The organism is Cryobacterium sp. Hh11 (genome assembly GCF_004404045.1).
GTDB lineage: Bacteria > Actinomycetota > Actinomycetes > Actinomycetales > Microbacteriaceae > Cryobacterium > Cryobacterium levicorallinum.
Map to the genome: position 1 here is coordinate 1 of NZ_SOHF01000027.1, position 115,343 is coordinate 115,343.

Genomic DNA, 115,343 nt, shown 5'->3' on the forward strand with positions numbered 1-115,343 from the left:
TCGAAAACATGAAAACAGCTAAAGTCGACGTTTTCATCGTTGAGGCCGCTATCGACGAGAGCGATCGCGACTGTGTCTCGAACCGCCGGCGTGATCGATGCCGATGAGCAACCTATCAAGAGAAGGGCTGTGACGACAATGATTGACGTCGAAAGGAACGCGGGGCGTCTGCGGGGACCCCCTCGGAGAGAGGTCAAAACATGCGTTGCGTTGACTTCACGCGCGGAACGATTACCCCGGGCAGTGGTTCATTAAATGGCTGGTCTCGCTGGCGATACGATCCACCCGCCCATTTTCGAAACATCATTTTCCCCCCGATGCTCACGAACCAGATGTCGTGTGAAACTCAGATTGGCGGAGATAAAGTGCGGCGTCAACTCCATCCGGAAATAGTCAACGGAATTTTCATGTTGGCGACGATTAAGCGGCTATTTGAGTTCCGTCCTCGCCCAGCATGGGCATCTCTCTTTTTTCGATGTCGGTGAGTACTGAGTATTTGAGGACTTGAGCACCCACTCAATCGTTCGGTTCAGCACCTACCGGTATCAGTCCCTCGACCGTGTGCGACAGTCTGTCATTTACAGCCATGCCGACTTCTACAGATCCGACCATCTCGTCATTCAGTGGGCGAAACCCTGACGCCCGACGAGCGGGTCCAACTACTCCAAATCGTCAAAGGGACGGGGACGAGCAGCTCCGACTGAGAAGGTTCCACTGCGCGCTTGTGGGCACGCCGAGGGGCGCCGTCCCTTGGTTCGTCAGCTCGCGGAGGATCTCGATGTCGCTCCTGGCACCGTCGCTAAGGCGTACAAAGTGCTTGAATCCGAGGGCTACCTCACTGCCCGCACTGGCGGAGTAACCCGGGTCAGCCGGAGCACAACGACGTCGCTCCCAGTGCTGGAAGCCCCTCGCCAACTTGCCAAGACCAGCACCCGTGCAGGCACTAGCCTGGACGGCACCATCCGCATCCTCCGTGCGATCTCGCACGAAGAATACTCCGAACCGGGACTGACCTGATGCGCTCTCAAGGCTGCCCGCACCCATGGAGATCCCCTCTACTCTCGAGTCTTCCACACATAGAAATGCCTGTTCCAGGTCGACCAGGCTGCCCCAGTTCTCACGACTGTGGTGTCTCATAACTGACCTGTTTCGTATCGCACGAGATACAAGACCCTGACTGCCCTTTGACGCAACGCAGAGAACCGGGTCGATGCGCCAAACAGCGATCACAGAACGCCGCCACTAAGCGCTAACACTCAATCAATTCCCAGATTAATCTCGACACATCCTTGACATTCATTCTTGTGGGCGTGACCCTGCTGGCGATTGGTTAGGGCTATGCCGGGTGCGTAGAGGCGATAGATTCCATTCGGAAGGACAATCCGAACGATGGAACGCACGAGTTGCCTCCCACGCGTGTCTCACTCTCATGCCTGATGTCGGTGCTATTTCGGAGGTGATTAGCATCGCTGGTCGCCGCGCTGCTTCATGTTGCGCCTTGACCAGTCCGCTTTTGCGGAGTCGGCCCAAATCCGGCAGGCTCAGCCTTGGCACTTGAATGTCAAGTTGTTGTCGAGGGGGACAAATGCGCATTGTGGGTATTGAGCTAGAGGGTTTTCGCGGATATCTGACATCGAGTTACGTGTCGATCGATACGTTGACTGTGTTTGCCGGCAAGAATGACGCTGGAAAGAGCAGCATCCTGGAAGCTATGAGGCTGTTCCTGGACAAGGGAAAGCCGGACGTCTCTGACTATTCGGTTCATGGGCATGGAACGATTCGCATCACGTGCACATTCGCTGACCTTCCCCCTGAGCTGGTCATCGACCAGACTGCGGTGACGACCCTCCAGGATGAGAAACTCCTCGACGCTAACGGCCACTTGGTGATTAGCAAGACCTGGACCAGGGGGCGAGCCAACCCCGAGATTTTGGCGCATGCTCTACACCCGGTCGTCGATGGCGGCCCAACGCTTATCGGCCTGAAGCACGCGCAACTCAAATCCCTCGCCTCGACTCTTGATGTTGTCGCGGAGCTGGAGGATCGACGCGTGAACCTGAACTATAGGCAGGCGATCTGGCGCGCCTGGGAAGCCAAGGGGCTCTCGTCGCTGCAACCGACGATCATCCCGTTGAACTCAGAGGACGGGAAGCACGTTGCCAGCGCTCTGGAGAGTGTCTTTCCCCTGTTCCACCTCTTTCAAGCTGACCGGCTGGGGGCGGAGTCCGATGAGGTTGCCCAAGACCCAGCCAAGCTCATAGTCAAGGCCGTGCTCGATCGCCATACGGCTGAACTCACGAAGCTTACGAGCGATGTTAAGGCTGAGATTTCAGAACTTCTCCTGGAAGTCGTTGGGAAATTGGAGGAATTCGCACCAAATCTTGCGGCCAAGCTGATTCCGGCCAACCTAGACCCCGTATGGCAGAAGGCATTCTCGTCCCTACAATTTGTCGACGAGAACGATGTTCCCCTTGCGAAGCGTGGCAGCGGGACACGCAGACTGGTTCTCTTGAGCTTCTTTCGGGCGGAAGTTGAGCGAGGATATGAAGAAACGGATGAGTGGCGACGGGGCGTCATCATCGCAGTGGAGGAGCCCGAGACGGCTCTCCACCCGGATCTTCAGCGCGAAACTGTTTCCGCTCTAATTGAAGTTGCGGGGCTCGCAAACAGGCAGGTTTTGATGACGACGCACAGCTCGAACTTGGTGAGGAACATACCGATCGCAGCCGTGCGTTTCGTCGAGGAGCAGCAGGGGAAGCGCGTGTGGAGTTCCAGTGACACATCCAGCGAGCGGTTCGTTCTCCAGCAATTGAACAAGGCGATGGGGACTTTCGCGGATCACAATGTGCGTTGCTTCTTCATCGTTGAGGGCAAGAACGATATCGGCGGTCTACTGGCACTGAGCGATGCGCTACAAGCCGCCCGTCCCACTGAATATCCAGATCTTCGCCAAATGGAAACTGACGGTGAGCTTTGCTTCATACCTATCGGCGGCTGCGGCGCCGCTGCTCTTTGGGAGAGCCGCCTGTCGCCGTTTAGTAGGCCTGAGGTTCACCTTCTTGATTCCGATCGCTTGGTTGAAGGGTCGGCTCTGAAACCCGAGATATCCAAGTACCTAGCGCGCTACAACACCGACGATCACCTGTCGTCACACATGTTTGTTCTGACCCGGCGAGAGATGGAAAACTACCTCACTATTGAGGCGATCGAAGATGCTTTCAAGGGTGCAAACCCAATGTTCCCGAAACTATTCCGGGAAGCTGTCGAAGGCCACGACTGGGGATATGTCGACGTGCCGGAGACCGTCGCAAGAGTGCTTCACTCTCTCAATTCGGAGGTCGAATGGTCACTCGCTTCTGACAAGAAGCGCAGCGAGAAGGAGTCTGACGTGAAGAGGAAACTAGTCCCATGTTTCGGGCACCCGTCTGTGGCGGAGGCTCTTTTGGCCCTCGGTGCCGAGCGAGATCTTCTTTTGGCCGTTGCGACGGTGGCGGATGTGGCAGCGTGAATCCGGGGGCTTCGGCCACTACCCGCAACCAACAACTCCTTCTTGTAGCCAATGGATTCTTTGGAGCTCTTGCAGCGGAGGGCGTTGTCGAGTTCAACCCATCGATCATGGACTTTGAATTTGCGTTCGGGAAAGCCTGGCGAGCCTGGCGTTGCGCGAGCGTCTCGGAATTCCCGACGTTCGCACTGGGGAAGAATCGGTTTCGCGACGTTTTGTTCCGCGTCAGTCGATCCAGTTCTCCTTTTGCCACCTATCGTGACGGTATCGAAATGACGCCGAGTGGGCTCACGCCCCGCGAATACCTCGCAATCTGGGCGCCTGAAGTTACACCAGAAGACTGGATCGCGTTGGCCCAGCTGTATCTGTCAGGACGAGAAAGCAACAGGTGAATCTCAGCTTGATTTTGGGGCTGAGAGATGCTTTCGCCGTGAGGGAGAGCTCGGCCGACCAGGCAGGTTCGACCCAACTGTGAGGAAATCAAGAACTTGACATAATCATCATTATCGGCCCGGATTTGATGTTCTGGCGCGCAGACGAGCTAACTCTCCAGCAGGGGAACCCGGACAAGGTAGGGCGACCTCGCCCGGGCGGTAGTGTCGGGTCAGCCCGGGGTTCGGAAAGCACGAGCGTGGGGCGCGCCGGCTGGAGAGCCGTCACAGGCAGCAGTTTTGTTGGCCTGCGCGGACTTGGCGCTGAGGAGGTGGGTGAGCTCGTTACAGGCCGGGTTTCCACACTCGAAACGCATGATATTGCCGTTGCGCGTCATCTGATGGCAGCGGTAGCAGACGGGCAGGCTCATGAGGATGAGCACGTGGGGATCGGTGAGTACCTCGAAGATGGGGTGAAAGCGTTTGGCGCAACTGTCGGTCGCACGCCCTCTCGTAGGCAAAACTGTGAGTGATTTCTTCCTGCGGTAGCTCGCATTCGTCGCAAATTGGCGGGGCCGACAGTTTCACGGCAGCGACTGGAACGGCGACAGGACAATCTGTAATGAGGGTGAGAGTAGCGCCGGGCCGGGCTGTGTCGGTCCGGCCCGGCTTGCGGAACTCCAGGTAGATGACGAACTCTTGCCGACGTCCGCCATCAACCTGGACCGGGTGCGCAGGTCGGTACCCGCTCTCGATAATTCACCTAATACAAATTCGTAGGAGATGTGCTGATACATCACAGATTCTTAGAGTGAGCGGATCATTTTCTTGCCCACAACTTGCCCACATTTGAACGGAAATGATGCTGCTAAGGGTGATCACATCAAGTTCAATAAGCCCGTGAAATCAACGATTTCGACGCCGCAACGCATGTTTCCGGGCGCCCATCGGTCACTCGTAATGAGAAGGTCGTCAGTTCGATTCTGACAGGCGGCTCCATAAAACATAAGGATCGGGGCCCACGGGTTCCGATCCTTTTTTCGTCCGTTCCCCCAATCGGACACCGTACTTATTCGCTATCCGGCTGGGATCGTTCCTTCGCGATCTGCCGCCGTACGGGGGCAATCCACGCCCGTTCATGTCGCTAGGCTCACGACGTGACCGAACTTGAACTCCTTATACGATCGACCGTCGATGATGACTGGCGTGAGATCCGTGAACTGCGTCTTGAGATGATTCGGGATACCCCGACGGCCTATACCGAGACGCTCGAGACCGCGCTGGGCCATGACGAGGCCGAGTGGCGTATGCGCGGAGCGCGCGGTGCCAGTGGAAACGGCATCGCGATCGCCGCGATCGCCGAGTCTGGACGCTGGATCGGGACCATGGCCGGCTTCGTGCCGGATCCAGACACCGGTCCGATCCTCGTGGGAGTGTACGTGTCACCGGATTTTCGCGGCAACACGGTGGGGCTGACCGATGCGCTGCTGATGAGCGTGGAGAGCTGGGCGCGCACGGAGAGCACCCAGCTGACCCTTCACGTGCACGAAGACAATATTCGCGCACGCACGGCCTATGAACGGCGGGGGTTTGTGGTCACGGGCCACACGGTCGAGTACAACCTCGACCCCAGTAAGAAGGAACTGGAGATGGTGAAGACGCTCTAGGTCAGGCTTGCAGAGCGCAATTTAGTGGCCGCCGCCGAGGTTCCCGGCCAGGCGGCTGTGCAGCTCGTGGCTGGCCTCGTTGAGGCCCTCAATCACGACGTACTTGTCCTGCCGCTCATACTTGTAGGAGATGGCGTCGAGGGTGGCGACGGTGGAGGCGTCCCAGATGTGTGAGGCCGACAGGTCGATGACGATGCGGTCGGGGTCGTCGGTGTACTCGAACTGGGTCATCAGGTCATTGCTCGAGGCGAAGAACAGCGCCCCGGTCACCGTGTAGTAGGCGGTCGGCACGGGCTGGTCGAGCTCGACGGTGCGCTCCACCCTGGCGAGGTGGGCGACGCGACGCGCGAACGCGACCATTGCGACGATGACACCGACGACGACGCCGATCGCGAGGTTGTGGGTGAGAACGATGACGACGACCGTGGCGACCATGACGGTGGTCTCGCTCTTCGGCATCCGCTTAAGAGTAGACAAGCGGATGCTGTGCCAGTCGAATGTGAGATAGGACACGATGATCATCACCGCGACCAGGGCAGCCATGGGCACGACGGCGAGCACGTCGCCGAGGCCGAGCACGAGAACGAGCAGGAAGACGCCGGCGAGGAAGGTGGAGATGCGGGTGCGGGCGCCGGAGGCCTTCACGTTGATCATGGTCTGGCCAATCATGGCGCAGCCGCCCATTCCGCCGAACAGGCCGCTCATGACGTTGGCGACGCCCTGGCCCCAGGTCTCGCGGGTCTTGTTGGAGTGGGTGTCGGTGATCTCGTCGACGAACTTCGCGGTCATGAGCGACTCGAGAATTCCGACCAGGGCCATGCCGAGGGCGTAGGGGGCGATGATCGTGAAGGTGTCCCAGTTGAGCGGAATGTTGGGAATGAACAGCTCGGGCAGGCTCTTGGGCAGTTCGCCCTGATCGCCGATGGTGGGGACCGCGATGGCGGTCACCACGGTCGCGACGGTGAGTACGACGATGGCCACGAGCGGTGCCGGAATCACCTTGGTGATGCGCGGCATGACGATCATGATGATCAGGCCGGCGGCGACGAGCGGGTAGACCATGAAAGGCACGCCAAGAAGCTGGGGGAGCTGGGCGCTGAAGATGAGGATGGCGAGGGCGTTGACGAAACCGACCATGACGCTTCGCGGGATGAACCGCATGAGTTTGGCGACGCCGATCAGACTCAGCACGATTTGGAAGATCCCGGCAAGGATAACCGTGGCGATGAAATACTCCATGCCATAGTCGCGGGCGACCGGGGCGATGACGAGGGCGACGGCGCCGGTCGCTGCGGTGATCATGGCCGGGCGCCCACCGACGAAGGCGATGGTCACAGCCATGACGAAGGAGGAGAACAGGCCGACGCGCGGGTCGACGCCGGCGATGATCGAGAAGGCGATCGCCTCAGGGATGAGGGCCATGGCCACGACCAGGCCGGCGAGTACCTCGCGGGTGAGCAGGCGGGGCGTGCGGAGCGCGGTGAGTACCGAGGGCTCAGCTTGGTATCGATTGGCTGAAGCGGATTTTTGAACAATGGCCATGAGGCCTCCAGAAGCTGGGCCGGGGTGCGGCCGAAGTGGATGCAGAAGAGTTGGGTGGGCGCCGCGGTGCGCACCTCCACCGGTCATCGAGGACAAGGCCATCGACGACAATGGTGGGAGAGTGGGCTCACAGATGAATGTCAGCCGACTTCTGCAACACTACCCTAACGTAAGGGTTGATTGTAAACTTCAGGGAAAGAAGGCACCGGTGATGTCAGGCGCGATTGGATCCGCGGTCACGATGCACATCGGCGAACTCGCCGAGAAGACCGGGCTGTCGCTGCGCACGATCCGCCACTACGACGAGGTCGGCCTGCTGAAGGCATCCGCTCGCACCGATGGTGGTTTTCGGCTCTACTCGCCCGATGACTTCACCCGGCTGATGCTCATTCGCCGCATGAAACCGCTCGGCTTCACGCTCGACGAGATGATGGCCCTGCTGAAGGTCATCGACACCCTGCAGGGTGGGCTGACCGGATCTGACGATCCGGAGGTGCGCGCCGAGCTGGAGACCTTCATCGCCCAGGCGGTCGAGCGTCGGCAAAAACTGCAGGATCAGCTGGGAATGGCCGACGAGTTTCTGGACCTCCTGCGGGCCCAGTAGCGGCTACCGGGCGGGCTTGACCGCCTTCACGATGGCCCCGTGCATTTCGGGGGCGACCTCGTGGGTGTAGAGAACGCTCGGTTCGGCGAACCCGGCCTGGTGCAGGGCGTCGAGGTACTCCTGGTGCGACAGGGCTCCGGCAATGCAGCCGGTGTAGCTGCCTCGGCGGATGCGGTCCTCTGCGCTCAGCTGGTTTTCGGCGACGACGTCGGAGATTCCGAGGCGCCCGCCGGGCTTGAGCACTCGGAACATCTCGGCGATGACCGCGTTCTTGTCGGCCGAGAGATTGATGACGCAGTTGGAGATGATGACGTCGATGGTGTCATCGGCCAGGGGGATGGCCTCGATCTGGCCCTTGATGAACTCCACATTGGCGGCCTCGGCTTTGGCAGCGTTGGCGCGGGCGAGTGCGAGCATTTCATCGGTCATGTCGAGTCCGTAGGCGAACCCGGTCGGCCCGACGCGGCGCGCGGAGAGCAGCACGTCGATGCCGCCACCGGAGCCGAGGTCGAGCACGATTTCTCCCGGGCGGAGGTCGGCGACCGCGGTTGGATTGCCGCAGCCGAGACTGGCCAGAAAGGCTTCCTCGGGAATCTCCGAACCTTCTTCGGCGGTATACAGGGTGGATCCGAACACGTCGCCGTTAGTCAGATCGGTGGGGGCGCAGCACGACGTGCTCGAGACGTCGGTCAGTTGGAGGGCGGCGGCGGCGTAGCGCTCGCGCACGCGCTCCGTGATCTCAGATGTCTTGTCCATAAGTTGATCCTTTCCTGTAGGTCGCGGCACCAGCCTACTGCTACATTGATACTTATCGATATAGCTGCAGATGTTACTAGGGAGATCGACATGACTGCCATCCGAATCTACGAACCGGCCTTGTGCTGCGACACCGGAGTCTGTGGTGTCGACGTCGATCAGTCCCTGGTCGAGGTGACCGCCACCGTGCGCAGCCTGCAGGAACTTGGCGCCGACATTCAACGCCATAACCTGGCCACCGATCCCCTCGCCTTCACCACGGATGAGACCGTACGCGCCTTCATGCACGTCGTCGGCTCTACCGGCCTGCCGCTCACCGTCGTCGACGGCGTCACCGTGGCGACCGGCGCCTACCCATCGAAATCCCAGCTGCTCGCCTTCGCCGGCCTCGCTGCCGTAGCGCCGACCGACCGGCCCCAGCTCGGCCTGACCGAGAAATCGGCAAGCGGATGCTGTGGCGGCGCCACCGGCTGCTGCTAACAGATGAAGTTCCTGGCAGACCCGCCTCGGTTTCTTTTTTTCACCGGTAAGGGCGGCGTGGGGAAGACATCCGTTGCCTGCGCTTCGGCCATCGAACTGGCCGAACGGGGTCGCCGGGTGCTGCTGGTGAGCACCGATCCGGCCTCCAATATCGGGCAGGTGTTCGGGCTCACGATCGGTAATACGGTCACTCCGATTGGCGCCATTGCCGGCCTGAGCGCCCTCGAAATCGACCCGGAGCAGGCAGCGGATGCCTATCGCGAACGCATTATCGCCCCGGTTCGGGGGCTTCTGCCGGAGCGCGAGCTCGCGAGCATCGCCGAGGGCCTGTCCGGATCGTGCACGACCGAGGTCGCCTCGTTCGACGAGTTCACGAACCTGCTCACCGATGACGGTCTGCTCACGATGTACGACCACATCGTGTTCGATACCGCGCCGACCGGGCACACCATTAGGCTTCTGCAGCTTCCCGGTTCCTGGACCGAGTTTCTCGACGCCGGCAAGGGCGATCCGTCCTGTCTCGGACCGCTGTCCGGGCTCGACAAGCACAAAGCGGTGTACGCAGCGGCCGTCGCCGCGCTGGCCGACCCCGAGCGAACGCGGCTGGTGCTCGTGGCGCGAGCGCAGGCATCCGCTTTGACGGAGATCGAGCGCACGCACGGTGAGTTGGCGCAGATCGGAATTCGCGGCGGCTACGTTGTCATTAATGGAGTGCTGCCAGCGAGCGCGGGAACCGAGCCGATCGCCGTAGCGGTGCGCAATCGCGAATCGGCGGCGCTGACGGGTATTCCGGCGGCCATCGCTGCACTGCCGCGGGACATTCTGGAGCTCAAGGCCGGCAACATGATGGGCATCGACGCGCTGCGCACCTTGTTTAGCACCGACCGCGACGGCCCCGGGCAATCGCACTCTGTGGTCGACGTTCCGGACGCCCCACTCGGCCAGTTCGTCGACGAGCTGGAGCAGACCGGGCATGGCTTGATTCTCTGCATGGGCAAGGGCGGCGTGGGCAAGACCACGATCGCTGCGGCTCTGGCCGTGGCTCTGGCCGAGCGCGGTCACGCCGTTCACCTGACCACGACCGACCCGGCAGCTCATCTGGTCGAGACCCTGCACGGGAGCCTGCCGGGGCTGCGCGTCTCCCGCATCGACCCCGACGAGGCGATTCGCGAGTATCGCGAGCACGTGATGGCGACCAAGGGTAAAAATCTCGACGCCGATGGCCGGGCAGCCCTGGCCGAGGACCTGCTCTCCCCGTGCACTGACGAGGTCGCGGTGTTTCGGCAGTTCTCCCAGGCCGTGCACGAATCACGGCACGAATTCGTCGTCGTCGACACCGCGCCGACCGGCCACACCCTGTTGCTGCTGGATGCCACCGGGTCGTACCATCGCGAAATCGCGCGCCAGATGGGGGACGGAATGGCGTTCGTGACGCCATTGATGCGGCTGCAGGATCCGGCCCTGACCAAGGTGTTGCTGGTGACGCTCGCCGAGACCACGCCGGTGCTCGAAGCGGAGGGACTGCAGCAGGATCTGCAGCGCGCCGGAATTCAGCCCTGGGGCTGGGTGGTCAACAATTCCATCGCGGCAGCGCACCCCGAGACGCCCTTTTTACAGGCGCGCGCCGCCAGCGAGGCCACTCAGATCGATATCGTGGTCGCCCGCGCCGACCGGGTCGCGATCGTGCCGCTGCTGGCCGACGAACCGATCGGGGTCGATCGGCTTGCGGCGCTCGCCGCGTTGGCGACCGTCTCTTAGCTGGCCATTCCGGGGTGCACCTTCACGAAGGTGATGTTCTTGGTCGGATGCACGGTTTTCGCGGGCGCGCGTGAGAAGCCCTTCGCCCCCTCGAGACGGTTCTGCCCGCGAAACTCGGCCAGGGCATCGTCGAAGATGGCGTTGAGCTGTGCGCCGGTGAATTCCTCCGCAGCCCCCTCGGTAAAGCTGATGCTGATGAGCGAGTTGTCGGGAAAGTGCCGGTTCATGCGGATGAAACCATCGGCATCCTGCTGCAGGGTGATCATTGGTCTAGTTTGACCTATATGTTGCCGTGTCGGCGCGTGTCGGCGCGTGTCGGCGCGTGTCGGTGGCCCTGGATAAACTGCAGGCATGACGGAATCGATTCGCTGGGGAATCCTGGCCACCGGTGGCATCGCCCACGCGTTCACGAGCGACCTGGTGCAGAACGGCCACAAGGTGCAGGCCGTCGGGTCGCGCAGTCAGGCCTCGGCAGATGCGTTTGCTGTCGAATTCGGCATCCCTACCGCGCATGCCAGCTATACCGAACTCGTCAATGACCCCGAAGTCGACGTCATCTACGTGTCGACGCCGCATCCGTTTCACGCCGAGCACGCAGCCCTCGCGTTGAACGCCGGCAAGCACGTGTTGATCGAGAAGCCGATCGCGCTCAACGCCGGCGAGGCCCGGCAGATCGTTAACCTCGCCGCGAGCAAGAATCTGCTCGTGATGGAGGCCCTGTGGACGCGATTCCTGCCGCACCTGGTGCGCATCCGCGAGATCCTCGCCGCCGGCACGCTCGGCGAGGTGCGCAGCCTGATCGCCGACCATACCCAGGACCTGCCCGACGACCCGGCGCACCGCCTGAACTCGCTCGAGCTCGGCGGTGGCGCGCTGCTCGACCTCGGGGTGTATCCGGTGAACTTCGCGCACGCCGTATTCGGGTCGCCCGACACGATTTTGGCGAGCGCCTCATTCAAGGCCACCGGAGCGGATGCTCAGGTCGCGACGATTTTTCGCTACCCCGGTGGCCAAATTGCCACGACATTTTCGTCCAGCGACACCCTCGGCCCGACCGCGGCGTCGATCATCGGCACGCACGGGCGCATCGACATCGACGGCGTTTGGTACGCGCCGACCAGTTTTCGAGTGCTCGACAACGGGGGCACCGTGCTCGAGGCCTTCGCCCCGGCCGAGTTCACCGGTCGCGGTATGCAGTTCGAAGCGGTCGAGGTTGAGGAGCTGATTCGGGCCGGCAAAATCTCGAGCGACATCATGCCGGCCGAAGAATCGGTCGCCGTGATGACGACCCTTGACGCGGTTCGGGCCCAGATCGGGCTGCGCTACCCGGGCGAATAGCTGGCCTGGAGGCGGGTCGGTTACCATACGGAGGTGGAAGAACCAGTGCAGACACCCGCGTCCCCCGCGGTTGACGCCCCGCGTGGCAGGATCGCTGCTGTCAGCGCCGATCACCGCCGCGCCTGGCTGATCGCCGCCGGCACCCTCGTCTTCGTGCTGCTCGGCAGTGGCGCCGTGTTCGCGGGAACGCAGACCGGCGCGAATGAGCCGGTGGTGGCATCCGTTGTAGGAACACCCACGGCGACGCCGAGTCCCACGCCGACCGTCGACCCGGCGCGGCCGGTGCCCGCCGAGGCGACTGCGGCCAGCCGACTGCGCACCTGCTCGGTTGCCGGGCTCGCCGCCGACACGAGACTCGCCGATTTTCAGGCGCAGGTGGTCAACGCCAACACCGGCGAGGTGCTGTTCGATCGGGGCGGCACGACCTCCTCGCGCACGGCGAGCGTCATGAAGGTGCTCACCTCGGCCGCGGCCCTCAACGTTCTCGGCAGCGACTACCGGGCCACGACCCGCGTCGTGAAGGGCGCCGAACCCGGCCAGGTCGTGCTCGTTGGCGGGGGAGACCTCACCCTGTCGCGGCTGCCGACCGGCCAGGAACCGTTCTACACCGGCGCCGCGCACCTCGATGACCTTGCCACCCAGACCATGGTTTCCTGGGCTGCCGACCCGGCCAACCCGCCGATCACTTCACTCGTGCTCGATTCCTCCTATTTCTCCGGCCCGGACTGGGACGAAGGCTGGGCCCGAACCGAACTCGGCCTTGGCTACATGCCCGAAATTACGGCGCTGATGGTCGACGGCGACCGGACCGAACCCACTCGCAGCACGTCCGCCCGCAGCGAAGACCCGATCGCTCGCGCCGGCCAGGCCTTCGCTGACGCTCTCGGCGGTGGCCTCGAAATCAGCCAGGCCACCGCCCCGGCCGGTGCAGCCCAACTGGGCGCCGTGCAGTCCGCGCCGGTGTCGACCCTGATTCAGCAGTCCCTGATCGTGAGCGACAACACCCTGGCCGAGATGCTCGCCCGCCTCGTGGCGATCGAAAACGGTGCCGGCAACTCCTTTTCAGCCCTGCAGCAGGGCATCGTCGGCGGACTCGCCGCCTACGGCATCGACACCACCGGCATGATCATCAAGGACGGCTCGGGCCTCAGCCCACACAACGCCGTGTCGCCGGCCTACCTGACCGCCCTGTTCGTCAAGGTCAACGCCCGCGAGGGCAACCTCGGCGTGCTGTTCGATGGCCTGCCGATCGCCGGTGGGCCGCGCGGATCGCTCTCCTACCCTGACCGTTTCGCCGGTGCGAATTCCGCCGCCGACGGCGCCATCTTTGCCAAAACCGGCTGGATCGATACCGGCTACACGCTCTCCGGCATCATCCACGCCGCCGACGGTACCCCGCTCACCTTCGCCATCTACGCGATCGGCAACGTCAGTTCGAACGCGAAAATCGCCATCGACACGCTGACCACCGGTTTCTTCCACTGTGGCGATAATCTGTCGAACAACTGACCATGTAACAACTGACTGTCCAAAAGGAGCCACCGTGACCCGCGCCCTGTTCATCATCGACGTTCAGAATGATTTCACCGAGGGCGGTGCCCTGGGCGTTGACGGCGGGTCGGCCGTCGCGGCGGGCGTGAGCGCGCTGCTCGCGCAGCATCCGCTCGCCTATAAATACGTCTTCGCGTCGCGCGACTGGCACGATATCGGCAATGACAACGGCGGTCATTTCGCCCGCGACACGGCACCCGACTACGTCACGACCTGGCCGGTGCACTGCGTGGCCGGCACCGCGGGCGCCGAATATCACCAGGCTCTCACAACGGATGCCGTGACCTTTCACATTCGTAAGGGCCAGGGCAAGCCCGCGTACTCCATCTTCGAGGGCACCACCGAGGCCGGACAGACCGTGGGGTCGCTGCTGACCGAGCACGGGGTGACCGAGATCGACGTGGTCGGTCTCGCCACCGATTACTGCGTGCGCGCTTCGACCCTCGACGCGCTCGAGCACGGCCAGCACGTGCGGGTACTGACCGATCTGGTCGCCGGAGTCGCCGCGCAATCGACCGAGACCGCCCTCGCCGAGATGGCGCACGCCGGCGCGGTGTTCTCCGCGAGCGACGCCGTCGAATGACCCGGTTCGCTCGGCGTCTCGACGGGATACGCATCGCCTTCGAGGCCACGCCGGGGGAGCGACCGGTGCTGTTCGTGCACGGTTTCGCGTCGACCGCCGCGGTGACCTGGGCCGGATCCGGCTGGGTGCGGGCATTCGCCGAGGTTGGGCGCGGCGCGATCACGCCCGACCTGCGTGGCCACGGCCAGAGTGACAAGCCGCATCGGGCGGCCGACTACGCTCCGCGCCAGCTGGCCGCTGACCTCGTGGCCGTGCTGGACACCCTCGAACTGGAACGGGTCGACGTGATCGGCTACTCCATGGGGTCGCGGGTCGTGGCAGCCCTGGCTCGACTGGCGCCCGAACGGGTGCGACGGCTCGTGCTCGGCGGGGCCGGTCCGGTCGAGCTGTTCGAGACCTGGGATCTTGACGAGGTCAACCGGTTCGTCGTTTCGGGCGCGCTTCCCGCGGATCCGACTATTGCCGGGGTGCTCGGCCCCTCCATCGCCGCCGGCGCCGACCGCCAGGCGCTGTTGGCGTGCGTGCAGGGGGTCTCGGGCTGCACGCTCGACGTGCCCGCGGGCATCCCGCAGCTGTTTGTGGCCGGCGGTGCCGACTCGATTCCGGCCGGGGTGACGGCTCTCGCTGCGGAACGCGGCGCGCGGTACCTCGAGCTGCCCGGTCGCACCCACCTGAACGCGCTGAGTGCGCGTGCGTTCAAGCAGGCCGCGCTGGATTTTCTGGCCTGAGCCGCGACCTGCGTAGACCGTTGCCGACGAGGCCAATGCCCCGTTCGGCGGTGTGGGGTCTTCGGGCGCGGGTTCTCGTTTCGGCGGTGCCCAGGCCAACATCGAAGCGTTCACCGAGACCCAGTGGCTCACGGTGCGCGCTAAGATTGCACCGTATCCGTTCTAGAGCACCAGTCAGACTGGGCCCTCGTTGTCGGCGGGGCCCGTTCCGGTGTCGGTTTCCTCACCGGTCGGTGGCGAATTCAGGTAACGAGAACGGATGCGTGCGCCCACCCCGTGAAAACACGCGGCGGTATCGTCCCGGCCTCGACCTCCATCCTGAATCCGCCACCGTGCGGGCCCGGGCCATCTGGGCGGCCGGGCCCACCTTAAGGAAGCGGGCCCATGATCAATCATGGGCCCGCTTCCCGGGCCCGGGCCCGGTCGGAATCAGAGGGTGGTGCCGAGCTTGAAGCCAGCCAGGGCGTCGTCCTTGCGGGTGTAGGAGAATCCGTCGGCGCCGACGGTCACGGCCATTTCTCGAGGCTCGGTGCGCTCGATCACCGGCTGCGGGTTGCCGTCGAGGTCGAGCACGAGTGAGGCGTCGGTGTACCAGCTGGGTACGACGGGGTTGCCCCACCAGTCGCGGCGCTGGTTGTCGTGCACGTCCCAGGTGACGACGGGGTTGTCGGGGTCGCCGGTGTAATAGTCCTGTGTGTAGATCTCGACGCGGTGCCCGTCGGGGTCGCGCAGGTAGAGGTAGAACGCGTTCGAGACGCCGTGGCGGCCAGGTCCCCGCTCGATCAGGTCGCTCTTGCGTAGCGCGCCGAGCTTGTCGCAGATGTAGATGATGTTGTGCTTCTCGTGGGTCGAGAAGGCGATGTGGTGCATGCGCGGGCCATTGCCGCCGGTGAGGGCGGTATCGTGCACGGTGTCTTTGCGCCGCATCCAGGCCGCGTAGGTGACGCCGTCGGAGTCCTGAATATCCTCGGTAACGCGAAAGCCCAGGTCCTCGAGGTATTTGCGACCACGGCCGACATCGGGGGTGACCTGGTTGAAGTGGTCGAGCCGCACGAGCGCGCCCGGGCCCTGCAGGTCGTAGCGCCAGGCGAGGCGTTCAACGTGGGTGGTGGCGTAGAAGAATTCGTACGGGAAGCCCAGTGGATCTTCGACGCGCACGCTGTCGCCGATGCCCTTCACGAAGCCCTCGGTGCGACGTTCGGTGCGGCAGCCGAGCTCCTGATACCAGGCCTCGGCGAGGTCGACGTCTTCGGGGCTGCGCACCCGAAAAGCCATCGCGGCGACGGCAGCGATCGGCCCCTGACGCAGCACGAGGTTGTGGTGAATGAATTCCTCGAAGCTGCGCAGGTAGATCTCGGTGTCGCTCTCCTCGGTGACGACGAGGCCGAGAATGTCGACGTAGAACTCGCGCGACTTCGCCAAGTCGGTCACGACGATGTCCATGTAGGCGCAGCGCAGGATGTCGGGCGCGGTGGCGGTGGGGATGGTCATGGGGTTCTCCTCATTGAGTCAAACGGATGCGTACGGCTGGTTCTCGAGGCCGCAAGAGTCGGTGGGCGGTGCGGCTGGGCCCACCTTATGAACCTGAGCCCAGTTTCTAAACGGGGCCTGGGGACGGGGCCCAGGCCCCGTCCCCGAAGGGGCGAGCTAGTGGGCTCCGAAGCGGGGGGTGTGCACGGGGGCGAGGGTGATGTGCACGGCCTGGGAGTCGGTGTAGAAGTCGATCGACCGGTAGCCGCCCTCGTGGCCGAGGCCGGACGCCTTGACGCCACCGAACGGGGTGCGCAGGTCTCGCACGTTATGCGAGTTCAGCCAGACCATGCCGGCATCGACGGACTGGGCGAAGTTGTGGGCGCGGGTCAGGTCGGTGGTCCAGATGTAGGCTGCCAGCCCGTACTTGACCCCGTTGGCCAACGCGAGCGCTTCGGCATCCGTTTCGAAGGGGGTGATGGCCACGACCGGGCCGAAGATCTCCTCCTGAAAGATGCGGGCGGTCGGGGCGACGTCGGCGAAGACGGTGGGGGAGACGTAGTTACCCTCCGGCAGGCCGGATGGGCGGCCGCCGCCGGCAAGCAGACGCCCCTCGGACTTGCCGATTTCGACGTAGCTCATGACCTTGGCGTAGTGCTCGGGGTGCACGAGCGCGCCGACCTCGGTCTTCGGGTCGTGCGGGTCGCCGACGACGATGCTCGCGGCGCGGGCGGCGTAACGGGCGCAGAAATCATCGTAGATCGAGCGCTCGACCAGGATGCGGCTCGATGCCGTGCAGCGCTCGCCGTTGAGCGAGAATACACCGAACAGGGTCGAGTCGATCGCGGCGTCGAGGTCGGCGTCGGCGAAGACCACGGCGGGCGACTTGCCGCCGAGCTCCATCGACATGCCCTTGAGGTTGGCGGCGCAGTTGCGGTAAATGGTCTGGCCGGTCGTGGTCTCGCCGGTGAACGAGATGAGCGGCACATCCGGATGCTTGACCAGCGCATCGCCGGCCTCCTCACCGATACCGTTGACCAGGTTGAACACGCCGTCGGGCACCCCCGCGGCGGCGAAGATCTCCGCCCACAGGCTCGCCGACAACGGCGTGAATTCGGCCGGCTTCAACACGACGGTGCAGCCCGAGGCCAGCGCGGGCGCGAGCTTCCAGCTCTCGAGCATGAACGGGGTGTTCCACGGGGTGATCAGTCCGGCCACCCCGACCGGCTTGCGATTGACGTAGTTGATTTGCTTGCCGGGCACCTTGTAGGTGTCGTCCGCCTGCGCCACGATCAGATCGGCGAAGAAGCGAAAATTCTCGGCCGCGCGTTGCGCCTGGCCGAGCGCCTGCGTGATCGGCAGTCCGGTGTCGAAGGTTTCGAGCTCGGCGAGCCGGGCGTCCTGGGCCTCGACGGCATCGGCGATGCGGTGCAGCACTCGGGCCCGGGCGCGGGGCAGCAGGCGCGGCCAGGGTCCGTGATCGAATGCTTCTTTCGCGGCGGCGACGGCCAGGTCGATGTCGGCCTGCTGGCCGGCGGCTGCGGTGGCGTAGGTCTGGTTCGACACCGGATCGAGCACATCGAAGGTCTCCCCACCGACACTGTCAACAAATTCTCCACCGATGAAATGACGGATGCTGGTGGGCAGGTCCGCGGGCACGTAATGAGTCATTATTTGGAGGCCCCGGTCAGGGTGAAGCCGGCGGTCGATGTCAGGTACTCGGAGCCGGCATCCATCAAAATGCGCATCTTGGCGAGGCCTCCGGGGGTCGGTTCGATCAGCGGCGGACGCACAAAGCCGCTCTCGATCAGGCCGCGCTGGGCCATGACCCACTTGCCCGGTGCCGGGTTGGTCTCCACGAATAGCAGGTCGACGAGCGGGTGCAGGCCATAGTGAATCTTGCGGGCGGTGGCGAAATCGCCTTGTTCCCAGGCCTCGAACATCTGCGCGACGGCGGCAGGCGCGATATTGCTCGTGGCGCTGACGAAGCCGGCGCCGCCGAGGGCCATGAGCGGCAGGCAGAGCAGCTCGAGGCCGCTCCAGACCAGCAGGTCCGGGCCGCAGAGGTGCAGCACGCGGGAGAAGTGCTCGAAGTCCTTCGTGGTTTCCTTCACGCCGACGAAGTTGTCGAAATCGCGGTAGAGGCGATACACGGTGTCGGGCGCGATGTCGACGGCGGTCCGGCTCGGCACGTTGTAGGCCACGATCGGCAGATCCGGAAACTCTTCACAGACGGTTTTGTACCAGACGTAGAGCGCCTCCTGGGTGGGGCGGGCGTAGTACGGCGTGATGATGAGCGCGGCGTCGATGCCGGCGTCGCGGCCGGCCGCGGTCAGTTCGAGGGTCTCGTCGAGCTTGGTGGAACCGGTTCCGGCCATGAAATGCACGCGCTCTTTGATGGCGGTCGCAACGGTGCGAATGGCGGCGGCGCGTTCGGCGATGGTCTGCGCGCTGGGCTCGCCGGTCGAGCCGCCGATCGAGATGCCGTGCGAGCCGGAGGCGATCTGCCAGTTGACCAGGTTGGTCAGTCCCGCATGGTCGACGGCGCCGCCTTCGGTAAACGGGGTCATCAGCGCGGCGATGGATCCGCGAATCTGGCTCGGGTTGCTGCGGAACTTCATGAAATGCCTTCCTTATTGCGAGATGAAAGAAACGCGTTCAGGGTGGCCAGCCGGTGGTCGCGGGCCGCGTGTTCGATTTCTGCAGCCGAGGCGTGCTGCTCAATCAGGTCGAGAATATGGTCGTGCTCCGCGACCGATTCGGCCGCGCGCCCCGGCACGAAGCCGAAGGTGGATTCGCGCAGCACCGACAACCGGTTCCAGCCGCGGTGAACGAGGTCGAGAATGTGCGGGTTGGGGCAGGTGCTGTACAGCTCGGAGTGAAAGTCACGGTTGAGCGACGTGAATCTGGTCGGGTCGAAGTGGCGCAGCGTGTCGCGCATCTGCGCGTTGATCTGCCGGGCGCGCGCTATCGCTGCCGGGCTCAGCGTCGGCGCCGACAGCGCGGTCGCCGCGCCCTCGACCAGGCCGAGGGTCTGCATGGTGTGCTGGTACTCGGTGGGGTCGAGCATCGCCACCTGCGCCCCGACGTTGCGGGCGAAGGTCACCAGACCCTCGGCTTCGAGGCGGCGGATGGCTTCCCGCACGGGAACGGGACTCATCGACGTATCCCGGGCGATCTGGTCGAGGACCAGTCGAAAACCGGGGCCGAAGGTGCCATCGTTGATGCGGGTTTTCAGCCAGTCGTAGGCGAACTGGGCCTTGCCGATGGTCGGCGGGGCGGCATCCACTATCGACTGGCGAGCCATGCGCGGTACCTCTCTTTCCAGGCGGAGTTCATCGGGTAGAGGCCGTCGACGCTGAAGCCTGCGCCGACCATCTCGGCGATGAAGGTTTCTTCGCGTTCCTGCTCGATGCTGTCGGTGACGAGCTGCTCGATGAGGTGCGGCGGAATGACGAGCAGCCCGTCGGCGTCGCCGACGATCACGTCGCCGGGCTGGACGGATGCCCCGCCACAGGCGATCGTGAGGCCTAAGTCCCACGGAACGTGGCGCCGGCCGAGCACGGCCGGGTGGCCGCCGTGGTGATAGGTGGGCATATCGAGGGCGCTGACCGCGGCGAGGTCGCGCACTCCGCCGTCGGTGACGATGCCGGCGGCGCCGCGCACCTGGGCGCGCAGGGCGAGGATATCGCCCACGGTTCCGGTGCCGGTTTCTCCGCGGGCTTCGATCACGAGCACGTCGTCGACGCCGAGGCTGTCGAAGGCGCGCTTCTGGGCGTTGTGGCCGCCGCCGTGGGCATCGAAGAGGTCTTCGCGATTGGGAATGAAGCGCAGGGTGCGAGCCCGGCCGACCAGCCGGGCGCTCGGGCGGGTCGAGTGCAGGCCGTCGATCGACACGTTGTTCAGGCCGCGTTTGCGCAGCTGGGCGCTCAGGGTGGCGGTGCCGACGCTGTTGATGCGGGCCTTCAGCTCATCGGTGAGCACGAACGCCGGTTCGAGGCCGGCCTCTTCGGCCGAGCCCCAGGCTTCGGCCCGTTGCAGGTCGTCCACCTTCGGGCCGGAGCCGAACGTGCCGAACTTCTGGGTGCCCTCGGCGACCGGGGTGATCAGGCGGCCGGTGCTCGGCGCGCCGGGCATGGTCGGGGCGTCAACCTCGACCTCGACAGTGTCGCCCGGCCCGACGACGGAGGCGCCGGCCGGGGTTCCGGTGAGAATGACATCGCCGCGCTCGAGCGTCATCAGCTGGGAGAGGTCGGCGACGAGGCGGCCGAAGTCAAAGAGCAGGTCAGCGGTGGTATCACTCTGCACGAGCTCGGAGTTGACCCAGGTGCGGATGCGCAGGTTGGCCGGGTCGACGGTCTCGGCGGCCAGGACTCGCGGGCCGAGCGGGGTGAAGCCGTCTCCGCCCTTGGACTTGAGGTTGGAGCCCTTGTCGGCGTAACGGAGGTCGTAGACGCCGAAGTCGTTCGCGGCAGTGACCCCGGCGACGCCGGCCCAACCCTCCTCGACACTGACGCCGCGCAGCCGGCGACCGATGACCAGCGCGATTTCGCCTTCGAAGGCGAGCAGTTCGCATCCGCTGGGACGAACGATGGTGTCGCCGCTGGCCGCGACGCTGGTCGAGGGCTTGAGAAAGTATGACGGATGCTCGGGGGTGCGCCCCCGCTGCGCGGCCCGGGACGGGTAGTTGATGTGCACGGCGATCACTTTGCCGGGCCGGCCCAGTTCGGGCAGGGATTCGGGAGTCATAAGCGTCCAATCGCGTCGTTGCAGGTGGTTATATATGAAACCATATACGATCCGCGAGCGGATGTCGAGGGTTCGTTTTGCCTGAGATGGGCAGAGAAAAACCGTGCCGCCCGGGTCGAGACCCAGGCGGCACGGTCTGAAACTGAACTGCCTACTCGTGGGTGCTGATGCCCAGCGGAATTCCGCGGGTCTCCTTCACGAGGGTGACCGCGACGAAGGAAATCGCGGCGAGGCCCATGAGGTAGATGCCGATTGAGGTGGTGGATCCGGTCTCATCGAGCAGCAGCTGGGCGATGAGCGGGGCGAAGGCGCCACCGAGAATAGCGCCGAGGGCGTAGCCGATGGACACGCCCGAGTAGCGCACCTGGGCCGGGAACATCTCGGCGTAGAGCGCGGCCTGCGGGCCGTAGGAGAAGCCGAGCCCGGCCGCCAGCACGATGAGGGCCGTCGAGAACCAGACGATGTCGCCGGTGTCGATCAGCAGGAACATCGGGATGGCCCAGAGGAACAGGAAGGCGTAGCCGAGCTGGAACGTGCGCACGCGACCGATTTTGTCGGAGAGGATGCCGCCCATCATCGTCGATGCCAGCCAGAAGAACGCGGCGACGGTGCTCGCGATGAGCACCGGGGTGCGCTCCATGCCGAGTCCGCCGGCCTCGACCGGCTTGGTCGCGTACGAATTGAAGAAGGCGATGAGCATGTAGCCGGCTGCGTTATTGGCGATGAAGATGAGCGCGGTGAGGATGACCTGGCGCGAGTGATTCTTGAACAGCTGCTTGAGCGGTGCCGCCGACTCCCTCTTGCGCGTCTGCATCTCCTTGAAGACCGGGCTCTCGGCGACCGCGCGGCGGATGACCCAGCCGACGACGATGAGCAGCACGGAGACCAGGAACGGGATGCGCCAGCCCCAGGCGAGGAAGGCCTCCGGGCTCATTGAGGTGGTCACGGCGATCATGACGCCGGTGGCGAGAATGAGGCCGACCGGAACGCCGATCTGCGGGTAGGCACCGAAGAAGCCGCGCTTGTTGATCGGTGCGTGCTCGACGCTCATCAGCGCAGCGCCGCCCCATTCGCCGCCGGCCGAAAAGCCCTGCAGGATGCGCAGCACGATCAACAGGATCGGTGCCCAGACGCCGATCTGGTCAAAGGTGGGCAGCAGACCGATGAGCGCTGTGGCGGCGCCCATCATGACGAGCGTGAAGACCAGCATCGCCTTGCGGCCCAGGCGGTCCCCGAGGTGTCCGGCGACGATAGCGCCGAGCGGGCGAAACAGAAAGCTGATGCCGAGCGAGGCCCAGGCGATCAGCTGGGCCAGCGGAGCGTTCTCGCCGGCGAGCGGGGCGAAGAACAGGCCGGCAAGCACGAGTCCGGCGGCCTGGGCGTAGATGAAGAAGTCGTACCACTCGATGGTGGTACCCACCATGGTGCCGGCGAGAACCCGCCGTTCCTCACTGCGTTTGGCGCTGGCCGTTGGCGTGCGCTCGGTCGTAATAGCCATGGAATACTCCCTCGTATCTCACTGCGGTGCTGGGCGGGTGGTGCTGCAAAGTCTGTGGATCGTGCGGAGAAAATCGGCACTGCGGCAGTATGGCAGGATTTTTTACGATTACCTACCTTTTGGTCAGTATTGTTGTTTTTCCGGTCGCGGGTGTGACTAGCTGAGCTCTGCGACGATCGTGCGGGCGGCCGCGGTGAGCACGGCACCGATGTCGGTGGGGGAGTGCAGGCTCGAGATGTACACGACGGCGAGGGAGGCGGGTGATTCCCCGGGCACGAGCAACGGAACGGCAATCGACGACAGGCCCGGAATGACCTCGTTGTGGCTCGAGGCGTAGCCGAGAGCAACGACCTCCCCGGCCTCGCTGCGGCGGGTTTCCGGGTGGCCGAGCGCGGCCCATTGCGCCGCGCTCAGGCCTGACTGGATCGCGATTCCCGGTGCACCCATGTGCAGCGGATGCCGCGTGCCAGGCTGCTGTGCGACCGTCGCGTGGGCCTGCCGCGGCTCGATACTCACGAGCGTGAAGATCTCGCCCTGGTCGAGTACCGCGACGAAGGCGGTCATGCCGAGCTCGTTGGCGATGCGGGTGAGCACAGGCCGGGCAGTGGCCTGCAGATCGCGGGACACCCCGCGCGCCAGGGCAGCCAGTCGCGCGCCGAGCCGTACCAGTCCCGCCGGGTCGCGAACAACGAGACCGTGATCTTCCAGGGTGCGCAGAATGCGATAGGCGATCGAGCGGTGCACGTCGAGGGCGGCGGCGAGTTCGACGATCGTCATGGCTTTGTCGGTGTCGGCGAGAATCTCCAGCATGCGGATGCCGCGCGACAGGGTTTGCGAGTGGGCGGGTGCAGCCTTGGGGTCCGCGAATTCTGGAATCGACACGCTGGTATTCTCCCACCCGGCCAGGTCCTCTCGGTTAGCCAGCCACCCTGTCGGCGGGCGCAGCTAGGCTAATACCGTCAGATCGACGGGCAGGCAAAGTAGGGGAGAACCAATGACGGTTGTTACAGACACGAACACGAACGAAGCCGAGCTGCTCGCTCGCGTGCCGAACCAGCTCTACATCAACGGCGAATGGGTCGCCGCCACCGGCGGCCGCACCCTCGATGTCACAGACCCGGCCACCGGCCGCGTCATCAAGACCATCGCCGACGCGAGCGTGGCCGACGGCACCGCCGCCCTCGATGCGGCCGACGCTGCCCAGGCCGACTGGGCGGCGACCCCGGCCCGCGTGCGGGGCGAAATTCTGCGCCGCGCATTCGATCTGCTGCAGGAACGCAAGCAGGAGTTTGCCCTGTTGATGACCATCGAAATGGGCAAGCCGCTGCCCGAGGCGCTCGGCGAAGTCGCCTACGGCGGCGAATTCCTGCGCTGGTTCAGCGAAGAAGCCGTGCGCATCAGCGGCCGCTACGGTGCCAACCCCGAGGGCACCGGTCGCATGATCGTCACCCAGCAGCCGGTCGGACCCTGCTTTCTGATCACCCCGTGGAACTTTCCGCTCGCCATGGCCACCCGCAAGATCGCCCCGGCGCTCGCCGCGGGCTGCACCGTCGTCGTCAAGCCGGCCGCGCTCACCCCGCTGACCACCCTGCACTTCGTGGCCCTGCTCGAAGAGGCCGGGCTGCCCGCCGGCGTCGTCAACGTCATCACGACGTCGCAGTCCGGCGCGGTCTCCGAGCCGATTATCGCCGACCCCCGCCTCCGCAAACTCAGCTTCACCGGCTCGACCGCGGTCGGCAAGTCGCTCATCAAGCTCTCCGCCGAGAACGTGCTGCGCACCTCGATGGAACTCGGCGGAAACGCCCCGTTCGTCGTGTTCGCCGACGCCGACCTCGACAAGGCTGTCGACGGCGCGCTCATCGCCAAGTTCCGCAATATCGGGCAGGCCTGCACCGCCGCCAACCGTTTCATTGTGCACGAGTCGATCGCTGCCGAATTCGCCCGCCGGGTCACCGAGCGGGTCGAAGCGTTCCAGATCGGCCGCGGCACCGAGGCCGGCATCACCATCGGCCCGCTGATCGACGGCAAAGCCGTCGCCAAGGCTGACTCGCTCGTACAAGATGCGCTCACTCGCGGCGCGACCCTGCTCACCGGCGGCGCCGCGATCGAGCGCGAGGGCACCTTTTACGCACCCACCGTGCTCACCGACGTCAAGGCCGGCAGCGACATTCTGCGCGACGAAATCTTCGGCCCGGTGCTCGCGATCAGCACCTTCACCGACGAAGCGGATGCCGTGCGCCTCGCCAACGACACCGAGTTCGGCCTGATCAGCTACGTGTTCACGACCGATCTGGCCCGTGGCCAGCGCATGATCGACAAGCTGCAGACCGGCATGATGGGCCTGAATACCGGCGTTGTCTCCAACGCGGCCGCACCGTTCGGCGGCGTCAAGCAGTCCGGCCTCGGTCGCGAGGGCGGGCTCGAGGGCATTCACGAGTATCTGTCGACGAAGTACACGCTGACGCCGACGCCCTAAAGCGGCAAATTGCCGGAGGGTGCATCCGTTTCGCCCTAGAGGAGAGAAATAGAGGAGTCAGTGGTTTCCCGCCCCGGGGAGGGCCACAGCACGCGACGTCGGGTTTGCTGCTGTGGCCCCTTCTGCTGGCAGGGGGAACTGCAACCGAGTCGAAGGAAACTCACTATGCTGGTGCGCGCGGAGGTTGTCACTCTCACAGTGCGATCGCCGAACCCCTGCCCGGTACGTGTTTCGGCCCGAAGGACCCACCCTCACGTGAGCGCACCTACCGACGATGACGCGTCCCTCCACCGCGCCTTTCAGGACGGTGATGAGCGCGCCCTGGCCGCGGCGTATGACCGCTGGTCACCGTTGGTATTTACGATCGCCGTGCGCTCCCTCGCCAATGCGTCCGACGCCGAAGACGTCACCCAGAAGGTATTCATTGCCGCCTGGCGGGGGCGCGGTGGGTTCGACCCGGCCCGTTCCCGGCTTCCGGCGTGGCTGATCGGCATTACGAGGCACGTGATTGCCGACACCCACGAGGCACGCAGTCGCCAGCGGCGGCTCGAAGACTCACTCGCCGCGACCATCCCGGCACACCGCGTCGATGACAGTTTGAGTGTCGTCAACCGGGTGCTGGTCGGCGACGAAATCGACCGGCTCGAGCCTGTGCCCCGGCAGGTGATGCGCCTCGCCTTCTTCGACGATCTCACCCAGGTGCAGATCGCCGACAGCCTGGGGCTTCCACTCGGCACGGTCAAGAGCCACATGCGGCGCAGCCTGACCCGCCTCCGCACCCGGTTGGAGGTGTCCGATGACTCGTCTTGATGGCACCCACATCGCCGCGGACGACCTGCACCTGCTCGCCCTGGCCGAGGTCGACGCGAGCGCGGCGGAACGGGCCCACCTCGCCACCTGCGCCGAGTGCTCCGGGGAATACCTCGCCCTGTGGCAGGTCGTGCAACTCGCTCGTGCCGTCGGGTTCGATTCGCGGCTCACCCCGCCTGCGGGCGTCTGGGCAGGCATCCAGGCCGAACTCGGGCTGAGCAACGCGGTGCACACACCACCCACCTTCACGAAAACCGCTGACGCGACGTATACTGCGGCCCCGCCCCAGGCACCTGCTTCGCCGGTCGCCGACCCGGCGGCGGCCGGACCGACGGCCGAGGTGTCGGTCGAACCAGCACCCGTGCGACTGCTGTCCCTCCGCCGCTGGGTCCCGTTCGCGGCAGCCGCCGGCCTGATCGGCTTGATCGGCGGCATCGCCATCGGCGTGGCGAGCACCGCCGGCCCGCCACCCGAGCAAGTCGTGGCCGAAGGCGCCCTCGACGCCCTGCCGGGATGGGCCGCGAGCGGGTCGGTCCGGGTCGAGCAAACCGCCGACGGCCGCCGCTCGGTCGTCGTCGACCTCGACGCGCCGAATCCGCCGGGCACCGGCCTGCGCGAGGTCTGGCTGCTCAAAGCGGATGCGTCCGGCCTGGTCAGCATCGGATTCCTCGACGGTGCCACCGGTCGTTTCACTATCCCCGCGAGCGTCGACCTCGCCCAATACCCGCTGGTGGACGTGTCCGCCGAACCCGCCGACGGCGACCCGGCGCACTCCGGCGACTCAATCGTGCGCGGCGAATTACACGCGCTCTGAGTCGTTTCTCCAAATAAGTCGCCGTGGTGCATCCGAAACGCGCCCGACTAGAGAAGTTGTTACCAGGGAGGCACAGCCGCCTTCCGTAACGACCAACCTGGAGGTAGCAATGAACAAGTCCATCGCCGTCGGAATTTCCGCCGGCCTTCTCGTCGCACTCGCCGGGCTCGCGCCGGCGCAGGCGGCCGTTCCCGCGGCATCCGCTTCACCGGGTATGGCATCCGTGTCGGTGCTGCACGCCATTCCCGGACTGACCCTCGACATCTCGGTCGACGGTCGCGTCGTCGTCGCCGATTTCATGCCTGGAACCCTGCTCGGCCCGCTGAAGCTCACGGCCGGCACCCACACCGTCGGAATCTCCGCGGCAGATTCCCTCGAAGTCGGCGGCAGCGCCAACGGCTCGCCGCTTCCGTCGATCGCCGTGAGCGGCTCGACGACAGTCACGGTCACGGCCAATCGCAGTTTCACGGCGGTTGCCCACCTCACGGATGCCGGCCTTCCCACCGCCACCCTGTACAACGATGACACCAAGCCGCTGGCCGCCGGACAGGGCCGCCTCACCGTGCGCCACGTTGCGGCCGCTCCGGCCGTTGACGTTCTCGCCAACGGCGCCGTTGCCGTCGCCGGCCTGACCAATCCGTCGCAGGCCGTGCTCGATCTGCCGGTCGGCACGATCAGCGCCGTCGTGGCCGCCGCCGGAACGACCGCGCCGCTGCTCGGCCCGGCGGAAGTCACGATCGCCCCGCGCACCAACACCATCGTCTACGCCTGGGGCAGTCTCGCCGACGGCAACCTGGCCCTCTACGTGCAGACGGTGCACACGCGGGCCGCAGCGCCGGCATCCGTTTCGGTGCTGCACGCCATTCCGGGCGTCGTGGTCGACGTGTACGTCGACAACCGCAAGGTCATTGACGACTTCGAACCCGGCACCCTCACGAAGACGTTCCGCCTTCCGGCCGGCAGTTACACCCTCGCCATCACCGCAGCAGATGCCGTTGACGCGAGCGCTCCCGTGATCGGCCCGGTCGACCTCGCGGTTGCCGCGGGCGTCAACTACACGGCTGTCGCCCACCTGACCGAGGCCGGAGTTCCGACCGCGGCCTTGTTCGCCAACGATACCTCCGCGACCGGCGCCGGCCAAGGCCGCCTGACCGTGCGTCACGTCGCCGCTGCTCCCGCGGTGGACGTACTCGCGAACGGTGCTCCGGCCATCACCGGCCTGACCAACCCGAACGAGTCCGTGCTGGTGCTGCCGGTCGGCACCATCTCGGCCGCGGTTGCGGCTGCCGGAACCACCGCGGCACTCATTGGGCCGGCCGACGTGGCCATTGCCGCGAGCACGAACACCATCGTCTACGCCTGGGGCAGCCTCGCCGACGGCACGCTCGCCCTGGCTGTGCAGACGGTGTCCACGAAGTAGCTTCGTCCGGCATAACTCCTGCAATCTGAGCGTCGACCCCGCGCGGGCCCCGGATTTCCGGGGCCCGCGCGGCCGGGTCCGTGAAATTGCAGGAGTTATGCCGCTCGAGCCGGGTGTACCGCGCCGCTGGCTAGACTTTGCGGATGCCCCTGATCGCGATCGACGACCTGAGCGACCCGCGACTGGTCGACTATGCCCACCTCACCGACGTGGCCCTCAAGAAGGCCCGCGGCACCGAACACGGGTTGTACATCGCCGAATCAGCCCTGGTTTTGGAGCGGGCCCTGCGCGCCGGGCACATTCCACGCTCCGTGCTCGCGCTCGGCAACACAGCCGATGAGGCGCTCGCGGTGCTCGGCGACTACGCGGCCGAGGTGCCCGTCTTTGTCGGCCCCGGCGAAATGCTCGCCGACCTCACCGGCTACATTCTGCACCGTGGCTTGATCGCCGCGATGCACCGACCCGAACTGCCGAGCGCCGACAGCCTGCTGGCCGATGCGCGTCGCATCGTCATCCTCGAAAACGTGGCCGACCCGACCAACGTCGGCGCCATCTTTCGCTCGGCCGGTGCCATCGGAGCGGATGCCATTCTGGTCACGCCGCGCTGTTCCGACCCGTTCTACCGTCGCGCCATCCGGGTCTCGATGGGTACGGTGCTGCAGGTGCCGTGGACCCGCGCCGGCGACTGGACCGAGACTCGCGCCCTACTCACCCGGCACGGCTTTCATGTGGCGGCCCTCGCGCTGACGCCGGATGCGGTCAGCCTGCGCGATTTTGACGGTACCGCTCACGAACGTCTGGCCCTGTTGCTCGGCGCCGAGGGCGAGGGACTCACCCCCGAGGCACTCGCCGCCTCGGACACCGTCGTGCAGATTCCAATGAAGCACGGCATCGACTCCCTCAACGTCGCCGCCGCGAGTGCCGTCGCGATGTGGGCGCTGTCCGGGTAACCCCTTCCGCCACCTGAGCCCGGCGGGCCTAGGCTGGGGGCATGAGCAATGAAGCTGTCATCATCGACGTTCTGCGCACCCCGTCGGGCCGGGGCAAACCCGGTGGAGCCCTGGACGGCATCCATCCGGCCGACCTCCTGGCCACGGTGCTGCGTGAGTTGGTCAGCCGCAACAACCTCGACCCGGCACTGATCGATGACGTGATCGGCGGCTGTGTCAGCCAGGCCGGCGAGCAGGGCAATAACGTGACCCGCACCGCCCTGCTGAGTGCCGGCTTTCCGCACACCGTGCCCGGCACCACGATCGATCGGCAGTGCGGCTCGAGCCAGCAGGCCGCCACTTTCGCCGCCCAGGCCGTGATGAGCGGCAACGCCGACGTGGTCATCGCCTGCGGCGTCGAGTCGATGAGTCGGGTACCCCTCGGGTCTACGGCCGGCGGGCAGGACCCGTTCGGCACGCTCATGCACGAGCGTTACCCCGACGGCCTGGTCAACCAGGGGGTGTCGGCCGAGCTCATCAATCAGAAGTGGAACTTGGGCCGCGACGCCCTCGACAACTACGCGGCCCGCTCGCACCGGCTGGCCGCAGCGGCGGCTGAACGGGGTGATTTCGGCGGCGAAATAGTGGCCGTCACCCGGCCGGACGGCAGCGTGATCAGCGAGGACGAGACCATCCGCCCGGGCACCTCGCATGCTTCACTCGCCGGACTGCGCCCCGCCTTTCGTACCGACGCGCTCGCTGCCCGGTTTCCGAAGCTCGGCTGGCACGTCACGGCCGGTAACTCCTCACCGCTCACCGATGGCGCCTCGGCGACCCTGATCATGAGCGCCAAGAGGGCCGCGCAGCTCGGTCTGAACCCCCGCGCCCGGTTTCACAGCTTCACCGTGGTGGGAAGCGACCCCATGCTCATGCTGACCGGCGTGATTCCGGCGACCCAGCGCATCCTCTCGCGGGCCGGCCTCGGCATCGACGATATCGACGCCTACGAGATCAACGAGGCCTTCGCGAGCGTCCCGCTGGCCTGGCTGCGCGAACTTCACGCCGACCCCGATTGCCTCAACCCGCGCGGCGGCGCCATCGCCCTCGGCCACGCGCTCGGTTCCTCGGGCACGCGCCTGCTCGGCACGCTGCTCAATCACCTCGAAATGACCGGCGGTCGCTGGGGCCTGCAGGCCATGTGCGAGGGCGGCGGCATGGCCAACGCCACCTTGATTGAGAGGCTCTAATGCAGATTGACGGATGCTCCGCCCTCATTACCGGAGGCGCCTCCGGCCTCGGCCTGGCCTGCGTTCGCACCCTGCACGAAGCCGGCGCATCCGTCGTATTGCTGGATCTCCCCGGCGCTCCCGGCGACGCAATTGCCGCCGAGCTCGGCGACCGGGCCCGCTTCGTGGCGGGCGACGTGACGAGCGCCGGCGACGTGCAGGCCGCCGTCGACGCGGCGGTGGCCCAAGCGCCGCTTCGCATCGTGATCAATTGCGCCGGCATCGCGCCCGGCGCCCGCACGGTCGGCCGCGACGGCCCGCTGCCGCTTGAAGATTTTGAGCGGGCGATTCGCATCAACCTGATCGGAACCTTCAACGTCGTGCGGCTGGCTGCCGCCGCGATGCAGCTCACCGAACCCGTCGGAGACCCGGGCCGCCAGGGCGGCGCCGAACGCGGCGTCATCGTCAACACCGCCTCGGTCGCCGCGTTTGACGGGCAGATCGGGCAGGCCGCCTATGCCGCGTCCAAGGGCGGCGTGGCCGCGATGACCCTGCCGCTCGCCCGCGAATTCGCGCAGAGCCTGATTCGGGTGATGTCGATCGCGCCCGGCATCTTCGACACGCCCATGCTGCAGGGGCTGCCGCAGCCGGTGCGGGATTCTCTCGGAGCCCAGGTGCCGCATCCGTCCCGGCTCGGTGACCCTCAGGAGTTCGCATTCCTGGTGCGGCATATCATTGAGAATCCCATGCTCAATGGGGAAACTATCCGCCTTGACGGGGCGATTCGGATGCAGCCGAAGTAGAGCTGTAGGTTCGAAGGAACGACTCTTTAGGGGAACCCTCGTATGGCAGTGATATTCGGCACGATCCTCGTTCTGGCCGGGTTCGCCTGTGCCGTCTACGGGGTACTGCTCGTGGCCTGGGCGAACCCAACGACGCCGCTGCCCATGTTCACCAGCGCACCGAGCCGGCCACGGGCATCCGTTTTGTTGAATGTCGGAGCCGTCGCGCTGGTGATCTGGGGCGCGAACCTCATGACGCCGGAGATCGGCGCCTGGGCTTTCGTGCTGCTCACCATTGCCGTGCTGGGACCGTTCATCGTGATTCGCGCCTGGCACAATGGGCGGGTCGCCAGAGGGGCACAGCGCTGATGGAGCTTCTGCTGGGCGTCATTCTCGTCGCCATCTCGACCGCCCTCGGTCTGGCAGGAGCTGCGAGAATATCGGGGCAGAATCGAGGCTTGGGAAACTATGTGAATCCCACGGTTCGCCAGAAGCTGCCCATGCTGGGCTGGAGAATTCTCCACGTCGGCCTACTGGTTTTCGGCGTCCAGCTACTGCACAACGAGCTGGGCACTGTGGCCTATCTCATGTTCGGAATCGTCGTCGTTCTGCCGTTGATCTTCGCCCTGTGGCGCAACGCGCGTCGCCCGGCTGACGCCTGATCAGGCAGGCAGCGGCGCAGTCGGCTGCTGCTGCGTAATGCAGTGGATGCCGCCGCCCCGCGCAAACAGCGGCCGCGCATCGACCGACACCAAGCGGCGCCCGGGATAGGCGGCCGCGAGCACGTCGCGGGCCAGGGAATCGGCCCGCTCCTCGCCGAAGCTGCAGGCGATGACTCCGCCGTTGACGACGAGATGATTGACGTAGTTGTAGTCCACGAACCCCTCGTGGTCGCGCAGCACGGCGGGCGCCGGCAGGTCGATGATTGTGAACGATCGCCCGGCCGCGTCGTGCGCGTCGGCCAACAGGCCGCGAAATTCGCGGGTGAGCGGGTAGTCGGGGTGACCCGGATCGTTTTGGGCGTGCAGCAAAATCGTGCCCGGCGATGGCAGCGCGGCGACCATATCGATGTGCCCACGGGTGCCGAATCGCTCGTGGTCGCGGGTGAGGCCGCGTGGCAGCCAGACGACGTGCTCCGCGCCGATCGTGCGGCGAAGCTCCGCCTCGACCGAGGCGCGCGTGGCGCCGGGGTTGCGACCCGAATCGAGTTGCACGCTCTCCGTCACCAGCACGGTTCCTGCGCCGTCGACGTGGATTCCGCCGCCCTCGTTCACGAGCGCGGACGACACGATTGCTGCACCGGCGGCATTTGCTACGAAGCGGCCGATCTTCGAATCGTGGTCCCAGGTGGCCCAGTCCTGGCCGCCCCAGCCGTTGAAGGTCCAGTCGACGGCGCCGAGCCGGCCGGTGTCGTCGTGCACGAAACTCGGGCCGATGTCGCGCATCCAGCTGTCGTTCAGCGGAGCCTCGAGCACCTCGATCTCGGCCGACAGATAGCGCCGGGCTACGGCGCGCTCGGCGGGGTCGACGACCATGCGCACGGGTTCGAATTCGGCGACGGCGTGGGCGACGGCCGCCCAGGTGCGGCGGGCTTCGTGGGCTTCAGTCGCAGTGTCGCCGAGCGTGTAGCCGCCCACCGGAAACGCCATCCACACACGGTCCTGCGGCGCGGTTTCGGCCGGCATGCGCCAGGTCATACGGTCGCCGATCCGTACGGATGCGCCGGGTCGACCGGCGCGACCAGCCCGGCATAACTGTCCGGGCGTCGAGTCATCAGGAAGGGAAACAGGACGAGCCACTCCTCGCGCTGGGTCAGGTCCAGGTCGGCCACGAGCGCCACCGACTCGCCGCGAGGCGCCTGCACGAGCACCCGTCCGAACGGGTCGGAGATGAACGACGAGCCGTAAAAGGTGAGGTCGCCCTCGTCGCCGTGCCGGTTCGGCACGACCACGAACAGTCCGCTCGTGATGCCGTTGGCCACGATGACCTGCTGCCAAATCGGCTGGGTGTCGAAGTCCGGAAACAGCGGTTCCGATCCGATCGCGGTCGGGTAGGCGAGAATTTCGGCGCCGCCGAGCCCGTACAGCCGGGAGACCTCGGGAAACCACTCGTCCCAGCAGGTCGGTAGCCCCAGGCGCGCACCGGCCACGTCGTAGACCGGGTACGCGTCCTCGGCCGACCCCGGCCGAAAGTAGGTGTCCTCGTAATACCCGGCCGTGACCGGGATATGCATTTTGCGCGTGCGACCGAGGAGTTCGCCGGCCGGCGACACCAGAATGGCCGTGTTGTAACCGCGCGGGTCGTTCGGTTCGTCGGCTTCAGCAGGCTGCTCGAACAGCGAGGCGTGCACGATGACGCTGTGCAGCCGCGCCTGTTCGGCCGCGAAAGCGAAGGTGGGGCCGCCCAGGAGCTGCTCGGCATCCGCTTTGGGAATGCCGGTGGCTCGCACATTGCCGGGGTATTTGCTAAGGGTCAGTTCCGGCAGAAACACGATCCGGGCGCCAGCCTCAGCCGCCAAACGGATGCCCTCGGCCAGCTCCGCCTCGAGCGTCGCGTCGTCCGCGTGCCAGCGATGCTGCACGAGACCGACGCGCAGGGGAGTCCGGTCGGGCTCGCGCACCCGGGTGGGCGAGGCGGGGCTAATCGGGGCCTCGATCAGTCTCATGCGGTCTCCTGGGTATTATTGGCGATCAAACCTGATCCCAATCTACATAACCCGGCTACTTTGCCGCGTGCGCCTCCAAAAACGCATAGACCTCGGAGTCGTCGACCCCGGGAAACGTGCCGGACGGCAGCGGCGACAGCACGTGTGCGTGCAGCCGGGCGCTCGGCCAGGCCCGGCCGGCCCAGCGCGCGGCCGCATCCGAGTTCGGCCGACGACAGCACGACTCATCGGGACAGCGCGACACCGTACGCTGCGTGGTCTCACGCCCGCGAAACCACTTCGCCTGCGCAAACGGAACGCCGACGCTGATCGAAAACTCACCGGCATCCGTTGACCCGGTCTGCGTCGCCGACCAAAACGTACCGGCCGGGGTGTCGGTGTACTGGTAGTACTCGGTGGTGCGGTTGGTGTGGGTGAAGGCGCTGCGGGCGCTCCACTGCTTGCAGACGTACTGGCCCTCGATCGACCCGGTCACGTCCACCGGAAACGGCAGATCGTCGTTCTCGTAGCCCTTTTGCAGGGCGCCGTCGCCGTTGACGCGCAGAAAGTGCAGGGTCATATCGAGGTGCGAGGTGGCGAGGTTGGTCAGTCGCAACGCTGCAGCCTCATGGGTCACGCCGAAGGTGTCGCGAAAGTCCTCCACCGACAGCTCGCGCTCCTGCTTGGCATTCGACAGAAAGGCGACGGATGCCTCGCGCGGCATTAAACAGGCCGCCGCGAAGTAGTTGATCTCGAGCCGCTGCCAGAGGAACTCCGCGTAGCTGCCCGGCCGTTCGTGCCCGAGCAGCCGGTGCCCCATCGCCTGCAGGGCCATCGACCGCAGGCCGTGCCCGCCGGGAATCGACGCGGGCGGCAGGTAGATGCGCCCATTGGCCAGGTCGGTCACCGAGCGGGTGGAGTTGGGCAGATCGTTCACGTAGATCAGGCTGAATCCGAGCTGATCGGCCATGACGCTGACCTCGCGGTGGGTGAGCGCGCCCGAGACGTGGCCGCTCGCGCGCACCCGTTCCTCGACCAGTTCCTCGATGGCCGGCAGATAGTTGCCCTGTTCCCGCATCCGCTCGCGCAGTTCGGTGTTGGCTCGCCGCGCCTCTTCCGGCGTCGCGATGGCTTCGCTGGCCCGGCGGGACAGCTCCCGGTGCAGGCCGAGCAGCGATTCGATGGCGGGCAGCGGCATCCCCTTAGTGACTTTTACGACGGGCAGGCCGAGCGCCCCGTAGAGCGGATTTTTCTGGGCACGGTCCAGTTCGATCTCGAGCGCCGCCCGATTGTTTGGGGCTTCCCGGCGCAGCAGCTCGGCCAGGTCCACAGCGAGGGCCGTCGCGAGATCCTGCAGGGTCGACAGCTTCGGCTCGCGGCGGCCGTTCTCTATCAGCGACAGCTGACTGCCGGCGAGGTGAACGAGCGCACCCAGTTGGTCGAGGGTGAGACCGCGCTCCCCCCGAAAGTGACGGATGCGATGGCCGAGCAGGATCAGATCGGAGGCTTGAGGCGACATTCCTTAACGATATCTAAAAAACTGCATTTCTTAAGTAGCAATATTGCGGGTTTAGGGCTCAAAGCAGGGCCATTGTTGGTGTGTAAGACGAAATTATGGTTTCGCACAGCGTCTGACAGCAACGGGGCCCGACGTTTTTGACCACTTCGCAACTTTTTCTCGATACCCGGCGACCGGAAAGGCCAGCATATGACTCTCACCAACTCTTCCCTCCAGACCAACGGGGATTCGTACCCGACGCGCACGGGCAGCACCGACCCTAACCTGCAGTCCTGGGTCGATGAGATTGCCCGCCTGACCGAGCCCGACGCGATCATCTGGTGCGACGGCTCCAAGCGCGAGGCCAACGAGCTCTCCAAACTGCTCGTCGCCTCCGGCCAGCTCATCCGCCTAAATCCGGAATGGCGCCCCAACAGCTTTCTCGCCCGCACCAACCCGAAAGACGTTGCCCGCGTCGAAAACCGCACCTTCATCTGCTCCAACGATGAAGCGGATGCCGGCCCCACCAATAACTGGGCCGCACCGGTCAAGATGCGCGCCGAACTGCGTGGTGTCTTCGCCGGCAGCATGCGCGGTCGCACAATGTACATCGTGCCGTTCTCGATGGGCCCGCTCGGCGGACCCATCTCGCAGCTGGGCGTTGAGATCACCGATTCCCCCTATGTTGTGCTCAACATGGGCATTATGACGCGGATGGGCGAGACCGTGCTGACCATGATCGAAGCCGGCGACCCGTGGGTGCACACCGTGCACAGCGTCGGGTACCCGCTCGTCGACGCATCGGGAATCACCCGTCCCGACGTGGAATGGCCCTGCAACGATGACAAGTACATCGTGCAGTTCCCCGATACCCGCGAGGTCTGGTCCTACGGCTCCGGCTACGGCGGAAACGCCCTGCTCTCTAAGAAGTCCTTTGCGCTGCGCATCGCGTCGGTGATGGGCCGTGATCAGGGCTGGCTGGCCGAGCACATGCTGATCATCAAGCTGATCTCACCCGAGGGTGGCGTGTTCCACGTGGCCGCCGCCTTCCCCTCCGCCTGTGGCAAGACGAACCTGTCGATGCTGCGCCCGACCATTCCCGGCTGGAAGGTCGAAACCATCGGCGACGACATCGCGTGGCTGCGCCAGGGCGAAGACGGACGCCTCTGGGCGATCAACCCGGAAGCGGGCTTCTTCGGAGTCGCCCCCGGAACCGGTGAAACCACCAACCCGACCGCCGTCTCCACCATGTGGGGCAACACGATCTTCACCAACGTCGCCCTGCGTGACGACGGAGATGTCTGGTGGGAAGGTCTCACCGACAAGGCTCCCGATCACCTGATCGACTGGCAGGGCAAGGACTGGACGCCCGACTCCGGTCGAACCGCCGCCCACCCGAACTCGCGCTTCACCGTTGCGGCCGCCCAGTGCCCGTCGATCGCCGACGACTGGGAAGCGGCCGGCGGCGTACCGATCGACGCCATCGTCTTCGGTGGCCGTCGGGCGACCAACGTTCCGCTGGTCGCCCAGGCCCGAAGCTGGAAGCACGGCGTTTTCATGGGAGCGACGATCTCCTCCGAGAAGACCGCGGCCGCTGACGGCATCGTCGGCGAGCTGCGGCGCGACCCGTTCGCGATGCTGCCGTTCTGCGGCTACAACATGGCCGACTACTGGGGCCACTGGCTCAAGGTCGGCAAGGAACTCGGCACCAACGCCCCGGCGATCTTCCAGGTGAACTGGTTCCGCAAGGGCCCGGACGGCGACTTCATCTGGCCCGGATTCGGTGAGAACTCGCGGGTTCTCGAATGGATGATTCGTCGCATCGAGGGCAGCGCCGACGCCGTCGACACCCCGATCGGACTGCTGCCAGCCGAAGGTGCGCTGAACCTGGACGGTCTCGACCTGTCCAAGGAATCCGTTGACCAGCTGTTCGCGATCGACCAGACCAGCTGGCTCGCCGAGTGCGACCTCACCGAGGAATACTTCGACAAGTTCGGCGACAAGGTTCCGCCGGCACTGCGCGCCGAACTCGCGAGCGTGCGCTACCACCTCAAGGACTAGTTCCTGCAGTGCGAACGGCCCCGTCACGCAGGTGGCGGGGCCGTTCGTGTACCTCCCGTGCGTGCATTACTTTCCGGGCCCGGGCCCGGGAAGCGGGCCCATGATCTATCGTGGGCCGGGTGTCACAAGGTGGGCCCAGGGCCTCAGAGACCGGCATCGCGCAGGACCCCGCCGGGAACCGGCCGAACGGCCCGCGCGCGGCGGTCGTAGGATGCCAGCATGCATGACGACAGCGCACTGGTCGAGGCCCGGCTGAACCGTTTTGTTCGCGAACGGCTGCACCCGGCGATCTACCGGGCCACCGCCCCGCTCACGGTCACCGCCTGGGTCGCGCCGGGGGAGCCGGTCTCGTTTGCCGAGGCGGTCTCGCATCCGTTTGAACCATTCGTCGTCGGCGAGTCGTGGGGAAGGCCGTGGGGCACTGTCTGGTTTCATCTCACCGGACTGGTACCGCCCCAATGGGCCGGCCTGGCCGATACCCGCATCGAGGTCGTCGTCGACCTCGGGTTCACCGTCGCTGTGCCGGGCTTCCAGGCCGAGGGCACCGCCTACAGCTCGGATGGCCGGGTGCTCAAGGGCGTGGAATCGTTGAATCGCACCGTGACGGTGGTCAGCGACACCATTGACCTCTATATCGAGGCCGCCGCCAACCCTAATATCGCTGGCGACTTCAGTTTCACTCCCACCCTGCTCGGCGATCTTGGCACCGCCGGCAGCACGCCGCTGTATGCACTGCGCCAAGCGGATGTCGCCCAGCGCGACACGCAGGTCTGGCAGCTCGCGCAGGACGTGTTCACACTCGACGGACTGCGCCGGGAGCTTTCGGCCGCATCGCCGCGGCGGGCGAACATTCTGCGCGCCCTGGAACGCTGCCTCGATCTGCTCGACCCGGACGATGTGGGTGGCACCGCGGAAGCCGGACGCGCCGCCCTGGCTCCGGTGCTCGCCAGCCCAGCCAACGCCAGCGCGCACCGAGTGCACGCGGTTGGCCACGCGCACATCGACAGCGCCTGGCTCTGGCCGGTACGTGAGACCGTGCGCAAGGTCGCGCGCACCTGGTCCAACGTGCTCGACCTGATCGACCGTCACCCCGATTTTGTGTTTGCGGCCTCGTCGGCGCAGCAGTATGCCTGGCTCCAGCAGTTCTACCCGGAGCTGTTCGAGCGCGTGCGTAAAGCCGTCGCGGCCGGCAACTTCGTTCCGGTCGGAGGGATGTGGGTTGAATCCGACACGAATATGCCCGGCGGCGAGGCCCTGGCCCGGCAATTCGTGGCCGGCAAGGGGTTCTTTCTGCGCGAGTTCGGGGTGGAACCGCTCGAAGTCTGGCTGCCCGACTCGTTCGGCTACTCCGCGGCACTTCCTCAAATCGTGCGTGCCGCCGGCAGCCGCTGGTTTCTCACCCAGAAGTTGTCCTGGAACGACACGAATCTGTTTCCGCACCACAGCTTTCTCTGGGAAGGCCTCGACGGCAGCCGCGTCTTCACACACTTTCCGCCGGTTGCCGACTACAACGCGCAGCTCTCCGGTCTGGAACTGGCCAGGGCCGAGCGGTTGTTCGCGGAGAAGGGCGTGGCCAATACCTCGCTCGTGCCGTTCGGTTGGGGCGACGGTGGCGGCGGTCCGACCGAGGAGATGATCGCCGCCGCCCACCGTACCGCGTCGCTTGAGGGATCGCCGACGGTCGAACTGTCCAGCCCGCGGCGGTTCTTTGAAGCGGCGGAGGCCGAGTATGCGGCGCCGCCGGTGTGGTCGGGCGAGTTGTATCTGGAGTTTCACCGCGGCACGCTCACCTCCCAGGCTCGCACCAAGCAGGGGAATCGGCGTTGCGAGCACCTGCTGCGGGAGGCGGAACTGTGGGCGACGACGGCCGCCGTGCGCGTGGGGGCGCAGTATCCACGCGCGGCACTCGAGAACGCGTGGCAGACGGTGTTGCTGCAGCAGTTCCACGACATCCTTCCGGGGTCATCGATCGCCTGGGTGCACGCGCAGGCCGAGCGCGAGTATGTGCGGGTCACTGGAGTGCTGGAGGGGGTGATCGAGGAATCGGTTCGTGCGCTCGTCGGGCCGGGCGATGGCGCGGTCGTGCTGAATGCGGGGCCGTATGCGCGGGCGGGCGTGCCGGCGCTCGGCGGCAGCGCGGGCGCCGATACTCAGGGTGCCGATGCTCGGGGTGCCGATACTCTCGGCGCGGGTGCTGCGGGTGCTGCGGGTGCTGCGGGTGCTGCGGGTGCTGCGGGTGCTGCGGGTGCTGCGGGTGCTGCGGGTGACGAGGCGACGAGCGCGGAGGGTACGGGCCGGGATGCTGGGGAGACTGCTCCCGTGCGCGCTTCCGCGACTGCGGTGGGGGACGCTGCCGCCGCGCACGCCGGGGCGATAATCTCACGCACTTCGGCCGGCTGGGTCCTGACGAACGAGCTCGTCTCCGTCACGATCGACGACGACGGACTGTTCACCTCGGTGTACGACCGGCACGTTGACCGCCAGGTCGTGCCGGCCGGAGCGCGAGCCAACCTGCTCACCCTGCACCGGGACACCCCCACCCAGTGGGATGCCTGGGACATCGACACCCCGCACGCGCGCCTGTTCGAGGCACTCACCGATGCCGACTCGGTTGAGCAGCTCGACCAGCTCCCGGTCGGTCAGGTCGGTGTGCGTGTCACACGGCGATTTGGCGAGTCTTCGGTCGTCGAAGATGTGACCCTCGCGTCGGATTCAAGCGCGATCGACCTGCACGTCAAAATCGACTGGCATGAGCGGCAGAAGCTGCTGCGACTGAACTTTCCGCTCGACGTCAAGGCCGACCGGGCCTCCTCCGAGATCCAGTTCGGGCACATATTCCGCCCGACGCATGCGAACACCTCCTGGGATGCTGCCCGTTTCGAAACCGTCGCCCACCGCTGGGTCCACGTCGGCGAACCGGGTTTCGGCGTCGCGGTTGCCAACGACTCCACCTATGGCCACGCGATCATCCGCACCGCGTTTGCTCCAGGCGAAACGGATGCTCCGCAGCGTGACCCCGGCACCGGGCAGGACGCGAACGCAGCTGGGTATTCCAGCACCGGCGAGGATGCCAGCGTCAGCCAGGGTTCCCGCCGTGACGGAGAAGTCCGCGTCGGCAGCACCGCCAGCCCCGACCGGGTGACGGATACGGCCCCGCCCGCAGCGGCGGCCCGCATCGGCACGACCGTTGCACTGACTCTGCTACGGGCCGCCGTCTATCCCGACCCGACCTCCGATCAGGGCGAGCACGAATTCCGCGTCGCCCTCCGCGTCGGCGCGAGTATTCCCGACGCGGTAGATGAGGGCTACCGGCTGAACCTACCGCTGCGTACCGTCGCGGGCATGGGCTCTACGCCGGTCGAGCCGCTCTTCACGGTCGACAACCCGGCCGTGGTCATCGAGGCGGTCAAGCTCGCCGAAGACGGCAGTGGCGACGTGATCGTGCGGCTCTACGAGGCGCACGGGACCCGGTCCCGGGCCCGGGTCATCCGCTCATTCGCCGCAGCCGAAGCACACGAGACGGACCTGCTCGAGCGCCGCGTTACCCCGGCCGCCATCATTGCGACGGATGACGCCGCCCTGACCCTGGAATTGCGCCCCTTCCAGCTCGTGACGCTGCGCTACCCTTCCATCCATTGAACGCGAGAGCGCAAAAAGTGCCCGATTGAGAGTTCCAATCGGGCACTTTTTGCGCTCTCGCGGGGTGTTAGACCAGCAGCTGGTGCTTGGCCAGGTCGCGATATAGGGGGGTGGAGACGACTAGTTCGGAGTGGGTGCCGACGCCGACGACCTCGCCGTGGTCGAGCACCACGATTTGGTCGCTGTCGACCACGGTGGACAGGCGGTGCGCGATCACGATGAGCGTGCGGTCCACCGCGACGGCGTCGATGGCTTCGCGCATCATCTGCTCGTTCTTGCCGTCGAGGCTGGAAGTAGATTCATCGAGCAGAAGAATCGGCGGGGCCGCGAGCAGTGCCCGGGCGATTGCGAGCCGCTGGCGTTCTCCGCCGGAGAGTTTCACACCCGATTCGCCGACCGCCGCGCCGAGCCCGGCTGGGTCGCGGTCGAGCAGTTCACCCAGATTGACCGCCTGCAGCACCTTGATGCAGTCCTCGTCGGTGGCATCGGGGGTGGCGAGCGTGAGATTGTCGCGCAGCGAACCGGCCAGGACCGGGGCGTCCTGCTCGACGTAGCCGATCTGCGCGCGCAGCGCGGTGCGATCCAGCGAACGAATATCCAGCCCACCGAGCCGCACGGTGCCGTCCGAGACATCGTAGAACCGCTCGATCAGGGCGAGGATGGTGCTCTTGCCAGCGCCGCTGGGCCCGACGAGCGCGGTGCGCAGCCCGCGCGGAGCGCTGAACGAGACTCCCTTAAGCACCGGGCGCGGGTCCAGGGAAGAGTCCCCGATGGAATCGGCGTCGAGATCAGCGTCCGTTTCGGCCGAGCCGGCGGTATCCGTTGTCGGCGCAGCGTCTGAACCAGCGGCGACCTCAGCCGGAGCCACCGCGTAGCCGAAGTGCACGTTCTCGAAGCTGATCGCGGCGGCTTCCGGGTTGACTTTGTCGTTGGCGGCGCCGACGGTCATGGCGAGCGGCGCGATGTCGCGGTCGAATTGATCCTCGGTGGGCAGATCGATGATCTCCTGGATGCGGCCGAGCGCTCCGAGAGCCGAGTTGACCGAGGTGATCGCGCCGAAGAACTGGGCGAGCGGCATGATCATCATGAACAGGAACAGAATGAACGCGACCAGGTTGGCCACGGTGATGGCGTCGCTCGCAACGCGAAAACCGCCGACGCCCAGCACGACCAGGAAAGACACCTGCATGGCGATGCCGGCGATCGGCACGACGAGGGCACTGATCTTGGCGACCTGGATACCCATGCGCCAGGCGCCGCGGGCATCTTCTTCGATCACGGACGTCTCACGCTCGGTCGCGTTCGCGGCGCGCACGGTGCGAATGGCGCTGATGGCACGCTCGACGCTCGCGGCGAGGTCACCGACCTTCGCCTGCGCGGCCTGGCTCGCGGTGCGGATGCGCCGGGACAACAGGGTGACGGTGACCACGGACACCGCGATCACGAGCACGGTCAGCCCGAGCAGAACCGGGTCGATAATGAGCATGGCCACGAGCGCGCCGATGAAGGTGAGCGAGCCGCCGATCGCTTCGACCAGCCCCTGCGTGAGCACCGCGCGCAGCAGCGTGGTGTCACTGCCGACGCGGGAGACGAGGTCGCCGGTGCGGCGCGCATCGAACTCGCTGATCGGCAGGCGCAGCAGGCGTCCGACCAGCTTGCGGCGGCTGGAGAGCACGACTCCCTCACCGGTGCGCTGCAGCAGGTAGTGCTGGTACCCGCTGATCAGGCCCGAAATTACCACGAGCGCAATGAGTACTCCAACCAGCGAACCGAGCGGGTCACCGGCCTGCACGATCGTGATGACCTTACTCACCAGCAGCGGCTGGGCCAGGCTCGCGGCCGCACCGAGCACGCTCAGGACGATGACGACGCCGAGCACCTTCTTGTGCTCGAACAGGTAGGGCAGCAGTTGGCTGAACTTCGCGCGCGGACCGGTCGGGGCTGGCCGGCCGCGGCGGCCGCGCGGCGGCTTGACGGCCTTCTGGGCAGCGGATGAATCGGGCGTGCGGGTTGCGGTGGTCACCGATTCATCTTAACCGTTCGGCGTCCAAGCCTCCCCGCAATCCCGTCATCGGTCTACAGTGGGGCACTGTGCCGGAGCCTGTCATTGCCACCCGAAATCTCGTCAAGAGCTATTCCGTCAACGGCTCGAAAAACTTCGTCGCCGTCGACGGGATCAGTTTCGAGGTGGCCCCGGGGGAGTCCTTCGGGTTGCTCGGCCCCAACGGCGCCGGAAAATCCACGACGATGCGCATGATCGGCGCGGTGTCCACCCGCACGAGTGGCGACCTCACGGTGCTCGGCCTCGACCCGAACCGGTACGGTCCCGAGATTCGTTCCCAACTCGGCGTGGTGCCGCAGGAGAATAACCTCGACCTCGAGCTGAAGGTGCGGGAAAATCTGCTGGTCTACGGCCGCTACTTCGGGCTGCCGCGCGCCCGAGTCGCCCGCCGGGCCGACGAACTGCTCGAGTTCGCCCAGCTCCAGGACAAGGCCACAGCCAAGGTCGACGACCTCTCCGGTGGCATGAAACGGCGCCTCACCATCGCCCGGGCGCTTATTAACGACCCGCGCATCCTGCTGCTCGACGAGCCGACCACCGGACTCGACCCGCAGGCACGCCACATTCTCTGGGATCGACTGTTTCGACTCAAGGAGCAGGGCACGACGCTGCTCGTCACCACCCACTACATGGACGAAGCCGAGCAGCTCTGCGACCGCCTCATCGTCGTCGACAAGGGCCGCATCATGGCCGAGGGTTCTCCGGCCGACCTGATCCGCCGGTATTCCTCCCGCGAGGTCCTCGAGGTGCGCTTCGGCTCAGCCCAGAACGCCGAGGTCGCCGACCGCCTTCAGAGTTTCGGCGGCAGCGGTTTCGGCGAACGGGTCGACGTGCTGCCCGACCGCATTCTGGTCTACAGCGATAGCGGCGAGCGAGAATTAGAGCGGATGACCGCGGTCGGCCTGCACCCGATCACGAGCCTGGTACGCCGTTCCAGCCTCGAGGACGTGTTCCTCCGTCTCACCGGCCGAAACCTGATCGAATGAGCGCGAGCGATTTCGACAACGCTCGGGATGCTGGCGGGGCGAGCGACAGCATCCGTTCGCAGGCAGTCGCGGCGGCTGTCGTCTCGGCCGCCCGCACCCGCCGCTACGGCTCCTGGTATGTGGCCGAGCACCGGTTTCGGGTCATGCGGTCGTACGCGCAGACGGTGCTGTTCACCGCGATCGGCAGCCCGCTCGTCTACCTCTACGCGATGGGCGTTGGCCTGGCCAGCCTGGTCGACGGCAATCTCGGTGACAACGCCGTCAATGGGGTCAGCTACCTCGAATTTCTCGCACCGGCGCTGCTCGCGAGCAGCGCGCTTGCAGTCGCCTCCGAGGAGTTCAGCTACCCGATCATGCTTGGCTTCAAATGGAACCCGACCTTCTTCGGTATGAACGCGAGTTCGATTCAACCCGGTCAGATCATCAACGGCATCGTCATCTCGGTAGCGGCGCGCATGCTGCTCACCTGCGCCATCTTCTATGTCTTCATGCTTATTTTTGGTGCGGTTCCTGGCCCGCTCGGTGCCGTGGCGGTGCTCGTGGCGCTACTCACCGGCCTCTCGTTCGGCGCGCTCCTGATGGCGTACACGGCCACCCTCAAGGACGACACCGGCCAGCTCGCCATGGTGCAGCGCTTCGTGATTCTGCCGATGACGCTGTTCTCCGGCACGTTCTTTCCGCTCGACGTGCTGCCGACCTACCTGCAGTGGCTCGGCTGGATCTCACCGCTCTGGCACGGCACCGAACTGTCCCGCGTCTTCGCCTATGGCCGACCGGAACCGATCTGGCTGAGCGTCCTGCACGCGCTCTATCTGGCCGCCCTGCTCGCTGTCGGCTGGATCTGGGCGCGTCGCCTCACGGCCGCGAGGTTGAACAAATGAGGTTTTCGTCGACGCTCGTCACTGCTGCTCGCCCGCCACGGCTGTTCGGGAGCCGTGGTGTCGGTAAGTATTACGCCGGTAATGCGCGCAGCGTGATGGCGCGCGGCTGGCGCGCGACGCGCAGCACCAACTCGCTCGTTGTGCTCAGCGGAATGGTCGAGCCGATCTTCTACCTGCTGTCGATGGGCCTCGGCCTGGGGGCGCTGATCGGCCAGGTACAAACCGACGACGGCCAGAGCATGCCGTACGCCGCTTTCATCGCCCCGGCGCTGCTCGCCGTCGCCGCGATGAACGGTGCCATCTACGATTCGACCTGGAACGTCTTCTTCAAGATGCAATTCGCCAAACTCTACGAGGGGATGCTGGCCACCTCGCTTGGCCCGCTGGACGTGGCCCTCGGCGAGATCTCGCTCGCCCTGGCGCGAGGGCTGCTCTACGCGACCGGATTCCTGCTCGTGATGCAGGCGCTCGGCCTGAACCTGTCCTGGTGGGCGCTGCTCGCGCTGCCGGCGGTGCTGCTGATCGCGTTTGGATTCGCATCCGTCGGCATGGCGGTGACCAGTTATATGAAGACGTTCCAGCAGATGGACTGGATCACCTTCGTGCTGCTACCGATGTTTTTGTTCTCGGCCACGTTCTACCCGCTGAGCGTGTATCCGCCGGGCGTTCAGTATGTGATTCAGGCGCTGCCGCTCTGGCATGGTGTCGAGCTCGTGCGCGGCCTGACCACCGGCCAGGTGGATGCTGGCCTGCTCTGGCACGTGCTCTACTACGCCGTCATGATCGTAATCGGCGTGGTCATGACCACCCGTCGCCTGAAAGCCCTGTTCCTGACATAGACAACGCTCCCCCTCGCCAGCGGCAAGGGGGAGCGGATGCTGGTGCGGCTGGACCTACCGGTGCAGGTCGAGGTCCTTCGTTTCGCGGCTCAGGATCAGCGCGATCAGGGTGATCGCGCCCATGATCGAGAGGTAGATGCCGACCCAGAACGGGCTACCCTCGCCGATTGTCCACAGCCAGACGGCGATGAACGGGGCGACGGCCGCGCCGAGAATGGAGCTCATGTTGTAGGCGAACGCGGAGCCGGTGTAGCGCACGCTGGTCGGGAACAGCTCGGGCAGCAGCGCGCCCATCGGCCCGAAGGTCATGCCCATGAGTGAGAATCCGACGATGAGGAACAGCATGACGCTGAGGTCACCGGCACCGAGCAGGGGCACGAAGAGAAACCCGAACACGATGATGAACATGGTCACGATGATGAGCGTCTTGCGGCGCCCGTGCTTGTCGGCCCACGGGCCGGAGGCGAGGGTGAAAATTCCGAAGAACACCACGCCGAGAATCATCATGAGGATGAAGGTGTTGTAGCTGAATCCGAGCCCCGGCAGCGCGGCATCCGTTGCGGCACGGCCGTAACTGAGAGTGAACGTGGTCATCAGGTAGAACAGCACGTAGGTGGCGAGCATGATGAACGTGCCGAGGATGAGTTCGCGCCAGTTCGACTTGAATACCGCAGCGAGCGGCAGCTTCTCGACACGCTTGGCCTGGACGACCTTCGTGAAGACCTCGCTTTCGACCAGGCGCAGACGCACCCAGAGTCCGACGATGACCATGACGGCCGAGAACAGGAAGGGGATGCGCCAGGCCCATTCGAGGAATGCCTCGGACGGGCGGGTCGGGTCGGTCGACGGCAGTGCGAGCGCGAGGCCGAGAAACAGGCTGTTGGCGATGATGAAGCCGAGCGGGGCGCCGACTTGGGGGAAGGTACCGTACCAGGCACGCTTGCCGACCGGGGCGTTTTCGGTTGCCACGAGAGCAGCGCCGCTCCATTCCCCGCCGAGGGCGAAGCCCTGGGCCAGGCGCAGAATGACGAGCATGAACGGTGCCCACCAGCCGATCATGTCGTAGGTCGGCAGTAGGCCGATCAAAAACGTCGCGATGCCCATGGTGAGCAGTGCACCGACCAGGGTGGCCTTGCGTCCCTTGCGGTCACCGAAGTGGCCGAAGAACAGGGCGCCGATCGGGCGGGCGACCATGGCGGCGCCGAACAGGCGAAGGAGGCGAGCAACGCGGTGGTCTCGTTGCCGGTGGGAAAGAACAGGTGCGGAAACACGAGGACGGCGGCGGTGGCGTAAACGTAGAAGTCGTAGAACTCAATGGTCGTGCCGATGAGGCTCGCCATGATGACGCGGCTCTTCGGATTGAGCGGTGTGGTCGGCGTCGGAATTGACGCTGTGGTTGTTGACATGGGGGTGGAACGCTCCGATGTGATAACTGAGCGCCAACGAAACCCGCAAGTCGATCGGACTTCCCGCAGTAGCGTTTACGCACGAATGATGGTGTGGCCGCGTGTAGAGGTCACCGATCACCCTACCCCCGGGGGGTCTGGGCCAACGCGCGACAGCGGCTAATCCGCGTGAAGCACTGGTGTGCCGACTTTCGCGACGAAAAAAGCTATTTCCAGAGGACCGCGATGACCACGTTGACCAGGGTGAGGGCTCCAATGGCCCAGAGCACGAGCGATGAGACGCTCGGCTTCTTGCGGTTCACGATGACCAGCACGGTGATCACGATGAGCACGAGCAGCTTGATGCCGATTTTGGTGTTGTCGATGTGGCCGAGGGTGCCCACCTGGATGACGCCGACGAGGAGCAGGCCGGTGACCAGCTGGGTCAGCGCACCGTGGAACATGGCGGCGACGATTGTGCCCTTGCCGGCAATGATCGGCTTGATCTGCACCAGAAAGCCGCCGAGTAGCGAGGCGAGGCCGACGAAGTGCAGAATGAGCAGAATATTGCGCAGAAGGTCCATGCGTTCAGCCTAGGTGACGACGATGCGCTACAAGCTAGCTGCGCAGCTCGCGCAGCAGAATTGCGGTGGCCAGGGCAGCGGATGCCGCCTCCTCGCCCTTGTCTTCCTTCGATCCGGGCAGTCCGGCCCGGTCGAGGCCTTGCTGTTCGTCGTCGAGGGTCAGCACGCCGAAGCCCACGGGCTTGCCGGTGTCGAGCGCAACGCGAGTGAGACCATCCGTTGCCGCATTGGAGACGAACTCGAAGTGTGGAGTGCCGCCCCGGATGATCACGCCGAGGGCGACGGCCGCGTCGGCCCCGTTTTCGAGCGCGACCTTGCAGGCGACGGGCAGTTCGAAGCTGCCCGGCACGCGCACGAGCGACCAGGAGGCTCCGCTCGCTTCGAGCACGCGGGTTGCGCCGGCGATGAGGCCGTCGGTGATCACGTCGTGCCAGAGACCCGCGACGATGACGACGCGCAAGTCGGTGCCGTCAACGCTGAGGGTGGGTCCTGTTCCGGCCATTAGGCGATTCCGTTCATGATTTCGGTGTCGGTGATGTGGTGCCCCATGCGGTCGCGCTTGGTGGCGAGGTATTCCTCGTTGTATTCGCCGATCCCCACCACGAGTGGCACGCGCTCGGTCACAGCGACGCCGTGCAGTTCGAGTTGACGTACCTTCTCGGGGTTGTTGGTGAGCAGCCGCACCGAACTCAACCCTAGTTCGTGCAGGATGCTGGTGGCCGCGCCGTACTCGCGGCTATCGACGGGCAGACCCAGCGCCACGTTGGCGTCGAGGGTGTCGAGGCCGTCTTCCTGCAGCTCGTAGGCGCGCAGCTTGTTGATAAGGCCAATGCCGCGCCCCTCCTGGCCGCGCAGGTAGACGACCACGCCGCCTTCCTCCTGGATGATGTCGAGTGAGGCGTCGAGCTGTGGTCCACACTCGCACTTGAGTGAGCCGAACGCTTCGCCGGTGAGGCACTCGGAGTGAACCCGCACGATGGCGCCATTGGCCGGGTTGCCGGCGACGAAGGCGACGTGGTCGGCGCCGGTGGAACGGTCTCGGTAGGCGCGCACCCGAAAGAGGCCGTGCCGGGTGGGGACGGTGGTCTCCACCTCGAAGTCGACCCGTGGCGCCTCGATCAGTGGCGCGATCGTCGGCAGTGCTGCGTTGGGGTGGAACTCGTCGAGGTAGCTGATCAGGTCTTTAATCGTGATGACGTGCAGCCCCTCGCGCTCGCCGAGTTCGAGCAGGCCGGGCAGTCGCATCATCTCGCCGTCTTCGGCGACGATCTCAGCGATCGCCGCGACCGGAACCAGACCGGCTAGTTTCATCAGGTCGACGCCGGCTTCGGTGTGGCCGCTGCGCTCGCGCACGCCGCCGTCGCGGGCGCGCAGCGGCAGGATGTGGCCGGGGCGGTGCAGGCTGGCCGGTGCCGACGCCGGATCGGCCAGAACTCGCAGGGTGTGGGCCCGGTCGGCGGCGCTGATCCCGGTCGACAGCCGATCGGCCGCGTCGACGCTCACGGTGTAGTTGGTACCGAGCGGGTCTTCGTTGTTCAAGACCATCACCGGCAGGTCGAGCTGGTCAGCGATCTCATTCGTCATCGGGGCGCAGATGAAGCCGGAAGAGTAGCGCACGGTCCAGGCGATCCACTCCTGCGTGGCGAGCTGGGCCGAGATGATGACGTCTCCCTCGTTTTCGCGGCCCTCGTCGTCGGCGACGATGACCGGTCGACCGAGGCGTAGGGCGTCGAGTGCGGAGGGAATATCGGCGAGGCTCATGATGCGCTCCTTGGGGTGGTGACGTGCTGGGAATTGTGGGTCGCCGTGAGGGCGAGCATCCGTTCAACGTGGCGGGCCAGAATGTCCGTCTCAATGTTGACTCGGTCGCCGACGGCGCGCTCGCCGAGGGTGGTCACCGTGAGGGTCTCGGGAATGAGCGACACCTCAAACCACTGATCCGTCTCGGTGGCGGGGCTGATGTTGCTCACCGTGAGGGAGACGCCGTCGATGGCGATCGAACCCTTGCCGACGACGAGCGGTGCGAGTTCGGCGCTGAGGCTGAACCGCAGCACTCGCCAGGCATCACCGGGCGTGAGACTAAGCACCGTGCTGGTGCCGTCAATGTGGCCCTGCACGATGTGGCCGCCGAGGCGTCCACCGACGAGGGCGGCGCGTTCGAGGTTGACCGGGGAGCCGACGAGGGCCGCGGACAGTGTCGACATCGACAGGGTCTGCGCCATCACGTCGGCGGTGAAGGTTTCGGCGGTGCGCTCGACCACGGTGAGACAGACGCCCTGCACGGCGATGGAGTCGCCTCGCAGCGCGCCGTCGATCACGAGCGGGCCGCGGATGGTGAGGCGGGCGGCATCCGCTGTCTGCTCGATGCGCACGATTTGGCCGAGCTCCTCGATGATTCCGGTGAACATGGGTTCCTTAGTTGGTCTGCGGTCGGGCGACGATGAGAACATCGTCACCGAGGCGGTCGAGGGAAAGAATGGCGAGGCGGCGCTGCTCACCGATCGCGGCCACACCGATGTCGGTGAGGGCGAGCCGGGAGCCGCCGATGAGCGTCGGAGCCAGGTAGATGAGGTATTCATCGACCAGGCCGGCGGCGACGAAGGCACTCGCCACGGTCGGTCCACCCTCGATGAACACGCTGCGCAGACCTCGGCCGTGCAGGTCGGCGAGAACGCCGGGAAGGTCGCGTCCGTCGAAAAACAGCGGTGACTGCGGGTGGTTGAACAGGGCAATGGATGCCGGCAGCTCACGTCGGCCCAGCACCACGGGCACCGGTTGCTGCGTGAGCAGCGTGCCATCGGCGTCGCGCGCGGTCAGGGCCGGATCGTCGGCGAGTACGGTCCCGGTGCCGACCAGGATCGCGGCGGCGGCACCACGCCGCCGGTGCACATCGAGGCGGGCTGCGTCGCCGGTGATCCAACGGCTGGAGCCGTCGGCCGCTGCCGCACGACCGTCGAGGCTCGACGCCCACTTGAGCGTGACGAACGGGCGCCCGAGGCGGGCGGCAACGAGCCAGTCGCCCAGGAATTCTTCGCCCTCCGCCACGAGCAGGCCGCCCTGCACGTCAACTCCGGCAGCGCGCAGCCGGTCGGCTCCGCCGCAGGAACGTTCGCCGGAGTCGGTCACCGAGTAGGCGACGCGAGCGACGCCGGCCTCGATCAGGGCCTCGGCGCAGGGTCCCGTGCGGCCGACATGGTTGCAGGGTTCCAGGGTGACCACGACGGTGCTGCCGCGCGCAGCGCCGGGGGAGAGCTGGGACAGCGCGTCGACCTCGGCGTGCTTACTGCCGGCTCCGCGGTGCCAGCCTTCGGCGAGGGTGTCGCCCTCAGCGTTCACAATGACGCAGCCGACCCGGGGGTTGACGCCGGTGGACGGGCCCTGGGCGGCAAGTTCGAGCGCGCGACGCATGGCGCTGTGCAGGGTATGCACTGCCGCGTTATTGGTCATCCCGCCCTCATCCGTATTGGACGAGCTCCGGGGGTATGGGTGTGCAGACCTGCACAAACCCGCCGGTCGACCGTAGGGGCCAACCGACTCGTGCGCCTCCCGTCCGGACTTTGACCGTCGGTGCTGGAATTTCACCAGCTCAACCGTTTCGCCCTTCTCTCGAGGGGCTAACGGGTCGCGGACTTTAACCGCCGGTTCGGAATCACACCGACCCCGGAGCACGTGTACTACTTCTAGTTATAGTGCAACAGTCCGCGCGCGGTACTATTCCCGGCGACATCCGCTGTTCCGGTCAGGGGCTCAGGAGGCCTCGACCAGGGCCCGGGCCGTGCTCTCGTCGACGAACAGGTCGGTGATCAGCCGGGCCGCGAGGGCCCCGCGCAGGCTCGCGAGCTTGGAGCGGCCGGCCACGACGCAGATGCGGCGCGGGGTGCGGCGCAACACGGTGAAGTCCGGGCCGGTTGAACGCTCGTTCAGAGCGATGCCGTCGGTCGAACCGTCGGCGCGGTAAAACACGGTGGCCACGTCGCCGACCACCTGGGCGGCGCTGAGTGCATCGAATTCGGCTTTCTCCAGGTAGCCACCGGCGTAGACACGGCTGATCACACCGGAAAACGGAGAGCCGAGGCCGAACAGGGCGATATCCATGGTGGCTTGCATGTCGATCAGGCGGCTTATGCTGCGCTCCCGCCACAGCGCCTTCTTGGTGGCCGGGTCGTCGAAGAACGCCGGCACCGGAAACTGCTGAATGTGTGCGCCGAACGCCGTGCCGAAGCGTCCGAGAATTTCACTCGCGTAGCCGAGGCCGGTCGTGCGCATGTTTCCGGCACCGTTGAGCTGCACGATCTGCGAGTTGTGGGTTTGTTTGGGCGTCACGTGTCGGCTGATCGCGTTCATGGTGGAGCCCCAGGCGATGCCCATGGTCATGTTCGAGTCGAAGTATTGACCGAGAATCCGTGCAACAGACAGGGCTACGCGCTCTAGGCGATCGACGTCGCTCGCGCTGTCTGGCACCGGAACGACGTGCGCTTCGATCCGAAATCGAGCCTCGAGCTGCTGCTCGAGGTGACTCGGGGCATCCAATGGCGACTTGATTTGGATGTCGACCAGGCCGGTCTCCCGAGCATGGCTGAGCAGGCGAGAGACGGAGGATCGGGAGGTGTGCAGCTCCCGAGCGATGGCATCCATGGTGAGGTCCTGCATGTAATACAGGTGCGCCGCGGTGAGGGCGTCGCGGCTGCGATCGGACTGCACGGGATCAATGTTGAGGGTCACAACGGCTCCTTGCACGTATGTTCAATCTGGTTGAGAAATTGTGTCGGACTGTCAGACTGAACCTATCCAAATGGTTTGCCGCAATGCAAGCCCAAGACAGAGGTGACAACAATGTCGTTCTTAAACTCACAGACTTCGTCAGCACTCAACGATCGTCCCAACGCCCAGGTGCTCATTATCGGCGCTGGCATCAATGGCATCGCAACCTTCCGCGATCTGGCCCTGCAGGGCGTCGACGTGGTCATCGTAGAGAAGAACGACTTCGTCTCCGGCGCCTCGTCGGCGAGCTCGCACATGATCCACGGCGGGGTGCGCTACCTCGAAAACGGCGAGTTTCGCCTGGTCAAGGAGTCGGTGACCGAGCGCAACAGCCTGCTCAAGATCGCGCCGCACTACGTCAAGCCGCTGCAGACCACCATCCCCATCTTCTCCACCTTCTCCGGAGTGATGGCCGCGCCGCTGCGTTTCCTCACCCACAAGCAGGGTTCCAAGCACGTTGAGCGTGGCGCCCTGCTGATCAAACTCGGCATGATGATCTACGACGCCTTCTCCCGCGACGGCGGTTCGGTGCCGCGTCACGAGTTCAAGGGTCGCGGTCAGACGCTCGCCGCTCTGCCGCTGCTGAACCCCGGCCTCAAGTACACGGCAACGTACTACGACGCCGCGATGCACGACCCTGAGCGCCTCGCCCTCGACGTGCTGCGCGACGGCCTCAACGCTGGCCCGCATGCTCGCGCCGCCAACTACGTCGAAGCCGCGGGCATGAGTGAGAACGGCGTGCTGCTGCGCAACAGCATCACCGGCGAAGAGTTCACCTTCACAGCGGATGTCGTCGTCAACACGAGCGGGCCCTGGACCGACCTGACCAACACCGCTCTCGGGCAGCCGAGCACGTTCATGGGCGGCACCAAGGGCTCCCATATCGTCCTCGACAACCCGGAGCTGCTCGCGGCGACCGGTGGCCGCGAGATCTTCTTCGAACACGAAGACGGCCGCATCGTGCTGATCTACCCGCTCAAGGGCCGCGTTCTGGTCGGCACCACCGACCTCGAACACGACATGAGCAAGCCGATTCGCTGCACCGAAGACGAGATCGACTACTTCTTCGACCTGGTCGCGCACGTTTTCCCAACCGTGAAGGTCGACCGTTCGCACATCGTGTTCCGCTTCGCCGGCGTACGCCCGCTCCCGCGCCACGACGAAGAAGCCCCCGGATTCGTCTCCCGCGACTACCGCATCGAGTCGCGTCCGCTGCCCCGCACCGGTGCCGAAGACGGCACCCTGCTCAGCCTGGTCGGCGGCAAATGGACCACCTTCCGCGCCCTGGCCGAGCACCTGAGCACCGACATCCTGAAGCTGCTCGGCCTGCCGCGCACCGTCTCCACCGAGGGCCTGGCCATCGGCGGCGGCCGCAACTTCCCCGCAACGGATGCCGCCCACCAGGTCTGGGTCACCGCCCACGGTGACGAGGTGGGCGCAGACCGCGCCGCAGCCCTGCTCGCCCGGTACGGCACCCGCGCGAGCGAGGTCATCGACTTTCTCACCGACCCGACCGCTCCAGCGGATGCCCCGCTCGTACACAACTCCGCCTACAGTCGGCGCGAGATCGAGTTTTTGGCCTCCACTGAGAGTGTCGTGCGCCTGATCGACGTGCTGCTGCGTCGCACCAGCATGGCCTTCGTCGGATCCGTCACCACGCCGCTGATCGAGGAGCTCAGCGGTGTCGTCGCCCCGGTTTTGGGGTGGGATGCTGGGCGGCTGGCCGAAGAGATCGAGCTGGCCCGCAGCATCCTGAGCGACGTGCACGGGGTCACGCTGGCCCCGGTCAGCCAGACTCCCATTCGCGTCGTCTGACGCGTTCGGCCGGGCCGGCGATTGCCGACAATCTGCACGAACGTGCAGCTCAAAGCGACCATCGCCCGGCCGGGCGCCGATACGTTTTTACACAGGTCACAAACAGCACGACCGTCGCACTCGACAATTAGGTCAGTCGGCAGCACCCCATCTGAAAGGTCAATGTGGACAATCTCGGTGTCGTCTTTATGTCAGAGGTCGTGGGAACGGCCATCCTCATACTCCTCGGCTGTGGCGTGGTCGCCAACGTCGCGCTCGCCAAGAACAAGGGCTTCGGCGGCGGTTTTCTCATGGTCACCATCGGCTGGGGCCTCGCGGTCTACGCCGGTGTCATCGCCGCGTACAACTCGGGCGCCCACCTGAACCCGGCCGTCACGCTCGGCCTCGTCGCGAGTGGCGCCGACACGTTCGGCTCCGGCGTTCCGGTCAACTTCGTGTCGATCATGACCTATATCGGCGCGCAGATGATCGGCGCGATCCTCGGTGCCGTCGTGGTCTGGCTTGCCTACAAGCAGCACTTCGATCAGGAGCCGGAAGCCGCCAACAAGCTCGGTGTCTTCTCGACCGGGCCGGCCATCCGCTCCTACGGTTGGAACCTGGTCACCGAAATCATCGGCACCTTCGTGCTGGTTTTCGTCGTCATCGGCTTCGGCCGCAACGGCGACGGCGGCGGGCTCGCGGCCCTCGGTGCACTGCCGGTGGCCCTGCTCGTGATCGCGATCGGCGCCTCGCTCGGTGGGCCCACCGGCTACGCCATCAACCCGGCGCGTGATCTCGGCCCCCGCATCGCACACTTCCTGCTGCCGATCAAGGGCAAGGGCTCAAGCGACTGGTCGTATTCCTGGGTACCCGTCGTCGGCCCGATCATCGGCGGCGTGCTCGCCGGTGCCTCCTCTGGTGTGCTGCTGCCCATCCTGGGCTAAGCCTGCCGACGCATTCTGCAGCATCCGCTTTAAACTGATTCATCCCACCTGGAACAACAAAGGAGTTACAAATGGCCAAGTACGTTCTCGCCATCGACCAGGGAACCACGAGCTCCCGCGCGATCATCTTCGACAAGGCCGGGTCGATCATTTCGACCGGTCAGCTTGAGCACGAACAGATTCTGCCGCAGGCCGGCTGGGTCGAGCACGACCCGAAAGAAATCTGGGACAACACCCGTGAGGCCATCGGCCAGGCGCTGTCCAAGGCGAACATCACCCGGCACGACATCGAGGCCATCGGCATCACCAATCAGCGCGAAACCGCTGTCGTCTGGGACAAGAACACCGGCGTGCCCGTTTACAACGCCATCGTCTGGCAGGACACCCGCACCCAGGCAATCGTCGACCGCCTCGCGGCCGACGGCGGTGTCGAGCGGTTCAAGAACAAGGTCGGCTTGCCGCTGGCCACCTATTTTTCCGGCACCAAGATCGTCTGGATCCTCGAGAACGTCGAGGGGGCACGCGAGAAAGCGGATGCCGGCGACCTCCTGTTCGGCACCACCGACTCCTGGGTCCTCTGGAACCTGACCGGCGGCATCGAGGGTGGCGTGCACGCGACCGACGTCACCAACGCCAGCCGCACGATGTTCATGGACCTCGAAACCCTGCAGTGGGACGACGAGATCCTGGCCATCTTCGACGTGCCCAAGTCGATGCTGCCCGAGATCAAGAGCTCGTCCGAGGTCTACGGCATCGCGAGCGGGCACAGCCTGCTGCGCGAGGTGCCGATTGCGGGCATCCTGGGTGACCAGCAGGCCGCGACCTTCGGCCAGGCCGCGTTCGACCAGGGCGAGGCCAAGAACACCTACGGCACCGGAAACTTTCTGATCTTCAACACCGGCACCGAGATCATCCACTCCAAGAACGGCCTGCTCACGACCGTGGGCTACAAGCTCGGCGATGCCCCCGTGCACTACGCGCTCGAGGGATCGATCGCCGTGACCGGTTCGCTCGTGCAGTGGATGCGCGACCAGCTTGGCATCATCAAGAACGCCTCCGAGATCGAAGACCTCGCCAAGACGGTCAAGGACAACGGCGGGGCGTACTTCGTGCCGGCCTTCTCGGGTCTGTTCGCGCCGTACTGGCGGTCGGATGCCCGTGGCGCCCTGGTCGGTCTCACCCGCTACGTGAACAAGGGCCACATCGCCCGCGCCGCGCTCGAGGCCATCGCGTACCAGACGCGGGAGGTGCTCGATGCGGTCAACGCCGACTCCGGGGTTCCGCTGACCGAACTCAAGGTCGACGGTGGTGCCACGGCCAACGACCTGCTCATGCAGTTCCAGGCCGACATTATCGGCGTGCCCGTCGTGCGCCCGGTCGTCGCCGAGACGACAGCCCTGGGCGCCGCGTATGCGGCCGGCCTGGCCGTCGGCTTCTGGAGTGGCCTCGACGACCTCCGCTCCAACTGGCAGGAGGACTCCCGCTGGGAGCCGTCCATGGACAAGGACGAGGCCGACCGCCTCCTGCGCAACTGGAAGAAGGCCGTAACGAAGACCCTCGACTGGGTAGACGAAGACGTGCGCTAGCTCTTCTCGCGAGAGCGCAAAAAGTGCCCGATTGGACTATCCAATCGGGCACTTTTTGCGCTCTCGCGTTACTGTGCCAATAGGGGCGGAAGGTCGTGGAGGGATTCGATACGGAGGATTCCAACGGGGGCAGCGGATGCGCCGGCGCGGTCCAGCCAGACACCCGTCAGCCCCGCAGCGGCCGCGCCCACGGCATCCGTGCGAAGCCGATCGCCCACGTACACCGCCCCCTCCACCGGAACGTCGAACAACGCGCAGGCGTGCTGGAAGATGCGCGCGTCCGGCTTGGCGAAGCCGAGAGCACCGGAGGTGACGACGTGCTCGAACCGGTGGGTCAGCCCGACCCGCCGAATCTTCTCGCCCTGAAACACCGGGTCGCCGTTCGTGATGAGGCCAAAGCGCACCCCGGGCAGAACCTCAGCCAGCGCGTCGAGGCAGGGGAGCGCGTCGTCGTGCAGCCGCCAACTGGCCCGGTAGCTCAGAAAGTACTCGTCAAACCAGGCGTCGGCCTCGGCGTCGGTCAGCGAGATGTCAAACGATGCGGCGAAGTCCTGGGCCCGGGCGCGCCGCTGGCCGGCAAAGTCCAGAGCGCCGGCGAGGTAGGAGTGGTAATGCTCCTCCTCGAGCGCGTCCCAGAGCACGATTGCTGCATTGCGGTCGCCGGTCGCGAATGCACCGCCGATCCGGTCGAGGTGCAGCAGGATTCCCGCTGCAACAGCTCCGCGGTGCTCGAACAGGGTGTCGTCGAGGTCGAACAGCACCACCCCAGGTCGCCGAGAGCGCAAAAAGTGCCCGTTTGACGGGTCCAATCGGGCACTTTTTGCGCTCTCGCCACCAGGCGCAGGGGGAAGGACGGGCATCAGCGGCGGGGGAGAAAGCCTACGCGGTCGTAGACGGTCGCCAGGGTTTCGTTCGCTACAGCGTCAGCCCGGGCGGCGTTCGACGCCAGCACCCGGTCGAGTTCGGCCGGGTCGCCGAGCAGCTCCGCTACGCGCTCGCGAATCGGGTCGAAGGTGCCGAGTACAACTTCGACGAGACCCTTCTTCAGATCGCCGTAGCCGCGCCCGGCGTACTCGTTCTCCAGCGACTCGATCGACTGACCGGCGAGTACGGAGTAGATCGTCAGCAGGTTCGCCACGCCCGGCTTGTTCTCGCGGTCGAAGACCACGCCCCCATCGGCATCCGTTACGGCCCGCATGATCTTCTTCTTGGTGACCCCGGGCTCGTCGAGCAGCCAGATCACTCCGGCGTGCGACTCGGCCGACTTCGACATTTTGGACGTGGGATTCTGCAGGTCGTAGATCTTCGCGGTCTCCTTCACGATCGCCACCTCGGGAATCGTGAAGGTGTCGCCGAACCGTGAGTTGAAGCGCAGAGCTAGGTCGCGGGTGAGTTCAACGTGCTGGCGCTGGTCCTCTCCGACCGGCACCACCGTGGTCTGGTAGAGCAGAATATCCGCCGCCATCAGTGTCGGGTAGGCGAACAGGCCCACCGTCGTCGCGTCGGCGCCGTGCCGCGCGGACTTGTCCTTGAACTGGGTCATGCGGCTGGCCTCACCGAACCCGGTGATGGTGTTCAGCACCCAGGCCAGCTGCGCGTGTGCCGCGACATGCGACTGCACATACAGCGTCGACGCCGACGGGTCGATCCCGGCCGCAATGTATTGCGCCGCCGTGCCACGCGTGTTCTCCCGCAGCTTCACAGGCTCTTGCGCGACGGTGATCGCGTGCAGGTCGACGATGCTGAAGAAAGCGTCGTGGGTCTGCTGCAGCGACTTCCAGTTCAGCAGCGCGCCAATGTAGTTGCCGATCTGCAGGGACTCGGCGGAGGGCTGCATGCCCGAATAGAGGCGGGGTTTGGTCATGAGTTCAACGCTCCAGAAAGGTCATAGTCGACAACGACGGGGGAGTGGTCGCTCCATCGCTGGTCGTACGCTGCGGCCCGGTCGACCGCATACGACACCACGGATGCCGCCAGCTCCGGGCTGGCCAGGTGGTAGTCCAACCGCCATCCGGTGTCGTTGTCGAATGCCTGGCCGCGCTGAGACCACCAGGTGTATGGACCCTCAACCTCACCGGCCCACTTGCGCCCAACATCCACCCAGCCCAGTCCGGCGCCCGCGTTGTACAAAGCGTCGCCTTCAGCGCCGAGGATACGGTCGAAATACTCACGCTCCTCCGGCAGAAAACCGGCATGCTTCTTGTTGCCGCGCCAGTTCTTAATGTCGAGAGTGCGGTGCCCGACGTTGAGGTCGCCGAGCACGAGCGCGAGCGAGCTGTGCATGCTCAGCTCCGGCAGCCGAGCGATCATGGCGTCCAGAAACTTGTACTTCTCCACCTGCTTGGGAGTGTCCGTCTCGCCGGAGTGCACATACGTGCTCACTACGGTGATGATCTGGCCGTTGACCTCGTAGTCGGCTTCGAGCCAGCGGCCGGCGCTGTCGAATTCCTCAGCACCGAGGGCAACGCGATGAATGGATGCCCCCGCGCGGCTTGCCAGGGCAACCCCGGCGCGGCCCTTGGCGGTGGCGGCGTCGTGCAGAATATTCCAGTCCGGACCGAGCAGCCCCTCGAGGTCTTCGGTGGAGGCACGCACCTCTTGGATGGCCAGAATGTCGATGTCACGGGCATTCAGCCAGTCGTCCATTCCCTTGCGGTACGCGGCTCGTACCCCGTTCGTGTTGATGCTGGCAATGCGGAGGGGTTTGGCTGCAGACATGAGTCAAGTCTAGTTTGGGGCGTCCCCCGCATCTGCCCGGGCAAAGCCTTCGACGACAGCTTCGGCAGCCCTGAGCCGCCGCCGGGCGCCCCACCGGGCATACCAGGGCGAGGCATCGAGATCCGCTCTGGCGGCGGTGAGCTCGCCCTGCGCGGTCAGCCTCAGGGCATCGTGCATCCGCTGCGCCTGGTCTTCCGCCGCCTCATCGGCGCTGAGCGTGTGGGGCGGAATCCCCGCATCGTCCATCCCCACCGCAATCCACGACGCCGCGATCAACGTGACCGTGCTCACGAGGTTGAACCAGATCAGCAGCCCAATGATCACCGCAAAGGTCGCCAGCAGCGGGTTGCGGCTGGCGCCGCCGAGCAGCGCACCACCGAGAATTTTGAGCAGGCCGAGCGCCAACCCGCCCAGCAGCGCGCCGGCGAACAGCCGCCGTACCGGAATGCGTACCCGTGACAACACCCGGAACAGGGCGGCCAGGGTGAGGGTGTCGATGACGAGCACGACGGCCAGGCCGATGGCGCGGGCCGAGGCTTCGTAGAAGAACGAGTCCTGCGGTATCTGAAAGATGCCAAAGAGCAGGCCGAGCAGCGCGGTGCTCGCCAGCGAGACGATCGCCGACAACACGAGGGCCAGGCCGAAGACCAGCCCGAGGCCGAGCTCGCGCAGCTTGACCAGCAAAAAGAACGTCGTCTGCTGCGGCATGTCAAAGACGGTGCGCACCGCCTGCGCCGTCGCCGACAGCCAGCCGAGCGCGGTCAGCAGCAGTCCGACCAGGGCGATTGCTCCGGTCCAGGTGAGAATGCCGGCGGTGGCGAGTAACTCGGGGTCGATGATGCCGTCGGTGCCGATCAGTCCCGGAATCGACTGGTTGATGATCGCGTAGAGCGCGTTCAGTAGGCCCTGATTCGCGGTCAGAAAGAGCCCCGCAATCGAAAAGCCCACCCAGACAGCCGCGAAAATGGCGAAGATCGCCTGATAGGACATTCCAGCGGCGAGGATGCTGCCACCCACGTTGTTGAAATGGGTCACCACCCGCACGGGTCGCCAGGTGAGGATGCGGGCTACAAGCTCTTTCACAGTGTCAGCTTAACCAAAGACACCCCCGTCGAAGTGACGGGGGTGTCTTTCCTATAAGAAGGCAGTTACGCCTTGCCGCGCATGATGGCCTGCTTGACTTCGGCGATAGCCTGGGTCACCTGGATGCCGCGGGGGCAGGCATCCGTGCAGTTGAAGGTCGTGCGGCAACGCCACACGCCCTCTTTGTCATTGAGAATATCGAGGCGCACGGCCGCATTATCATCGCGCGAATCGAAGATGAAGCGGTGCGCGTTCACGATCGCGGCCGGACCGAAGTACTGACCGTCGGTCCAGAACACCGGGCAGCTCGACGTGCATGCCGCACAGAGAATACATTTCGTCGTGTCGTCGAAGCGCGCGCGCTGGGCGACGGTCTGAATGCGTTCCTTGCCCTTGACTGGGGCGACGCTGTTCATGAGGAACGGCTGCACCTCCTTGAACGATGCGAAGAACGGCTCCATGTCCACGACGAGGTCCTTCTCCAGCGGCAGACCCTTGATGGCCTCCACGTAGATGGGCTTCGTGACGTCCAGGTCCTTCATGAGCGTCTTGCAGGCCAGGCGGTTGCGACCGTTGATGCGCATGGCGTCTGAGCCGCAAATGCCGTGCGCGCAGGAGCGGCGGAAGGTCAGCGAGCCGTCCTGCTCCCATTTGATCTTGTGCAGGGCGTCGAGCACGCGGTCGGTCGGGTAGAGCTGCACATCGAAGTCCTGCCAGTGCGGCTCGTCGTCGACCTCCGGGTTGAACCGGCGCACGATGATCGTGGCGGTGAACGACTTGATCTCTTCGGGTACGACGGGCTTGTTGTCGATCGTGGCTGTGCTCACTAGTACTTCCTCTCCATCGGCTGGTAGCGGGTGATGACAACCGGCTTCCAGTCGAGCTTGATGTGGTCGGCGGCGTCCGCCGACATCGCGTCACCCTTGAGGTACGCCATGGTGTGCTTCAGGTAGTTCTCGTCATCTCGCACGAGATAGTCTTCGCGCTGGTGGCCGCCGCGGCTTTCCTTGCGGTTGCGGGCGGAATAGACGACAACTTCGGCCAGGTCGAGCAGAAAGCCGAGTTCGACGGCCTCGAGCAGGTCGGTGTTGAACCGGCGGCCCTTGTCCTGCACACCGATGTTCTTGTAGCGCTGACGCAGCAGGTGGATGGTCTCGGTGACCTCGGCCAGGGACTCGTCAGTGCGGAACACCTGAGCCTTCTTGTCCATCTCCTCCTGCAGAATCTTGCGCAGCACGGCGATGCGTTCGGTTCCGGTCGATGAACGGATGCCTTCCAGCAGTTCGCGCACTTCCCCGGCCGGGTCTGTCGGCAGCGGAACGAATGACGCCGTCTTCACATACTCGACCGCATTGATACCGGCGCGCTTGCCGAACACGTTGATGTCCAGCAGCGAGTTGGTGCCGAGGCGGTTGGAGCCGTGCACCGAGACGCAGGCGCATTCGCCGGCGGCGTACAGCCCGGGAACGACGACCTCGTTGTTGCGCCAGACTTCGGCCTTCACATTGGTCGGGATGCCGCCCATCGCGTAGTGCGCGGTCGGCATGACCGGGACAGGCTCGGTGACCGGGTCGACGCCGAGGTACGTGCGGGCGAACTCGGTGATGTCGGGCAGCTTGGTCTCGAGCAGTTCCTTGCCGAGGTGGGTGCAGTCCAGGTAGAGGTAGTCCTTCTCCGGACCGGCACCGCGACCCTCCGCAACCTCCTTGAGCATGCAGCGTGAGACGATGTCACGCGGGGCGAGGTCCTTGATGGTCGGCGCGTAGCGTTCCATGAAGCGTTCACCGGAGGCGTTGCGGAGGATTGCTCCCTCACCGCGGGCGCCCTCGGTAAGGAGGATGCCCAATCCGGCCAGGCCGGTCGGGTGAAACTGGAAGAACTCCATGTCCTCCAGCGGCAGGCCCTTGCGCCAGACGATGCCGACGCCGTCACCGGTGAGGGTGTGGGCGTTCGAGGTGGTTTTGTAGATCTTTCCGAAACCACCGGTGGCGAAAATGAACGCCTTGCCCTGGAACACGTGCAGCTCGCCGCTCGACAGGTCGAGGGCGACCACGGCCGACGGCTGGTCGACGCCGTCGACGTTGGTCATGACGAGGTCCAGCACGTAGTACTCGTTGAAGAAGTTGATGCCGCGCTTGACGCAGTTCTGGTACAGCGTCTGCAGAATCATGTGGCCGGTGCGGTCCGCGGCGTAGCAGGCCCGGCGAACCGGGCTCTTGCCGTGGTCGCGGGTGTGGCCACCGAAACGCCGCTGGTCGATCTTGCCCTCTGGGGTGCGGTTGAACGGCAGGCCCATGTTCTCGAGGTCGATGACCGCGTCGATGGCTTCCTTGGCCAGGATCTCGGCGGCGTCCTGGTCAACCAGGTAGTCGCCACCCTTGATCGTGTCGAAGGTGTGCCATTCCCAGTTGTCTTCCTCGACGTTGGCCAGCGCCGCGGCCATGCCGCCCTGGGCCGCACCGGTGTGCGAACGCGTCGGGTAGAGCTTGGAGATGACAGCCGTGCTGGCATGGGGGCCGGCTTCGATGGCGGCGCGCATGCCAGCTCCACCCGCTCCCACAATGACGATGTCGTGCTGGTGGTAGTGCACACCGTCTACGACGGTGGACTCCGGGTTTGCGCCGGCGGGTGCTGTGGAGGATGTCATTTTTTTGTGTGCAGCTCCTATAGGGACTTACAGAACGAGGCCACGAGGTCGGCAGGCGCACCGGCGGGGCAGGGATCGAAGGTGAACACCACGAGGGTGCCCAGCACGATCAGCGAAACAACACTGACCAGGATCGCGACTTTCAGGATGCCGCGGCTGATTCGTGAGGTCGCGTAGTCATTGACGAGGGTGCGCATGCCGTTGCCGCCGTGAATTAGGGCGAGCCACAGCATGATGATGTCCCAGACCATCCAGAACGGGTTGGTCAGCTTACCGGCGACGAACGCGAAGTTCAGGGCGCTGACGCCCTCACCGATCATGAGGTTGACGAACAGGTGGCCGAAGATGAGCACGACCAGCACGACGCCGGAGACGCGCATGTAGATCCAGCCCCATTTTTCCCAGTTGACGCCGCTTTTCCTGGTAGAACGGGTGTACGGGCTGCGGGGAGCTTCGATTGTTGAAGTCATGTCGATCGCCCCCTAGTGGCTGAACACGTTGATGAGGTGGCGCGGCACGAAGGCCAGCATGGTGACGACCCACAGGCCGATGACGACGTAGAACAGTACGCGCTGGTACTTGGCGTTCCAGAAGTCGATCAGAATGATGCGCAGCCCGTTGAAGGCGTGGAACACGATGGCGCCGACGAGTGCGACCTCACCGAGACCCATGATCGGCGTCTGGTACTGCCCGATGACCGCGTTGTACGCTTCGGGGCTGACCCGCACGAGTGCCGTGTCGAGAATATGGACGAGCAGAAAGAAGAAGATCGCGACACCGGTGATGCGGTGTAAGACCCAAGACCACATGCCCGTGTTACCCCGATACAGGGTGCCGGCGGGGCGACGTGATGTCGTCTTCTGCTGAGAATCTAGGGTTCCTGCCTTCTGTGGCATGAACAACCCTCCCTGGCTGAATTATGGCTCTTTAGTGAGACCGAGAATGTGCTGTGAGCACATACCGTTAGTCTACAAGTGCGCCGCCACATCGTGCCGGTTAGGTTACCCTAACGCTGCATAGACGGGGGTACATGCGTGTCGGCCCGCACCGCGCGACGCTCGTCGATGGCCTGTTCGTAGTAGTCGACCAGGTCCGCGCAGACCGTCGGCCAGGAGCGTCCGAGCACGGCGCGGCGCCCGGCTTCCCCCATGCGCGCCCGCAGCGCCGAGTCGCTGACCAGCTGAGATACCCAGTGCCGCAGGTCCCGGTCGTCGTCCGGCCGAAACAGGTAGCCGTTTTCTCCGTGGGCGACCAGGTCGATCGGCCCACCGGCGTAGGGCGCGACCACCGGCAGCCCGGCGGCGTGGGCCTCCTGGATGGTTTGCCCGAAGGTCTCTTCGGTACCGGCGTGCACGAACAGGTCGAAGCTCGCGTAGGCAACGGCCAGCTCTGCGCCCGAGAGCCGGCCCAGCCAGGTCACGGACATGCCGGCCAGCGCTCGACCTATAGACGGTACGCTCGGCCCGTCACCGACCAGCGCCAAACGGATGCCCGGCAGCCCGCGCAGGGCGCGCAACCGCTCGACCTGTTTCTCCGGAGCCATCCGACCGACGTAGCCGACGATCACGTCGCGCCGTGCGCCGTTGGGGGGCGTTGGCGAAATGCGTTCGCGCAGCGCCGCGACGGCCGGGTCGTTCTTGACGTTCGGGTGGAACCCGTTGAGGTCAACGCCACGGGTCCACATCGCCAGGCGTGGTACGCCGAGCCGCAGCAGGGCGGCCATCGACGACGACGACGGCACCAGGGTTCGAGTGGCGCCCTCGTGCACCCACTTCACGAAGCGCCAGGCCAGCGCGGTGGCCGGGCCGAGGTGATTGCGGTGGGCGTAACCGGCGACATCCGTTTGAAAAATCGCGACCGAGGGAATGTCGAGCCGATTCGCGGCGCTGATGCCCTGTGCTCCGAGCAGAAAGGGGGAGGCCGCGTGCAGCACGTCCGGCCGAAAATCGGCGAGCAGTTTCTGCACCTGGGGACTGGGGATACCGACCGGAAACTGGCGGTAGTTGAGCGCTGAAACGGTGTGCACGGGAAAGCCCGCGTATTCCGCCGGGGCGCCGTAGGGTGCGATCACCATGGCCTCATGCCCGGTGGCCGCGAGGTGCTCGAGCACCTTGCAGACGCTCGTGGTCACCCCGCTGATGGTGGGGAGGAAACTTTCGCTGATGACTGCGATCCGCATGGTTCGAAAGTAGGCTGCGGGCGTTGCCGTCGGGTGGCCGGTGGGTGAACAGTCGTAGCGGCCTCAGCGATAGTCTGGGGCGATGATTACGTCCAGTGAGCCCCTCGACCGCCTGTACAGCGTGATCCCCGCCGGCGGCATCGGTTCCCGGCTCTGGCCGCTGTCACGAGCGGATGCCCCGAAATTTCTGCATGACCTCACCGGTTCCGGTCATACCCTGCTGCGCGATACCTGGGATCGCCTCGTTCCGCTTTCCACCGAGCAGCGCATCATGGTCGTCACCGGGCGCGCCCACCGCGCCGCCGTCGAGCTGCAGCTGCCCGAACTGGCCGACCCGAATGTTGTGCTGGAGAGCGAACCGCGCGACTCGACCGCTGCGATCGGCCTCGCGGCCGCGATTTTGCAGCGGCGCGAACCCGGCGTCATCATCGGATCGTTTCCGGCCGACCACGTCATCAAAGGCGATGCCCAATTCCGGTCGGCTGTGACCGAGGCTGTCGCCGCCGCGGACGCCGGTTACATCGTCACGATCGGTATTCAGCCGACCGAGGCTGCAATCGGCTTCGGCTATATCAAGAGCGCAGCTTCGCTCGATATTGAAGGTGCGTCGACCGCTCTCGCCGTCGACTCCTTCGTGGAGAAGCCCAGCCCCTATATCGCCGAAAGCTACCTCGCCGACGGCAACTACCTCTGGAACGCCGGCATCTTCATTGCCCGGGCCGACCGGTTGCTCGCCGAAATCGAAGCGGCAGAGCCGGAACTGCACGCCGGCCTCATACAACTCGCCGAGGCCTGGGACACACCGGCCCGCGGCGCCGTCGTCGACCAGGTCTGGCCACGCTTGAAGAAGATCGCCATCGACTACTCGGTGGCCGAACCCGCCGCCGCCGCCGGCAAACTCGTCGTCATTCCCGGCCAGTTCGACTGGGACGACGTGGGCGACTTCGCCTCGATCGCCAAGCTGCACTCCGGCGGACGTAAAGCCAACCTCGCCATCCTGGGTGAGGGTGCCCGGGTGCTCGCCGACTCGTCGAGCGGCATCGTGGTCAGCCACACCGGGCGTATGATCGCGCTGATCGGCGTCGAGGACATCGTCGTTGTCGACACCCCCGACGCCCTACTGGTGACGACGAGTGCCAATGCCCAGAAGGTCAAGGCGGTCGTCGACGCGCTCAAGCTGTCGGGTTCGAGCGACGTGCTCTAGGCCCAACCTGACTAGAATTTCAGTTCATCCTGAAGGAAGTGTCTATGCGCCGCTTGATTGCCGTTTCTGCCCTCGTTGCATCCGTTGTGCTGCTGGTCGGCTGCGCGCCCGCACCGACACCGACCGCGACACCGGATGCGACGGAGCCGGAGTACTGCGCGCGCATGGTCACAAACTCGGGCGGTCTCGACGACCGCTCCTTCAACCAGTCCACCTGGGAAGGGCTGCAGGAAGCGGCGACGAAGTACAACATTGACACCGACGCGATCGTGTCGACGGCGGAGACCGACCTCGCACCGAACGTGAGCCAGGCCGTGGCGACCGGATGCCAGTTCGTGCTCACTGTCGGTTTCGAGCTCGCCGATGCGACCCTTGCTGAAGCCACCAAAAATCCCGACGTGCACTTTGCGATCGTCGACGAGTTCGTGGACGCGCCGAACGTTAAGCCGATCGTGTTCGATACCGCCCAGGCCTCGTTCCTGGCCGGGTACCTCGCGGCCGGCGTCACCAAAACCGGCAAGGTGGGAACATTCGGCGGCGGCAACCAGCCGCCGGTCACTCTGTTCATGGACGGTTTCGTCGATGGTGTCGCCATGTACAACGACAAGCACGAGACGACGGTTGAGGTACTCGGCTGGAACAAGGACACCCAGGACGGCTCCTTCACCGGCGACTTTGAGGACGTGAACAAAGGCAAGTCGTTGACCCAGACGCTGATCGATCAGGGCGCGGACATCATTCTGCCGGTGGCCGGTCAGGTCGGCCAGGGCGCGGCGGCCGCTGCCATCGAGAACCCGGGCGTATCGATCATCTGGGTCGACAACGACGGGTATGTCACCCTGCCGGCCCAGTTTCAGTCGGTAGTGCTCACCAGCGTGCTGAAAAACACGTCAGCGGCGGTCGTCGAGACGATCGGGGCTGACCTCGAGGGCAGCTTTGACAACGAGGCCTTCGTCGGCACGCTCAAGAACGGCGGCGTCGAAATCGCCGATTTCCACGATCAGTCCGCCCTGGTCTCAGCCGAATTGGTGGACGAACTCGAACAGATTCGTGCAGCGATTATAGCGGGGATCATCACAGTGACCGGTCCCAGTACACCCCAATAGGGGGAAATTCGTTTCGCCAATGTCGCGGCTTGGTAACGACTCGGTCGCGCACGCACAATGCTCATCTGCGCAGCGTCTCATTGGGTAACGTGGATCGCACCACGCCCGTGCGATCTCGCTGGGCAGCACCCTGGAGGTCATCTTGACAATTTCGACCCGTAAGACCGTACTTGCCGGTCTTGCAATGTTCGGTACCGTGGCGATGCTCGCCGCTTGTGCTCAGGCGCCCGCAACGACCGACGACACCAGCTCCGCCGCCGCGAGCGACTTTCTGCCCTGCATGGTATCTGACGCCGGTGGATTCGACGACAAGTCGTTCAACCAGCTCGGCTTCGAGGGCCTCACTGAGGCTGCGGCCGCACTCAGTGTGACGCCGAAAACCGTGGAGTCAACGTCCGAGACCGACTACCAGTCCAACGTGCAGAACCTTGTCGACCAGGGCTGCAACCTCATCGTGACCGTCGGATTCAACCTCGCCGCGGCGACCGTGGAGTCTGCCTTGGCTAACCCCGAAGTCAACTTCGCCATCATTGACAATGATGCCGACCTCGACTTCGACGGCAAGGTCGACGCCCCGAACATCAAGCCAATCATCTTCGACACCGCCCCGGCCGCCTTCATGGCCGGCTATGCGGCAGCCGGCTACAGCAAGACCGGCGTCGTTGGAACCTACGGCGGAATGCAATTTCCGACCGTCACCATCTTCATGGATGGCTTCGCTGACGGCGTGGCGTACTACAACGAGCAGAACGGCACCTCCGTCAAGACCATCGGCTGGGACGTCGCCTCGCAGACCGGTTCGTTCACGGGTGGCTTCGCCGCCGGCGTCGAATCGCTCGCCAATGCGCAAGGCCTCATCGACCAGAATGCCGACGTGCTGCTGCCCGTTGGTGGACCGATCTTTCTGAGCGCGATTGAAGCGATCAAGAGCTCGGGCAAGGATATCGCCATGGTGGGCGTTGACGCTGACCTCTACGAGACCGACGCGACGAACAAGAGCCTGTTCCTCACCAGCATCCTCAAGGGGATCAAGGTCAGCGTCTTCGACGTCGTTTCCGGCGCTGGCGACGACACCTTCGACGCCACCCCGTACATCGGAACTCTGGACAACGACGGCGTGGGCATTGCCTCGTTCCACGACTTCGAATCCAAGGTCCCCGCGACCCTGGCCGACGAGCTCGACGCCATCAGAGCAGGAATCATCGACGGTTCGATCACGGTCGAATCGCCTTCCTCGCCGAAGCAGTAATACGCTGTAGTGACCTGGGGAGGCCGGATTGTCGGCCTCCCCATTTCAGTTCCCCCGCGCTTTTCCCCCGTCGCGCTCGACCCAGGAATTCAGGATCAATGAAGCTCGAACTTCGAGGCATCACAAAGCGCTTTGGTGCGCTGGTCGCCAACAACAACATTTCGCTCGTCGTCGAGTCGGGTGAAATTCATGCCCTCCTGGGCGAGAACGGCGCTGGTAAGTCCACGCTCATGAACGTGCTGTATGGCCTGTACATTGCCGAAGAGGGCGAGGTCCTGCTCGATAACGTGGTGCAGAAATTCGCCGGGCCGGGCGACGCCATGAAAGCTGGGATCGGTATGGTGCACCAGCATTTCATGCTCGTTCCGGTGTTCACCGTTGCTGAGAATGTCGTTCTCGGCCACGAACAGACCACCTTCGGCGGCCGCCTCGACCTCAGTGCGGCCCGAGCCAAGGTGCGGGAGATCTCTGACCGGTTCGGCTTCGACATCGACCCGGATGCCGTCATCGAAGACCTGCCGGTTGGCGTGCAGCAGCGCGTCGAGATCATCAAGGCACTGTCCCAGGACGCCAAGGTGCTGGTGTTCGACGAACCGACGGCGGTGCTCACCCCGCAGGAGACCGATGAGCTCATGACCATCATGCGCCAGCTCGCCGAGTCCGGAACCTCGATCGTGTTCATCACGCACAAACTGCGGGAGGTGCGCGCCGTCGCGGACCGCATCACGGTCATCCGCTTGGGAACCGTCGTCGGTGAGGCGTCGCCGACCGCGACCAACGCGGAGTTGGCCTCACTCATGGTCGGGCGGGCCGTTGAACTGACCGTGCACAAGAATGCGCCAGAGTTGCGTGGAACCGCCTTGTCGGTGAAAAACCTCTCGGTGATCGATGCCCGCAACCAGATCGTCGTCAACAGCGTGAGCTTCGACGTCCAGGCCGGTGAAGTACTTGCCATCGCCGGCGTCCAAGGTAACGGCCAAACCGAACTCACCGAAGCGCTGCTCGGACTACAGCAGCACGTCACCGGGTCGATCGAACTCGACGGCAAGCCGTTGCGCGGCTACAGCGTGCGGCACATCCTCGATTCCGGAGTCGGTTTCGTTCCCGAAGACCGCACCGAAGACGGCCTCATCGCCGACTTCAGCATCGCCGAGAACCTCATGCTCGACCGCAGCTCCGGAGCGCCGTTCGTGAAGGCGGGCAACCTGCAGCTCGGGTTTCGAGCGAAGTTCGCCGCCGAGAAAATTGCGGAGTTCGACATTCGATCGCAGGGCAGCGATATGGAGGCCGGACGGCTCTCGGGGGGTAACCAGCAGAAGGTCGTGCTCGCTCGTGAACTGAGCCGTGATCTGCGTTTGTTCGTTGCGGCCCAGCCGACCCGCGGTCTTGACGTGGGTTCGATCGAATTCGTGCACACCCGCATTATCGAAACTCGCGACTCCGGAATTCCGGTCATCGTGGTGTCCACCGAGCTCGACGAGGTCGTCGCTCTCGCAGACCGCATCGCGGTGATGTATCGAGGAGAGATCGTTGGAATCGTGCCAGGCAACACCCCCCGCGCCACGCTCGGCCTCATGATGGCCGGCGAGCACGCTCCGGAAATGGAGGGCGCGCTGTGAGCGACGCCACCGCACCGGCGGCTCCGGTCGCTCCCGGGTCCGAGCAGGGAAGGAAGGATGGGTCCGAGCGCTGGAACCAAACCCTGCGCGACATCACCGGCGGCAGCGCCATGATCTCTGTACTGGCCGTCCTCGTCGCTCTCGTGGTTGGGGCGATTCTGATCGCGTTCACCAACGAACGCGTGCAGGAGACTGCCGGATATTTCTTCTCCCGACCGACCGACCTGCTGCAGGCTGTCTGGGACTCCGTCGCGGGCGCCTATTCCGCGCTGTTCCAGGGGGCAATCTACAACTTCCGGGCGAGCAGCTTCCTCACCGCGATTCGCCCGCTGACCGAGACACTCACCTTTGCGACGCCGCTGATCGCGGCCGGGCTCGGTGTGGGGCTCGCTTTTCGCGTGGGCATGTTCAACATCGGTGGTCGTGGGCAGATGCTCATCGCCGCCGCGGCCGCTGGCTGGGTCGCTTTCGCGGTTGAGCTGCCAGCCGGTATCCACTTGATCGTCGCCGTTCTGGCCGGCCTGCTTGGTGGGGCTATCTGGGGCGGCATCGTGGGCTTGCTCAAGGCTCGTACCGGTGCCCACGAGGTGATCGTCACGATCATGCTCAACTTCGTCGCGCTGTACCTGATTCAGTTCCTGCTGCGCACCCCCGGTGCGCTGCAGGCGCCTGGCAGTAACAACCCGAAGACACCGGCCATGGCAGCGACCGCGGTGTTCCCCGATCTGTTCGGGCCGCGCTACAACCTGCACGCCGGTTTTCTCACCGTGATCGCGGCCACCATTTTCGTCTGGTGGCTACTCAGCCGCTCAAACCTCGGGTTTCAGTTTCGTGCCGTCGGGCAGAACCCCGGCGCAGCCAGGGTCGCCGGCATCAACGTGAAGAACGTCTACTTCTACGCCATGGCCATCTCGGGAGCGCTCGTCGGCCTGGCCGGCGTCAACCAGGTGCTGGGAACCCTGACCACGGGCTTCAGTTCCGGAATCGACGCCGGCATCGGCTTCGACGCCATCACCGTCGCCCTGCTCGGTCGTTCAAAGCCCTGGGGTATCTTCGCCGCCGGAATTCTCTTCGGTGCGTTCAAGGCCGGCGGGTTCGCCATGCAGGCGGCTGAGGGTGTGCCAATCGACATCGTCGTCGTCGTGCAGGCGCTGATCGTGCTGTTCATCGCCGCGCCGCCGCTGGTGCGTGCCATGTTCCACCTTCCGACACCGGGCACCACCAAGAAACCCAGGATTCGCAAGACCAACGAGGTGGTGGCGAAATGAGCACGATCACACAGAGCCCCGCTCCGGCTTCGGCCCCGGTCGTGAAGCTGACGGCGCAGATTCGCAGCTGGAAGATTCCGATCACCTTCGGCGGATTTGCCGCGCTGTCGCTGATCCTGTTCGTGTTCCTCGGACGCGGCCAGCGCGGTGAGCTGAGCACCTTCCGCCTCTCGGAAGCGCGCGACCTGATCCAACTGCCAGAGGTGGCCCTGCCAACCTTGGCTACCGGAGTGTTCGTGGCCATCGCGCTCGTGCTCATGGCTGCGGCGTCGGCCTGGCTGGTCTATCGTCACACCAAGATCCCGATCGTCTTGACCATCCTGTTCGCGCTGCTATTCCTGGTGGGCTTTCTGGCCTGGGCGGCATCGGGTTCGACCATTCCGGTGCCCGGACTGCTGATCGGAACGGTCACCCTGAGCGCCCCACTCATCTTCGGTGCCCTCGGCGGGGTGCTGTCCGAACGCGCCGGCGTCGTCAATGTGGCCATCGAGGCGCAGCTCCTGGCCGGAGCCTTCAGCTCCGCGGTCGTCGCCTCCGCCACGGGGAACCCCTACCTCGGCCTGCTTGCGGCGATGGTGGCTGGGGCGCTCGTCTCCATGGTGCTGGCCGGGTTCGCGCTCAAATACCTCGTCGACCAGGTCATCGTCGGTGTCGTGCTCAACGTTCTCGTGATCGGGCTCACCAGCTTTTTGTACTCGCAGGTGCTCGCACCCAGCGCCACCCTCAACTCACCGGACGTCTTTCCCCGGCTGAACATTCCGTTGCTCAGCGAAATCCCCATCATCGGCCCGGTGCTGTTTCGCCAGACCATCATCGTCTACGCCATGTACGTTTCGGTCGCGCTCGTGTTCTTTGCCCTGTTTCGCACCAAGTGGGGCCTGCGCGTGCGCGCCGTGGGTGAACATCCACAGGCCGCCGATACGGTTGGCATCAACGTCAACCGCACTCGCTTCGTTGCCGTCACCCTCGGCGGTGTCATCTCGGGCTTCGGCGGGGCGTACTTCACCCTCGGCGCGGTCGGTGCGTTCAACAAGGAGATGACCAACGGCATGGGCTTCATCGCCCTCGCCGCGGTGATCTTCGGCCAGTGGCATCCGATCAAGGCGACCCTCGCAGCGCTTCTATTCGGATTCGCGACGAACCTGCAGAACGTACTGGGCATTATCGGCTCACCGGTACCGAGCGAATTCATGCTCATGCTGCCCTACGTCGTGACGATCTTCGCCGTTGCCGGGTTCGTCGGCCGCTCAAGGGCACCCGCCGCTGACGGAAAGCCGTACATCAAGTGAGTGATGTGAGCATCGACTGGCCGCTGCTGCGCGCGCAAGCCCTCGCCGCTATGGCCACAGCTTATGTGCCGTACTCCAAGTTTCCGGTCGGCGTCGCGGCGCTCGTCGATGACGGGCGAGTGATCAGCGGATGCAACGTGGAGAATGCCTCCTACGGCCTCACCCTCTGCGCGGAGTGCGGCCTGGTCTCCGCGCTGCACCTCAGTGGTGGCGGCCAGCTCGTCGCGTTCACCTGTGTCGACGGAAATGGCGGCATCCTTATGCCGTGCGGCCGCTGCCGCCAGTTGCTCTACGAACACTCCGCGCCGGGCATGCTGCTCGAAACGGTCTCCGGCGTCAAAACCATTGACGAGGTGCTGCCGGATGCCTTCGGGCCGCGCCAACTCGCCGACTATCGCGCCAGCGCAACTTCGTCGTAGCCGTTGGGCTCGTTCAGCCCGGTCGTCAGGATTTTCCATTGTGTAATCGGCTCTGAAGGAGTGCACCATGAGCACCATCGAAGCGTTTGACGCCGTCGACCTAATTCACACCAAGCGCGACCGCGGCGAGCTGACCACACCGCAAATTGACTGGCTGATCGACGCGTACACCCGTGGCTACGTCGGCGACGAGCAGATGGCCGCCATGACCATGGCGATCTTTCTGAACGGCATGAGCCGCAGCGAGATTCGGGCTCTGACCATGGCCATGCTCGCGAGCGGTGAGCGGATGAGCTTCGACGGCCTCGGCAAGCCGACCACCGACAAGCACTCCACCGGAGGCGTCGGCGACAAGATCACGCTGCCGCTGATGCCGCTCGTCGCCGTCTTCGGCGCGGCCGTGCCGCAGCTGTCCGGCCGTGGCCTCGGTCACACGGGCGGAACGCTCGACAAGCTCGAGTCGATTCCGGGCTGGCGCGCCAACCTGAGCAACGCCGAAATGCTCCAGCAGCTGCAGGAGCTCGGCGGCGTGGTCTGCGCGGCCGGCAGCGGCCTGGCGCCGGCCGACGGCAAGCTCTACGCCCTGCGTGACATCACCGGAACGGTCGAGGCGATCCCGCTGATCGCATCGTCGATCATGTCGAAGAAGATCGCCGAGGGCACCCAGGCCCTAGTGCTCGATGTGAAGTTCGGCTCGGGCGCCTTTCTCCAGGACATCGAGCGGTCGCGGGAGTTGGCCCGCACGATGGTCGAGCTGGGCGAGGATGCCGGGGTGGCGACATCCGCTTTGCTGACCAATATGAACGTTCCGCTTGGGTTCGCCATCGGTAATGCCAACGAGGTGCGCGAGTCGGTGGAGGTGCTCGCCGGCGGCGGGCCCGCCGACGTGGTTGAACTCACCGTGGCGCTGGCCGAGGAGATGCTCTCGCTCGCCGGAATCACCGGTGTCGATGTGGGCGCGGCTCTGAAGGATGGCCGAGCCATGGACAAATGGCGGGCCGTGATTCGCGCGCAGGGTGGCGACCCGGATGCCGCGTTGCCGGTCGCGCGCGAGACTCACGTTGTGCTCGCCGAGCGCAGCGGCGTTCTGGTGGAACAGCAGGCGCTGCCTTTTGGTATCGGTGCCTGGCGACTCGGTGCCGGGCGCGCCCGTAAGCAGGATGCGGTGCAGCATGCCGCCGGAATCGACCTGCACGCCAAGCCCGGCGACACCGTGGTGAAGGGCCAGCCGCTGTTCACGCTGAGCGCCGACGAGCCCGCCCGGTTCGCCCGTGCGCTCGAGGCCGTTGAGGGTGCCTGGCGCATCGGCGACGTGGGGGAGCCCGTGCAGGATGGCGGTCCGCTAATCGCGGAGCGGATCGGGAGTCGGTAGCAGCGAGGCCCGCCACAACGTGCGGGCTGCTCGCGACGCGATTCCCGGGCGCACATTCGTCTGGGTCATCGTGGGCGGCCATTTCGCAGTTCTCCTGGTTGAGTGGCCGTGGTTGTTGCCCTGAGTAGGAGCGCCAACTCTGGAGTGCGCGCTCTCGCCGTCAATGCGGATTCGAGGTGCCAACTTCTGCCCCATGGTTCTCGTGAGGCGCCAACTTTTACCCCATGGCGAGCGTTGATGGGGCAAAAGGTGGCACCTCGGGTGTGCTGGGCCGTGGTCAGGGGGCAAAAGGTGGCACCTCGCGTGTGCTCGGCCGAGATTGACCTGTGGAGTGGCGCGCTTCACCGGGCGACCCTGTGGAGTGGCGCCCGACCCATTGCACCCTGTGGATAACCGTCGGGTGGGTCACCGTTCGTGGCACTCTCAGGCCATGCACATCCAAACTCCTCTTCCTCCCGGCTTCGATTCCGGCGCGTTCACCTTTGGAGCGGCCCGGGCGGCAGGTGTCTCGGCCAAGCGCCTGCGGTCACGCGATGTAGAGCATCCGTTTTGGGGCGTGTGTGTTGCCGCTGGCACCGTTCACAACCTGAATGACCGCTGTCGGGCACTTCACAAACGGATGCCTGCGGGTGCCTTCTTCAGCCACGCAACAGCTGCCCGCCTGCACGGCATGCCCCTGCCGGCCGACCTGGAGGCCGACCCTCTTCTTCACGTATCGGTGATCGACCCGGATCGGACTCTGCGACTAGCCGGGGTCAACGGACATCGTGTGGCGACGTCCCCGGGAGTGCGCAGCGTGGCGGGGCTGCCGGTGCTCGAGCCGATTTCGGCGTGGTGCCAACTGGCATCCGTTCTGGAATTGAATGATTTGGTAGCGGCCGGAGATCACCTGCTGCGACCGGAGCTTGGACTGGCGACCGCCCCCGAGATTGCCGCGCGGGTGGTGCAGTATGCGGGGAATCGTGGCGCTCTGCGTCTGCGGGCGGCCGAGGCGATGATTCGGCCGCGGGTGGAATCCCGAAGGGAAACGTTCCTGCGTCTGTTCCTCGTCATGTCCGGCTTTCCTGAACCCGAAACGAACCGGGACATTCCCCTGCCGCGCGGCAAACGACGCGTTCGCGGCGACCTGGTCTATTTTTGCTACAAAGTGCTCGTGGAGTACGACGGCGAGCAGCACCGCACTGATACGGCGCAATTCAACCGCGATGCCGAACGCCTGCATGACCTGCGCGAGGCCGGGTGGCTGGTCATCACCGTGCGCAAGGGCTCGACGAAGGAGTGGGTGCAGGGCGCCGTCGATGCTGCGCTCCGGTCGCGGGGGTGGCGCCCGTAGCCGGGCCGGCGGCCAAATGGTGCGGCAGTGATGTGCGGCGGGTGCCTAAGCTAGGGATATGCAAAAACGCACCCTCGGACGTACCGGCCGCACTGTTTCCGTGATCGGCCTGGGTACCTGGCAACTCGGAGCGGACTGGGGAGCGGTATCCGACGCCGACGCGACCGGCGTGCTCGCCGCATCCGCTGATGCCGGTGTCACCTTCTTTGACACAGCGGATGTCTACGGCGACGGCCGCAGCGAGCGGCTGATTGGCCAATTTCTCGCCAATGAGGCCCTCGGTGCGGAAATCACGGTGGCCACCAAGATGGGCCGCCGAGTCGAACAGCTGGCCGAGAATTTCGTGCTCGCCAATTTTCGCGCCTGGACCGACCGCTCCCGCACGAACCTCGGCATGGACACTCTCGACCTGGTGCAGTTGCACTGCCCGCCGAGCGCTGTCTTCGACTCCGGCGAGGTCTACGACGCGCTCGACACCCTCGTCGACGAGGGCGTCATCGCCAATTACGGGGTGAGCGTGGAGACCTGCGACCAGGCCCTCGCCGCGATCAGCCATCCCGGCGTCGCCACGGTGCAGATCATCCTGAACGCTTTTCGCCTCAAGCCGCTCGACGAGGTGCTGCCGGCCGCACGCGCCGCCGGGGTAGGTATCATCGCCCGGGTTCCGCTGGCCAGCGGGCTGCTGACCGGCAAATACACCGCCGACACGGTCTTCGCCGAGAGCGACCACCGCAACTTCAACCGGGACGGCAGCCACTTCGACGTCGGGGAGACCTTCTCCGGCGTCGACTTCGAGGTGGGCCTGCAGGCCGCCACGGAGTTCGCGGCCCTGGCCCCGGTCGGCCTCACGCCAGCCCAGGCCGCCCTGGCCTGGGTAGCCCAGATCGACGGGGTGAGCGCCGTCATTCCGGGAGCCCGCTCGGTCGCTCAGGCGCAGGGAAACGCGACCGCTGGCGTAGCCGAACCGCTCGACATCGCCTTCAACGAGGGCGTTCAGGACATCTATGACCGGCTCCTGCGGGAGCAGATTCACCCGCGCTGGTAATACGTCGGCCGGTCGCCTCTAGTTCAGTCGAGGTCGTCGGGGTCCGTGCCGGTGCGCTCGCCGCTCTCGAGCGCCGCAATCTGCGCAAGATCGTCCGGCATGAGCACGATGTCGAACACGTCGATATTGGCGCGAATGCGCGCCGGGGTGACCGACTTGGGAATGACGATGTTGCCGAGCGCGAGGTGCCAGGCGATCACGATCTGCGCGGCTGATTTGCCGTGCCGGGCGCCGATCGCATCGAGAATCGGGTTGCCGATTGCGCGCCCGCGGGCCAGAGGCGACCACGCTTCGGTACGGATGCCGTGGGCCGCGTCATAAGCGCGAACCTCCGTTTGCGGCAGCCACGGGTGCAACTCCACCTGGTTGAGCACCGGCACGACGTCGGTTTCGGCCAGGAGTCGGTCGAGGTGGTGCGGGTGAAAATTCGAGACCCCGATCGAGCGGGCCCGGCCGTCGGCGCGCAGGGCTTCGAGGGCGCGATAGGTTTCGACGTAGCGATTCTGCTGCGGTGCCGGCCAGTGGATCAGGTACAGATCGACGTAGTCCAGGCCCAGCTTGGCCAGACTCTCGTCGAAGGCCTTCATCGTTTCGTCGTAGCCGTGGCGGTCATTCCACACCTTGGTCGTAACGAACACGTCCTCCCGAGGCACCCCGGAACGCGCGAGCCCCTGCCCGACGCCGACCTCGTTCTCATAGAGTGCTGCGGTGTCGACGTGACGGTACCCGGCCTCGAGCGCGACCTGCACGGTGTCGGCGGCGATGGCATCCGCTACCTTATACACCCCGAGACCGAGCTGGGGAATCACGTGGCCGTCATTGAGCGTGAGGGAGGTCATCCCTCAATGTTACGAGACCTGCACCTGGATGGGCTCGGTGTCGGGAATGGGGCTGATATCGCGCCCGCGCAGGTCCGGGTGCCAGCGGCGGCCGAGCGCTGGGATGATGCAGCCGAGGCCCGCGAAACCGGCGGCGACGTAGATCGCCGACACCGGGCCGGAATGGTCGATCGAGAACCCGGCGATGGCGGAGCCCATGGCGGCGCCGATCAGCTGGCCGGTACCGACCCAGCCATAGGCTTCGGCGGTGTCGCTGAATTTCACGCTCGCCGATACGATGCCGAAAAGAACAGCGAAGGCGGGCGCGATGCCGACCCCGGCCAGGAGCAGCGCGAGGGAGAGCCACCAAAAGGTGAGCCACAGGCTCGCCAGAATTAACCCGATGGTGACGATGAGCATGCGGGTGGCGAGGGCCCAGGGGCCGATCGGAGCGTGTCCGAGTGCCAGGCCGCCGATGAGCGAACCGATCGCGAAGATGCCGAGCACCCAGCCGGCGTCGGCGCTGCCGTGGCCGAACACCGCAACCACACCGGCTTCGACCGCGGCGCAGGCGGCGACGAGCGTGAAACCGACGACCGTGCTGAGCAGCACCTCGGGTTTTTTGAGCACAACGCCGAGCTTGCGGCGGCTGCGCGGGATGCGCACCCGGCCTACCTCGGGCAGGGCGACGAACCAGATTCCGCCGGCGACCAGGAAGAATGCGGCGAGCAGGATGCCCGCAGTCGTCGATACCTGCAGCGCCACGAAGGTAGCGATCACTGGGCCGAGCACCCAGATGATCTCCTGCGCCGAGGCATCGAGTGAGAACAGCGGGGTGAGCTGGCGGGAGTTGACGATTTTGGGGTAAATCGTGCGCACGGCCGGTTGAATCGGCGGGGTGGACAGACCGGCGACGAATCCGATCAGCATGAGGTTCAGCACCGACAGCGAAATCAGCGCCATCACGATGATCGACACCGCGCAGATGAACATGGTGGCGATGATCACCGGGCGCATGCCGAGTCGGCCCATCAGTCGGCTGGTGAGCGGCCCGGCGATGGCCTGACCGATGCTCATGGCACCGAGCACCAGTCCGGCCGCGCCGTAGGAATCAAAGATCCGCTCAATGTGAATGAGAAAAGCGAGGGAGAGCATTCCGAAGGGAAAACGGGCCGTCAACTGCGCAGCGATAAGGCGGGATACTCCGGGCGTGCGCAGAAGGGTCCAGTAGCTTTTCACGATTTCAGTCTACGGCGGGGCCGATTGAAAACCGGGGCGGGCAGCTGACCGCGAAAATTGTGGTGCTCGACAAACCCCAGCTAAGGCATGCCATACTAAGGCAATGCTTACCTTACCGAACGAGAGTGCGACCGCGGTTCTGGATCGTCCGGCCTATCGACCCTATCGGGCCACGGTAGTGGGCATCCGTTCTCTGAGTAGGCATTTCACACGGATGACCTTCTTCGGTGAGCAGTTTGACACCTTCAGTACCGCCGGGCTCGACCAGAGGGTCAAGATCGTGTTGCCGCTGCCCGGCCGTGGCCTGTCCGACATCGGTGCAAACGACGAGTCCACCATCGCCGACGGAAGCTGGTACGCCCGCTGGCGCGCGCTGCCGGACGCCGATCGCAACCCGTTTCGCACCTACACGGTTCGCGCTGTGCGCCCCGAACTGCGTGAAATCGACGTGGATTTCGTCACCCACAACGGTCACGGCCCGCTCGGCCCGGCCGCGCGCTGGCTGTACACCGCGTCGGTCGGCAGTGACGTGCTCATCATCGGGCCCGACGAGCGCAGCCCGGGCCGCGCCATCGGCCTCGACTGGCACCCGGCGCAGGCGACCGAATTATTGCTGGCCGGCGACGAAACCGCAGCTCCAGCCATCTGCAGCATCCTCGAGAGTCTCGCGGCCGGCCGCCGCGTGCGCGCCTTCATCGAAGTGCCCACCGAAGCTGATGCCCTACCCCTCGACCTTCCCGCCGGTGGCGAAATCACCTGGCTGGCTCGCGACACCGCCCCGCACGGTGAGCGACTCGACGCCGCGGTGCGCGGCTGGGTGGCGAACAATCGTTCGCTCGTCAAGACGGCGGTCGCCGCCACCCCGCAGCCCTGGGCGGACATCGACGTGGACTGCGATTTGCTCTGGGAATCGCCCAACGACGAAGCCGGCACCGGTTTCTACGCCTGGCTCGCGGGTGAATCCTGCATGATCAAGCTGCTGCGCCGTTTTCTGGTGAGTGAAACCGGCATCGACCGAAAGCGCGTGGCCTTCATGGGCTACTGGCGGCTCGGCCGGTCCGAAGCTCAGTGACCCTGGTTCTGGCACGGCCGGAGCGAACCCGGTCGCGCCGCGTCGTCATCGGCTTCGCCCTCGCCCTCGCGCTCGCGCTGCTCGTTCTGACCATCGCCGCGTCGCTCGTCGTCGGCACCCGGGAGATTGCCCTCGGCACCGTGCTCGACGCCCTGATCGACCCCGATCGAACCCTGACCGACACTGCGCTGACTGACCGCACCGTCATCCTGGACCTGCGCGTGCCGCGCACGGTCGTCGGACTGCTCGCCGGCCTGGCCCTCGGCCTGGCCGGGGCCCTCATGCAGGGTGTCACCCGCAACCCGCTCGCCGACCCGGGTCTGCTCGGCGTCAACGCCGGCGCCTCCCTGTTCGTCGTCGCCGGCATCGGCTGGTTCGGCGTCACCACCGCGCTCGGCTACGTCTGGTTCGCCTTTATCGGCGCCGCGGTGGCCGCAACGCTCGTCTATTTGATCGGCTCGCTCGGCCGTGAAGGCGCCACCCCGGTCAAGCTGGCCCTCGCCGGAACCGCGCTGACGGCGGCGTTCACCTCGCTTATTACCATCGTGCTGCTGGCCGACTCGGAGGCCTTCGACCGCTACCGGTTCTGGGCGGCTGGTTCCCTCGTCGCGCGTGGCCTCGACGCCGCCCTGCCGCTGGCCCCGTTCATTCTGGTCGGCGCGATTCTCGCCATCGTGGCCGCACGTATGCTCAATGCCCTCGCCCTCGGGGACGATCTCGCCCGTGGTCTCGGCCAAAATCTGGTCGCCGCTCGCATCGTCTGCGCCGTCGCGATCGTGCTGCTCTGCGGCTCGGCGACCGCGATGGCCGGCCCGATTGTGTTCGTCGGACTCGCCGTGCCGCACGTGGCACGCTGGATCACCGGCCCGGACTACCGCCTCATTATCGCGTTCTCCGCGCTGTTCGGCCCCACCCTGCTCGTCGCGGCGGATGTGCTCGGCCGCATCATCGCCCAACCCGGCGAAATCGAGGCCGGCCTCGTCGTCGCCTTCCTCGGCGCGCCGGTACTCATTGCGCTCGTGCGCCGAGTGAAACTGGGCGGCCTGTGATGGCCGGGACGACAGCATCCGGTTTGGCAGCGTCCGTTAAAGCAGTGGATGCCGCACCGCTGGCCCACACGCGCGCGCAGCTCCGCAGACGCGAGCGCCGGATCGTGCTCGGGCTGCTCGGTACCCTCGTCATCGTCGGTGCCTTCAGCCTCGCGATCGGAGCGTATTCGCTCAGCGTGCCCGACCTGCTGCGCACGCTCACCGGGCAGGGAACGCAGAGCGAGAACTTCATCGTGCTGTCGCTGCGCCTGCCCCGGCTGACTCTCGCCGTGCTCGTCGGCGTGGCGTTCGCAATCTCGGGCGCACTGTTCCAGACCGTGTTGCGCAACCCGCTCGCGAGCCCCGACATTATCGGAGTGACCGGGGGAGCGAGCGCCGCGGCCGTGTTCGGCATGCTCATTCTCGGCTTCGGCGCTGTCGCGACTTCGCTCGCCGCCTTCGCCGGGGCCGTCATCGTCGCCTGCGCTATCTATCTGCTGGCCTGGCGCGGCGGAGTCGTTGGCTACCGCTTTGTGCTGATCGGTGTCGGGGTCGCGTTCATGGTGCAAGGGCTGCTCGGCTATCTGCTCTCCCGCGCCGACCTGAATGACGCGCAGGGCGCCCTGCTCTGGCTGGTCGGCAGTGTGAGCGGTGCCCGCTGGCAGGATATTTCGGTCGTCGCCGTGGTGCTGCTCGTGCTGCTGCCCATCATTTGGCTGCTGAGTGGCCGCCTGCGCGCCCTGCAGCTTGGTGACGATCTTGCGACGAGCCTCGGCGTTGGCGCCGAACGCACCCGACTCGTGCTGCTCGTGATCGCGGTCGCCCTCGCCGCGACGGCGACAGCGGCGGTCGGCCCGCTCGCCTTTGTGGCGTTCGTCGCGGCGCCGATCGCCCGTCGCATCGTTGGCTCCGGGGGGCTCGCCCTGATTTCGGCCGCCTTGATCGGAGCGCTGATCACCACCGCCGCCGACTTCGCCGCCCAACACCTGCTGCCGGGGCAGCTCGAACTGCCGGCCGGAATCATCACGGGCGCGATCGGCGCCCCCTACCTGCTCTGGCTGCTCGCCACCAGCAATAAAACCGGAAAGGGCGCCTGATGACCCCACGACTGCGCGCCGAGGGCGTCAGCCTCGGCTACGACCAGACCCGCATCATCGACAACCTCGACCTCGAGGTGATTCCCGGCGCGATCACCGTCATCGTCGGGGCCAACGCCTCCGGCAAATCCACGCTACTCAAGGGCCTCGCCAGGCTGCTGAAACCGGATGCCGGCCAGGTCACCCTGAATGGTCGCAACATCGCCGCGCTCCCCGGCAAGAAGGTCGCGACCGTCGTGGGCCTGCTGCCCCAGCAGCCGGTCGCCCCGGACGGCATCACCGTAGCCGACCTCGTCGGGCGTGGACGCTACCCGCACCAGGGCTGGTTTCGGCAGTGGTCAAGCACCGACGGAGAGACCGTCGCCGCGGCCATGGCCGCCACCAACACCGACCAGCTCGCCTCCCGCCGCCTCGAGGACCTCTCCGGCGGCCAGCGCCAACGCGTCTGGATTGCCATGGCGCTTGCGCAGGATCCCGAGATTCTGCTGCTCGACGAACCGACCACCTTTCTCGATGTCACCCACCAGATTGAGGTGCTCGACCTACTGCTCGAACGCAATCGCGAGCGCGGCACGACCGTTGTGATGGTGCTGCACGACCTCAACCTGGCCGCCCGTTATGCCGATCACCTTGTCGTTATGCGGGCTGGACGCATCGTCGCCAATGGCGCGCCGGGCGAGACGCTCACGGCCGAGATCGTGCGCGAGGCCTTCGACCTCGAGGCGCTCATCAGACCCGACCCGGTCTGCGGCTCGCCCATGGTCGTACCGATCGGTCGGTTCCACGGCCGGGCGCCGGCTTCAGGGCCGGACAGCGCTGTCCCCAGCGCTGCGCCTGCTGCCCCTCCGGCAGCGGTCCCAGAGGCTGCGCCCGAATCCCGACAAATCGAACGCGTATAAAGTTAGGGTAGGCTACCCTTATCACGTAGGGCGAGAATGTCGCCCGCGCCCGACGAACTGGAGATTTTCGTGTCCCGACGCCTCACCGTCACACTGGCTGCCGCCGCCAGCATTCTCGCTCTGACCCTGAGCGGTTGCACGGCCGCCGCGGATGACGCGACCGACCCTGCCGCGGACACCGCGGCATCCGGCAGCTTTCCCGTCACCATCGAGCACGCGTTCGGTGAAACCACGATCGACGAGCAGCCGACCCGCGTCGTGACCTGGGGCTGGGGCAGCGCCGACGACGCGATCGCGCTCGGCGTGATTCCGGTGGCGATGCCGTTCCAAAGCTACGCCGGCGATGAAAACGGCGTGCTGCCGTGGATCAACGAGGCGCTCGAAGGCGAAGAGATGCCCGTCATTCTGCCCGACACCCAGGAGCCGCCCTACGAAGACATCGCCGCGGCCGCGCCGGACGTGATTCTCGCCGCGTACTCCGGCATCACCGAGCAGGAATACGACCTGCTCAGCGAGATCGCCCCGGTCGTCGCCTACCCGGGCGATGCCTGGGCCACCCCGTGGCGCGAACTGATCGAAATCACCGGAACCGCGCTCGGCAAGACCGATGAGGCCGACAAATTGCTCGCATCGATCGACACCGAAATCGCCGATCAGGCCGCCGCGCACCCCGAATTCGCCGGCAAGACCATCGCCCTCACCAGCGACAGCGCCGGAACTTTCTACATCTATAAGAAGGAAGACCCGCGCGTCGACTTCACCCTCGACCTCGGCTTCGTCAGCGCTCCCGCCGTCGACGACCTCGCGACCGACGAGGCGAGCTTCTACTACACGCTCAGCTACGAGCAGCTCGACCAGCTCGACAGCGACCTGCTGGTCAACTTCGGCTCCACCCAGGAAGAGTCCGACGCGTTCCTGAACGCGAGCTACGCCCAGGCCATGCCGCAGGTGCAGGCCGGCACGGTCGCAAGCCCGGTCGGCGCGGCCTTCATCTCGTCCGTTTCTCCGCCCACCGGACTCTCGCTGAGCTGGGGACTCGACGACTACGTCGCCCTGCTCTCCGCCGCGGTTCAGTAACTTTTCTCAGAACGGATGCAGCGTAAGCCAGCAGGCGCCGCGGCATCCGTTTTCGGCGTGCCGGTAATGGTCGCACCCCTGGGGTCAGTGTGCGCCGGGAGATTTACCATGGAGAGATGAGCAGTACCGGTCACCTCGCGGCACCGATGCCGTCGGCGGAAGAACCGCTGCGCGAAGACGTGCTCGCGAGCGTCGCGGACCTTGTGAGTAATACCCCGTTAGTTGAGCTGCGGGTGCCCGCCGCCGGGCTGTCGGCCCGGGTGCTGGTCAAGCTCGAAGGACGTAACCCCGGTGGTTCGGCCAAGGACCCGCTCTCGAATGCGGCCGACCGGGTCGTCGCGCTCTTGCTTGAGATTCTCGTTATCGAGGCGCTGCACGCCGCACAGCTGCAGGGCCCTGGCTGGCCGGTCAACCACCGGGCTAGTGCCCGCTCTGCACACTCTTGGCGCACAACCTGCCCTTCACCGAGGTCGCCGACCAGACCGTGCAGCTGCTCGAAGCCGCCCAATCGGCTGCCTCGTACACATATTCCGTATTCAGCATGTACTAGCTGAACTGCTCGTCGACCACGGCGAGCTGCTTGCGAAACTCCAAATACCCGATCGATTCCCAATCGTCGTCAAGGTCGAACTGCGGCTCATACCCGAGCGAGAGGTACAGCGCCACGGCCTCGGGTTGTCGTGCTCCCGTGGTCAGCACAATAGAACGGATGCCCCGCCGCCCCGCCTCGGCCTCCAGCTCGGCCATCACCTGGCGGGCCAAGCCACGGCGGCGATGCGCGGAGTGCGTCCAGACTCTCTTTACCTCGACGGAATCATTCTCGCCCCGCATGAACGCGCCGCCGGCAACCGCTTTTCCGTTCTCGACGAGCAGCAAAAAGGTGCCGCCATCGATCGGCTGAAAGCGCCGGGCCGGATACCGGCTGAGCTCGACCGACGAGGGAATCCCGTCGTTCAGGCCGTAGCGCTCGTCATACTCCCGCGAGAGTTCGGCCACCAGCGTTGCCGCGAGCGGGTCGGTCGGTGAGGTGTACAGGATGTTCGGTCTCAGGTTGGGCACCTTTTGACGATAGATCCGCAGCATCCGCTGGTCAAAACCGCCTGAATTCCAGGGGCTCGAAAACAGTCGGCTGCGGTTGCACTAGGCTCGTTAGGTCTTACTCGCGTGTGGATTCACCGTAGAATCCGCGCATTTTCGACCAAATCAAGAAGGAAGTGCCATGCGCGCACGATATATCGTTCCGGCTTTCGCCGCCACCGCCGTTCTGCTATTGACCGGCTGTGTCGACAACACCACCACGACTTCCACGACGCCCTCAGGCTCCGGAACCACGATCGAAGCGGATGCCGCAGCCGTCGCGTTGCTCCCCGAAGACATCAAGAGCGCGGGCGTGCTCATTATCGGAACCGACGCGGCGTACCCGCCGAACGAGTACAAGGACGAGTCCGGCGCACCGATCGGCTGGGGCATTGAACTCGCCAACGGCATCGCGGCCAAGCTCGGCCTGGACACCGAGTACGAGATCGCGTCCTTTGACACCATCATTCCCAAAATCACCGGCGGCACCGTCGACATCGGCGAATCCTCGTTCACCGACAACCTCGAACGCGAGAAGCAGGTCGACTTCGTCAACTACTTCAACGCCGGCATCCTCTGGGCCGCGCCGGTCGGCAGTACCGTCGACCCCGACAACGCCTGCGGCCTGGCCGTCGCTGTACAGGCCAACACGGTTGAGCACACCGACGAACTTCCCGCCAAGAACGCGGCCTGTGCCGCCGCCGGGCTGGAGGCAATCGAGGTTTTGCCCTACCCATCGCAGGACGAAGCGACCAACGCGGTCGTGCTCGGCAAGGCTGATGCCCTCAGCGCCGACTCGCCGGTCGCCCTGTATGCCATTTCCAAGGCCGAGGGCAAGCTGGAGCCCGCCGGCGAAAGCTTCGATGTGGCGCCGTACGGCATCACCGTCGACAAGGGTTCGGAACTGACCAAAGCCGTGCAGGCTGCCCTGCAGTCCATGGTTGACGACGGTTCCTACGGCAAGATCCTCTCCGAGTGGGGAGTCACCGACGGTGGCATCGACACCATCACCATCAACGCCGCATCCAACGGCTAGAGAATAAGCGACCCGCATCATGACGAACACGGCCGCGCCCGGCGGCAAGACGGAGCCCGGAATCAAGGCGATTCGCTTGCGCCACCCGTGGCGCAACACCTTCGCGGTCGTGTTACTGCTGCTCGTTGCGCTCTTCATCGCCGATGCGGCGATGCGGCCGGCCTATGACTGGCCAGCCGTCGGCAAGTACCTGTTCGACCAGCGCATCTCGCAGGCGGCGTTCGTCACCCTGCAGCTCACGGTCTACTCGATGGTCATCGCGATCCTTCTCGGCGTGACCCTGGCGATCATGCGGCTGTCGCCCAACCCGGTGGTCAATAGCATGGCCTGGGTGTACCTCTGGATCTTCCGGGGCACCCCGGTCTACGTTCAGCTCGCCTTCTGGGGCCTGATCGGCACGATCTACCAGTCAATCGACATCGGGCTGCCGTTCACCGACCCGTGGGTATCGTTCCCGACCCGGGTCGCGCTGAGCGCCTTCGTCCTCGCAGTCATCGGACTGGCCCTCAACGAAGCCGCCTACATGGCTGAAATCGTGCGCGCCGGCCTGCTCTCGGTCGACAGTGGGCAGGAAGAGGCGGCCAAGGCCCTCGGCATGAGCTGGTTCCAGACCATGGTGCGCGTGGTCGTTCCGCAGTCGATGCGGGTGATTATTCCACCGGCCGGCAACGAGGTCATCTCGATGCTGAAAACGACCTCGCTCGTGGTCGCCATCCCCTTCACTCTCGAGCTCTACACGCGCTCGCGCGACATTGCCGCCATCACCTTCGAGACGGTGCCGATGCTCATCGTCGCGTCGATCTGGTACCTGTTCTTCACCTCGATTCTCATGGTTGGTCAGTACTTTCTCGAGAAGCGGTTCGCCCGCGGCATCGGTGACCGTCGTCCGAACAAGAAAGCGGATGACGCCACCTCGTCGATCACAGGCGTCACGACCGGCGTCACGCATGTCGTCGGCAGCGGCCAACCGACCGTGGTCCTGCCGCCGCAGCTGCCGCGCGAAACGCCGCCGACCGACTCGCCGAAGGGGGACCGCTGATGTCCGCTGTTATTGAGACGCCCATGGTGGTCGCCGACCGTGTCTCCAAGAGCTTCGGCTCCAATGAGGTGCTTAAGAGCATCTCGCTCGAGGTCAAGCGCGGCGAGGTCATGTGCCTGGTCGGGCCGAGCGGATCCGGCAAGTCCACCTTCCTGCGCTGCATCAACCACCTCGAAGTGGTCTCGGCGGGGCGCCTCAGCGTCGACGGTGAGCTCATCGGCTACCGCGAGGCCAACCACAAGCTCTACGAGATGCGCCCCAAGGAGGCCGCTCGGCAGCGCCGGGATATCGGTATGGTCTTCCAGCGCTTCAACCTGTTTCCGCACATGACGGCGCTGCAGAACGTGATGGAAGCACCGATTCGGGTCAAGGGCCTGTCCAGGGCCGGGGTCGAGGCCAACGCCCGCGCCCTGCTGGCTCGGGTCGGGCTTGCCGAACGGGCCGACTATTACCCTGCGCACCTCTCCGGTGGCCAGCAGCAGCGGGTCGCGATCGCCCGTGCCCTCGCGATGGAGCCCAAACTCATGCTGTTCGACGAGCCGACCAGCGCGCTCGACCCCGAGCTCGTCGGTGAGGTGCTCGACGTCATGCAGGGCCTGGCCCGCGATGGCATGACCATGATCGTGGTCACCCACGAGATGGGCTTCGCCCGCGAGGTCGCCGACTCGCTCGTCTTCATGGACGGCGGAGTCGTCGTCGAGAGCGGTATCCCCACCGAGGTTCTCGCCAACCCCCAGCACCACCGCACCCAGGCCTTCCTCTCCAAGGTCCTCTAGCCCCCGCTCTCTACTTTCCGGGCCCGGGCCCGGAAACCGGGCCCATGATGGATCATGGGCCCGGTTCCGTAAGGTGGGCCCGGGCAGCAGAAAGTTACCGGTGCGTGCACTTCGATAGTCACACGCGTGGGGCCGGACAGTCCCGCCACCCGTCGGCTTCGCTTCCATTGCCTCCCGGGCCCGGGCCCGGAAAGTAGGCCCATGATAGATCATGGGCCCGGTTCCGTAAGGTGGGCCCGGGCAGCAGAATACGGCCGTAGCGGCAAACTACCCGGCGAGCACCTTCTGAATCCGCTGCAGCGAGACGGACTCCGCAGCCTTCAGCTCCTGCGCGAACAGGCTGATGCGCAGCTCCTCGATCATCCAGCGGGCGCGCAGGACCGGCGCCGCGGCATCCGCTTTGAGCGGCATCGTGCCGCCGGCGTTCTCGAACCGCGTGGTCGCGGCCTGGGTCTCGTTCATCCAGACCCGGTCACGGCTCGGGTTGTCAACCAGTTTCGGCACCCGGGCGCTGATTCCGCTGAGGTAGCGCGGCAGGTGCCGCAGTTGGGCCAGGCCGGTCTCGCTGGCGAATCCTGGGTAGACCAGGGCCGTCAGCTGTTGGCGGGCATCGCTGATTCCGGGCAGCAAGGCCATGCTGGTCGCGGCCTTGAGCGCCTTGTCGGCCTGTCGATGAGCGGTCAGAATGCGGGCGACCAGGCCGACCGTTTCGAACATGGAGTCCATCACGACTCCCGACACCCGGTCGCGAATGGTATCGAACTCGGCCTTCATGAACACCTGCCCGTCGGGTCGCACCCGAAACAGCACGTCGTCAACCGCGGCGGCGAGGCAATCCTCGAACAGGGCCTGCGTGCTCTTATACGGGCTGGTCGCGAGCGAAAGCTTTTCGGCGGCGGTCAGGTGTTGCTGCACATACGCGGCCGGCGACGGCGTCGCCAGCAGCAGCAGCCGGCGTACCCCGCGGGGCAGCGCGCGCGCCTGCTCCAGCTCGGTGCTCATCATGCGAATCGAAACGGATGCCCCATCATCGACCAGCGTCGGATACCCGCGAATCGTGTTGTCACCCTGCTTCGTGTCGAGAAAGCGCGGGAGCTCGCCGAGGTCCCAGGTGGTGATGCCGCCGCGCTCGATCGCGTTGCTGGGAGCCGCGGCGCTCGTCGCCTTCGCGACGCTCTCCCGAACGCGGGTACCGAGCCGCCGTTGCAGGTCGGCGAGGTCCTTGTCGGCGGCGACCGTGCGCCCACGTTCGTCGGTGACGACGAAGGTCATGCGCAGGTGCGACGGAACCCGGCCCAGCTCGAAGTCGCGCGCGGAAACCGGCACATAGGTGAGCTTCTGAATCAGCGCGGCGAGCGTCTCGGCGAACGAGCCTTGCGGCACCGGCGTCGGCAGTGCCTCCACGATTCCGGGCTCGCTCGGCAGCTCGCCGAGCAGCCGAGCAGCCCAGTCGGCGGCGGGTACGACATTGCGCCGGATGCTTTTCGGCAGCGACTTGATCATGGCGGTCACGAGCTCGGCGCGGAGGCCGGGCACCTGCCAGTCGAAACCGTTCGGCGAGAGGCGGGCGAGCAGCGCGAGCGGAATGCGCACGGTCACGCCGTCGTCTTCTTCGCCGGGTTCGAAACGGTAGCCGAGGGTCAGACGCTGGTCACCCTGCTGCCAGCTCGGCGGAAAGAGCCCCTCGTCGATCTCGGGGGAATCCTCGGCGACGAGCGCGTCGGCGGTCATGGTCAGGAGGTCGGGGGTGTCGAACCGGGCAGTGCGCCACCAGCCCTCGAAGCTCTTGGTCGACGACACGTCGGCCGGAATGCGACGCTGATAGAAGTCGAACACCGCTTCATCATCAAAGAGGATGTCCCGGCGCCGGGTGCGCTCCTCCAACTCGGCCAGTTCCTCCCGCAGCCGAGCATTGGCCCGTTCGAACGCCCACATGCCGGGGTCGCCAGTCTGGCCGGGCCGTCCTCCGCGGCTGGCGCTCGAGCCAACGGCGGGTGCGCGGCCAGCGCCGCGCCCACCGCTGGCGTCGCCGCCGTCGGTTGAGATGCTGACGCGTTCGTTGCGAGATGGTCCGCGGGAGCCGCGATCCGCTTCCTTCTCGGCCGAAGCAGACTGCGGTCCAGACGCGCGGTCCCACTCGCCCTCGACCAGCGCGTGCCGAATGAACAGCTCGCGGGCATACGCCGGGTCGATCCGGGAGAACTGCACGCGGCGGCGGGCCACGATCGGTACGCCGTACAGGGTGACCCGTTCGTAGACGACGGCGGCGCCCTGCTTCATCTCCCAGTGCGGTTCGGAGTAGCTGCGCTTGCACAGGTTGCCGGCGAGCGGTTCGGCCCAGGCTGGGTCGACGACCGCGTTCATGCGGGCGAACAACCGGCTGGTTTCGACCAGTTCGGCGCTCATCACCGCGTTCGGCTGCTTCTTGGCCAGGGTTGAGCCGGGAAACAGCACGAAGCGCTGCTGTCTGGCGCCGACGTAGTCCTTCTTGGCGACGTCCTTCAGCCCGATGTGCGAGAGCAGTCCGGCCAGCAGCGACCGGTGCACGCCGTCGGGGTTGGCGCTCGGTTCACCGAGGTGCAGGCCGAGCGGCTTGGCGAGCTGGCGCAACTGGCGCAAGACGTCTTGCCATTCGCGCACCCGCAGGTAGTTCAGGTACTCGTTCTTGCACAGTCGACGGAAGGCGCTCGAGCCGAGTTCGGACTGTTGCTTCTCGAGGTAGTTCCAAAGGTTGAGCAGGCTGAGAAAGTCGCTCGTCGGGTCGGCGAACCGAGCGTGAAACTGATCGGCTTGCGCGCGCCGTTCGAGTGGGCGCTCCCGCGGATCCTGAATGGTCAGCCCGGCGACGATCGCCATGACTTCCCTACTGGTGCCCTGCGTTTTCGACTCGATCACCATGCGGCCAAAGCGCGGATCGATCGGCAGCTGCGCGAGCTGCTGGCCGATGCGGGTCAGGCGCGGGGTGGCCGGGCCGGCGGCGGCATCCGTTTCAACCGGGCGGCGACCGCTCTTGGTGCGACCGGTACCCTCCGCCTCGATGGCGCCGAGTTCGGCGAGCAGGTCGAGGCCGTCCTTGATATTGCGGCTGTCCGGCGGGGTCAGAAACGGGAACGACGCAATATCGCCGAGGCCGAGCGAGATCATCTGCAGAATGACCGCGGCGAGGTTAGTGCGCAGAATCTCCGGCTCGGTATATTCCGGGCGGCGCATATAGTCTTCTTCGGAATATAACCGAATCGCAATACCGTCGCTGGTGCGGCCGCTGCGGCCGCTGCGCTGGTTGCCAGAGGCCTGCGAGATCGCTTCGATCGGCAACCGCTGCACCTTGGACCGCACGCTGTAGCGGCTGATCCGCGCCGTTCCGGCGTCGATGACATAACGGATGCCCGGCACCGTCAGACTGGTCTCGGCCACGTTGGTCGCGAGCACGATGCGTCGTTTGACCCCGGCCACGGTCGACGGCTGGAACACCCGGTGCTGGTCCGCCGACGATAACCGGCCGTACAGCGGCAGCACCTCGGTGGGATTGCGGCTGGCCGAGGAGGCGTACTTGCCCTGCAGCGCGTCGGCGGCGTCGCGAATCTCGGTCTCGCCGGAAAGGAAGACCAGCACATCACCATTCGACTCCCGTTCGAGCTCGTCGAGAGCCGTGGTGATGCCCTCGATGTAGTCGCGGTCAACCGGGGGAGCGGCATCCGTCGTGTCGTCATCGTCGTCGATGCCGGGCTCGGCCACGAGCGGGCGGTAGCGAATCTCCACCGGGAAGGTGCGACCGGAAACTTCGACGACAGGTGCCGGCGTGCCGTCGGCGGCCGCGAAATGCTTCGCGAAACTGGCCGGGTCGATCGTCGCCGAGGTGATGATGAGCTTGAGATCGGGGCGCTTGGGCAGCAACTGCCGCAAATACCCGAGCAGAAAGTCAATATTGAGGCTGCGCTCATGAGCCTCGTCGATGATGATCGTGTCGTACTTGCGCAGCATGCGGTCGCGGTGAATTTCATTCAAGAGGATGCCGTCGGTCATCAACTTAATGCGCGTATCCGCGCCGACCTTGTCGGTGAACCGCACCTGGTAGCCGACGAGCTGCCCGACCTCCTGGCCGAGCTCCTCGGCAATGCGCTCGGCAATGGTGCGCGCGGCGAGCCGGCGCGGTTGGGTGTGGCCGATGTTCTTACGGCCGAGCTCGAGGCAGATCTTGGGCAGCTGGGTGGTCTTGCCCGACCCGGTCGATCCGGCGACGATCACGACCTGGTGGTCACGAATGGCGCGGGCAATGTCCTCCCGACGCTGGCTGACCGGCAGTTCGGGCGGGAAGGTGATATTGAGCGTTTCCATGAAGTCTCAATATTACTTCGCCCCCACCCGCGACGTGAAAGCGCCCGTGCTGGCCAGCGCGGGCGCTTTCGCGGTCAGTGAACATTGGGGGTTGGGAGAGAGTGTCGAGGACCCCGGCTTATAGGCTGGGGCGATGACGAAATCTGTACCCACCATCACCCTCAACGACGGCCACACGATTCCTCAGCTCGGTTTCGGCGTGTTCAAGGTCGAACCCGACGAAACCACCCGCATTGTGGCCGACGCACTGTCGGTCGGGTACCGCCACATCGACACCGCTGCCATCTACGGTAACGAGGAGGGTGTGGGCAAGGCACTCGCCGCTTCGGCCATCGACCGTTCCGAGCTGTTCATCACAACCAAATTGTGGAACGACCGTCAGGGCACCCAATCAGCCTTTGACGCTTTCGAGGAGAGCCTCGAGAAGCTCGGCCTCGACTACGTCGACCTGTACCTCATTCACTGGCCGGCTCCGGCCAACGACAAGTTTGTCGAGAGCTGGAAGGCCCTCGAAAAGATTCAGGAGTCGGGCCGCGCCCGTTCCATCGGCGTGTCAAACTTTCTGGTGCCGCACCTCGACCGGCTGCTGCACGAGACCAGCATCGTGCCCGCCGTCAACCAGATCGAGCTGCACCCGGCTCACCAGCAGCCGGAGGTCATCGCTTTCGCTCGCGAAAACGGCATCAACATTGAAGCCTGGGGCCCGCTCGGCCAGGGCAAGTACCCCCTGTTCGACGAGCAGGTGATAGCGGATGCTGCCGACGCACACGGCAAGTCGCCAGCGCAGGTCGTCATTCGCTGGCACCTGCAGATCGGCAACATTCTGTTCCCCAAGTCGAACCGCCTCGCGCGCATGACGGAGAACTTCGACGTGTTCGACTTCGAACTGACCCACACCGAGGTGACCATGATCTCCGCGCTCGAGCGCGCCGGCCGAGTCTCGGCTCACCCCAACGAGGTGAACTAGCCAGGTCGCGGGAGCGCGGCGGGTTGGCCCGCGACTCGGCTCACCTTAACGAGGTGAACTAGCCAGGTCGCGGGAGCGCGGCGGGTTGGCCCGCGACTCGGCTCACCTTAACGAGGTGAACTAGCCCGCAGCATCCGCTTAGGCGTGGCCCCGGCGATCGACGGTCTGTGGGGCCACGGGTGTGCAACGGCGTACATTGGGGTGTGCTGCGCTCCCTTGAGCGCGGTTGCGCGCCGCCCCGCAGAAAGAACCCATGAACCCTATTGAATGGCTATTCGACGCGCAGCTGCAGCTTGGCACCCAGACCATTCTCTGGCGCGAGGTCATCGGCAACGCCTTCGGAATTGCGAGCGCCGTCGGGGGCATGCGCCGCAAGATCTGGGCCTGGCCGGTCGGGATCGTCGGCAACGTGCTGTTGTTCACAGTGTTCCTCGGCGCCGTGTTCGGGACGCCGAACCCGGTCAACCTGCTTGGGCAGGCCGGCCGTCAGATCATGTTCATCGTCGTGTCGATCTTCGGCTGGGTGCAGTGGCAGCGCAGCCGCATTTCCGCCGTGCACGTTGCCGTCGCGCCGCACTGGGCTGGCAACCGCACCCGCATTCTGCTCGCCGTTGGGCTGATCGCCGGCACCCTCGTGCTCACCCCGATTTTTCGTGCGCTCGGCTCGTTCGAACCGGTCTGGGCGGATGCCTGGATCTTCACCGGTTCGCTGCTCGCGACCTACGGTATGGCCAAGGGGTGGACCGAGTTCTGGCTGATCTGGGTGGCCGTCGACGTAGTCGGGGTGCCGCTGCTGATCAGCGCCGGCTACTACGCCTCCGCCGTGCTGTATCTGTTCTACGGGGCGTTCACCATTATCGGGTTCATCGTCTGGGGGCGGGTACAACACCGCCGGAGTGCACTGCTCGGCGTCGTTTAGGCCCGGCTCGCTCGAATTGGCCAAGCGGGAGGAGAATGGAACATGCCCAATCACCTCGCCGACGCCATCAGCCCCTACCTCCGCAGCCACGCTGACAACCCGGTGGAGTGGTTCGGCTGGGGCGAGCAGGCCTTCGCCGAAGCGCGCGAGCGGGACGTGCCGGTGCTCGTCTCGATCGGCTACTCCACCTGCCATTGGTGTCATGTCATGGCCAGGGAGAGCTTCAGCGACCCGGCCATCGCGGAGTACCTCAACGCCCACTTCGTGAGCATCAAGGTCGACCGTGAGGAGCACCCCGACGTCGACGCGAGCTACCTGGCCGCGGCAAGCGCGTTTATCGACGGGCTCGGCTGGCCGCTCAACGTGTTCGTCACGCCCGACGGCCGGGCCTTTCATGCCGGAACCTACTTTCCGCCGGTCGGGCAGCCGGGGCATCCGTCATTTCGCGACGTACTGACCGCGGTGACGGATGCGTGGCTCACGCGCCGCGCGGACCTGACGGCGGGCGCGGCTCGGGTCGCAGAGATGCTCGCCGAGTCGGCGCGTGACCTGGCCACGGGAGTCGGCTCCGCGTCCGGCGGTGGGCCCGGTGCTGGACCCGATGCCGACCGGCTCGACCAGGCGGTGGCCGAACTGGTCGCCTACGAGGACGCTTCGTTCGGCGGCTTCGGCGGCGCGCCGAAGTTTCCGGTGGCGCCGGCACTCTCCTTTCTGCTCGGGCACGGTGGGCTCGACGGCCCAGGCCCCGAGCTCGCCGTGCGCACGCTCAAACTCATGGGAGCGTCACCCCTGCGGGACCCGATCGAGGGCGGCTTCTTTCGGTACGCCGTCAATCGCGATTGGAGCGATCCGCACTACGAACGCATGCTCTACGACAACGCCCAACTGCTCGGCCTCTACACCCGCGCCTGGATGCTCACCGAAGCGCCGTGGGCACGCCACGTCGCCGAGGGAATCGCACGCTTTCTCTGCGACGTGATGCAGCTGCCGAGCGGCGGTTTCGCGAGTGCCCAGGATTCGGAGAGCACAGTCGACGGCCAGCGGGTCGAGGGCGGCTACTACGCCCTCGAAGCGAGCGACCGCCTCCGGCAGACCCCGCCAGCCCGCGACGAGAAGGTGCTCACCGGCTGGAACGGCCTCGCCATCCAAGCACTGGCCCGAGCCGGCTTCGCCTTCGACCAGCCCGACGTGATCGCCGCCGCCCGCCGCGCGGCCGACTATCTGCGCGTGCACCACGAGCGCGCTGATGGCACGCTGGTACGCGCCTCCGTCAGCGGATCTGCCTCCGGCGAACGTTCCTCGGATGCGAAGGCCACGTTGGAGGACTACGGCATGTACTCACGGGGACTCCTGGAACTTGCTCTCGTCACCGGTGACGTCACATACGCCACCCAGGCTCGTCACCTGCTCGACAGAACGCTATCGGACACCACCGACGCTGCTGATCGGGCCAGGACAGTGGCCGACCCCGGTGTCAGCACGACGGCATCGAGCCCCGCTTTTCGCCCGCCGCACGGCTCGGATACCGTACTCACCGCGCAGGGCCTGGTCAGCGCCATTGACCCGTCGGAGGGCGCCTACCCCTCCGGACTATCCGCCACGGTCGACGCGGCCGTACTACTCCACCAGCTCACCGGCGACGACCGCTACCGCCGAGCCGCGGCGGCCGGAATCAGCCTGGTCGCCACCCTCGCTCCGCAGCGTCCGCTCGCCTTCGGCGCCGCGCTGCGCCTCTTCGACGAGCTCAACGCCCCGATCCAGCAGCTCGTCATCGTCTCGCCAGACGAGCCAGACGAGCCAGACGAGCCAGACGAGCCAGACGAGCCAGACGGAGTCCGCGCCGACCCCACCAAGCCCGACCCCACCAACCCTGACCCCACCGCCCACGGCGCCACCGGCCTCAACCCCACCCTGCTCGACCTCGCCCGGCGCCATCCGGCTGACGTCGTCGTCGCCGTGACCGAATCGCAGGCCTGCGCCTTCGCCGACGCCGGATTCGACCTCTTTGCCGCTCGAACAGCGCAGACCGGCCAGCCCACCGCGTACCTCTGCCGCGACTTCGTCTGCCAACTGCCGGTCACCGACCCGGCTCAACTGCCGCCGATCGACGCCACCGCCGCGCTTCTGGCCAAAATTGCCGCTGAACAGCAACAATTGGGCGGGCCACACAAGCATTAACATCGGGATACCGCCTACGTCCCACGTTCAGGACCAGCCGAAAGGATCCCTCATGGTTCCCGAAATTAACATCTGGGCCGTGCTCCTGGCCACCGCATCGAGCATGGTCGTCGGCTCGATCTGGTACACCCGCGCGGTCTTCGGCCGGTACTGGATGCAAGCCGTCGGACACACCCAGGAAAGCATGAAGGGCAGCGGCACGGGCGCCATCATCATCACGGTCATCGTCAGCTTCGTCACCGCCTCCGTGCTGGCCGGCGCCGCGGCGATCGCCCAGAACTTCTACGGCGGCAACTTTCTGTTCAACACCCTGCTCACCGGGCTCATCCTCTGGGCCGGATTCACCGCAGCCCGCATGGTCACCCACGACGCCTTCGACCGCCGCCCGGCCGGCCTCACCGTGCTCAACCTGGCCCACGAACTCGTGACCATTCTGCTCATGGCCTTGATTATCGGCCTGTTCGGCATCTCCGCCGTCTAACGTGCACCGACTGTGCGAAACGGATGCCGCAGCATCCGTTTCGCAGGCCCGCCCGTCGTCGCGCGGGTGCAGCAAACTACCGGCATCGGGGACGTACACTGAGGTGAACGCCCCTGCGTGTCACCGGCCGCTGGTCGCTCATCGAGAATCTCGGCGGCACCATACTGAGAGTCAGTTGTTCGAGACACAGGCAGAGCAGCGTTCACGCCGGCTTTTTCGGCCGCACTCCCCGGCGCAGGCACGAATTGCCCCGCGTTTGAGTGCTCCACTTTTTCAAGGAGGACCATGGCGACACTCGATATTCCAGACGCACAACCGGATGCGCGCACGGAATCCCCAGAAGACGGTTACCCCGATTCCTTCGGCGGTGACATTTTTGACACCGACGCTTTTCGTTCCGACTCCGTCGGCTACGACTCGAGCGAACCCGAGCCGCCCACGAACACCGGCCTGATCCCGACTCTCTCCCTCAGCAGCGAGCCCGAGTTGGTGTTGATCACACCGGATGCCCGCACCCGCCGCTTCAACCGTGATGACGTCGTCGTGCGCAAGGGCGAGATCGCGCTCATCAACGGCCACTACACGCCGCACGAGTCCATGGTCAAGGACCTCCTTGCCGTCTACGACGCCCTCACCCGCGCTGGAATCGACTTTCTGCTGGTACGCGGCGACCACAATCGTCCGGTCATCGCCGTCGACCGCAAGCGTCGCAAGGAAATCACTCAGGTTCTGAGCGAGGCGTTCGCCAACGAGCCCTTTTACGCCAAGCCGCTCGACGGCAACGTGAACCAGCAATTTCTCCTCGCCGACGGCGCCCTCACCATGCTGCGCAAGTCCAGCGTTTTTCGGGTCTACCGCCCGCGCATCGAACCGATCGGACGCCTGCGCTACGGAGCCCAGACAGCGTTCCAGTTCGAGTTGTGGCGTTTTGGCGAGGACGAAATCGTCGCTCCGGTCGAAAACGCGCTTATGCGCACTCGGCTGCCGCGCTCCGAGGCCCGCGAAACCACGATCGACCTGTATGGGCGCACCTGGCTGACCCTGCAGAATATGTTCGACGATCTGGCCAGTGATGTCACGTTCGACATCGACCTCGTCTTCAGCTGGGTCGACGGCTCGAGCGACGAGTTCCAGCGGGAACGCGCCAAGCGGATGAAGTCCTATGTCATCGGCGAGGGCGACGATTCGGATGCCCGTTTTCGCCAGATCGACGAGCTTAAGTACGCCCTGCGCAGCGTCTATATGTTTGCACCGTGGATTCGACGCATCTTCATCGCGACCGATTCACCGGCTCCGGAGTGGCTTGCCGAGCATCCCCGCGTCACCATCATGCGCAGCGAAGATTTCTTCGTCGACACGAGCGTGCTGCCCATCCACAATTCGCACGCCGTCGAAAGCCAGCTGCACCACATTCCAGGCCTGGCCGAGCACTTTCTCTACTCCAACGACGACATGTTCTTCGGCCGCCCGGTCGGCCCTGAACTGTTCTTCTCACCGGGCGGAGTGACCAAGTTCGTGGAGGCCTCCACTCGAATCGGACTTGGCGAGAACGACCCGACCCGCAGCGGGTTTGAGAACGCCGCGCGCGTGAACCGAGCGCTGCTGCGTGGCCGGTTCGGCAAGGTCACGACCCGCCACCTCGAGCACACGCCCGCGCCCATGCGCAAGAGCGTACTGCTCGAGCTGGAACAGGAGTTCCCCGCGGACTTCAGCCGCACGGCAGCCAGCCGGTTCCGCTCGGCGACCGACATCTCGGTCACCAACTCGCTGTACCACTATTACGCCCTAATGACCGGGCGTGCGGTCGCGCAGACGCAGGTGCGCTCGCTCTACATCGAGACGACCCTGCGCATCGCCCTGCGTCAGATGAACCATCTGCGCAAGCGCCGCGATCAGGACATGTTCTGTCTGAATGACGGCAGCCACCCGGAAATCACGCCCGATGCGCGGCGCGCCGCGGTCACCGAGTTCCTGAACCTGTACTTTCCCATCGTGGCACCGTGGGAACGGGCCAGCCTGGCCGCTAGTGCAGAACCGGAATCGGCCGTGTCATGGGCGGCTCACGCAGTGCAGGCAGAGTTTCCGACGGCGTGATTTCGACGCCGGAAGCGCGCAGACGACGCGCGCTTTCGGCGGCATCCACGTAGTCGAGCGTTGGGTAGTGGCCGAGCGGAACCACGGAATGCAAAACTGTGCCGGGATAGACGTGCACCAGGTTGAACGCTCGGGCACCATCACGCCCGAGGGTTCCGCCGATGGGAACGTTGAGGTCCTGGGTATAGCAGGTGGCCGACGCTACCGACACGGTGATGCCGGCGAACATGGCCATCGATGAATAGTGCAGGTGGCCGGCAATGATGCTGCGCACATCGGTGCCGCGGAGCACGTCGGCCAGACGGTCCTGGTCGCGCAGCTCGACGGCGGTGGCCAGGTCGAGCACGCTCGGAATGGGCGGGTGATGCATCGCCAGAATCGTGCCGTCGAGGGCCGGTACGCGCAGCTCTTCACTGAGCCACTGCAGCTGTTGGTCGGTCACGGCGCCGTAGTGGTGACCGGGCACCGAGGTGTCGAGGGTGATCAGGCGCAGGCCGTTGAGGTCGTAGGACCGGTCGATCGGCGCGTCGCTGGCCACCTCACCGAACAGTTCGGTGCGAAAAGCCGAACGATTGTCGTGGTTGCCCATGACCCAGACGATTCGGGCGCCGAGACGCTCAGCGACCGGCTCCACGATCTGACGCAGCAGCTGGTAGGCGCCGGGCTCACCCTTGTCGGCGAGATCACCGGTGACGACGATGGCCTCTGGCTGGGCTCCGGAGGCCTCGACCTCGGCGAACAGCTCGGCCAGGCGGGCTTCAACGTTGACGCTGCCATAGAGTTTCGAGCCCCCCGCCAGCAGGTGGGTGTCGCTCAGGTGTAACAGGAAATGATCCGGCCGGGGGTATTCAGCCGTTCGAAAGCTCACGGAGCGTCCATTCGTTTGTCGCGGACGCGCTTTGCCGGCGCGCTTTCACGATGCTTGCCACTATTCGATCAGACGTACTTGAACAACCGGTGTACGCCACACCTTAATCCTGCATCGGGCGGGGTAAATGGGCAAGTGCCGTTATTGAATCGTGCTCAGGATCCGTACCCCAGGCTGGCCGCATGGCTCGATACGTACGCATTGAGGAATTTGGTGGCCCAGGCGTTCTGAGCATCGTGCACGACGAGCAGCCGCGCCGGTTGTGACTGCCGCCCTCGACTACAACGGCGCCGCGATCATCGATGCGGCACTCGAGCTGGGCGTTCCCGGCGGGCCGATCAACACGATCGCCGCGCGTGGCCACCGGGCTGGCGCCGGCATTACCGAGGTGGGCGGACAGGCCGCGGATATTGACGACCTCCGTGCCCTCTCCGCGCTGATCGCGAGCGGGGAGATGGTGCTGCCGATCGACCGGGTGTTCCCGCTCGAGCAGGTGCAGGGCGCCTACCGCCACCTGATGGCCGGGCACCTGCGCGGCAAGGTCGTGCTCGCGACCCGGTAGGCGAGTCTCGGTTGCTCGGGGCTACGGTCCGGCCGTTCCTGGCCGGGAAAGGGGCTCGCCGGCGCGGCACGCTGGCTGGCCTGCGATTTATTCCGGAGACGTGGCCGCTCCAGGCCGACCTGCTCGGGCTCCCAGCCGGTTGTGGCATGCTTGACCGTGCGCACCAGATCCAAACCGAACGCTCCGCTACAGGGGGCGTATGGCTACCTCGCCGGAGCCGCGCTGATCGCGCTCGTATTCGTCGGTCTCTACCTTTTTTTCGTGCGGGGCCATGCCGGCCAGGAGGCCGACCAGCTCGCCTATAACGGCGCCGAATTCGGCCGCCGCAGCATCACCCCGTTCACCGGTCGGGTGCTCGACTCTGTGCCCGATGTGGCCGTGGTGTTCGGCGTCGTGCTGACCGCGATCATCGCGCTCGTGCGCCGCAACTGGCGCACCCTGCTCGTCGCCCTGGTGGCTGCCGGGGCAGCGACGGCGACCGCGCAGCTGCTCAAGTACGGCATCCTGGCCCGCCCCGATCTGGCCGTCGAGGGCTACGCCGGAAACTCTTTCCCGTCGGGGCATACGACGGTGGCGGCGGCATCCGCTCTCGTGGTGTTTCTGGTGGCGAGCCCGCGCACCCGGCCAATAGTCGCCGGCTGGGGCACCGCCTTCGCCGTGCTGGCCGGGGTCGCAACGCTCGCCAACCAGTGGCATCGGCCCAGTGACGTGATTGCCGGGCTGCTCTGGGTTGCCTTCTGGGGCTGCCTGGCCGGTGCCGTGCTGGCCTGGCCGCGGGCGGGGGTGCTGCCCCGCGCCGCCGGCGACGGCTCCAGCTCGCGGTGGCCCGCCTTCATCGGCCTGCGCCGATCCACCATTCGCGTTATTCGCTGGCTGTCGGTCGGCTTCGGTGCTGTCTCCGTGCTGGCCTTTGTCGCTACCCTCGTGGTGAACAGCAGCCTGTTCGACAGCGTCGGAACGTTGGGCACCGTCGTCGCCTATTTCGGTGGCGTCGCGGCCATCGTTACCGCAGGCTTGCTGCTGGCGCTCAGCGGAACGCGGCTGTTCGCCCGCCTTCCGTAGATTTCGCTCGCTGCCCGTTCACAACCAGCTTGACGCAGAGGGTGTTCCGACAATCTCCGCAGTTATGCACGGCAGCTGGGAGTTCTGTGGCCTGGCACCCCCGAAAAGCTGTGTCGGGCCGATTTTTCGGCGCACTAGGGCTGTACGGAACAGAAGTCGCGTGCGACACTGACTCATGGCCGTCACGCTGAGAGCGCTCCAGACCGTAGTACCCCCGACGATTCTGATCCAGGAGCAGGTGCGCGATATCTTCGCCGCCCAGCCCGGACTCAGCCGGCTAGCTCAACGGCTGGTCAGCACCAGTTTCAACGTGTCGGGTATCGAGACGCGACATACCGTGATCGCCGAGCTGACCCTTGACAACGATTCGACCGAACCGCAGTTCTTCGACGCGCACAAACAGCTGCTGCTCATGCCGAGCACCCGGGTGCGCAACGAGCTCTACATCGAAGAAGCCACCAAACTGTTCGTCGAGGCCGGCCGCCGGGCGCTCGCCGCCTGCGGCGATATTCGTCCCGAAGACATAACGCACGTTGTCACCGTTTCCTGCACCGGGTTCTACGCGCCCGGCCCCGACTACATGCTCGTGCGGGAGCTTGGCCTGAACGCCAGCACGCAGCGCTACCACCTGGGATTCATGGGCTGCTACGCAGCGATGCCGGCCCTCCGCACCGCGAAGCAGTTCGTTGAGGCCGACCCGAACGCGGTCGTGCTGGTGGTCAGCGCCGAACTCTGCTCGCTGCACCTGCGTACCTCGAGCGATCCAGATACCATCGTCGCCTCCTCGCTATTCTCCGACGGCGCGGCCGCCGGCATCGTCAGCGCGCGGGCCCCGCTCGCGGGCGAGAAGGCTTTGGGCCTCGACCTGTTCGAAACGGTGATCACGCCGGTCGGCGAGGGCGACATGGCCTGGAAAATCGGCGACGAGGGCTTCGAGATGATTCTGAGCACCTACGTTCCGCACATAATTGACGAGCACATTGAGGGCGCGCTCGCCCCACTGTTCGCCCGCGATGTGTCGATCACCGGGCAGCTCGCAGCCACTGCTTCCCTCGAAGCGGATGCCGTCGGCTCGACTCTGGGCGCGGCAGTGCTCACCCTCGCGCCCCCCGCCACGCTCAGTTCGGTGATCGAGCATTGGGCGATCCACCCCGGCGGCCGCAGCATTCTCGACAAGACCGAGGCGAAGCTCGAGCTGCGCCCCGACCAGCTGCTTCCCTCGCGCCAGACGCTGCGCACCAACGGCAATATGAGCAGCGCGACCATTTTGTTCGTGATGAAGGCCATTCTCGACGGTCCGGCCACGGCCGACGGCGAGCGGGTCTGCGCCATGGCGTTCGGCCCCGGACTCACCGTGGAGTCCGGCCTGATGACCGTGATCGAGGGCTGAATGGCCCTTCCCTCCCTGCGCGTGCGCGCCCACGACGCGGTGGAGATCATGGATTCCCCGCTCTGTGACCCGACCATGCTCACCCGCACCTATCAGGATTTTCGCGTGGTCAATGCGGTCGTCTCGGGCTGGTGGGGGATCTATCGCCGCAGCATCCGCCCCGCCCTGTCAACCACGACCGAACTGACGCTGCTCGATGTCGGATCGGGCGGCGGCGATGTGTCGCGGGCGCTGGCCGGCTGGGCGGTGCGTGACGGCCTGCGGCTGAGGGTGACCGGCATCGATCCGGATGCCCGCGCGCACGTCTTCGCGACCAGCCAGCCGAAGATTGCCGGGCTGACTTTTCGGCGGGCGCTGAGCTCGGATCTTGTCGCGGAGGGCGAGCACTATGACTTCGTGGTCTCCAACCATGTGCTGCACCACCTGAGCGTCGACGAGCTCAAGAGGCTGCTCGTGGACTCCGAGGCGCTCGCACGGCGTCGGGTGCTGCACGCCGATCTCGAACGCTCGAACTTCGCCTACCTCGGGTTCGCGGCGGCTACCTGGCCGTTCTTTCGACACTCCTATATTCGGCCGGACGGGCTCACCTCGATTCAACGCAGCTACACCGCCGTCGAGCTGCGGGCCGCGGTGCCCGCTGGGTGGACGGTGTCGCGCGGCAGGCCGTCGCGGCTCGTGCTGGGCTGGGAAGCAGCGGATGCGTGACGTTGTCATCGTCGGTGGCGGGCCGGTCGGTACGATGCTCGCCTGTGTGCTCGCCGTCGGCGGGCTCGATGTTGAGGTAGTCGAGCAGCGCGAGCTGCCGTCGCTGCGCTCGCGGGCGATCGGCATCCACCCGCCGTCGCTCCGCGCCCTCGCCTCTATCGGTGTCGCCGACGCCCTGCTCGACCGGGCGGTACGCATTCACCAGGGGGAGGTGCGCTGCGACGGCCGCAGGCTCGGGCAGCTGTCGTTTGAGCGGGCAGCGCCGGAATATCCATTCGTGGTCGCGGTGCCGCAATACGAGACGGAGGCCCTGTTGCGCGCCCGGTTCGACCAGCTCAGGCCGGGGCAGTATCGCAGCGGTGTGACGGTGACCGGATTGCACGATCGCGGCGATGCCGTCGTGCTCTCGACCGACGCCGGCCCAATCGAGGCGCGCTATGTGATTGGCGCGGACGGTGCCCGCAGCCGCGTGCGGGCGGCGGCCGGCATCGCCTGGCGGCAGCTCGGCCGCAGCGAAACCTATCTCATGGGCGACTTCGCCGACCCCGATCCGGGCGACACCGGTGCGGTGCTCTATTTCGAGCGCGGCGGCGTGGTGGAGTCCTTTCCACTGCCCGGCGGCCGGCGCCGCTGGGTGGCGATGACCGATTTTCTCGCCACGGAAGCCGACAGCGCCGACCTGGCCGCGCTCGTCCGTCATCGAACCGACGTCAGGGTGGCCGAACCGCTCGGGGCAGCGAGCGCCTTCGGAGTGCAGCAGCGGCTTGCAGGACGCATGAGGGCTGGCCGCATCGTGCTGGTCGGCGACGCCGCGCATCAGATTAGTCCGATCGGCGGGCAGGGCATGAACCTGGGCTGGCTCGACGCCGTTGCGCTCGCGCCGGCGCTGCAGCGGGCGCTGCTGGAGCCGGCGGTGGCGGCGTCCGTTCTGGGGGGTTACGACCGTTCCCGCCGAAGTGCCGCTCACCGCGCGGCCGTGCAGGCCGGATTCAACATGAATATGGGCCGGCCAGCCCATGGCCTGCGGCTCGGTGCCCGCAACGCCCTCGTGCGTTCGCTCACCCTGCCGCCGGCCAACGAACTCGTCGCCTGCGCGTTCACGATGCGCTGGCTGTGACCTGACGGGTAGGTCGCCGGGCTAACGTACGACATGTCGGCTCCGCTCAGCGGGGCGCAGATTCACCGGCCTGACGTTCGGGCGTGGGCCGCAGATCGAGTTGAATAGACGGGTGACTTCTGCAACTCTCGTTCCCCGCCTGCGCACCGACCTCGCCGCCGCTCATTTCTCGGTTCCCGGTCTGACCGGACTGTGGGGAATAGACGCGGACGCTGCCCTCCGCCGCAATCAGCGGGTTCCGGCCCAGCGGGCGCTCGCCGTGCTCGCCGCGAAGCTCGGCCGGAACGAGCCCGCCGCGACCCTCGCCCGGTTGTTCCTGCTCGGTGACGCAGTGCCGCGAGCCGACCTGGACGCCGCGCTTCCGACGCTCGGGGCGGTCGGCGCCGCGGAGCTCGGGCTCGTGGCGGCGGACGGTTCGGCCGACGTATGCCCGCTCGTCGACCTGCGCCCGTACAGCTTCATCGACGCGCACGGCGCCGGCAGCTGGTGGATCGTGAGCGATCTGGGGGAGCTGGCGCTCGGGCATCCGCTGGGCGAAACGCACGTTCTCGGCATTGGCGGAGCCTCGCGCACCCTCAGCGGGCTCATGATGCCGACGGCGGTCGAGCGGGCGCTCGACATCGGAACCGGCTGCGGAATCCAGGCCATGCACGCCTCGCGGCACGCCGAGCAGGTCGTCGCGACCGACATTTCGGTGCGGGCGCTCGAGCTTGCGGCGCTGAACGCCGAGCTCAACGAGATCGACAATATCGAGTTTCGCTTTGGCAGCCTGTTCGAGCCGGTGGCGGGGGAGCGGTTCGATCACATTATTTCGAACCCGCCGTTCGTGATCACGCCGCGCGCCGAGGGTGTGCCGAGCTACGAGTATCGGGATGGCGGAATGGTCGGCGACGCCCTGGTCGAGGCCGTCGTGCGCGGGGCCGCAGACCATCTCACCCCCGGCGGCGTCGTGCAGCTGCTCGGCAACTGGGAATACCACGATGAAACGGATGCCTTCGAACGGCTCGAGCGCTGGCTCACGCCGGGTGCCCTCGACGCGTGGATCATCGAACGCGAGGTGCAGACGCCGGGTGAGTATGCCGAGACCTGGATCCGCGACGGCGGCACCCGCCCTGGTCCCGATTTCGACCGGCTGTACAACGCCTGGCTGAACGACTTCGAGGCGCGCGGAGTGGGCCGGGTCGGCTTCGGCTACCTGCTGCTGCGCCTGCCGGATGCCGCATCCACCCTGGGCGCCGCTCCCGGCCTGCGTCGTCTCGAGCGCCTGCCCGATGCCCTGGGCCACAACCCGGCCGGGCTCGGCGCGCACCTCGCCGAGTGTCTCGCCGCGCACGACTGGCAGGCGGCAACGGATGATGCGCGCCTGTTGCGCACAAATCTCACCGTGGCCTCCGACGTCACCGAAGAGCGCCACTACTGGCCCGGCCAGTCGGATCCGACGCTGATGACCCTGCACCAGGGCAGCGGATTCGGCCGCTCGGTGCCGCTCGACACGGCCCTGGCCGGATTGGTCGGTGCCTGCGACGGCGACCTCGCGGTCGGTGCCATTATCGGCGCGCTCGCCCAGCTGCTCGACGCCGACGAGCCAGCGCTTGCCGCCGAACTGCTGCCCAAGGTGCGCGCCCTGCTCGTCGACGGCTTCCTGACATTCCCTGATCCCGTCTAACTCGGCCCCCAGCCCCCGGGTACGCTCGGCCACCCGGCATAACTCTGCAACTAACTACGTCAAGGGGAAAATGTCAATCGGCACGGTCTGCGGTGAGAGGGCACTAACCTGACGCCATGACTCCCGCACCCGCGCTCCCGGCCGCCTTCGACCTCGGCGGGCACACCGCACTCATCACCGGGGCGGGCAGCGCCACCGGTATCGGCTTCGCCGCAGCACGGATGCTGGGTGAACTCGGTTGCCGGGTGATCCTCACCGGCACGACGGCGCGGGTGCACGACCGGGCGCGCGAACTGACGGCACACGGACTCGATGCGAGCGGAATCGTCTGTTCCCTCGACTCGGTCGACGGTGCCGAGGGACTGCGGGTGGCGCTCGCCGCGACCGGGAGCGAGCCGACGATTCTCGTGAACAACGCGGGCATGGTCGCGGTCGGCGACGCCGAGATGGGCCACGGAGATATCCTGACCAGTCCGGCCGAGTGGGAACACGGCCTCGCCATCAACCTGTCCACAGCATTTCATGCCACTCGCACGGTGATCCGGTTCATGCGCGCGGCCGGATGGGGTCGTATCGTGATGGTGTCGAGCGTGAGCGGGTCGATCATGGCCAGCCGCAATGATGTCGCCTACGCCGCAGCGAAGGCCGGGCTGGTCGGGCTGGTGCGGGCGCTCGCAGTGGACGAGGCCGAAGTGGGCATCACGGCGAACGCCGTCGCGCCCGGCTGGATCTCGACCGGCTCCCAGCTCACGAGCGAGGCTCTGGAGGGTGCGCTGGTTCCGGCCGGCCGAAGCGGCACGCCGGGGGAGGTCGCATCCGTCATCGCGTTTCTTGCCTCGCCAGGAGCCGCCTACGTCACCGGGCAGGTGATCGTCGTCGACGGCGGTAACTCCGTGGCCGAGGAGCGCCGGTAACCAGCGGCTCTCGAGAAGAAAATGTCAAGCGGCACGGTCTGCGGTAGTTTGGTCTCATGACTGGCGCCGTACTGAAGCTCTGTGGGCGCGCGCCCGGGATCCGCCGTTCTGAAGCAGACCGATCGTGAAGCGGCGCACTTTTCTGCTCGGCACGGCGTCGGGGTTTTCAGTCCTGGCGCTTGCGGCGTGCGTGGAGCCGGAGCAGACGCCGGTGCCGACGACATCCCCGGCGCCAACCACACTCACCCCCTCGCTGGTTCCGCAGCCGCTCGCCGTCTCCCGCACCAACTGGTCGACCGACCCCTTCTCGCGCGGATCCTTCAGCTACGCCGCCGTTGGGGCCACCCCGGAACACCGCGTTGCGCTCGGTCAGGCCGTCGATGCCCGGGTGTTTTTCGCCGGTGAAGCCACAGCAGTGGACGAGCCCGGCACGGTGCAGGGCGCCCGCGCGTCCGGCCTGCTTGCGGCCAGCCAGGTGCAGGATGTCGCGGCTCCCGGCGAACGTATCACCATCGTCGGCGCCGGGATTGCCGGCATCACAGCGGCCCGCCAACTCGTCAATGCCGGCTACGACGTCGTCGTGATCGAGGCGCGCGACCGCATCGGTGGGCGCATCGACACCGTCAGCAGCGACTGGCCCTTTCCGATCGAACGTGGGCCCTCCTTTGTGCATCGCACTTCTGACAATTTTCTCGACGATGAACTGACCACGCTCGGGGTCAGCCTGCTGCCGTTCGTGCGCACCCCGGAGGTGCGCACCCGGGCTGGCGCCGTCGTCGAGGTGTCGACGCTGGGCGCTGAGGCTGTCGCCGGTGCCCTCGACTGGGCAGCGGATCAGCAGCAGGATGTCTCGGTTGAACGTGCCCTGATCGATTCGGGTGAAGCGAAACTTTCGAGCACGCGCAACGCCGACGGCCTGTCGGATGCCGACTGGCTCGAGTACGAGATCGCCACGAAACTCAAGGTTGAAACCGGGGCAACACCGAGTCAGCAGTCCGCCTGGTACACCACCGACATCGGCAGCGCCGACGACGACCAGATCGTGATCGGCGGCTATTCCACTCTGCTGAAAAGTGACGCCGACGGTCTGGAGCTATTGCTATCGAGCGTGGTCAACCGGGTCGCCCACGACGACGGTGGCGTGAGTCTGCGCCTCGGCACCGGCGAGTCGCTCTCAGCCGACCGGGTCATTCTCACCGTGCCGCTTGGCGTGTTGCAGACTGCCGCGATCGAATTTTCGCCGGCGCTGCCCTTCGCGCATCGCGGTGCCATTGCTGCCCTGGGAATGGGGGTACTCGACAAGGTCTGGCTGCGCTTCGACGAGCCATTCTGGGACACCGAGGCCCGGCTCTGGACCATCGTCGGCGAAGACGCCGATTTTCCGGTCTGGGTGAACATGATGCCGCTCACCGGGGAGCCCATTCTCATGGGGGTCGTGGCCGCCGAGAACGCCACTCGGCTGTCCGAGCTCGATGACGACGAGTTTCTCTCCGCGGCGCTCACCGCGCTCGAGCCGTTCCTGGCCGTTCCCGACACGGCAGTTTCTGACGAATAGGCGCGCGGCTCAGAGGGACGAACCCCACGGCGGCAGCAGGTGCCGCGGCATCCGCTTCAATCGGGTGATCCAGGTGAGCAACGCTGCGATTCCGGTGATGATTGCCACGATGATCAGACAGTAGAACACGGTCTCACCGGGGCCGCTGACCTGCCGGGCGTCGAGGAAGAAGTAGGGATACCAGCCGACGATCGGCCCGCGAATGAGCGTGAACACCAGCCAGAACACCGGAAACACGATGGCCCAGCCGAGATATTTCCACGGCAGGCGAGCCTTGAACGGGTCGACCATCCAGTCGATCAGGGCGCAGGCCGGAATGACGAAGTGCAGCAGCTGGCTCGACCACGGCACCTCGATTGAGTAATTGGCGCTGGAAGACTGCCAGACGATGATTCCGTAGACCACTCCGGAGACCAGAATGTAGGTCGTTACCATGGCGCGCAGCATGTCGACCCAGGCCGGGTCGGTCGGTCGCCGCAGGGCCACGATGGCTGCCGTGACGATCACGGCGACCGCTGCGATGGCGCTTTGCACGGTGAAATAGCTGAAGAAATTCGCGATGGCAAAGGTTGCGACACCGAGTGTGTAGTAGAAATAGCCGCTCAGAGCGAATATTCCGGTTGCGGCCAGGCCGAGGCGCGCCAGAGCGAACGCTGTGCGCGTCGTCATTGGCGTCCCCCGGCGGGGCTTTCGCGCGCGGTCATAATGCAACGCTACGCCAGCGTTGGGGGCGTTTTGACCCTAGTCGGTGATCTGAAAGTCGCTTGCGCCGGTCGCGGCGATGTCGCTCACGTCGAGCGCCGTGACGACGGCATATCGCGGGCCGGTTTCGAGCCAGCGCAGCATGCGCGAAACGGATGCCTCCCGACCCTCGATCTCGAGTTCCACCGTTCCGTCCGGGCGGTTGCGGCAATATCCGACGAGTCCCAGATGCCGGGCCTGGGCAGTAGCGTCGTACCGAAATCCGACGCCCTGAACTTCGCCGTGGGCTAGCACTCGTTTACGTATCACGGGACTATTCTGCTCCGCCGAGCTAGTCGCCCACCCGCAGGCTCAGCCACAGCATGAGTGTGTCGTCGGCGTTGTCGAGGTCGATGCCGAACAGTTCCTGCACCCGCCGCAGTCGGTAGCGCAGCGTGTTCTGGTGCACCGACAGCAAGGTGGCCGTTCTGGCCGAGTCTCGCCCGCAGTCGAGGTAGCTGCGCAGGGTTGCGGCATACTCGGTGCCGGAGCGGGAATCGAGGTTGAGCACCGCCTGCGCCTGCGCCGAAAAGAGCCGCGGGGTATCCCGAAGAACCTGCCCGAGTTCGAGCAGACTCAATCGGCTGCCGACGTTCCGCGCGCTGACGACCTGGCCGGTATCGGCTGAATGGTCCGTCAACAGGAGGACCAAATCCGCGTCCCGCCGCGACCGGCTGATCGTGTCGACACCGGTCACCCGCGACCCAACGGATGCCCGCAGCACGATCCGCATCGCTCCCGTAGCCCGGGTCACCAACCGTGCTGCCATCGCCTCGATGCCGATCAGTTGCGTGTCGTCGAGCTGACCGCCGAAAAAAAGGGCATAGACCGTGGTGCCGATGGCCACACACTCCGTGCCGCTCTGGTGCGCTTCGCAGGCCATCGCCACCAGATCAACCAGCCGGTTCAGGCGCAGCTCGTCGCCCGCGGGGCCGAACTGCGGTTGAAAGGCCAGAGCCACGAACGGGCCGGCCAAGTCGAGGCCGAGCTGAGCGGCGACGAGTCGGGCATCCGCATCGCCGTCGAGCAGCCGGCGCAGGAGCACAGCGCGTTGCGCCCGAGCCAGGTCGGCCGCGCTGCGGGCGCGCAGAATGTGCAGCGCCGCGATGGCTGCGGCGCGTTCAAGCTCGGTGGCGGCAGCATCGTCGAGCGAACCGGTGACGTCGACGACCCAGATCGACCCAAGGGGCTCGGCGCCGGCCCGCACGGCGACGGCCAGTCGGGCCAGCCCCACCGGCACGGCGGGTTCGCCGGGCAGGCTCGGTGTCATCGCCCCGGGTAGCCGAACCGCGCCGGACGCCCGAAACAGTGCGGCGTAGGCCTCTGCGTTATCGGGGAGGTCGGGCACCTGACGGCCCAGAATACCGTCGCGCCTGGTGTCATCGATCGGCTGGTCTGGCAGCGTGGAATACGCGAGGACCCGAGTCTGCAGGTCTTCGATCGCGGTCGCACCGCCGACCATCGCGGCGATCGCATTTGCCAGCGCGAACAGGTCACCGACCGGCAATCCCAGGGTAGTCATTCGTTCACCATACCCATCCGCTTTGTGCTGCACGACCATAACTATGCTCTTTCTTGGTGCTGCTCGCTAAAGATCGGAGGCTGCGACCCGACCACACTGGGCAGATGTCCCCGCACCGGCCCCTCGCCGCACTCACGGACCAGGCCCAGCAGGCGGCCCGGGTCGCCGCCGAATCGGCCGGGGTGCGGGTGAGTGACGAGGCCAGCCTGGCTGGCTTTCTCGAGGTCGAGCAGCTGTTCAATACGGTCTGGCTGCTGCCGCCCGGCGAGAGCGCCATCCCCTCCGAACTCTTACGCAGCATTAGCCACGCCGGCTGCAACGTTACGGCGGCCCGCGACCAGACCGGCCGCCTCGTGGGCGCCGCTGCGGCCATCGTTAGTCCGAAGTCCGCGTCGATGTACTCCCTGATTGCCGGGGTTCTGCCCGGAATCAGCGACCGCGGCGTCGGCTTCGCCCTGAAGCAGCACCAGCGGGCCTGGGGCCTGGCGCGCGACCTGACCGAAATGACCTGGACCTTCGACCCCCTGGTCAGCCGCAACGCGCGCTTCAACCTCACCAAACTCGGCGCCTCGGCGAGCGAGTACGCCGTCGACTTTTACGGCCCGATGCAGGGCGAGATGAACGCGAACGACGAGAGTGACCGACTGGTCGCGGTCTGGCCGCTCACGAGCACGCAATCGACTGCCTGCAGCGAGAACCGCCAGGCCCCGATCGACGGCCCCTCCTACAGCCCGAGCGATGTGCTCAGAGTAGGACCCGACGACGACCCCGTGCTCGTAATGGCGGCCGGCGCCCTGTGGTGCCGGGTTCCGACCGACATTGTGGCACTGCGCGCGCAAAACCCGCAGCTCGCGGCCGAGTGGCGGCGCAGCATCCGTTCTATTTTTACCGACGTATTCGCTTCGGGGCATATAGCCCGTGGGGTCAGCCGTGACGGCTGGTACCGACTCGCACCAGGAGGAACAGCATGAAAATCGAGACCATCGAGCTACGCCGTGTACACCTGCCGCTGGTGCGGCCGTTCCGTACCTCGTTCGGCACGTCGACCGAGCGTGAAGTGACGCTGGTACGTGTCATCACAGCGGATGCCGAGGGCTGGGCCGAGTGCGCCGCCGACGCCCACCCCCTCTACAGCTCCGAATTTCTGGACGCGAGCGACCTGGTCATTCGCGACCACCTTGTGCCCCGGCTGCAGGCGCTCGGCAACCGGCTCACAGCCGAATTGGTTGCCCCGGCGCTCGAACCGGTCAAGGGCCACATGATGAGCAAGGCCGTCCTCGAAACGGCCATTCTCGACGCGCAGCTCAAGACCACCGGGGTGTCCTTCGGCGGCTACCTCGGCGCCGTGCGGGACACCGTGCCGGCCGGCGTCTCCGTCGGCATCATGGACTCAATCCCCGAGCTGCTTGACGCGGTCGCCGGCTACCTCGCCGAAGGCTACCTGCGCATCAAACTCAAAATCGAACCGGGTTGGGACCTCGCCCCGGTGCGCGCGGTGCGCGAACGCTTCGGGCCAGACATTCTGCTGCAGGTCGACGCCAACACCGCATACACCCTCGCCGATGCCCGCCACCTCGCCCTGCTCGACCCCTTCGACCTGCTGCTGATGGAACAGCCGATGAAGGAGGACGACATGCTCGGCCACGCCAATCTGGCCAAGCTCATCTCCACGCCGATCTGCCTCGACGAGTCGATCGAATCGGCCAGAGACGCCGCAACGGCGATCACCCTCGGTGCCTGCAGCATTATCAACATCAAGCCCGCCCGAGTCGGCGGCTACCTTGAAGCTCGGCGCATTCACGATGTCGCAGCGGCACACGGCGTGCCGGTCTGGTGTGGCGGCATGCTCGAAACCGGCGTCGGTCGGGCCGCGAACGTGGCCCTCGCCGCGCTGCCGAACTTCGTGCTGCCGGGGGATACCTCGGCCTCGAACCGGTACTTCGCGCAGGATCTCACCGCGCCGTTCGAGCTCGAGAACGGGCACCTGCGGGTGCCCACCGGGCCCGGCATCGGCGTTGAGGTATTGCCCGACGTGCTGGCCAGCGTCACCGCCAGCACCGACAGCATCCGTTTCTAGCCTTAACCAACAACAGGAGACCGTCATGACCCTGCACGTGAAGCTCGAAACCCGCATCTCGCGCCGACTGGCCTGGCCGGTGCTCGGCCTGGTCGCTGCGCTCGCCCTCAGCGGATGCTCCGCCACCGTCGACAATACCGAACCCGCCGCCGTGACCGGCGACGTCGACCCGGCCGCCGCGGCCGCCCTGCCCGAATCGATCAAATCGGCCGGAATCATCAGGGCGGCCTCCGACATTCCCTACCCACCGATGGAAATGTACGACGCCGAGCAGAACATCACCGGTTTCGACCATGACCTCGCGGCCGCCCTCGGAGTGAAGCTCGGCGTGCGGTTCGAACTGCAGAAGCAGGCCTTCGCGACCGCGATTCCGTCGCTGCAGGCCGGCAAGAACGACGTGATCATGTCGGGCATGAACGACACCAAGGAACGGCAGGGCACCCTCGACTTTGTCGACTACTTCCACGCCGGATTCTCGATTCTCGTGCTCGCCGGCAACCCCGAGAACATCACCGGGGTGCTCGATCTGTGCGGCAAGGAGGTCGCCGTTCCCAAGGCCACCGTGCAGGCGGATATTCTGCGCGGCTACGACGACGAGTGCACCGCGGCCGGCCCCGGCCCGGTGATCATCTCCGAATTGCCCGGCGAGACTGAGGTGCAAACCGCAGTGCGGTCCGGCCGGGCCGTTGCCGAGGTCGTCGACTCCGCCGTCGCCGCCTACACCGCGCAAACCGCCGGTGACGGTGAGATGTTCGAGGTCGTCACCGACGAGGCCAACCCGAACGGGTACAGCCCTGTCTACAGCGGAATCGGCATTCTCAAGGAGAACAGCGAACTCAGCGAGGCCATCCGTCTCGCCCTGGTCGCGACCATCGCCGACGGCACCTACGCCGAGATTCTGGCCAAGTACGACCTCAGCAACTACGGGCTCGACGAGGCCGGCTTCAACCTCGGGTCGTGACCTGATGCCGAACCCACGCGCCGTAGCCACCCGCGAAAGAGACTCTCGCGATCCGGACCCGCGCAACCCGCGAGCCCCAGTGGCGCGCGACCCTGACGACATCGACGCGGTGCCACTGCGGCATCCGTGGCGTTGGGTCATCGCGGTGCTGCTCCTGCTCGCGTTCGCCGGAATCGCCGTGTCGCTGTGGCAGAACGACAATGTGAACCATCCGACCATCAACGAGTTCATCTTCGACCGGCGCATTCTCGACGGCGTCGTACTCACGCTCGTGCTCACCGTCGTGTCGATGGTCGTGTCGACGGTGCTCGCCGTGCTGCTGGCCGTCATGCGGCTCTCCAACAACCCGGTGATGAACGCGCTGTCCTGGCTGTACGTCTGGGCTTTTCGCGGCACGCCGCTGCTGATTCAGATCGTATTCTGGGGCTACCTCGGGCTGCTCTATGCGCAGATTACGCTCGGAATTCCGTTCACCGACTTCAGCCTGTTCTCGGTCGATACGAACACGCTGATTCCGGCCTTTGTCGCGGGGCTCCTCGCGCTCACCCTTAACCAGGCCGCGTACTCGGCCGAAATCGTGCGTGCCGGAATGCTCTCGGTCGACGAAGGCCAGTACGAGGCCGCCTACTCGGTCGGTATGAGCCCCACCTTCACCCTGTTCAAGGTTGTGCTGCCACAGGCGATGCGGGTGATTATTCCACCGATGGGCAACGAGACCATCTCGATGCTCAAGAACACCTCGCTGCTCTCGGTGATCGCGGTACTCGAGGTGTACACGGTCGCCACCCAGATCTCCTCGCAGAACCTGCGCCAGGTCGA

Annotated in this window: 101 protein-coding genes, 2 pseudogenes and 1 riboswitch (1 of these 104 running past the window's edge); of the genes and pseudogenes, 65 read left to right on the plus strand and 38 right to left on the minus strand. The window is 65.7% G+C overall.

What is annotated here, in order from left to right; translation table 11 throughout:
- Positions 1–813: 813 nt before the first annotated feature.
- From E3T46_RS13125 to E3T46_RS13140, 4 genes are all read left to right on the plus strand, one after another.
- Entirely contained in the window at positions 814–1,017 is a 204-nt protein-coding gene (locus E3T46_RS13125) for a hypothetical protein (RefSeq protein WP_233193068.1), read from the plus strand.
- Positions 1,018–1,585: 568 nt separating this feature from the next.
- A complete protein-coding gene (locus tag E3T46_RS13130) occupies positions 1,586–3,508 on the plus strand; it encodes an ATP-binding protein (RefSeq protein WP_158251184.1) in 1,923 nt (640 codons plus the stop codon).
- Entirely contained in the window at positions 3,505–3,897 is a 393-nt protein-coding gene (locus E3T46_RS13135; RefSeq protein ID WP_104082774.1) for a hypothetical protein, read from the plus strand. Before E3T46_RS13130 ends, E3T46_RS13135 begins: the two co-directional genes overlap by 4 nt.
- Positions 3,898–5,033: 1,136 nt before the next feature.
- On the plus strand, positions 5,034–5,543 hold the full coding sequence (locus tag E3T46_RS13140) for a GNAT family N-acetyltransferase (protein WP_241980739.1): 510 nt from the start codon (positions 5,034–5,036) through the stop codon (positions 5,541–5,543).
- Positions 5,544–5,564: 21 nt separating this feature from the next.
- On the opposite strand, the gene E3T46_RS13145 is transcribed toward E3T46_RS13140, so the two are convergent.
- Entirely contained in the window at positions 5,565–7,085 is a 1,521-nt protein-coding gene (locus E3T46_RS13145; protein ID WP_134578893.1) for a SulP family inorganic anion transporter, read from the minus strand.
- A gap of 211 nt (positions 7,086–7,296) precedes the next feature.
- On the opposite strand from E3T46_RS13145, the gene E3T46_RS13150 reads away from it, so the two are divergent.
- Positions 7,297–7,689 (plus strand): MerR family transcriptional regulator, encoded by a 393-nt coding sequence (locus E3T46_RS13150; RefSeq protein WP_134578894.1) that lies wholly within the window; start codon positions 7,297–7,299, stop codon positions 7,687–7,689.
- 3 nt (positions 7,690–7,692) lie between these two features.
- On the opposite strand, the gene arsM is transcribed toward E3T46_RS13150, so the two are convergent.
- Positions 7,693–8,445, minus strand: coding sequence for an arsenite methyltransferase (arsM, locus tag E3T46_RS13155; RefSeq protein WP_134578895.1), 753 nt, complete (start codon positions 8,443–8,445; stop codon positions 7,693–7,695).
- A gap of 90 nt (positions 8,446–8,535) precedes the next feature.
- Between arsM and arsD the strand changes: the two genes are divergently transcribed.
- Both arsD and arsA read left to right on the plus strand, forming a co-directional pair.
- A complete protein-coding gene (gene arsD, locus E3T46_RS13160; protein WP_104133341.1) occupies positions 8,536–8,925 on the plus strand; it encodes an arsenite efflux transporter metallochaperone ArsD in 390 nt (129 codons plus the stop codon).
- Positions 8,926–8,928: 3 nt separating this feature from the next.
- Complete coding sequence (gene arsA, locus E3T46_RS13165; protein ID WP_134472325.1) at positions 8,929–10,683, plus strand: arsenical pump-driving ATPase; 1,755 nt, start codon at positions 8,929–8,931, stop codon at positions 10,681–10,683.
- Here the strand turns inward: arsA and E3T46_RS13170 are convergent.
- A complete protein-coding gene (locus E3T46_RS13170; RefSeq protein ID WP_134468317.1) occupies positions 10,680–10,949 on the minus strand; it encodes a hypothetical protein in 270 nt (89 codons plus the stop codon). The genes arsA and E3T46_RS13170 overlap by 4 nt on opposite strands.
- Before the next feature lie 85 nt (positions 10,950–11,034).
- Here E3T46_RS13170 and E3T46_RS13175 point away from each other — a divergent pair, with 85 nt between their 5' ends.
- From E3T46_RS13175 to E3T46_RS18545, 5 genes and pseudogenes are all read left to right on the plus strand, one after another.
- The gene (locus E3T46_RS13175) at positions 11,035–12,021 is read left to right on the plus strand and encodes a Gfo/Idh/MocA family oxidoreductase (RefSeq protein ID WP_134578896.1); all 987 of its coding nucleotides are present in this window, start codon (positions 11,035–11,037) and stop codon (positions 12,019–12,021) included.
- Between the two features lie 45 nt (positions 12,022–12,066).
- A complete protein-coding gene (locus E3T46_RS13180; protein WP_241980741.1) occupies positions 12,067–13,530 on the plus strand; it encodes a D-alanyl-D-alanine carboxypeptidase in 1,464 nt (487 codons plus the stop codon).
- Positions 13,531–13,564: 34 nt separating this feature from the next.
- Complete coding sequence (locus tag E3T46_RS13185; RefSeq protein WP_134578898.1) at positions 13,565–14,155, plus strand: isochorismatase family protein; 591 nt, start codon at positions 13,565–13,567, stop codon at positions 14,153–14,155.
- The gene (locus E3T46_RS13190) at positions 14,152–14,883 is read left to right on the plus strand and encodes an alpha/beta hydrolase (RefSeq protein ID WP_134578899.1); all 732 of its coding nucleotides are present in this window, start codon (positions 14,152–14,154) and stop codon (positions 14,881–14,883) included. Before E3T46_RS13185 ends, E3T46_RS13190 begins: the two co-directional genes overlap by 4 nt.
- Positions 14,884–14,899: 16 nt before the next feature.
- Positions 14,900–15,049, plus strand: a pseudogene (locus E3T46_RS18545) (benzaldehyde dehydrogenase); the annotation flags it as partial.
- Between the two features lie 263 nt (positions 15,050–15,312).
- Here E3T46_RS18545 and hpaD read toward each other — a convergent pair.
- The 7 genes from hpaD to E3T46_RS13230 form a co-directional block, all read right to left on the minus strand.
- The gene (gene hpaD / locus E3T46_RS13200; protein ID WP_134578900.1) at positions 15,313–16,374 is read right to left on the minus strand and encodes a 3,4-dihydroxyphenylacetate 2,3-dioxygenase; all 1,062 of its coding nucleotides are present in this window, start codon (positions 16,372–16,374) and stop codon (positions 15,313–15,315) included.
- A gap of 156 nt (positions 16,375–16,530) precedes the next feature.
- Positions 16,531–18,024 (minus strand): 5-carboxymethyl-2-hydroxymuconate semialdehyde dehydrogenase, encoded by a 1,494-nt coding sequence (hpaE, locus tag E3T46_RS13205; RefSeq protein ID WP_134578901.1) that lies wholly within the window; start codon positions 18,022–18,024, stop codon positions 16,531–16,533.
- Positions 18,024–18,974, minus strand: coding sequence for a 4-hydroxy-tetrahydrodipicolinate synthase (gene dapA, locus E3T46_RS13210; protein WP_134578902.1), 951 nt, complete (start codon positions 18,972–18,974; stop codon positions 18,024–18,026). The genes hpaE and dapA overlap by 1 nt, the downstream gene beginning before the upstream one ends.
- Positions 18,971–19,660 (minus strand): GntR family transcriptional regulator, encoded by a 690-nt coding sequence (locus E3T46_RS13215; RefSeq protein ID WP_092448951.1) that lies wholly within the window; start codon positions 19,658–19,660, stop codon positions 18,971–18,973. The genes dapA and E3T46_RS13215 overlap by 4 nt, the downstream gene beginning before the upstream one ends.
- Positions 19,642–21,102, minus strand: a complete 1,461-nt coding sequence (locus E3T46_RS13220; RefSeq protein ID WP_174845404.1) for a fumarylacetoacetate hydrolase family protein — start codon at positions 21,100–21,102, stop codon at positions 19,642–19,644. The genes E3T46_RS13215 and E3T46_RS13220 overlap by 19 nt, the downstream gene beginning before the upstream one ends.
- A gap of 151 nt (positions 21,103–21,253) precedes the next feature.
- Positions 21,254–22,600 (minus strand): MFS transporter, encoded by a 1,347-nt coding sequence (locus E3T46_RS13225; protein WP_134578903.1) that lies wholly within the window; start codon positions 22,598–22,600, stop codon positions 21,254–21,256.
- Between the two features lie 156 nt (positions 22,601–22,756).
- Positions 22,757–23,482, minus strand: a complete 726-nt coding sequence (locus E3T46_RS13230) for an IclR family transcriptional regulator (protein ID WP_241980742.1) — start codon at positions 23,480–23,482, stop codon at positions 22,757–22,759.
- Positions 23,483–23,594: 112 nt separating this feature from the next.
- On the opposite strand from E3T46_RS13230, the gene E3T46_RS13235 reads away from it, so the two are divergent.
- The 9 genes from E3T46_RS13235 (at position 23,595) to E3T46_RS13275 (ending at position 31,719) form a co-directional block, all read left to right on the plus strand.
- Positions 23,595–25,076, plus strand: coding sequence for an NAD-dependent succinate-semialdehyde dehydrogenase (locus E3T46_RS13235; protein WP_134578904.1), 1,482 nt, complete (start codon positions 23,595–23,597; stop codon positions 25,074–25,076).
- 255 nt (positions 25,077–25,331) lie between these two features.
- The gene (locus E3T46_RS13240) at positions 25,332–25,886 is read left to right on the plus strand and encodes a sigma-70 family RNA polymerase sigma factor (RefSeq protein ID WP_241980743.1); all 555 of its coding nucleotides are present in this window, start codon (positions 25,332–25,334) and stop codon (positions 25,884–25,886) included.
- Positions 25,873–26,700, plus strand: coding sequence for an anti-sigma factor (locus tag E3T46_RS13245; RefSeq protein WP_134578906.1), 828 nt, complete (start codon positions 25,873–25,875; stop codon positions 26,698–26,700). Before E3T46_RS13240 ends, E3T46_RS13245 begins: the two co-directional genes overlap by 14 nt.
- Positions 26,701–26,809: 109 nt before the next feature.
- Positions 26,810–28,120: a DUF4397 domain-containing protein gene (locus tag E3T46_RS18550; RefSeq protein ID WP_241980744.1), complete on the plus strand. Its 1,311-nt coding sequence runs from the start codon at positions 26,810–26,812 to the stop codon at positions 28,118–28,120.
- Between the two features lie 143 nt (positions 28,121–28,263).
- A complete protein-coding gene (locus tag E3T46_RS13255; protein ID WP_134441944.1) occupies positions 28,264–29,070 on the plus strand; it encodes an RNA methyltransferase in 807 nt (268 codons plus the stop codon).
- A 41-nt stretch (positions 29,071–29,111) separates the two neighbouring features.
- Positions 29,112–30,296, plus strand: coding sequence for a thiolase family protein (locus E3T46_RS13260; protein WP_134578907.1), 1,185 nt, complete (start codon positions 29,112–29,114; stop codon positions 30,294–30,296).
- Positions 30,296–31,078 (plus strand): SDR family NAD(P)-dependent oxidoreductase, encoded by a 783-nt coding sequence (locus E3T46_RS13265; RefSeq protein ID WP_092448943.1) that lies wholly within the window; start codon positions 30,296–30,298, stop codon positions 31,076–31,078. Before E3T46_RS13260 ends, E3T46_RS13265 begins: the two co-directional genes overlap by 1 nt.
- Positions 31,079–31,120: 42 nt before the next feature.
- On the plus strand, positions 31,121–31,426 hold the full coding sequence (locus E3T46_RS13270; RefSeq protein WP_134472313.1) for a hypothetical protein: 306 nt from the start codon (positions 31,121–31,123) through the stop codon (positions 31,424–31,426).
- Positions 31,426–31,719, plus strand: coding sequence for a hypothetical protein (locus E3T46_RS13275; protein ID WP_134578908.1), 294 nt, complete (start codon positions 31,426–31,428; stop codon positions 31,717–31,719). Before E3T46_RS13270 ends, E3T46_RS13275 begins: the two co-directional genes overlap by 1 nt.
- Here the strand turns inward: E3T46_RS13275 and E3T46_RS13280 are convergent, their stop codons facing one another.
- Genes E3T46_RS13280 through E3T46_RS13290 form a run of 3 tightly spaced genes read right to left on the minus strand, consistent with a single transcriptional unit; the run spans position 31,720 to position 35,220 of the window.
- A complete protein-coding gene (locus E3T46_RS13280; protein WP_134578909.1) occupies positions 31,720–32,754 on the minus strand; it encodes an agmatine deiminase family protein in 1,035 nt (344 codons plus the stop codon).
- The gene (locus E3T46_RS13285; protein WP_134578910.1) at positions 32,751–33,722 is read right to left on the minus strand and encodes a nitrilase-related carbon-nitrogen hydrolase; all 972 of its coding nucleotides are present in this window, start codon (positions 33,720–33,722) and stop codon (positions 32,751–32,753) included. The genes E3T46_RS13280 and E3T46_RS13285 overlap by 4 nt, the downstream gene beginning before the upstream one ends.
- A gap of 55 nt (positions 33,723–33,777) precedes the next feature.
- On the minus strand, positions 33,778–35,220 hold the full coding sequence (locus E3T46_RS13290) for a helix-turn-helix transcriptional regulator (protein WP_092448938.1): 1,443 nt from the start codon (positions 35,218–35,220) through the stop codon (positions 33,778–33,780).
- A gap of 189 nt (positions 35,221–35,409) precedes the next feature.
- Between E3T46_RS13290 and E3T46_RS13295 the strand changes: the two genes are divergently transcribed.
- Positions 35,410–37,260, plus strand: a complete 1,851-nt coding sequence (locus E3T46_RS13295) for a phosphoenolpyruvate carboxykinase (GTP) (RefSeq protein WP_134578911.1) — start codon at positions 35,410–35,412, stop codon at positions 37,258–37,260.
- Between the two features lie 219 nt (positions 37,261–37,479).
- Positions 37,480–40,899 (plus strand): glycoside hydrolase family 38 C-terminal domain-containing protein, encoded by a 3,420-nt coding sequence (locus E3T46_RS18555; RefSeq protein WP_241980745.1) that lies wholly within the window; start codon positions 37,480–37,482, stop codon positions 40,897–40,899.
- Positions 40,900–40,966: 67 nt separating this feature from the next.
- On the opposite strand, the gene E3T46_RS13320 is transcribed toward E3T46_RS18555, so the two are convergent.
- Positions 40,967–42,922: an ABC transporter ATP-binding protein gene (locus E3T46_RS13320; RefSeq protein WP_134578912.1), complete on the minus strand. Its 1,956-nt coding sequence runs from the start codon at positions 42,920–42,922 to the stop codon at positions 40,967–40,969.
- A 68-nt stretch (positions 42,923–42,990) separates the two neighbouring features.
- Between E3T46_RS13320 and E3T46_RS13325 the strand changes: the two genes are divergently transcribed.
- The 3 genes from E3T46_RS13325 to E3T46_RS13335 are packed head-to-tail and all read left to right on the plus strand — an operon-like array spanning position 42,991 to position 45,667.
- Complete coding sequence (locus E3T46_RS13325) at positions 42,991–43,947, plus strand: ABC transporter ATP-binding protein (RefSeq protein ID WP_134578913.1); 957 nt, start codon at positions 42,991–42,993, stop codon at positions 43,945–43,947.
- Entirely contained in the window at positions 43,944–44,828 is an 885-nt protein-coding gene (locus tag E3T46_RS13330; protein ID WP_134578914.1) for an ABC transporter permease, read from the plus strand. Before E3T46_RS13325 ends, E3T46_RS13330 begins: the two co-directional genes overlap by 4 nt.
- Complete coding sequence (locus E3T46_RS13335) at positions 44,825–45,667, plus strand: ABC transporter permease (RefSeq protein WP_134578915.1); 843 nt, start codon at positions 44,825–44,827, stop codon at positions 45,665–45,667. Before E3T46_RS13330 ends, E3T46_RS13335 begins: the two co-directional genes overlap by 4 nt.
- Before the next feature lie 54 nt (positions 45,668–45,721).
- On the opposite strand, the pseudogene E3T46_RS13340 reads toward E3T46_RS13335, so the two are convergent.
- From E3T46_RS13340 to E3T46_RS13370, 7 genes and pseudogenes are all read right to left on the minus strand, one after another.
- A pseudogene (locus tag E3T46_RS13340) lies at positions 45,722–47,073 on the minus strand (MFS transporter).
- 206 nt (positions 47,074–47,279) lie between these two features.
- Positions 47,280–47,636: a hypothetical protein gene (locus E3T46_RS13345; protein WP_134578916.1), complete on the minus strand. Its 357-nt coding sequence runs from the start codon at positions 47,634–47,636 to the stop codon at positions 47,280–47,282.
- 34 nt (positions 47,637–47,670) lie between these two features.
- Entirely contained in the window at positions 47,671–48,138 is a 468-nt protein-coding gene (ribH, locus tag E3T46_RS13350; RefSeq protein WP_134578917.1) for a 6,7-dimethyl-8-ribityllumazine synthase, read from the minus strand.
- Positions 48,138–49,397 (minus strand): GTP cyclohydrolase II, encoded by a 1,260-nt coding sequence (gene ribA, locus E3T46_RS13355; protein ID WP_134467913.1) that lies wholly within the window; start codon positions 49,395–49,397, stop codon positions 48,138–48,140. Before ribA ends, ribH begins: the two co-directional genes overlap by 1 nt.
- Entirely contained in the window at positions 49,394–50,044 is a 651-nt protein-coding gene (locus E3T46_RS13360; protein WP_092448930.1) for a riboflavin synthase, read from the minus strand. Before E3T46_RS13360 ends, ribA begins: the two co-directional genes overlap by 4 nt.
- Before the next feature lie 7 nt (positions 50,045–50,051).
- Positions 50,052–51,083 carry a bifunctional diaminohydroxyphosphoribosylaminopyrimidine deaminase/5-amino-6-(5-phosphoribosylamino)uracil reductase RibD gene (gene ribD, locus E3T46_RS13365; protein WP_241980746.1) on the minus strand — a complete coding sequence of 344 codons (1,032 nt, stop codon included), beginning with the start codon at positions 51,081–51,083 and terminating at the stop codon, positions 50,052–50,054.
- Positions 51,084–51,170: 87 nt separating this feature from the next.
- Positions 51,171–51,308, minus strand: a riboswitch (FMN riboswitch).
- Positions 51,309–51,383: 75 nt separating this feature from the next.
- Complete coding sequence (locus E3T46_RS13370) at positions 51,384–52,358, minus strand: sugar-binding domain-containing protein (protein ID WP_347232620.1); 975 nt, start codon at positions 52,356–52,358, stop codon at positions 51,384–51,386.
- Positions 52,359–52,469: 111 nt separating this feature from the next.
- On the opposite strand from E3T46_RS13370, the gene E3T46_RS13375 reads away from it, so the two are divergent.
- The 3 genes from E3T46_RS13375 to glpK all read left to right on the plus strand — a co-directional run bounded on the left by E3T46_RS13375 (position 52,470) and on the right by glpK (position 56,721).
- Positions 52,470–54,212 carry a glycerol-3-phosphate dehydrogenase/oxidase gene (locus E3T46_RS13375; protein WP_134578918.1) on the plus strand — a complete coding sequence of 581 codons (1,743 nt, stop codon included), beginning with the start codon at positions 52,470–52,472 and terminating at the stop codon, positions 54,210–54,212.
- 188 nt (positions 54,213–54,400) lie between these two features.
- Positions 54,401–55,135: an MIP/aquaporin family protein gene (locus E3T46_RS13380; RefSeq protein WP_134579001.1), complete on the plus strand. Its 735-nt coding sequence runs from the start codon at positions 54,401–54,403 to the stop codon at positions 55,133–55,135.
- A gap of 71 nt (positions 55,136–55,206) precedes the next feature.
- Positions 55,207–56,721, plus strand: a complete 1,515-nt coding sequence (gene glpK / locus E3T46_RS13385) for a glycerol kinase GlpK (RefSeq protein ID WP_134578919.1) — start codon at positions 55,207–55,209, stop codon at positions 56,719–56,721.
- 68 nt (positions 56,722–56,789) lie between these two features.
- Here the strand turns inward: glpK and E3T46_RS13390 are convergent, their stop codons facing one another.
- From E3T46_RS13390 to E3T46_RS13430, 9 genes are all read right to left on the minus strand, one after another.
- Positions 56,790–57,485: an HAD family hydrolase gene (locus E3T46_RS13390; protein WP_241979067.1), complete on the minus strand. Its 696-nt coding sequence runs from the start codon at positions 57,483–57,485 to the stop codon at positions 56,790–56,792.
- Positions 57,486–57,580: 95 nt separating this feature from the next.
- A complete protein-coding gene (gene trpS / locus E3T46_RS13395) occupies positions 57,581–58,585 on the minus strand; it encodes a tryptophan--tRNA ligase (protein ID WP_134443494.1) in 1,005 nt (334 codons plus the stop codon).
- On the minus strand, positions 58,582–59,439 hold the full coding sequence (locus tag E3T46_RS13400; protein WP_134578921.1) for an exodeoxyribonuclease III: 858 nt from the start codon (positions 59,437–59,439) through the stop codon (positions 58,582–58,584). Before E3T46_RS13400 ends, trpS begins: the two co-directional genes overlap by 4 nt.
- A gap of 9 nt (positions 59,440–59,448) precedes the next feature.
- The gene (locus tag E3T46_RS13405) at positions 59,449–60,522 is read right to left on the minus strand and encodes a YihY/virulence factor BrkB family protein (RefSeq protein ID WP_134578922.1); all 1,074 of its coding nucleotides are present in this window, start codon (positions 60,520–60,522) and stop codon (positions 59,449–59,451) included.
- Between the two features lie 65 nt (positions 60,523–60,587).
- Complete coding sequence (locus tag E3T46_RS13410; RefSeq protein WP_134443497.1) at positions 60,588–61,349, minus strand: succinate dehydrogenase iron-sulfur subunit; 762 nt, start codon at positions 61,347–61,349, stop codon at positions 60,588–60,590.
- Positions 61,349–63,169, minus strand: a complete 1,821-nt coding sequence (sdhA, locus tag E3T46_RS13415) for a succinate dehydrogenase flavoprotein subunit (protein WP_092448922.1) — start codon at positions 63,167–63,169, stop codon at positions 61,349–61,351. Before sdhA ends, E3T46_RS13410 begins: the two co-directional genes overlap by 1 nt.
- Positions 63,170–63,186: 17 nt before the next feature.
- Entirely contained in the window at positions 63,187–63,639 is a 453-nt protein-coding gene (locus E3T46_RS13420; RefSeq protein WP_092448921.1) for a succinate dehydrogenase hydrophobic membrane anchor subunit, read from the minus strand.
- A gap of 12 nt (positions 63,640–63,651) precedes the next feature.
- Positions 63,652–64,065 (minus strand): succinate dehydrogenase, cytochrome b556 subunit, encoded by a 414-nt coding sequence (sdhC, locus tag E3T46_RS13425; RefSeq protein WP_092448920.1) that lies wholly within the window; start codon positions 64,063–64,065, stop codon positions 63,652–63,654.
- Positions 64,066–64,175: 110 nt separating this feature from the next.
- A complete protein-coding gene (locus E3T46_RS13430) occupies positions 64,176–65,348 on the minus strand; it encodes a glycosyltransferase family 1 protein (RefSeq protein WP_134578923.1) in 1,173 nt (390 codons plus the stop codon).
- 82 nt (positions 65,349–65,430) lie between these two features.
- Between E3T46_RS13430 and E3T46_RS13435 the strand changes: the two genes are divergently transcribed.
- The 10 genes from E3T46_RS13435 to E3T46_RS13480 all read left to right on the plus strand — a co-directional run bounded on the left by E3T46_RS13435 (position 65,431) and on the right by E3T46_RS13480 (position 77,252).
- Positions 65,431–66,552, plus strand: coding sequence for a mannose-1-phosphate guanylyltransferase (locus E3T46_RS13435; protein ID WP_134578924.1), 1,122 nt, complete (start codon positions 65,431–65,433; stop codon positions 66,550–66,552).
- A gap of 44 nt (positions 66,553–66,596) precedes the next feature.
- Positions 66,597–67,658, plus strand: coding sequence for a BMP family ABC transporter substrate-binding protein (locus E3T46_RS13440; RefSeq protein ID WP_134578925.1), 1,062 nt, complete (start codon positions 66,597–66,599; stop codon positions 67,656–67,658).
- A gap of 142 nt (positions 67,659–67,800) precedes the next feature.
- A complete protein-coding gene (locus E3T46_RS13445; RefSeq protein ID WP_134443502.1) occupies positions 67,801–68,907 on the plus strand; it encodes a BMP family ABC transporter substrate-binding protein in 1,107 nt (368 codons plus the stop codon).
- A gap of 98 nt (positions 68,908–69,005) precedes the next feature.
- Complete coding sequence (locus tag E3T46_RS13450) at positions 69,006–70,526, plus strand: ABC transporter ATP-binding protein (RefSeq protein WP_134578926.1); 1,521 nt, start codon at positions 69,006–69,008, stop codon at positions 70,524–70,526.
- Entirely contained in the window at positions 70,523–71,794 is a 1,272-nt protein-coding gene (locus E3T46_RS13455) for an ABC transporter permease (protein WP_241980747.1), read from the plus strand. The genes E3T46_RS13450 and E3T46_RS13455 overlap by 4 nt, the downstream gene beginning before the upstream one ends.
- On the plus strand, positions 71,791–73,083 hold the full coding sequence (locus tag E3T46_RS13460) for an ABC transporter permease (protein WP_134578927.1): 1,293 nt from the start codon (positions 71,791–71,793) through the stop codon (positions 73,081–73,083). Before E3T46_RS13455 ends, E3T46_RS13460 begins: the two co-directional genes overlap by 4 nt.
- A 5-nt stretch (positions 73,084–73,088) precedes the next feature.
- Entirely contained in the window at positions 73,089–73,502 is a 414-nt protein-coding gene (locus E3T46_RS13465; protein WP_134443505.1) for a cytidine deaminase, read from the plus strand.
- A 67-nt stretch (positions 73,503–73,569) separates the two neighbouring features.
- Complete coding sequence (locus E3T46_RS13470; protein ID WP_134578928.1) at positions 73,570–74,874, plus strand: thymidine phosphorylase; 1,305 nt, start codon at positions 73,570–73,572, stop codon at positions 74,872–74,874.
- Positions 74,875–75,304: 430 nt separating this feature from the next.
- Complete coding sequence (locus E3T46_RS13475; RefSeq protein ID WP_134578929.1) at positions 75,305–76,207, plus strand: hypothetical protein; 903 nt, start codon at positions 75,305–75,307, stop codon at positions 76,205–76,207.
- Positions 76,208–76,265: 58 nt separating this feature from the next.
- The gene (locus E3T46_RS13480; RefSeq protein ID WP_134578930.1) at positions 76,266–77,252 is read left to right on the plus strand and encodes an aldo/keto reductase; all 987 of its coding nucleotides are present in this window, start codon (positions 76,266–76,268) and stop codon (positions 77,250–77,252) included.
- 23 nt (positions 77,253–77,275) lie between these two features.
- On the opposite strand, the gene E3T46_RS13485 is transcribed toward E3T46_RS13480, so the two are convergent.
- Entirely contained in the window at positions 77,276–78,091 is an 816-nt protein-coding gene (locus tag E3T46_RS13485) for an aldo/keto reductase (protein ID WP_134578931.1), read from the minus strand.
- 9 nt (positions 78,092–78,100) lie between these two features.
- Positions 78,101–79,309 carry an MFS transporter gene (locus E3T46_RS13490; protein WP_104133311.1) on the minus strand — a complete coding sequence of 403 codons (1,209 nt, stop codon included), beginning with the start codon at positions 79,307–79,309 and terminating at the stop codon, positions 78,101–78,103.
- 103 nt (positions 79,310–79,412) lie between these two features.
- On the opposite strand from E3T46_RS13490, the gene E3T46_RS13495 reads away from it, so the two are divergent.
- From E3T46_RS13495 to E3T46_RS18195, 6 genes are all read left to right on the plus strand, one after another.
- Positions 79,413–80,381, plus strand: coding sequence for a siderophore-interacting protein (locus tag E3T46_RS13495; RefSeq protein ID WP_134578932.1), 969 nt, complete (start codon positions 79,413–79,415; stop codon positions 80,379–80,381).
- Entirely contained in the window at positions 80,378–81,430 is a 1,053-nt protein-coding gene (locus E3T46_RS13500) for an iron chelate uptake ABC transporter family permease subunit (protein ID WP_134578933.1), read from the plus strand. The genes E3T46_RS13495 and E3T46_RS13500 overlap by 4 nt, the downstream gene beginning before the upstream one ends.
- Positions 81,430–82,506 (plus strand): iron chelate uptake ABC transporter family permease subunit, encoded by a 1,077-nt coding sequence (locus tag E3T46_RS13505; RefSeq protein WP_134578934.1) that lies wholly within the window; start codon positions 81,430–81,432, stop codon positions 82,504–82,506. The genes E3T46_RS13500 and E3T46_RS13505 overlap by 1 nt, the downstream gene beginning before the upstream one ends.
- On the plus strand, positions 82,506–83,405 hold the full coding sequence (locus tag E3T46_RS13510; protein ID WP_134578935.1) for an ABC transporter ATP-binding protein: 900 nt from the start codon (positions 82,506–82,508) through the stop codon (positions 83,403–83,405). Before E3T46_RS13505 ends, E3T46_RS13510 begins: the two co-directional genes overlap by 1 nt.
- A 36-nt stretch (positions 83,406–83,441) precedes the next feature.
- Positions 83,442–84,482, plus strand: coding sequence for an iron-siderophore ABC transporter substrate-binding protein (locus E3T46_RS13515; protein ID WP_134578936.1), 1,041 nt, complete (start codon positions 83,442–83,444; stop codon positions 84,480–84,482).
- A 116-nt stretch (positions 84,483–84,598) separates the two neighbouring features.
- On the plus strand, positions 84,599–85,036 hold the full coding sequence (locus E3T46_RS18195; RefSeq protein ID WP_174845406.1) for a hypothetical protein: 438 nt from the start codon (positions 84,599–84,601) through the stop codon (positions 85,034–85,036).
- On the opposite strand, the gene E3T46_RS13525 is transcribed toward E3T46_RS18195, so the two are convergent.
- Positions 85,029–85,541, minus strand: a complete 513-nt coding sequence (locus E3T46_RS13525) for a GNAT family N-acetyltransferase (RefSeq protein ID WP_241980748.1) — start codon at positions 85,539–85,541, stop codon at positions 85,029–85,031. The two genes, E3T46_RS18195 and E3T46_RS13525, sit on opposite strands and share 8 nt — an antisense overlap.
- 160 nt (positions 85,542–85,701) lie before the next feature.
- Between E3T46_RS13525 and E3T46_RS13530 the strand changes: the two genes are divergently transcribed.
- The 3 genes from E3T46_RS13530 to E3T46_RS13540 are packed head-to-tail and all read left to right on the plus strand — an operon-like array spanning position 85,702 to position 88,410.
- On the plus strand, positions 85,702–86,595 hold the full coding sequence (locus E3T46_RS13530) for an ABC transporter substrate-binding protein (protein ID WP_134578938.1): 894 nt from the start codon (positions 85,702–85,704) through the stop codon (positions 86,593–86,595).
- Between the two features lie 19 nt (positions 86,596–86,614).
- A complete protein-coding gene (locus E3T46_RS13535; RefSeq protein ID WP_134578939.1) occupies positions 86,615–87,634 on the plus strand; it encodes an amino acid ABC transporter permease in 1,020 nt (339 codons plus the stop codon).
- Between the two features lie 23 nt (positions 87,635–87,657).
- A complete protein-coding gene (locus E3T46_RS13540; RefSeq protein ID WP_166787452.1) occupies positions 87,658–88,410 on the plus strand; it encodes an amino acid ABC transporter ATP-binding protein in 753 nt (250 codons plus the stop codon).
- A gap of 267 nt (positions 88,411–88,677) precedes the next feature.
- On the opposite strand, the gene hrpA is transcribed toward E3T46_RS13540, so the two are convergent.
- On the minus strand, positions 88,678–92,745 hold the full coding sequence (gene hrpA / locus E3T46_RS18560; protein WP_241980749.1) for an ATP-dependent RNA helicase HrpA: 4,068 nt from the start codon (positions 92,743–92,745) through the stop codon (positions 88,678–88,680).
- Between the two features lie 133 nt (positions 92,746–92,878).
- Here hrpA and E3T46_RS13555 point away from each other — a divergent pair, with 133 nt between their 5' ends.
- From E3T46_RS13555 to E3T46_RS13575, 5 genes are all read left to right on the plus strand, one after another.
- The gene (locus E3T46_RS13555; RefSeq protein WP_104133302.1) at positions 92,879–93,712 is read left to right on the plus strand and encodes an aldo/keto reductase; all 834 of its coding nucleotides are present in this window, start codon (positions 92,879–92,881) and stop codon (positions 93,710–93,712) included.
- 253 nt (positions 93,713–93,965) lie between these two features.
- Positions 93,966–94,631 carry a nicotinamide riboside transporter PnuC gene (gene pnuC, locus E3T46_RS13560; protein WP_134578940.1) on the plus strand — a complete coding sequence of 222 codons (666 nt, stop codon included), beginning with the start codon at positions 93,966–93,968 and terminating at the stop codon, positions 94,629–94,631.
- Positions 94,632–94,673: 42 nt separating this feature from the next.
- Entirely contained in the window at positions 94,674–96,809 is a 2,136-nt protein-coding gene (locus E3T46_RS13565) for a thioredoxin domain-containing protein (protein WP_134578941.1), read from the plus strand.
- Between the two features lie 52 nt (positions 96,810–96,861).
- Positions 96,862–97,290, plus strand: a complete 429-nt coding sequence (locus tag E3T46_RS13570) for a DUF1761 domain-containing protein (RefSeq protein ID WP_134578942.1) — start codon at positions 96,862–96,864, stop codon at positions 97,288–97,290.
- Positions 97,291–97,575: 285 nt separating this feature from the next.
- On the plus strand, positions 97,576–99,384 hold the full coding sequence (locus E3T46_RS13575) for a stealth family protein (protein ID WP_134578943.1): 1,809 nt from the start codon (positions 97,576–97,578) through the stop codon (positions 99,382–99,384).
- Here the strand turns inward: E3T46_RS13575 and E3T46_RS13580 are convergent.
- Positions 99,314–100,252: a phosphodiesterase gene (locus E3T46_RS13580; RefSeq protein WP_134578944.1), complete on the minus strand. Its 939-nt coding sequence runs from the start codon at positions 100,250–100,252 to the stop codon at positions 99,314–99,316. The two genes, E3T46_RS13575 and E3T46_RS13580, sit on opposite strands and share 71 nt — an antisense overlap.
- Positions 100,253–100,514: 262 nt before the next feature.
- Between E3T46_RS13580 and E3T46_RS13585 the strand changes: the two genes are divergently transcribed.
- The 8 genes from E3T46_RS13585 (at position 100,515) to E3T46_RS13620 (ending at position 109,223) form a co-directional block, all read left to right on the plus strand.
- Positions 100,515–100,814 (plus strand): zinc-binding dehydrogenase, encoded by a 300-nt coding sequence (locus E3T46_RS13585; protein ID WP_166790283.1) that lies wholly within the window; start codon positions 100,515–100,517, stop codon positions 100,812–100,814.
- A gap of 156 nt (positions 100,815–100,970) precedes the next feature.
- On the plus strand, positions 100,971–101,876 hold the full coding sequence (locus tag E3T46_RS13590) for a phosphatase PAP2 family protein (RefSeq protein WP_166790284.1): 906 nt from the start codon (positions 100,971–100,973) through the stop codon (positions 101,874–101,876).
- 175 nt (positions 101,877–102,051) lie between these two features.
- On the plus strand, positions 102,052–103,266 hold the full coding sequence (locus E3T46_RS13595) for a type III polyketide synthase (protein WP_134578947.1): 1,215 nt from the start codon (positions 102,052–102,054) through the stop codon (positions 103,264–103,266).
- Entirely contained in the window at positions 103,267–103,971 is a 705-nt protein-coding gene (locus E3T46_RS13600; RefSeq protein ID WP_134578948.1) for a class I SAM-dependent methyltransferase, read from the plus strand. It abuts the gene before it with no gap.
- Positions 103,964–105,088 carry an NAD(P)/FAD-dependent oxidoreductase gene (locus tag E3T46_RS13605; protein ID WP_134578949.1) on the plus strand — a complete coding sequence of 375 codons (1,125 nt, stop codon included), beginning with the start codon at positions 103,964–103,966 and terminating at the stop codon, positions 105,086–105,088. The genes E3T46_RS13600 and E3T46_RS13605 overlap by 8 nt, the downstream gene beginning before the upstream one ends.
- 112 nt (positions 105,089–105,200) lie before the next feature.
- A complete protein-coding gene (locus E3T46_RS13610) occupies positions 105,201–106,754 on the plus strand; it encodes a methyltransferase (protein ID WP_134578950.1) in 1,554 nt (517 codons plus the stop codon).
- Between the two features lie 116 nt (positions 106,755–106,870).
- A complete protein-coding gene (locus E3T46_RS13615) occupies positions 106,871–107,668 on the plus strand; it encodes an SDR family NAD(P)-dependent oxidoreductase (protein WP_134578951.1) in 798 nt (265 codons plus the stop codon).
- A 124-nt stretch (positions 107,669–107,792) separates the two neighbouring features.
- On the plus strand, positions 107,793–109,223 hold the full coding sequence (locus E3T46_RS13620; RefSeq protein WP_134578952.1) for an FAD-dependent oxidoreductase: 1,431 nt from the start codon (positions 107,793–107,795) through the stop codon (positions 109,221–109,223).
- A gap of 9 nt (positions 109,224–109,232) precedes the next feature.
- Here E3T46_RS13620 and E3T46_RS13625 read toward each other — a convergent pair whose 3' ends face one another.
- The 3 genes from E3T46_RS13625 to E3T46_RS13635 form a co-directional block, all read right to left on the minus strand.
- Positions 109,233–109,892, minus strand: a complete 660-nt coding sequence (locus tag E3T46_RS13625; protein WP_134473318.1) for a Pr6Pr family membrane protein — start codon at positions 109,890–109,892, stop codon at positions 109,233–109,235.
- Between the two features lie 72 nt (positions 109,893–109,964).
- On the minus strand, positions 109,965–110,234 hold the full coding sequence (locus E3T46_RS13630; protein WP_134578953.1) for an acylphosphatase: 270 nt from the start codon (positions 110,232–110,234) through the stop codon (positions 109,965–109,967).
- Between the two features lie 22 nt (positions 110,235–110,256).
- A complete protein-coding gene (locus E3T46_RS13635) occupies positions 110,257–111,486 on the minus strand; it encodes a helix-turn-helix domain-containing protein (RefSeq protein ID WP_134578954.1) in 1,230 nt (409 codons plus the stop codon).
- A 104-nt stretch (positions 111,487–111,590) separates the two neighbouring features.
- On the opposite strand from E3T46_RS13635, the gene E3T46_RS13640 reads away from it, so the two are divergent.
- From E3T46_RS13640 to E3T46_RS13655, 4 genes are all read left to right on the plus strand, one after another.
- Entirely contained in the window at positions 111,591–112,457 is an 867-nt protein-coding gene (locus E3T46_RS13640; RefSeq protein WP_134578955.1) for a chorismate synthase, read from the plus strand.
- Complete coding sequence (gene menC, locus E3T46_RS13645) at positions 112,454–113,563, plus strand: o-succinylbenzoate synthase (protein WP_134578956.1); 1,110 nt, start codon at positions 112,454–112,456, stop codon at positions 113,561–113,563. Before E3T46_RS13640 ends, menC begins: the two co-directional genes overlap by 4 nt.
- Before the next feature lie 25 nt (positions 113,564–113,588).
- Positions 113,589–114,524 (plus strand): ABC transporter substrate-binding protein, encoded by a 936-nt coding sequence (locus E3T46_RS13650; protein ID WP_134578957.1) that lies wholly within the window; start codon positions 113,589–113,591, stop codon positions 114,522–114,524.
- Between the two features lie 79 nt (positions 114,525–114,603).
- Positions 114,604–115,343, plus strand: the 5' portion of a protein-coding gene (locus tag E3T46_RS13655) for an amino acid ABC transporter permease (protein WP_241980751.1). 187 nt of this gene lie beyond the right edge of the window; 740 of the gene's 927 nt are visible here — the first part of the coding sequence; its start codon is at positions 114,604–114,606; its stop codon lies off the right edge, out of view.

Excerpts from the sequence above, each read along its gene's own strand:
- E3T46_RS13130 (WP_158251184.1), top strand. The coding sequence starts at position 1,586 with ATGCGCATTGTGGGTATTGAGCTAGAGGGTTTTCGCGGATATCTGACA.
- E3T46_RS13145 (WP_134578893.1), bottom strand. The coding sequence starts at position 7,085 with ATGGCCATTGTTCAAAAATCCGCTTCAGCCAATCGATACCAAGCTGAG.
- E3T46_RS13150 (WP_134578894.1), top strand. The coding sequence starts at position 7,297 with ATGTCAGGCGCGATTGGATCCGCGGTCACGATGCACATCGGCGAACTC.
- arsM (WP_134578895.1), bottom strand. The coding sequence starts at position 8,445 with ATGGACAAGACATCTGAGATCACGGAGCGCGTGCGCGAGCGCTACGCC.
- arsD (WP_104133341.1), top strand. The coding sequence starts at position 8,536 with ATGACTGCCATCCGAATCTACGAACCGGCCTTGTGCTGCGACACCGGA.
- arsA (WP_134472325.1), top strand. The coding sequence starts at position 8,929 with ATGAAGTTCCTGGCAGACCCGCCTCGGTTTCTTTTTTTCACCGGTAAG.
- E3T46_RS13170 (WP_134468317.1), bottom strand. The coding sequence starts at position 10,949 with ATGATCACCCTGCAGCAGGATGCCGATGGTTTCATCCGCATGAACCGG.
- E3T46_RS13175 (WP_134578896.1), top strand. The coding sequence starts at position 11,035 with ATGACGGAATCGATTCGCTGGGGAATCCTGGCCACCGGTGGCATCGCC.
- E3T46_RS13190 (WP_134578899.1), top strand. The coding sequence starts at position 14,152 with ATGACCCGGTTCGCTCGGCGTCTCGACGGGATACGCATCGCCTTCGAG.
- hpaD (WP_134578900.1), bottom strand. The coding sequence starts at position 16,374 with ATGACCATCCCCACCGCCACCGCGCCCGACATCCTGCGCTGCGCCTAC.
- hpaE (WP_134578901.1), bottom strand. The coding sequence starts at position 18,024 with ATGACTCATTACGTGCCCGCGGACCTGCCCACCAGCATCCGTCATTTC.
- dapA (WP_134578902.1), bottom strand. The coding sequence starts at position 18,974 with ATGAAGTTCCGCAGCAACCCGAGCCAGATTCGCGGATCCATCGCCGCG.
- E3T46_RS13215 (WP_092448951.1), bottom strand. The coding sequence starts at position 19,660 with ATGGCTCGCCAGTCGATAGTGGATGCCGCCCCGCCGACCATCGGCAAG.
- E3T46_RS13220 (WP_174845404.1), bottom strand. The coding sequence starts at position 21,102 with ATGACTCCCGAATCCCTGCCCGAACTGGGCCGGCCCGGCAAAGTGATC.
- E3T46_RS13225 (WP_134578903.1), bottom strand. The coding sequence starts at position 22,600 with ATGGCTATTACGACCGAGCGCACGCCAACGGCCAGCGCCAAACGCAGT.
- E3T46_RS13235 (WP_134578904.1), top strand. The coding sequence starts at position 23,595 with ATGACGGTTGTTACAGACACGAACACGAACGAAGCCGAGCTGCTCGCT.
- E3T46_RS13245 (WP_134578906.1), top strand. The coding sequence starts at position 25,873 with ATGACTCGTCTTGATGGCACCCACATCGCCGCGGACGACCTGCACCTG.
- E3T46_RS18550 (WP_241980744.1), top strand. The coding sequence starts at position 26,810 with ATGAACAAGTCCATCGCCGTCGGAATTTCCGCCGGCCTTCTCGTCGCA.
- E3T46_RS13255 (WP_134441944.1), top strand. The coding sequence starts at position 28,264 with ATGCCCCTGATCGCGATCGACGACCTGAGCGACCCGCGACTGGTCGAC.
- E3T46_RS13260 (WP_134578907.1), top strand. The coding sequence starts at position 29,112 with ATGAGCAATGAAGCTGTCATCATCGACGTTCTGCGCACCCCGTCGGGC.
- E3T46_RS13265 (WP_092448943.1), top strand. The coding sequence starts at position 30,296 with ATGCAGATTGACGGATGCTCCGCCCTCATTACCGGAGGCGCCTCCGGC.
- E3T46_RS13270 (WP_134472313.1), top strand. The coding sequence starts at position 31,121 with ATGGCAGTGATATTCGGCACGATCCTCGTTCTGGCCGGGTTCGCCTGT.
- E3T46_RS13275 (WP_134578908.1), top strand. The coding sequence starts at position 31,426 with ATGGAGCTTCTGCTGGGCGTCATTCTCGTCGCCATCTCGACCGCCCTC.
- E3T46_RS13280 (WP_134578909.1), bottom strand. The coding sequence starts at position 32,754 with ATGACCTGGCGCATGCCGGCCGAAACCGCGCCGCAGGACCGTGTGTGG.
- E3T46_RS13285 (WP_134578910.1), bottom strand. The coding sequence starts at position 33,722 with ATGAGACTGATCGAGGCCCCGATTAGCCCCGCCTCGCCCACCCGGGTG.
- E3T46_RS13290 (WP_092448938.1), bottom strand. The coding sequence starts at position 35,220 with ATGTCGCCTCAAGCCTCCGATCTGATCCTGCTCGGCCATCGCATCCGT.
- E3T46_RS13295 (WP_134578911.1), top strand. The coding sequence starts at position 35,410 with ATGACTCTCACCAACTCTTCCCTCCAGACCAACGGGGATTCGTACCCG.
- E3T46_RS18555 (WP_241980745.1), top strand. The coding sequence starts at position 37,480 with ATGCATGACGACAGCGCACTGGTCGAGGCCCGGCTGAACCGTTTTGTT.
- E3T46_RS13330 (WP_134578914.1), top strand. The coding sequence starts at position 43,944 with ATGAGCGCGAGCGATTTCGACAACGCTCGGGATGCTGGCGGGGCGAGC.
- E3T46_RS13335 (WP_134578915.1), top strand. The coding sequence starts at position 44,825 with ATGAGGTTTTCGTCGACGCTCGTCACTGCTGCTCGCCCGCCACGGCTG.
- E3T46_RS13345 (WP_134578916.1), bottom strand. The coding sequence starts at position 47,636 with ATGGACCTTCTGCGCAATATTCTGCTCATTCTGCACTTCGTCGGCCTC.
- ribH (WP_134578917.1), bottom strand. The coding sequence starts at position 48,138 with ATGGCCGGAACAGGACCCACCCTCAGCGTTGACGGCACCGACTTGCGC.
- ribA (WP_134467913.1), bottom strand. The coding sequence starts at position 49,397 with ATGAGCCTCGCCGATATTCCCTCCGCACTCGACGCCCTACGCCTCGGT.
- E3T46_RS13360 (WP_092448930.1), bottom strand. The coding sequence starts at position 50,044 with ATGTTCACCGGAATCATCGAGGAGCTCGGCCAAATCGTGCGCATCGAG.
- ribD (WP_241980746.1), bottom strand. The coding sequence starts at position 51,083 with ATGACCAATAACGCGGCAGTGCATACCCTGCACAGCGCCATGCGTCGC.
- E3T46_RS13375 (WP_134578918.1), top strand. The coding sequence starts at position 52,470 with ATGTCGTTCTTAAACTCACAGACTTCGTCAGCACTCAACGATCGTCCC.
- E3T46_RS13380 (WP_134579001.1), top strand. The coding sequence starts at position 54,401 with ATGTCAGAGGTCGTGGGAACGGCCATCCTCATACTCCTCGGCTGTGGC.
- glpK (WP_134578919.1), top strand. The coding sequence starts at position 55,207 with ATGGCCAAGTACGTTCTCGCCATCGACCAGGGAACCACGAGCTCCCGC.
- trpS (WP_134443494.1), bottom strand. The coding sequence starts at position 58,585 with ATGACCAAACCCCGCCTCTATTCGGGCATGCAGCCCTCCGCCGAGTCC.
- E3T46_RS13400 (WP_134578921.1), bottom strand. The coding sequence starts at position 59,439 with ATGTCTGCAGCCAAACCCCTCCGCATTGCCAGCATCAACACGAACGGG.
- sdhA (WP_092448922.1), bottom strand. The coding sequence starts at position 63,169 with ATGACATCCTCCACAGCACCCGCCGGCGCAAACCCGGAGTCCACCGTC.
- E3T46_RS13420 (WP_092448921.1), bottom strand. The coding sequence starts at position 63,639 with ATGACTTCAACAATCGAAGCTCCCCGCAGCCCGTACACCCGTTCTACC.
- sdhC (WP_092448920.1), bottom strand. The coding sequence starts at position 64,065 with ATGCCACAGAAGGCAGGAACCCTAGATTCTCAGCAGAAGACGACATCA.
- E3T46_RS13430 (WP_134578923.1), bottom strand. The coding sequence starts at position 65,348 with ATGCGGATCGCAGTCATCAGCGAAAGTTTCCTCCCCACCATCAGCGGG.
- E3T46_RS13435 (WP_134578924.1), top strand. The coding sequence starts at position 65,431 with ATGATTACGTCCAGTGAGCCCCTCGACCGCCTGTACAGCGTGATCCCC.
- E3T46_RS13440 (WP_134578925.1), top strand. The coding sequence starts at position 66,597 with ATGCGCCGCTTGATTGCCGTTTCTGCCCTCGTTGCATCCGTTGTGCTG.
- E3T46_RS13450 (WP_134578926.1), top strand. The coding sequence starts at position 69,006 with ATGAAGCTCGAACTTCGAGGCATCACAAAGCGCTTTGGTGCGCTGGTC.
- E3T46_RS13460 (WP_134578927.1), top strand. The coding sequence starts at position 71,791 with ATGAGCACGATCACACAGAGCCCCGCTCCGGCTTCGGCCCCGGTCGTG.
- E3T46_RS13470 (WP_134578928.1), top strand. The coding sequence starts at position 73,570 with ATGAGCACCATCGAAGCGTTTGACGCCGTCGACCTAATTCACACCAAG.
- E3T46_RS13475 (WP_134578929.1), top strand. The coding sequence starts at position 75,305 with ATGCACATCCAAACTCCTCTTCCTCCCGGCTTCGATTCCGGCGCGTTC.
- E3T46_RS13480 (WP_134578930.1), top strand. The coding sequence starts at position 76,266 with ATGCAAAAACGCACCCTCGGACGTACCGGCCGCACTGTTTCCGTGATC.
- E3T46_RS13485 (WP_134578931.1), bottom strand. The coding sequence starts at position 78,091 with ATGACCTCCCTCACGCTCAATGACGGCCACGTGATTCCCCAGCTCGGT.
- E3T46_RS13495 (WP_134578932.1), top strand. The coding sequence starts at position 79,413 with ATGCTTACCTTACCGAACGAGAGTGCGACCGCGGTTCTGGATCGTCCG.
- E3T46_RS13505 (WP_134578934.1), top strand. The coding sequence starts at position 81,430 with ATGGCCGGGACGACAGCATCCGGTTTGGCAGCGTCCGTTAAAGCAGTG.
- E3T46_RS13510 (WP_134578935.1), top strand. The coding sequence starts at position 82,506 with ATGACCCCACGACTGCGCGCCGAGGGCGTCAGCCTCGGCTACGACCAG.
- E3T46_RS13515 (WP_134578936.1), top strand. The coding sequence starts at position 83,442 with ATGTCGCCCGCGCCCGACGAACTGGAGATTTTCGTGTCCCGACGCCTC.
- E3T46_RS18195 (WP_174845406.1), top strand. The coding sequence starts at position 84,599 with ATGAGCAGTACCGGTCACCTCGCGGCACCGATGCCGTCGGCGGAAGAA.
- E3T46_RS13530 (WP_134578938.1), top strand. The coding sequence starts at position 85,702 with ATGCGCGCACGATATATCGTTCCGGCTTTCGCCGCCACCGCCGTTCTG.
- E3T46_RS13535 (WP_134578939.1), top strand. The coding sequence starts at position 86,615 with ATGACGAACACGGCCGCGCCCGGCGGCAAGACGGAGCCCGGAATCAAG.
- E3T46_RS13540 (WP_166787452.1), top strand. The coding sequence starts at position 87,658 with ATGGTGGTCGCCGACCGTGTCTCCAAGAGCTTCGGCTCCAATGAGGTG.
- hrpA (WP_241980749.1), bottom strand. The coding sequence starts at position 92,745 with ATGGAAACGCTCAATATCACCTTCCCGCCCGAACTGCCGGTCAGCCAG.
- E3T46_RS13555 (WP_104133302.1), top strand. The coding sequence starts at position 92,879 with ATGACGAAATCTGTACCCACCATCACCCTCAACGACGGCCACACGATT.
- pnuC (WP_134578940.1), top strand. The coding sequence starts at position 93,966 with ATGAACCCTATTGAATGGCTATTCGACGCGCAGCTGCAGCTTGGCACC.
- E3T46_RS13565 (WP_134578941.1), top strand. The coding sequence starts at position 94,674 with ATGCCCAATCACCTCGCCGACGCCATCAGCCCCTACCTCCGCAGCCAC.
- E3T46_RS13570 (WP_134578942.1), top strand. The coding sequence starts at position 96,862 with ATGGTTCCCGAAATTAACATCTGGGCCGTGCTCCTGGCCACCGCATCG.
- E3T46_RS13575 (WP_134578943.1), top strand. The coding sequence starts at position 97,576 with ATGGCGACACTCGATATTCCAGACGCACAACCGGATGCGCGCACGGAA.
- E3T46_RS13595 (WP_134578947.1), top strand. The coding sequence starts at position 102,052 with ATGGCCGTCACGCTGAGAGCGCTCCAGACCGTAGTACCCCCGACGATT.
- E3T46_RS13600 (WP_134578948.1), top strand. The coding sequence starts at position 103,267 with ATGGCCCTTCCCTCCCTGCGCGTGCGCGCCCACGACGCGGTGGAGATC.
- E3T46_RS13605 (WP_134578949.1), top strand. The coding sequence starts at position 103,964 with ATGCGTGACGTTGTCATCGTCGGTGGCGGGCCGGTCGGTACGATGCTC.
- E3T46_RS13615 (WP_134578951.1), top strand. The coding sequence starts at position 106,871 with ATGACTCCCGCACCCGCGCTCCCGGCCGCCTTCGACCTCGGCGGGCAC.
- E3T46_RS13625 (WP_134473318.1), bottom strand. The coding sequence starts at position 109,892 with ATGACGACGCGCACAGCGTTCGCTCTGGCGCGCCTCGGCCTGGCCGCA.
- E3T46_RS13635 (WP_134578954.1), bottom strand. The coding sequence starts at position 111,486 with ATGACTACCCTGGGATTGCCGGTCGGTGACCTGTTCGCGCTGGCAAAT.
- E3T46_RS13640 (WP_134578955.1), top strand. The coding sequence starts at position 111,591 with ATGTCCCCGCACCGGCCCCTCGCCGCACTCACGGACCAGGCCCAGCAG.
- menC (WP_134578956.1), top strand. The coding sequence starts at position 112,454 with ATGAAAATCGAGACCATCGAGCTACGCCGTGTACACCTGCCGCTGGTG.
- E3T46_RS13650 (WP_134578957.1), top strand. The coding sequence starts at position 113,589 with ATGACCCTGCACGTGAAGCTCGAAACCCGCATCTCGCGCCGACTGGCC.